Below are 103,285 nucleotides of genomic sequence, written 5' to 3' on the forward strand. Positions count from 1 at the left end.
GCCTGAGACCCTCCTGAGACAAGACCGTCCTACCAAAGGATGACGCCCCTTGACCCTTGGGGTGATGCCGTTGTCCCATGGCTCCACAACAATGGAGCCATAACAGAGCTCCCTGACCCCTAGGAGATCATCGTGACCCGTCGTCGCACCCTGGCAGGCGCCCTCCTCGCCGCCTCCCTCCTCACCGCTGTCGCCCCGGCCGCCTCGGCCGCTGAGGCGAGCCCCCAGGCTCCCCAGGCCGCCTCCCAGTTCGATCAGTCCGGCAACGCGGTCGCCCCGAACTACTGGTACATCCGCTGTGCCTACTTCTGGGGCTTCCTCTGTTGAGGTAGCACCCCATATTCGTTCACCTTCCTGTGCGGAGCGTGGGCCCGTCTCTTTCGAGACGGGCCCACGCTGTTTCTCGGGGCTCCTCACCTACCAGCGCCCCTCACCCGCCGCCGGGCGGCAGGACCCCACACCCCTCAAGGCAACCTGAAGGGGCCACACGGCCCCGCACCCCCGCCCTTAGAGCTCGACGAGGACTGCCACCGTGCGCCCAGGAACGCGCAGCTCACCCGTGGCCGGATCGAACACGGTCCCCTTGACGACGTCGTCCGCGCCCTGGGCCTGGATGGGGCCAAGATGGAATCGGCGCCCCGTCATCGCCTCTGGGCGCACCACCGCCTCGCCAGCTCTCGCGTTGATGACCACGGCGAGGCCGTCGAGGGTCGGGTCGAGATCACCGGGCCCAGCGCCGTCGTCGATCACCATGACGATGACACCCGGATCACCGGTGAAGGGGAAGGAGACCCGCTCCCGGATGAGCTCGGCGCTGCCCAGGGCGAGCAGCGGGGTGGAGCGCCGCAGCCGCAGGAAGTCGAGGCATTGGGCCCGGGTCGCCGCGATGCGCTCGGCGGTGGGCCGCAGCTCGGGGCGGGTGAGCAGCCCGGCCTGTATGAGCCAGCGATCGAAGTTGCGCTCGGCCGGGGGAAGGCCGTGACCCCAGCCGTTGTCCGCGCAGGACCAGTCGAGGGCGTTGAAGTGGTCACCGGAGTTGTAGGAATCGCGGTCGAGGGACTTCGAGCGCAGCATCTCCGCACCAGCGCCCCAGAACGACGGCGACTGCCCGAGCGCCACCACGCCCAGGCACAGCGCCGCCATGCGGGCCCGGGCCTCCATCGGCTCGTCCGGGCGCAGCTTGTAGGCGAGGATGTCGAAGAGGGTCTCGTCGTCATGGGCATCCACATAGTTGATGGACTCCGCCGGCGCCGAGCCGAAGGCAGCGGGGTCCGTGCCGTAACGCAGCTCGTCGCCCCGCACCCAGCGGCCGCAGCCGGAGTGCAGCACGACGTCGCGCAGGTTGCCCGCAAGGGCGATGCGGATGAGGTCGCCGCGCCAGATGAGATCCGCTTCCCGGCCATGCGTGGGACGGGCGTCGAAGGGCGAGGGCGGTTGCGCCAGGCCGGTCGCCAGCCCCTGGCTCTCCCTCGGGTCGGCGTCCACGACGCTTCCGCCGCGCAGCGCGTCGCGCAGGCGGTCGTTGAAGCAGCCGATGCCGCTCCCGGCCAGTTGGCCCTGGGTGGCCTGGACGAAGAGGCGGTTGTCCTCCACCTCGCCGAAGTTCCAGCCCTCCCCGTAGAGGAAGGGCTCGTGGCCGATCGCCTCGGCCGCCTCCGCGCGCAGGGCGTCGCGCACGGCGCGCATGGTGGCCGCGGAATGGTGGCCCATGAGGTCGAATCGGAAGCCGTCGGCCCGGTAGTCGCGCGCCCAGCGCACGCACATGTCGATCATGAGGCGCTCGGCCATGGCCCGCTCGGTGGCGATGTTGTTCGCGCAGGTGGAGGCCTCGATGGCACCCGTGGAGTCGAGGCGGTGGTAGTAGCAGGGGACGATGCGGTCGAGCACGGAGCGCGGGTCCTGCCCGCTGGCCGCGGTGTGGTTGTAGACCTGATCGAGCACCACCTGAAGGCCCATGGCGTGCAGGGCGCCGATCATCTCGCGCATCTCGATGATCCGGGCACCGCCGTCCTGATGTCCGTCACGCGCGTAGGAGCCCTCGGGGACGCCCCAGTGGAAGGGGCCGTAGCCCCAGTTGTAGGCGTCGTCGTCGGCGACGGCGGCGATCGCGGCCTGGGGACGGCGCGAGGCCGGGTGGGCGTCGGCGGGAATGTCGGGGATGGCCTGAGCGGATCGGTCCTCGGGGATGGAGGCGATGTCGAAGGTCGGCAGGAGGTGGAGGGTGTCGATGCCGGCATCGGCGAGTTCGCGCAGGCTACGGGTCCCGGCAGTGTCCGCGCCGAAGGCCGCGTAGGTGCCGCGCAGCTCGGGCGGGCAGGTGGGGTCGGCGGCGGAGAAGTCGCGCACGTGGAGCTCGTAGATGGCGCGGGCGGCGTCGCCCCCGAGCTCGCTGCCCGCGGCGGGGGCGGCTTGGCCAGCCCATGTGGAGGGGGCGAGGGCGGGGTCGGTGAGGTCCACGGCGACGCTGCGCCGCGAGTCCATCGTCAGGGCAGTGGAGTAGGGGTCGGTGACGAGGTTGGTCTCGATGCGCCCGGTCTCGGGGACATAGACCCGCACCTCCCACAGGTACTGGTCCCCCGTGCTGATGCGGGGGCTCGCGGGCACCTCCCAGCGGCCGTCCGCGCGGCGCTGGGCGGGGGTGCGCAGGGGCTCGCCGTCGACGAGGGGGACGGAGCCGGTGCGGTCTCCCGTGGACCAGCTCAGGAGCGCGACCTCGACGGCGGTGGGGGCCCAGAGGGCGAAGGCCGGCCCGTCGTCGTGAGCACCGGTGCCGCCCCACGTGGGGCCGAGCGGCGCCGAGCCATCGCGGCTGGCGGCGCCGCCGTAGAGGAGGTCGAGGAGCGGCCAGATCTGGACGCCGGTGCAGGCGGTGATCCAGTGCCCGACGGCGTCGGTATCAACGGTGCGCTGGACGATCGTGAGCTGGCCGGTGAGGGCGGCCGCGACGGAGTCGTCGGGCAGGCGGCGCCCGGCGATGGGGTCCCGCGTGCTCAGCGCCAGGTAGCCGGCGAGCGGCGGGTGCGTGCTGAGCGCCTCGGGCAGGACGTCGTCGAGGATGCCCGCGACGATGAGGGGGACGACGAGGGCGCCGTCGCCGAGGCTGAGCAGGCCCTCCGCGACCGCGGTACCGCCGCGCGGGCTGACGATGAGGTCGAAGGAGACTGGCGGGCGGGCGGTCGAGCCGAGGTCGGAGGGGAGCACGCCAGCGGGCAGGAGGCTCGCGGGCCAGGCGAGCGTGGTGGCGTCGAGCCAATAGGCGCGGGACTCGCGCGCCCCGGGGACCTCGTGCTTGACCGGTGCCTCATGGTGGGCACTGGGCGCGGTGCGCCGACGCCCCCTCGCGTCCTTCATGGGCTCACCCTCCCATGCCCAGCCCCCGCGATCCACCCCCTTCGCCGAGACCGGGCGAACAGCACGGCGAGATTCCGATCTGTGGAAAACCGCCCGGTTTCGCGGTGCTGTTCGCCCGGTCTCGGCGATCAAGGGGTGGGGGTTAGGGGGTCAGGCGGCCGGTGGCGGGGTCGAGGTAGTACCAGGAGGCTCCCTCCTTGAGCCATCCGGTGCGCATCGCCCCCGTGCGGCCGTCCAGGTAGTACCAGGCTCCGTTGATCCACTGCCAGCCGGCGGCCATGGCCCCGTCGGGGGCCAGGTAGTACCAGTGGCCGCCGGTGGCGATCCACCCGGTGATCATGTGGCCCCAGGCGGGCTCGAGGAAGTACCAGTGCCCGCCCACGGCGGTCCAGCCGGTGGCCATGGCGCCGTCGGGGCGCAGGTAGTACCACAGGGTCCCCACCCTCACCCATCCGGTGGCCATGGCCCCGGTGGCCGGGTCGAGGTAGTACCAGGACCCGGCGTCCTTGAGCCAGCCGGTGACCGCCTGGCCCGTGGCCGGGTCGACATACGTCCAGGCGCTGCCGGTCCACACCCACCCCGACGCCGACGGATCAGGCGCCGGGCTTGGGCTGGGAGCGGGTGTCGGGTCGGGGCTCGGCGCGGGGCTCGGATCCGGCGTCGGGCTCGGCTGCGGCGTCGCCCCCTGCTTCTCGGTGAGCACCGCGACGGTGCGCGCGGGCACGGTCACCGTGCCGGTGGCGGCGTCGAAGGTGGTGCCCTTGACGACCTCGTCAGTGCCAGCGGCCTGCACGTCCGACAGCGCGAAGCCCCGCCCGGCCAGCCCCGGGACCACCTGGGTGATCGGCTCATCCGAGGCGTTGAAGACGGTGAGGACGCCCGCGAGCGCGGGGTCGGAGTCGACGCCGCCCGCAGAGCCGTCCGCGGGGTCGTTCACGAGCATGGTGATGACACCGGGGGCCTGCTCGGGCCCGGAGCCGGGGAAGCTCAGCTTGGCCTTGATGAGCCCGGCGTCGCCGAGGCTGAACAGGGGCGTGGAGGAGCGCAGTCGCAGCAGGTCCATGGACTGGGCCTGCGCGGCGGAGATATCCGCGGCCGACGGCTTGAGGGTGGGGTCCTGGAGCAGCGGCGTCATGATCGGCCACTTCTCACCGTTCTTGGACTTCACCGGCAGTCCCTTGCCGAAGCCGTTGTCCTGTCCGGACCAGTCGATGGCGTTGAAGTGGTCACCGGAGTTGTAGGAGTCGCGGTCGAGGGACTTCGAGCGCAGGCCATCGGTTCCGGCCGCCCAGAACGACGGCGACTGCCCGAGCGCGACGGTGGCCAGGCTGACAGTGTTCATGCGGACGCGGTCTGCCATGGGGAGGTCGGTTCGGAGCTTGAAGACGCCGAGGTCGTAGAGGGTCTCATTGTCGTGGGCGTCGACGTAGTTGACCGATTCCTCGGGTGAGGAGGCGTATCCGGCCTTGGCCCCGTTGTAGTCGAGCTCGGCGCCGGTGCGCACGGTCCCGTCGGAGGCAGTGAAGGAGTAGTCGGAGAGGTTGCCGGCCAGGCCGATGCGCACGAGGTCGGTGCGGTGGGCGAGGTCGGCCTTCTGATCGGCCTCAGGGCGCGGGTCGAGCCCGTTGGGGTCGGTGACGGCGCCGGTCCCGAATCCCTGGTAGGTGCGGTGGTCGTCGTCGAAGGGGCCACCGCCGTGGACGGCGTCGCGCAGGCGGTCGTTGAAGGTGCCGATGCCGGTGCCGCCGAGCTGACCCTGGGTGGCCTGCTGGAACAGGGCGTTGTTGGCGACCTCGCCGAAGTTCCAGCCCTCGCCGTAGAGGTAGATGGCCGAGCCGTCGACGCCGTCCTTGTCCGGGGTGAGGGCGCGCAGCGCGTCGCGCAGGCGCACCATCGTGTCCTTGGAGTGGTGACCCATGAGGTCGAAGCGGAAGCCGTCGACGTGGTAGTCACGGGCCCAGGTGACCACGGAGTCGATCATGAGGCGCTCCATCATGGCGTTCTCACTGGCCGTGTTGGAGCAGCAGGTGGAGTTCTCCACCACGCCGTCGGCCTTGAGCCGCTGGTAGTAGCCGGGCACGACGCGGTCGAGGACGGAGGTCGCGTCCTGCCCCGAGGCGGGGGTGTGGTTGAAGACCTGGTCGAGGACCACCTGGTAGCCGGCGCCGTGGAGCGCGCCGACCATCTCGCGGTACTCCATGATGCGCGCCCCGCCGTTCTGGTTCTCAGCGGTGGCGTAGGAGCCCTCGGGGGCGGTGTAGTGGTAGGGGTCGTAGCCCCAGTTGAAGCCGTCGGTGTCCGCGGTGGAGGCGACGGCGGCCTGTTGCTCCTCGCTGGCGGGACCGGCGTCGGGAACGGGGGCGGTCACCTGCTTGGCGCGGTCCTCGGGGATGGTGGCGATGTCGAAGGTCGGCAGGAGGTGGATGGTGTTCATGCCGGCATCGGCGAGGGAGCGCAGGTGCTTCATGCCGTCGGAGTCGGACTGCGTGAAGGCGCGGTAGGTGCCGCGGTAGGACTCCGGCACGGTGGCGTCGTGAATGGAAAAGTCGCGAACGTGCAGCTCGTAGATGGTGTGGGCGGCGTCGTTGGCGAGGGTCGGGGCGGTGGCGCTGGACCACTGCTGGGGGGCGAGCGAGGGCGCGGAGGCATCCACGGCGACGGACCGAGTGGAGTCGGTGGTCAGGGCCGTGGAGTAGGGGTCGGTGACGAGGTTGGTCTCGACCTTGCCTGTGGCGGGCACGTAGACCCGCACCTCCCACAGGTACTGGGAGCCCGCGGCGATGGCGCCGTCGGCGTTGTCCACGCTCCAGCGGCCGTCGGGCCCACGGGTGGCGGCGGTGCGCACGGCCTCGCCTCCCGCCTCAGGGGCGCTGCCGGTCTCCGACGCCGTGCCCCAGGTGAGCAGGGTGGCGCTCTTGGCGGTGGGGGCCCACAGGTGGAAGGAGGGGCGCGCCCCGTCCCAGACGACGCCGAGCGGGGCGGAGCCGTCGCGGGCGCTGGCGGGGAAGAGGGCGTCGAGGGCGGGGGCGAGCTGGATGCCGGTGAAGGCGGTGGCGCCGGTTCCGTCCGCCCCCTGCTGGACGACGCCGACCTGCCCGGTCAGGGCCTCCTCCACCTGCGCTCGGGTGAGGGCGGGGGCGCCGTCGGCGCCGGTGAGGCTGGCGGCGATGTAGCCCCGGAGGTTCGGGTGGGCCATGAGGACGGAGGCGGGCAGGTCCCCGGTGATGCGCAGCGGTGTGAGGGTGCCGCCGGTGACGACTCCGTCGGTGACGGCGGCCCCGCCGTCGGGGGCGGTGACGAGGCTGAGCGAGATGGGAGCCCCGGGAACGGGCGAGCCCTGGGCATCGACGACGGCGTCACGGCTCACCCCGGCGGGCAGGAGGCTGACGGGCCAGGCCAGGGTGGTCTCGTCGATCCAGTAGGCGCGGGATTCGCCGACGCCGGCGACGCCGGGGCTCGCGGTGGTGATGCCCAGGCGGTGGTCGGCGAGGGTGTAGGTGAAGTGGACCTGCTCGCCGGCCTTGGTGGTGAAGCTGTAGTTCTCCCCACCGGCGGCGCCGTCGACGCCGTAGTTCTCATCCCAGGCCAGGCCGTGGGCGACCTTCACCTGGTGCGTTCCAGGCGGCAGCGAGGAGGTGGAGTAGGACCAGGTTCCGTCGCCGTTGGGGTGCATGAGAGTGGCGAGGCAGGCGGGGGCCCAGTTGCCGCCCTGGTCGCCCTGGGTGCAGCCGAGCGCGGACTGGAAGTCGCCCGGCAGGGTGATGGTGGGGCCGTCGGCGGTGCTCCAGGCGCGGTGGGTGGCGGGGTCGTAGTAGAAGGTGATGGGCCCGCCAGCGGTGGTGTACTCGATGTCGCCGCCGCCGGGGGCGCCGTCCTTGCCGTAGTTGGTGTCCCAGGTGCCGCCGACGGCGACCTTGTACTGGTAGGTCCCGGCCGGCAGGGTGAAGGTACCCGTGTGGATGCCGGACTCGGGGTCCTTGGTGAGGGTGGCGGCAGCGCAGTCGGGGCTCCAGTCGGCGGCGCAGCCCATGGCCGTGTTGTGGGTGCCGGGCAGGGAGATGGCCTCGGCGTCGGGGGCCGCGGAGGCGGGCGGGGGCACGGTGAGCCCGGTGACCCCGAGGAGCGCGAGCGCCAGGCTGAGGGTGGCGAGCAGGCCTGTCAGGAGCGCCCGGGAGGTGGGCCGCGATTGTGGAGTGGAGGGATGGGGCATGGTCGTCTCCAAGGAACGTCGTTGTTCTTACCGGTCAGGGCGCCAGGGACAAGGTAAGTGTGCGCCCGCCTGCAAGATACTGCAAGCCGTTTCATGGAGGTGGTCCCGCGCGCCTCGCCCGCCGAGACCGGTCGACATCAGGATCGAGACCGGTCCGGCCTCAGAGGAGTCCGAGGCTGTGCATGAGGTGCGGCATCGTCGTCGACGGGCAGGGGCCCTGGGTGTCGATCGGCGGCTCGGGGACGCCCGCGAGGCGGCAGCGCCAGGCGGCGTCCGCGACGGCATCCCACGGGAAGTCCTCGGGGAGGTGCTTCTCCTTATCCTGGGGCACATGCGCAATCTGCGCGTAATGACGCTGGGCGTCACGTTGGTCCTGGTAGTTGCGCACCTGCTCGTAATGGGCAGTGAGCCACACCTCGAAGCAGGGGACGGAGACGACGCCGTGGACTGGGTGTTTCTTCCTGCTCAGTCTTTCGCAGGCCCGCAAGAAGTCGGATCGATCCGTGCCGTCGTGGTCGACGATGATCCAGATCTCGTCGAAGTCAGTGAGGTTCGAGCGATCCCCCGAGAGTTCCTTGATAAGGGTGCGAGGATCTCCGTTGATGAAGCGGACGGTGAGGGCGATTGACCGCCCAACCTCCCGTTTGAGGCGCTCCACGTACGCCTTCTCGGTCCGCCAACCGTTCGTGACCACGAGGATCGCCCGGCGCTGCTCGCGGGGCATTCGCCTCTGGGGACGCCGTCGGCCCATCTCAGGCCTCCGTTGCCGCGAGGACGCGGCGCAAGCCGGAAGAGTCGACCCTGGGCACTCCACCGAGAGCACCGACGAGGTAGCGCTTCTCCTTGTTGCTGCCCCGGCGCAGATCGGTGAAATCAGCCAACGAGTAGATGATTGAGGAACCGTCGTCATCCTTCTCGCAGAACCATGCCTCCGCCGCCTCAAGCCTGGGAGTCGGCGCATTGCCCAGCAGCGAGGCGTCATGGGTGGTGGCGATGAGCTGGGCGCCGGTCGTGTTGAGATCCGGGTCTTGGAACATCTCGATCAGCGCGGCGGTGAGGTGGGGATGAAGGCTCGCGTCAAGCTCGTCAACGACGAGCACTCCCCCGCGCCGCAAGGTATCGACGGCAGGGCCAGCGGTCGCGAGCCAGGTGAGGGTGCCCTCGCTCTGAGCGCCAAGACCTAGACGGCACTCCGCACCGTCAGGACCACGATGGATAAAGGCGAGAGAATGGCGGAGCCGGCGAAGCAGCTCGTCGGGGATCTCAGCATCCTCGCCCTGAGGGCGGCCGATCAGCGAGCGGATCTCCTCCAGCACCTTCGGGTGGACCTCCTGCTCCTCGAGCTCGACGCGAAGGACCCCCAGGTCCGCCATCTGGGCGAGCACAGCGGTTGCGTTGGTCCACATCTCGGGGGCTTTGGCGAGCCGGGTTGTCAGCCAGCGGATCCGCGCGAGCCTCTCTTCGTCTGTGTGATGGATGAACGAAGTGGCGCGCAGCGCCTGAACAAGAGGGAAGAGGGTCTCGTGGTGGTAGCGGAAGGCCACAGCGAGGAAGAGGTCATCCACACCCGTGAGCTTCTTGACCTCACGATTGGGGCCGCGAAGAGAGGAAGCCGTTGAGACCTCCAAGGGGGCGTCCGCGTTCGCCTGGCCCCGCGTGAAGACCTTCTTCCATCGCGCGCCGACCTCCCAGAGTTCCTCACTCGAGATACCCCAGGCCTCAGCCTTGAGCGTGTAGGAGAAGCGCCGCTCATCGGCGGTGAACTCGAGTCGGTAGGTGGTGGGCTCCGCGGCATCCGGCCTGAACCTGTCTGGCTGGTGGAGGATGCCGCGCCGACCGTCGATCGCGCGGCGCAGCACCTCAAGGGCATCAAGCAGGGTCGACTTGCCGGACGCGTTGGCGCCGTAGATCGCGGCCACGCGCTGGGTCTCCTGGATCCAGGAGGAGCCAGGCTTGGGGGTGAGGGTCTTCAGGGACGGGCGGACGAGATCGAGGACGGCCTCGTCCGTGAAGCATCGGAAGTTGGTGACAGAGAATGCCAGCAGCATGCTCACACCCTATCTTAAGTGACGCTATTGCGGAAAATTTTTCCTCATCTAGTGCGATATTGGCGTCGCGCTCCGCCCGCTCAGTGCCGGCTCAGCGCCGACTCCGAGCAGGCCTCAGTGCGAGCTCACTGCGAGTTCAGCGCGTCGTCACTCGTCGGCGCTGCCATGGGCTGCCGCGCTCCGGCGACGGCGCCACACGAGAGCCGCGCCGGCGAGCGCCGCAGCGGCGGCCAGGCCGAGCATCCCCGGCACATCGGCACCGGTGCTGGCGACCTTCCCCGCGTTCATCGGGGGCCGCCCCGTGGCGGGAAGACCAGCGTCCTCCGAGACACCGGGCCCCGGCAGCGGGACGGGCATCTGGCCCGGCTGGCTCGGGCGCACGCCCGGACCCGAGCCACCGCCAGTGCCACCGCCGGAACCACCAGAGCCGTCGCCCGACGGCGGCTGCTCCTGGTAGGCGATCGTGATCGTCACCTGGCGGGTGACAACCCGCCCGGCGGCATCCGTGGCCACCAGCGTGACCGCGTTCGCCCCCTCAGTGAGGACCGTGTTCGGCGCCAGCGACAGCGTCGTGTCGCCCGCGGCGGTGGCGGAGCCGTCGTCGGTCACGGAGTAGTTCTCCAGGACCTTCGCCGCCACGGCGGCCTGATCGGCCAGCGCCCCGCGGTCGACGGTCACCGTGGCCAAGTCCGGCCCGTTGATGACCGCGTCGGCGTCCACGACGACGGGGATGGTCGCCGTCGTCGTGTTGCCCGCGAGGTCCGTGGCCGTCACGACGACGACGTGCGCCCCGGCGGTCATATCCGCCGTCGGCACGGGGATGCTGAGCGAGCCCGCGTCCGCCGAGTCAGTCGCCTCGGCGAAGGGAGTCCCGGGAGCGGCCTCCCCGGCGCCAGCGGCGGCAGCATCGCCCGCAGCGTTCCCAGCGCCAGCATCTCCGGCAGCGGCAGCGGCGCCTCCGCCGGCCCCTCCCGCAGCGGCGCCCTCGGCGGCCTCGGCGGCCTCAGTTCCACCGGCGCCGGCGGCGGCCTCGGCGCGCCCGTGCGCGTGGCCGTGGCCGTCGTCGCCACCGTGGCCGTGCCCGTCGCCGTCCGCCTGAGGGCGGCCCACGGGGGCCAGCACGGCCTCGACGTCGGTGCGCTGCTTGGCGCGCGCCGTCGCCGCCGAGCCCAGCGCCTTGCCGTCCACGCTCACCTCCAGGGAGGCCAGGTGGGAGTCGGTGGCGGTGGCGCTCAGCTCACGGCGGTCGCGGATGACCTCGCCGTCCTTGACCCCGGACAGGGTGGCGCCGGGCGCCTCCTTGTCCACGTGGACGGGGATGGTGGCGCGCACGGCGTTGTAGACCTCATCGGTGGCGTCGACGAGGATCGTGTCCCCGTCCTTGACCGCGAGGCTCTCCGCGAAGTCGCGCTTGTTCACCTTCGCGCCGGGGTTGTTGTAGCGGTGGAAGTCCGCCGCCATCTCATTGTTGAGGCGCAGCTTGTAGCCCCACCCGTCGTCGGAGATCGTTCCCTTGAAGTCCACGGAGTCGGCACTCGTGTACAGCTCGCCGCCGTAGAGGACCGGCTCGGTGAAGTCGATCGAGGGCGGCTTGATGTCGACGTAGAGGTTGATGAGGGACTCCACGACAACCTTCCCGGCGGCGTCGCGCGCGACCATGCGGAAGGTGCTCATGCCCATGGGCGCGGGCAGGGGCACGGTGAAGGTGTCATCGTCGGCCATGGTGGCGCTGATGGGCGTGCCCTCGGTGAGCTTGCCGTCCTCGGTGGCGCGCGAGGCGGGGATGAAGTCGATGCTCGCCACTCCCCCGCTCGTCGTTCCGCGCGCGTTGAAGACGCCGTCGGCGGTGCGATCGGTATTGGCGGAGGTGAGGTAGCAGTTCCCGGCGGGGCTGCACTCGCCGTTGCTGATGGCGACGGTGGCCTCGGAGCGGGTCTCCCCCCGGCCCTTGATGGGGACGACCTTGTAGCCGGTGTTGGCGCCGTCGCTGGCGACGAAGCCGAGGTAGTTGGTCTCCCCGTCCACCGAGGCAGCCAGGGTGAAGGTGCCGTCGTCGTTGATGGCGACGGACTGGCCGTTCATGTTGAGCGTCATGCCCGAGGGCTTGGCCCGGTCGTCGGTCACCCGGCCGGTGACGTTGACGGTGCCGTCCGCTCCGAGGATGGCCTTGCCCTCCTCGTCGACGCCGCCGATGTAGCGGCTGATGTTCTCGTCATCGCCGAGGTCGATGACCTGGTTCCCAGCCGAGTCCAGCACCGAGTATCGGATGGTGCGGGCGTTGCGCATGAGGAGCAGGCTGGGAATGGCGGAGTCGAGGTGACCGTCGCCGTTGGGGGACATGGCCCGGACGGTTCCCTTGCCGTCGTCGAAGGGCAGGACGGAGGAGGGCATGGGGCCCACCAGCGCGGTGGTGTCCTCGACGGCGCCGGGCCCCCAGGTCTGGCCGGCGGGCTGGATGATGCTCTCGGCGTTCCAGTCGCCCACGAATCCCAGGTAGGGCACGACGAGATCGGGCGCCCCGGTGCTGGAGGCGAGCTTCGCCCAGCCCTCGATGAAGTGGGTGGAGGCCGTGTCCGGGGACAGGGTGAAGTCCACGGTGGCGGTACCGCCCGCGGGGACGGTCAGCGCCTCGGCCGAGGCGCTGAGGGTCTCCGAGGACACGAGCGTGGAGGTGGCCTCGCCAGCGGCGTTGGTCTCCGTGATGACCTGCTGGGCGGGCACCGTGTAGGTGGCGTCCGCGTCACCGCGGTTGGTGAGGGTGACGGTGAAGGTCCTGGGGGCGCTCACCTCGCGCAGCGCCACCGAGGGCGAGCCGTCGACGGTCGCGGTCACAGGGGTGTCCAGGGCCTTGTCGATCTGCGCGAGCCCGGCGCCGACCTGCTGGGCCGGCTTGGCGGCCAGGGCGTCGCGCAGGGCCAGGCCCTCGCTGCGGCGCAGGGAGCCGGAGAAGAGCGTCACGTCCTCCAAGCCGCCCATCCCCGGGAAGAGCTCGCCGCCCTCCTCGGAGTTGTAGACGAGGACGCCGACGGCGCCGCGGGCCTGAGCCTGGGCGATCTTGTCCGCGTAGGCGTTCTCGCCGCGCTCGGCCAGCGCGACGGCCCCTGTGAGGTCGGCGCCGGCGGCGTAGTCCTCGGCGCGGCCCAGGCCCACGTGGATCAGGGGGTGGGAGCCCGTCAGGGTGGTGCCGGAGCCGAGCTGGTAGGCGAAGCGCAGGGCGCCATCCCCCCCGCCGAGGGTCCCGTGCGGGGCGGTGACGCGGGTGTTGTCCAGCGAGGCGACGGTCAGCGCCGATCCGTGGACGGCGGGGTCGCCCACCGTCCCGTCGTCGAAGCGGCCGACGAGGTCCTGGGTCTCCTGGTTCGGGGAGAAGTTGAGTCCCTCGTTGCCCGCGGCGACGACGGTGAGCAACCGGCCTCACGCGCTCGCTCGATGGCGGTCCAGGCGCCGTTGGAGGAGTCGCGCACCCCGTTGGGGCCGCCCAGGGACATGTTGATGACGTCTGCGCCCATCTTCACCGAGTCCTCGATGGCGGCGATGATGTCCGAGTCACGGGCGTCGTGCTCGTGCGCGTCATTGGAGAAGACCTTCATGGCCAGCAGCTGGGCGTTGGGGGCGACGCCGTCGATGCGCCGCGACGTCTCGAAGTCGGGCTCGGCGCCCTGCGATCCGTTGGCGGCGGCGATGCCGGCGACGTGCTGGCCGTGCTGCGACTCCGTCAGGTCGCGGATCTCGAAGGACTCATCGGCGTAGTTGTAGCCGTTGGGGACCTTGCAGGTGAACAAGCCGCCAGAGGGGTTGACCTCCTTGATGTTGGCCGCGCCGCAGTCGTCCAGGCGCAGGTCCGGGTGGGAGGGGTCGATACCGGAGTCGAGGACGGCGATGAGCGAGCCCGTGCCATCCGCCTTGTGGCTCTTGAGCGCCGCGGGCACGCCCTCGAGGTCTCGGGCGACGTGCTCGGTGGGGTGGTAGAGGCGCTCGCGGCGCACGGAGGCGACGGCGGGATCGGCGGCAGCGGCGCCAAGGCACGTGAGCGGGGAGAAGCGCACAGATTGCTCCTGGATAACGGGGATAGGGGTGTCGCGGGCATCCGGCGCGGGCTCGTTGGGGACGAGGCGGACCCGCTTTTGCGATACCCATACTCATTATCTCGAAGGAGTCACAGCCGGGCTCGCGCGAGGCGTTGGGGCCGCCGCCTCTCCAGGAAGGCGGCGGCGCCAACGGCCTGCCCCGCTCGCTCAGTGCGAGGTCAGTGCGAGCTCAGGGCGTCACTCGACGGCGCCACAGGAGCGCTCCACCGACGAGGATCGCCACGGCGGCCATGCCCAGGGCGCCCGCGGTGTCGGCGCCGGTGCTGGCCACGGCCCCCGCGTTCATCGGCGGCCGGCCGGAGGGCTGCCCCCCGGCGTCGACCACCTGGCCCGGCCGGGGCGGCGCAGCGGGCAGCTCACCGGGCTGGCTCGGCCGAGTCGCCGGCGCGCCGTCGGCCGCCGTGCCGCCGTTCCCGGAGCCATCCGCTGCGCTGGCCCCACCGCCCGGGCTGCCCGGGCCTCCCGGACTGCTCGTGGCGCCCGGCCCGGGAGTGGCGCCATTCCCGCCCCCTCCGGGCGAGGTCTGATCCGCCACGGAGATCGTGATGGTGACCTGGCGGGTCACGATCCGGCCGGCGGCGTCGGTGGCCACAATCGTCACGGTGTTCTCCCCCGGCGCGAGCACGGTGCCCGGCGCCAGCGACAGCGCGGTGTCGCCGGTGGCGGTGGCCGAGCCGTCGTCGGTCACGGAGTAGAGCGCGAGAACCTTCGCGCCCACGGCCGCCTGATCAGCCAGCGCCCCGGGCTCGACGGTCACCGTGGCCGAGTCCGGCCCGTTGATGACGGCGTCGGCGTCCACGACGACGGCCCTCGACAGGGTGGTCGTGTTGCCGGCGAGGTCGGTGGCGGCCATGGTGATGACGTGGGTTCCCACGGCCATATCGGCCGTGGGCACGCCGATATTGAGGGCGCCGGCGTCCGCCGAGCCGGTCTGCTCGGCGAAGAGCGCGCCCGGGCCAGCGGCACCGCCACCGGAACCGCCACCGGCATTGCTGTCGGCCGCGCCGTTCGCCCCGGCCGCGCCACCCTCGCCAGCGGCTGCCGGTCCCGCGCCGTCAGCGCCGGCTCCGGCCGCTGCCGCGGCATCCCCGCCGCCCGCCGCCTGGCCCGCCGGCGCGAGGACGTCCTCGACGTCGGTGCGCTGCCTGGCCCGGGAGGTGGACAGCGAGTCCAGCGCCTTGCCGTCCACACTCACGGACAGGCTGGCCATATGGGGGTCGGTGGCGGTGGCGGTCAGCTCGCGCTTGTCGCGGATGACCTCGCCGTCCTTGGCATCGAGGGCGGCCGCGGGGGCCTCCTTGTCCACGTGCACGGGGACGCCGGCCTGAAGCGAGTTGCCCAGTGCGTCCACTGCCCCGATGTACAGCGTGTCGCCGTCAGCAACAGCGAGGGACTCGGAGAAGTCGCGCTGGTTGACCTGCGCCCCGGGGTGGAACAGGCGGGTGAAGTTCGCCGCGACCTCGTTGTTGAGGCGCAGGGTGTAGCCCCACTGGTCGTCGGAGACGGTGCCGGCGAAGGCCACGGTGTCCTGGTTCGTGTAGAGCTCGCCGCCGTAGAGCGCGGGCTCCGTGAAGTCCACCGACGGTGGCGTCACGTCCACGTACAGGCTCGCGACCCCCTCCATCAGGGTCTTCCCGGCGGCGTCACGGGCAACGACCCGGTACTGGGTGACACCCGACGGCGCGGGCACGGCCGCCGTGAAGGTGCCATCCGCGGCGACGGTCGCCGTGATCGGCGTGTTCTCGCCGATGGCGCCGTTCTCGGCGGCGCGCGACCCGGGGGTGAGCTCGACACTCGCCACGCCGCCGCTGGTGGCGCCGCGCAGGGTGAGGACGCCGTCGGCGCTGCGATCGGGGGAGCTGGAGGAGATCTCGCAGATCATGTTCCGGGAGCACCCGCTGTTCGTCAGGCTGATGGACGGGGCCTCGGGCGCCTGCGCCCGGCCGGCGACAGGGACAGTGATCGCGGAGGTGTTGGCGCCGTCGTCCAGGGCGATGCCGAGAGACGTCGTGGAGGCGTCGATGGTCGTGGCGAGGCTGAAGGTGCCGTCGTCCTTGATGGTCACGCCCTGCCCGTTGATGGTGAGGATCATCTGCTCGGGCGTGGCGCGGTCGTCGGAGACGGTGCCGGTGAGGCTGATCGCGCCGTCGGCGCTGGCGATCACCTGCCCGGCCGCGTCAACGCCGCCGGTGAGGGTGACGGTCGGCGGGGTCGTGTCGCGGACGACGGTGACGGCGAACTCGTCGATGAGGGCGCCGTCGGCGCCGTAGCCGCGCACCATGACCGTGCCGGCCGGGTGGCTGCCGGCCAGGGTGGTGGCGAACTCGCCTCCCGCGAGGGGGGCGTCGGCGCCGTCGACCGTCACCCGCGTGATGTCCGGGGTGACGAAGCCGGTGATGGGGATGTCCCGGGTCTCGTCGGCGCCGAGGATGACGCTGGCGGAGCCGAGGTGGCCGTCGACGGCGACGAACATCCCGGAGGAGGCGTAGATCGCGTGCTTCTCGGTGACGTTGTAGCCGGCGTCGATCGCGCTGATCGTCGCGTACGGCGTGGAGCCGGCGAGGGTGGCCGTCCAGGAGCCGTCCGGCTGCTTGGCGACGGGCGCGGTCGTGCCGTCGGCGAGGATCACCATGGGGTCGCCCATGAGCCCGGAGCCGGAGTCCGCCACGCTGAAGCGCACGGAGGTCTCGCTCTTGCCCAGGATCGTGACGGTGGGCGCGGTGGTGTCGATCGCCAGGGGGAGGTCGACGGTCTGCCAGTCGTAGTCCTCGCTCAGGCGCGCGGAGACCCGGTAGGTGTACTGGCCGTCGGGCAGGGGCTGGACGGCTCCCGCCTGGGCGTTCCAGGCGGTGCCGTCGAAGGGCGCTCCCCCGTGCCCGAGCAGACCGCTATTGGCGGGGTTGGCGAAGCTCTGGCCCGTGTAGCGCTGGACGTTCTGCTCATCGCCCAGGTCGACGACCCGGTTGCCCGCCGCGTCGAGGACCTCGTAGTGGATGTCCCGAGCGTTGCGCATCATGACGAGCGAGGGCAGGGCGGCGTCCATCTTGCCGTCGCCGTTGGGCGACACGGCGCGGCGCTGGCCACCCGCGGCGGCGACGGGCACCGTGTAGGCGTCGACCTTGCCGACCAGACCCGTGGTGTCCGTGGCGCCGCCGGCGATGCCCCAGGTCTGGCCCTCGGGCTGGATGATCGACTCGGCGTTCCAGTCGCCCACGAATCCCAGGTAGGGGACGACGAGATCGGGGGACCCCGTGGTCGAGGCGAGGCGGACCCAGCCCTCGATGAAGTGGGTGGAGGCGGTGTCCGGGGCGAGCGTGAGGTCCACGGTGGCGGTGCCGCCCGCGGGGACGGTCACCTCGTTGCTCGACGCCGTCAGAGTCTCCGTGGCCGAGACGGACGTGGTGGTCGGCGCGCCAGCGGTGTTGCTCTCCGTGAGGACCTCCTGGGCGGGCAGCGAATAGGAGGCGTCGGCGCCCGAGTGGTTCGTCAGGGTGACGGTGAAGGTCCTGGGGGCCTTCACCTCGCGCAGCGCCACTGACGGCGAGCCATCGACGGTGGCGCTGACAGGCGAGGCAAGGGCCTTGTCGATCTGCGCCAGCCCGGCGCCCACCTGGCGGGGCGCGGCAGGGCTGCCATCAGCCGCGGTCGGGACGCTGGCGGTGTTCATGAGCAGGGTCTTGGCCAGATCGATCCTCTCGGACCCCTGGACCTGCGGGGAGCGGGTGGCCAGGTCGTGGAGGAGCAGCGCCCCCGTGCCCGAGACGTTCGGCGCGGCCATCGAGGTGCCCTCCATGGTGGCGTAGCCCGCGGAGCCCACCGTGGAGTAGACAGCGCCTCCGATGCCGGCGATCTCGGGCTCGAAGTCGAGGTTCTGGGTGGCGCCCCAGGAGGTGAAGGACGAGGGGGTCACGCCTCCCGGGTAGGGGATCGACCTCGTCGAGCTGTCGAAGCGGATCCGCAGGTCTGGGTTCTCGGCCAGGGCAGCGCGGATCGCCTGGGCCCGGTCGGGCGAGGTGATCGCGGAGAACAGGGGGAAGGCCTCCGCGCCCGCCGGGTTGATGGGCTGGCCCTGGCCCATCTGGGGATTGAACAGGAGCACGCCCGCTGCCCCGTGGGCCTGCGCGTTGGCGAGCTTGTCCGTGAAGGAGTTGTCCCCGTACTCCACCAGGGCGATGGCGCCGGTGAGATCGGCTCCGGCCGCGTAATCCTCTGCGCGCCCCAGCCCCACATCGACGACGCGCGACGGCGAGCCCGGCGCCGCCCCGCCGAGCCGCCCGTAGTCGAAGGAGATGGCGGTCTCGCCCTCGCCGAGGGCGCCGCGGGGCACCGTGACCTGGGCGTTGTTCAGCGAGGCGACGGTGAGCGCCGACCCCTGGACGCCGGGGGTGGCCACGGTTCCGTCGTCGAAGCGGCCCAGCGTGTCATCCGGGCCTTGAGCGGCGGAGAAGTTGAGGCCGTCGTTGCCGGCGGCGGCGACGGTGAGGACGCCCGCCTGACGGGCCTGCTCGATGGCCGCCCTGGCGCCGTCGGAGGAGTCCGGCACGCCATTGGCGCCGCCCAGGGAGAGGTTGATGACGTCGGCGCCCATCTTCACCGAGTCCTCGATGGCGGCGATGAGGTCCCCATCGAGGGCCTTGCCCCCCTTGGAGGGGTCGTTGGAGATGACCTTCATGGCGAGCAGCTGGGCGTTGGGGGCGACGCCGTCGACGCGCCCGGAGGTCTCGAAGTCGGGCTCGCTGCCCTGCGATCCGTTGGCGGCGGCGATGCCGGCGACGTGCTGGCCGTGCTGGGAGCCGGTGAGATCGCGGATCTCGAAGGACTCGTCGGCGTAGTTGTAGCCGTTGGGGACCTTGCAGGTGAACTGGCCGCCGGTGGGGTTGACCTCCTGGATCTTGGCCGCGCCGCAGTCGTCCAGGCGCAGGTCCGGGTGGGAGGGGTCGATACCGGAGTCGACGATGGAGATGACCGTGCCGGTGCCGTCCGCGCCGTAGTTGGCCAGGGCCCCGGGGACGCCCTCCTGGCTCCGGGCGGAGTACTCGCTCGGGTAGTAGACGCGCTCCCTGCGCACCGATGCCACGGCGGGGTCGAGGGCGAGCGCATCGATCTTGTCCGCCGGCATCGTGGCGGTCATGCCGTTGACGAGGTAGCCGAAGCGGTCATCGACCTGCAGGCCATAGGTGCCGCTCCAGGCGGCGATGAGGGCGTCCTGCGCCGCGAGGTTCGCGGACTCCGCCGCCGACGACGGCGAGGTCGGCTGGTCCTTGAGCATGACGACGACCCGGACCTGCTCAGCGGTCCCGGCCTGGGCCTGGCCCGCGGCCTCGTCGACGGCCCGCTGGAGGATGGGCGGCGCGGCGGGCGTGGCGGCGGCCTGGCCCAGGAGCGCCTGGGGAAGAGCGAGCAGCAGTGAGAGCGCGGCGGCCCCCATGGCGGTGCGCAGACGCGAGGACGGCGAGAATCGCACAGGCTTCTCCTTCGGGGAGAGTGGGGATTCGGCTATGGGTGGGAGATGGGGAACCGGCCCGAGGCGCGCCTGAGCGCCGCTGACCAGGGCGAGAGTACCGCGCTGTGTGAACGTTGTGTGACGGAATGGGGCGGATCGCTCGACATCGTCACTGACCAGATGCTGACCGGATGCCGGGCGGCGCTTGACCGACCGGCCGGTGGCGGCACTACCGTCCCTCCCATGACGACCTCGATGACCATGCCCCGCGCCCAGCGACTGCGCGCCGACGGCATGGGTCGAATGCGGATGCGCTGACAGCGCCAGCCGTCGCTGTCCCCCATCACGGTCAGAGTCCGAGGCCGCTGCCGCTCGCGGCGCTCGTCGACTCCGCTCCCGCTCGGAGGCGGGACGCGTTCATCACTGCCCACCCGGCCCCTCCCCCCGCACCTGCGCGCCCTTCCGAGGATCACCATGACCAGTTCGCCGAGCACCGTCCCCGCCAGTACCCCCGACGCCCCTCGCTCCTCCGCCCGCACCTCCCCGGTTCACCGCCACCCCACCTGGGACGCCGGCACCTCCTGCTCCCGCGGGACCGGGCCCTCCTTGCGGATCGCTACACTGCTCGCGCAGGCCGGCACCCGCACCGACCCGTCCACCGGCGCGATCACGACGCCGATCCACCTGTCCACGGCCTTCGGGCACCCCAGCCTGGGCGAGTCCACCGGCTACGACTACACGCGCACGGCCTCCCCCACCCGCGACGTCGTCCAGGACGCCCTGGCCAGGCTCGACGGCGGTGCGGCCGGCTTCGCCCTGTCCTCGGGGATGGCGGCGATCGAGCTGGCGATCCGCGCGCTGGCGCCCGCGGGATCGAGGATCGTCGCCCTGGAGGACCTCTACGGCGGCACCTACCGGCTCCTGGAGGTGCTCGCCTCCGAGGGCGCGTACGAGGTCGACTTCGTCCTGGGCGACGAGGGGCTGCGCGAGGCGCTGGGGCCGGAGCGGCCCGCCTCCCTCGTCCTCGTGGAGTCGCCGACCAACCCGATGATGGCCCTCATCGACATCGCGGCCGCCGCCCGGCTCGCCCACAGCGCGGGGGCGCTGCTCGCCGTCGACAACACCTTCCTCACCCCCTACCTGTGCCGCCCCCTGGAACTGGGCGCCGACGCCGTCCTGTACTCGGCGACGAAGTACCTGAGCGGGCACAACGACGTCATGGCCGGGGCGATCGTCGTCTCCGATGAGGAGGCGGGTGACCGTGTCCAGTACCGCCTCAACACCACCGGCGCGACCCTGTCCCCCTTCGACTGCTTCCTCCTGCTGCGGGGCCTGAAGACCCTGGGGGTGCGCATGGACCGGCACGAGGCGAACGCGCGCGCCGTCGCCGCCGCGCTGGAGGAGAGCCCCCTGGTGGAGCGGGTGCTCTACCCCGGGCGCAGCGGGATGGTCTCCTTCGAGGTGACCGAGGGCGTGGATATCGGGACGTTCCTCGGGGCGCTGACGGTGTTCACCTTCGCCGAGTCGCTGGGCGGGGTGGAGTCCCTCGTGACGAACCCGAGCGCGCAGACCCATGCCGACGTGCCGCCGGAGCGGCGGGCCGCCTATGGGCTCTCCGACCGCCTGCTGCGCCTGAGCGTGGGCATCGAGGACGCCGAGGACCTGGTGGCCGACCTCACCCAGGCCCTCGAGGCCGGGGCGGCGGCCTGAGCCCTCGCTACGGCGCCTCGCGCCGGCCTGCGCGCGCGGCGAAGGAGTCGATCGCCGCGAGGACCTCGTCGCTGCGCCACAGAGTGCCCAGCCGGTACTCCTTGGTGGCGATGAGGATCCCCGCATCGGTGAGCGCCGCGAGCGCTGGGTAGACGTTCTGCGGCGCCGATCCCAGGAAATCGGCGGCCATGGCCGCGTCGATCACGGGGCGCCTGGCCGCGAGGTCCAGCAGGCGCCATGCCCCCGAGGTGCGGCGCGCGGTCAAGCGCTCGTCCCATCCCTCGCGGATGCCGTCGATGTCCTCGACGAGCTGGCGGGTGTTGACAACGGCCCGGAGCGCCGCCCGGGACAGCGCCTGGACGATCTCCTCAGGCCGTCCCTCGCGGTAGGCCATCAGGGCCCTGTGGTAGCCGCCGACCTCCGCCAGGAGTCCTGCGGACACTGGCACTGCGACATTGCGGGTAACGCCTCGGGCGCGCAGCATCGCCTGCACGAGCGCGCGCCCCGTTCGGCCATTCCCGTCGGTGAAGGGATGAATGGTCTCGAACTGGGCGTGCGTCAGTGCGACGTGCGCCAGAGGAGGGAGATCCGTTCGCGCCATGAACGCCACCAGGTCCTCCATGAGTCCCGGGACGTGGCGGTGGTGGGGGGCGACGTACTCGGCGCCCCGGGGGCTGTCAGACCGGGTCCCGATCCACACAGCTTCATCGCGCCACCGGCCTGTGGGATGAACAGCCTGCCCCTCCATGAGGGTGGCGTGCATGCGGAGGATCGCATCGACGGTCAGCTCATTGGCGAGATCGAGTGCCGCCGTCATCATGCGGGTGTTGGCGACGATCTCCTTGGCGTTGCCCCCGGTCCGGGCGCCCAGCTCGGCCCCGAGGACTGCCCGCGCGCTGGCCGTGAGGTTCTCGATCTGGGACGAGGACGCGGCCTCCGAGCGCAGGAGGATAGGAGAGAAGGAGGCGAGGCGCTCGCCCAGGGCGCTGTCGAGGCGGGTCAGCTCCCGAGCGGCCTCGTCGGCCTCCTGGCTGGTGTCGGGATCCAGCATCGGTGAGCAGGTGGCGATCTCGGGAACCACTGCTCCCTCGTATGTCACCGGTCCACGGGTGCGGGACGACGGCGCGCCCCACTGGGGCGCGATCGCCTTCCATTCCAGCGTCTCGCGCCCCACCTGGGGCCACGTGCTCGTCTTGTCCATACTCATACAGGCTACCCCACCCCAGTATGAGTAACTGAGTTACTCAGAATATGGCGGCTTGACCTGCATATTCACCAGGAGACGGGGACGGGTGCGCCCTCGCGGTAGCCGGAGGCGGACTGCAGGCCGACGATCGCCCGCTCGCGGAACTCGGGGATGGAGTCGGCGCCGGCGTAGGTGAAGGAGGAGCGCACGCCGGAGATGATCTGGTCGATGAGGTCCTCGACGCCGGGGCGGGCCGGGTCGATGTACATGCGCCCGCCGCTGATGCCCTCCTCGAAAAGAGCCTTGCGGGCGCGGTCGAAGGCGTTCTCCCCCTCGGTGCGCCCGAGGACCGCGCGCATGGAGGCCATGCCGAAGGACTCCTTGTAGGCGCGCCCGTCGGCATCGATCTGGGCGTCCCCCGGGGACTCGTGGGTGCCGGCGAACCAGGAGCCGATCATGACGTTCGAGGCCCCGGCAGCGAGCGCGAGGGCGACGTCGCGGGGGTGACGCACGCCGCCGTCGGCCCACACGGAGGCGCCGAGCTCGTGGGCGGCGCTGGCGCACTCCAGAACGGCGGAGAACTGGGGGCGGCCCACACCGGTCTGCATGCGGGTGGTGCACATGGCGCCCGGGCCGACCCCGACCTTGATGATGGAGGCGCCGGCGGCGGCGAGGTCGCGCACGCCGGCCGCGGACACGACGTTCCCGGCGGCGATCGGCAGGCCCTCGGGCAGGGCGGCGCGCACGGCGGCGACGGCGTCGAGCATCCGGTCCTGGTGCCCGTGGGCGGTGTCGACGACGATGACGTCCACCCCGGCCTCGACGAGCTCGGTGGCCCGCCCGGCGGGGTCGCCGTTCATGCCGATGGCGGCGCCGATGCGCAGGCGGCCAGCGGCGTCGACGGCGGGGCGGTAGATGGTGGAGCGCACGGCCCCGGCGCGGGTGAGGACGCCGACGAGCCGGCCCTCGGCGTCGACGACGGGCGCCATGCGGCGGCGGGCGGCCTTGAGGCGGTCGAAGGCCTCGCGGGCGTCGATGCCCTCGGGCAGGGTGACGAGCTCGGTGGACATGACGGCGCGCACCTGGGTGAAGCGGTCGACGTCGGAGGCGTCGGAGAGGTCGACGATGCCCACGGGGCGATCGGTCTCCGGGTCGACGACGACGGCGGCGCCGTGCGAGCGCTTGGGGATGAGGCCCATGGCGTAGCCGCAGGTGTGGTGCGGTTTGACGGTGACGGGGGTGTCGTAGACGAGGTGGGAGGCCTTGACCTGGGAGACCGTGTCCATGACGACGTCGACGGGGATGTCCTGCGGGATGATCGTCAGCCCTCCGCGCCGGGCCACCGTCTCGGCCATGCGCTTGCCGGCCACGGCCGTCATATTGGCGACGACGAGCGGGATGGTCGTGCCGGTGCCGTCGTCGGTGGCCAGGTCGACGCCCATGCGCGAGCCGACGGAGGAGCGCGAGGGGACCATGAAGACGTCGTCGTAGGTCAGGTCGAAGGACGGGGTCAGCCCGTTGAGGAACTTCACCCCCGGAGCCTAGCCGAGTCGCGCGCGGCTGTGATCGTCGTCGCGGCAGGGACGGCCGTCATCCTGCGGTGAATCGGCGCCACATTCGTCCAGGAGCGCCAAACGTCGAGTTGGGAGCCCTTTACCCTCATACTTAAGGAGGATGCACAAAGTATGCGCCGGGATTGAGGCTGCGCCTATGGAATCCCCTGTCCGCGCACGTCACCGCATACTCCTCGCGACTCTCTCAGCGGCTTCCCTGTCCCTGGGGCTGGCCGCCTGCTTCCCCGGCAACCCGGGCGCGGCTGGCCCGGCAGCGCCAGCCGTTTCCTCGAGCGCCACGGCCTCGAGCGCTACGGCGCCGGGCAGCACGACGAGCGCCTCCCCCGCCGCGCCCAGCAGCGCCGTCGCGACGGCGGACCCCGCGACGAGCGCGCCCGCCAGCGCCGCGGTCACCCCTGCGACAAGCCTCCCGGCCAGCGCAGCAGCCAGCGCGACCGCCTCCGCGTCTGCTTCCGCCGAGCCGACCGCCTCCGCGGCGCCGTCGGCCACCGGCTCCCCCAGCGCATCGCCGTCGACCACCGCGAGCGCCACGCCCAGCGCCTCCCCCGCGGCACCGGACCTGAGCACGTTCCTGTCCCAGTCGGCGACCTGGGAGGACTGCGGCCTGGGCGATGCCAGCAAGTGCGCGACCATCACCGTCCCACTGGACTACTCGCAGCCCGGGGGCAAGACGATCACGCTCGCGCTGCGCAAGATGATCGCCGCTGATGGCAAGGGGGAGAAGGGCAGCCTCGTCGTCAACCCCGGCGGCCCGGGCGCCTCCGGACTCGACTACGTCCCGATCATCTCCGACTCCCTGTCACCGCTGGTCCGCAACGCCTACGACATCGTCGGCTTCGACCCGCGCGGCGTCGGGAAGTCCACGCCGTTGACCTGCTGGACCGCGGCCGACCTCGCCGCCGCCTCCAAACAGGCCGCCGAGCGGCAGGAGGCCGTCCCTGAGAACAAGGAGGCGGCCGTCCCGGACGAGGCCGCCCAGGAGGGCTCGGCCGCTGGCGGGGGCGACGCCCCGGACCTCGACGCGGCCGCCGGCGGCGCGGACGCGACCTCCACGGACCCGACGACGGCAGCCGAGGCCCAGGCCCAGGGCGCGAAGCTGGCCGACGCCTGCGCCCAGAACTCCCAGGTCCCCGAGCTCCTCGACCACATGGACTCGGCGACGGTCATCCAGGACATGGACATCATCCGCGCCGCCCTCGGTGACGAGAAGCTGAACTTCCTGGGCACCTCCTACGGCACCTACCTCGGCGCCACCTACATCCAGTCCTTCCCGGACCGCGCGGGCACGATGATCCTCGACTCCGCCCTCGACCCCTCGCTCACCCGCGCCCAGGTCCACTCCGAGGACATGGCCTCCGGGGAGAAGCGGGCACTGGAGTACATCACCGCCTGCCAGGCGGCCTCCGGCTGCCCCCTGACCGGCACCCCGGAGGAGGGCCGGGCGCAGCTGCTCACCTTCATCGAGGGCGCGGACGCCCAGCCCCTCACACTGGACAACACCACGACGACCTTCCGCTCGGCCGACGTCCGGTCGATGATCCTCTTCATCGCCAAGCACTCCGAGACCTACTGGTCCCAGTCGGTCCCCGGCTTGAAGGAGGCGATGAGCTCGCGCAATGCCACGAAGCTCTACAACACCTATCTCACCGCCGTGCAGGCCTCCAGCCGCAAGGGTGTCCAGGCGGGGCCGAGCCTGACGGCGGAGCAGCAGCTCGCCAAGCTGTGGAACACGACGTATGTCTCCTACGCGGTGCACTGCGCCGACTACCCTGACACGGGCGACGCGGCGAGCTGGGACGCCCAGGCGGCCAGCGCCAAGAAGGCGTCACCGCTGGCCTACAGCGGGCGGAAGGCCTACATGGACGCGATCTGCCACGGCTGGGGGCACTCCGCCTCCGCCCCGCAGCACCAGGGCTTCTCCGCGGCGACCACCGGCCCCGTCCTCGTCGTCGGCAACAAGAACGATCCGACGACGCCGTACGCCTGGTCCGAGTCCCTGGCCCGTGAGCTCACCGGCAGCCACCTGGTGAGCGTCGACGAGGCCATCCATGGGGCCCTCGGCAGGAACTCCTGCGCGACGAAGGCGATCAACGGGGCGCTCCTCGATGGCAGCCTGCCAGCCGAGGGGATGACCTGCCCAGCCGATCCCGCGGCGGGATAGTCCTGCTCGGGGCGTCATGCGCACCGCCGTTGGCGCCGCCAGATCGACTGATGCCATCCGCCCCTGGTGGCGCGCACTGCTCGCGCCGCCAGGGGCGGATGGCATCTGGCGCAGGCCGCACCGGCCGTGTGGAGGCGGCTGGTGGACGCGGGCCTCTCGGGCATTGAAAACACCCCGGCTCCGACTGTCGATTCAGCCGATGACGGGGTGTTGGTGCGCCAGAAGGGATTCGAACCCCCAACCTGCTGATCCGTAGTCAGCTGCTCTATCCGTTGAGCTACTGGCGCATGCCGTTTCCGACAGGCAGGACTCTACGCCGAGCCCCTGGGCTCACCAAATCGCCCGGCCGTGAGGCTGGGCACAAGCCCAGGTGGGACTCGCCCTCCCCTGTGGGCAAGGGGCCCTGCGCCACCTCCGGATGGCGGGAGCAACGGGGCCCTCTTGACCATCCGTGCCATCCTAAAGAACTATTGACCTGCGGCAACACGCCGACCTAGATTTCAGACGAATACCTCTCCCGGCTCACTGCGGGCGCGACGAAGCGCGCTGCGGCGCGCCGCGATCATCAGTCTTCAGCCCTCCCACCGGAAAGGACACCCCATGCGCCGCACCCGCCTCATGCCCGTCCTCGTCGCGATGCTCGTCGCCCTCTCGGGCGCCGTCGTCGTCCCGTTCACGAGCCCACCCGCGAGCGCGCAGGAGGCGGCCACCACCCTCGACGTCGCCCTGCTGGGAGACTCCTATTCCTCTGGCAACGGCGCGGGCGACTACTACGGCGACTCCTCGGCCTACCGCAGCCGCAACAGCTGGGCCCATCACTACGTCAACTGGCTCAATGGGCAGGGAGTGCACACCACCCTGACCAACCTCTCCCACAGCGGCGCCACCACGGGGAGCGTCCTAGCCGAGCAGGTGGCGGCCGTGCCCGAGGGCACCGACCTGGTCATGCTGACGATCGGGGGCAACGACGTCGGCTTCGCGGCGATCGTCCAGAAGTGCTTCGCCCTCGGGCTGCGCAGCGCCTCGGAGTGCCAGGAGGTGGTGGACAGCGCGAGCAACGGCATGGCGCAGGTCAAGGAGAGCACTCGGGCCATCCTGTCCGCGCTCGACGCCAAGCTGGCCGACGGCGCGCAGGTGATCCTCGTCGGCTACCCCTACCTGGCCACGGACGCCTCCTACACGCTGCGCAACTGGGGCAAGAGCTACGACGCCGGCAGTGGGGTTCGCGGCCTGACGGACCAGGCCACGGCCATGCAGTCGTCGCTCGTCCAGGAGTGGAACGCCGCTGCCCCGGGGCTGCAGGCGACCTTCGTCGATGGCACCGCCACCGCCTTCAGCGGGCACGAGCCCGACCCCTCGGTGTGGGCCCGCAATGACTACCGCTGGATCAACGAGTTCTTCGAGACAGAGGGGCGGCGGGCCGGCGACGGCACAACGACATCGACCTGGAGCCTCGACCCAGCGGTCTTCTACCACCCCAACATGATCGGCCACGAGCAGATCGGCGATCTCATCGCGAAGCAGGTGGGCATCCCCTCGGCAGCCAAGCCCGCGGGCGCCCGCAGGGCTCCCATCGCGCCAGCGCTGGCGGCCGCCGACGCCACACCCGAGACGCCCTTCGCCTGGATCCAGGGCCCCTATGTGGCCAGAGCGGGTGAGAAGCTGACGATCGACGCCTCCGCCTCCTATGCGACCGCTGGCCAGATCACCTCCTACGAGTGGGATTTCGACGGCGATGGCGTCTATGACGAGACCACGTCTACGCCGACGGTCGACCATGTTTTCGCCTCCGAGGCGGAGGGCTCCCTGGCGCTGCGGGTCACGCAGTCCAATGGCGGTAGCGCCGTGGCCACAACCGATCTCCTCGTCTCCGACGACGGCGACTCCACGCCCGCCGCGACGGACAACTGCCCCACCGTCGGCAATTGGGGGCAGACGGACTACGACGGCGACGGCCTGGGCGACGAGTGCGACCCTGCCCCGGGCTACCCCACCGCCGATAAGGACGGCGTCACCGTCGAGACCGCCGGGGGCAGCGACGGGAACTGATCTCGCAACGGCGCTACGGCGTGAATGGGAGCGAATGGAGCATTCTCCCATTCACGCCGTGGCGCGCTCAGGGCAGCGCGCCGGCGATGAGCTCGGTGCGCGAGGAGTACCCGAGTCGATGAAGCACATCAGAGACGTACACCCTGGTGGTGTTCTCCGTGATGCTGAGCGACCGCGCGATACGGCGATTCGATTGCCCACCGAGGAGGAGGCCATACACGGATCTTAGGTGTGGAGGAAGGGACGCTGGCTCATCATCGTCATGTGATTGGTGGGCCGATTCTGCGCCAACACTGGTCCGGAAGGCTTGGATGAGGAGGCGCATGGGCCGAGATGACACCACGGGCTCGCCCCGGCATGCTCGCCGCAGTGCGATGGCGATACTCCTGGGATACTCGTCCTTGGTGAGCACTCCTACGACATTCCCGCCCATCGCCGCCCATAGCGCCTCGTCCTCGTTGCCTCGTGTGAGCATCACGACGCTGGTTGTCGGGCATTCCTGGGCGAGGGCACCCACGAGACTACGCCAGGGGCAGGAGTCATTCTCATCAGCGTCGAGCATGATGACATCGGCCTCGACTAGAGCGTCGTGCGCGTCTTCTCTGCTCGACGCGTCGAGGACGTCCTGCGCCCGCACGGTCGATGCCGCCACTCCCATCGCCTCATCCGCGCGGAGCATTCTCAGAAGACGAGAATGATCCGCTGGATTGGCAGTCACGATCAGCGCGCGAATAGGATCGAGTTGCGGCCGCGGCATAAGGCCCTCCTCTCACAGGTGACCCATGCACCGTACATGACAGACACGCCGGGCGAAAGGCGCATACCGAGCGTTCCCCAGACCAGAGCCAGCAATACGAGTCTGAATCGCCTGGAATTGGCGCCATTCCTTCAGTGCGCGTCCGGCAGGTCGATGGGGGTGAAGATCCCGTTCTTGACCCCGGTTCGGAACAGGTCCTGCTCCGAGATCTGGGGCGGCCGACGGCGACGTTGGAGTTCTTCGTGCGTGAGCCGCCTGTCCCACGGTCGTGCGAGGAGGATCCAGGGCAGGTAGGTGAGCGCAACGAGGAGGGCGAGCACGGCGGGTCCCATGCTGCCGGGATGAACGACCATGCCCGCCGCGAGGCCCGCGATGGGCGGGCATAGCAGCGTGAGCGCCGTGGCGGCGCGGCCCTTGTAGGTGTTCGTGCGGCGGATTCGCATGAAGATGCGCATACCGGCCACGTCAAGGGTCTCGCGCGCCGCCACGGCGATCAGCGAAAGGCCGAGCACGGAGGTCACACCCATCCCGAGGTCGGCGCACCAATCGGCGACACCCGTGAGAAGGCTGAGGAGGAGCCAGACGGGAAGCGCCACGAGGGCGCGCCCGGCGATGACGTCGCGCAGCGGGATGGCTGGCGACCATTGCCGAGGCTCGTCAGTGGTCGCCTCGCTCACGCGTCTCCTCCTCCAACTCATCCTCGTCAGGTGGTAGAGGAGGGAGGTTGATCCGCCCGTCCCTGATCTCCTCGGCGAAGACCTCCCGGGTCATCACCCGAACAGCGCGGGATCGCCGTTTCATCTCCGCGTAGTTCAGGGTGGTGTCCCAGGGCTTCTCGAGTCGGAGCGTCAGGAGCGCGTAGGAGACCCACACGGTCGCCGTGAGGAGCCAGAAGTGCTCCGGCATGACGACGAGCGATGCGACGGCCCCGGCGATGATCGGCCATATGAAGGAGCAGATCGCCGCAGGGCCTCCTTTGAAGTCCTGAGAGCGCCGGATCCGCATGATGACGCGCATGCATGTGGCGTCCAGTGCCTCGCGAATGATGGCAGCGGTCAATGCGAAAGCGAAGGCCGAGTCGCTCGTCATGCCCAGATCAGCAATCTTGGAAACGATCGCGACGATCGCCCACAGCACGAGGCCCTCTAGCACTGCCAGGAACGCCCTGCCCGAGATGACCGCGGACAGCGGTATCTCGGGCCTCCACCGCGCACCGGAACTAGTCACCCCAGATTCAGCAGTCTCATCTTTCACATTCCGCACCCCCAGACCATCCGATAACGCTTCATCCGAAGCAGGCATTAATCACGCTGTCGAGCCCAAGGATACCAGCGAGAATAGTTGCGGCCTCCTCGCCAACCTCAGCTTGCGCCGCACCGATTTGGATAGCGTACAAAATGCCTTCCACCCCACCATAGAGGGCGCGGGCCTTGCGGATCCAGCTAATAACCTTGGCCACGGGAATACCATACTCGAGGATGACTCCAGCGACCGACATCACACAATTGAAGCCGAAGCCGTACTGGATGGCGCCATCCTTCTGGATGTTCTGGCCCCTATCAACCACCTTGAGCCCGTCCAACTCCTTGTGGAGCCTTGTCGAGTAGTCGGTGGTGGTTCCCGGATCGGCGTTCTTCAGGTCCTCAGGCAGGGCCTCGAGGGACTTGACGATGTTGTCGAACTGGGTATCGGGGTCGGCCGGCGCCGTGTTGACGGGCGGCGCCGCGTTCTCGGTCTTGGCGAAGGCGCTCGGGGCGATCACGGCAGCGGTGCCCGCTGATGCCACGATCAGGGCCGTCTTCAGAGCGCTCCTGCGATCCATCGTCTGCATTGTTCACTCCTATCCATGGAGCGCCAGTACTTCTTTGTTCCTGGTTTGTTCCTGGCGGTCGCCATCCAGGCTATGCAGCCCCGGCGATCCCCAACAGTTGATCTTCGTCAGTATCAAAGCAGGTCAGGCGCAGTTCAAGGAACGATCGGGGCCCGTGGACCCGGGCTCTCACCCGGGCCCACGGGCCCTTCGTTCGCGAGGCCGCTCAACTCCCCCGGTTCCCATGACAAGGGAGGAGCTGGCCTCCTTCGCCGGAGCGCCTGGAGCAGGCTCCCTAAGACCTGCACCAGTCTCGGCCCGGATCGATCAACGGGTTCCCCAACCCTCCCGATCCGTTCCGCCCGGCGGTGATGACTATGTAACCCTGTGGACCTGGGAGCACACCCCTGACTTCACTGTGAAGCGCCTGGGAAATCCTGCGGGGCGGGCGCTGGGGCAGGGAGCGGCAGGCGCTGGCCTCGCCGTCGTGCTCGTTGCCCTGCCCGCTCGTCCGCCCCTCGCAACCCACCCCGAGCACGACAAAGCCCCGGGAGGGTGATCCCGGGGCTGCCTGGCGGAGACGGGGGGATTCGAACCCCCGAGGGGCTTCCACCCCAACCTCCTTAGCAGGGAGGCGCACTAGGCCACTATGCGACGTCTCCAGACGCGAAGCGCGCTGCGAGACTACCCCAGGGCACCCCGGCCCCGCAAAGCGGGGCGCGAGGCCTGAGCAGCCGCAGCCGCCGCGGAGGAAGAGGGATTCGAACCCCCGGTGCGCGAGGCGCACAGCGGTTTTCAAGACCGCCACATTCGGCCGCTCTGTCATTCCTCCATGGCCCGACGTCGCCACCGGGCAGACCCGACCCTACCGCATCAGCCCCGGCCGAAGAGCCCCCGCCTGCGAGCCCCCTTCCCGTTCTCCTGGACTGGCGCGGCCGAGGAGGGGTGGTCGAGGCGGCCCTCGGCGATGGCCTGGGCCATCGAGGGCCCCACCGGCAGGCGGGACATGAGCGTGGCCTGGAGGGCGTGGTAGATGTCCGGATGGCCGTTCCAGGTCCGCGTGGACGGGGCGTTGGAGGCGTCGAGCTCGTGCCACCACACGCCGGGCGAGGCGATGAGGAACTCCTCCGCGTAGTCCAGCCAGGAGCGGTAGCAGTGCTCGTAGAGCTCCACCTCGATCTCGCGGCGGCCGTCGTCGAGCAGGGCCTGGCGGATCGCGGCGGCCGCGGAGATGCCCTCGCACACCACCCAGTGCATGCGCTCGTGGACGATGGGCTTGCCGTCGAAGCCCGTGGTGTAGACGAAGCCGGGCCCGCCGTCGACCCTCCAGGCATCCGTGCGGGCGCGGTCGAAGAGCAACTCAGCCGCGTCGAGCATCCAGTCGGGCACGAGCAGGCCCCGTCCCACGAGCGCGGCGCGCGCCTGGACGGTCAGGCGCGACCATTCCAGGCCGTGCCCGGGTGTGACGCCGTAGGGGCGGAACGGGTGGGCGGGGGCGTCCTCGTTGTAGTCCAGGCGCGGGTGCCAGCCGGTGTCGTAGTGCTCCGGGAGGCGCCAGTCGTGGTCGCGCGCGTGGACGTTGACGGCGAAGTCGATGATCTGGATGGCGCGCTCCAGCCAGACGGCGTCCCCGGTGACGTCGGCTGTGGCCAGGAAGGCCTCGACGGTGTGCATGGCGGCGTTGAGGCCCCGGTAGTCCTCCGGGTCGCTCCAGTCGGCGGCGTAGGACTCGATCGGCATGCCGTAGGACTCGTCCCACCAGTGCATCTCGACGACGCGGCAGGCCTCGGCGAGCAGCTCCTGGGCGCCGGGCCGGTTGGCGGCCGTCGCGGCGGCGGCGGCGAGCATGACGAAGGCGTGCTGGTAGCACTCCTTGCGCGCCGCCTCCTTGGTGGGGACGCCGTGGCCCTCGGCGTCCAGCTCGTGACCGACGGCGGAGTGCCAGCCCCCGTGCTCATGATCGCGCAGCACATGGGTCAGGGCCCGCACGCCGTGATCCGCGTAGCGGCGGCAGCCGGGGATCCCCAGGAGCGTGCCCAGGGAGAAGGCGAAGGTCATGCGGCCAGTGATCCACAGCTCGACGGGATGGGAGGTGTCGACGACGCCGTCGGGCCCGATCCATCCGAAGCCGGCGGGAACCCGCGCCGCCCGCCCGTAGCGCAGGAGCGCGTGCGTCTCCTCGGCGAGCCAGCGGTTGTGCTCCGGCGCGCCGAACCATCCCAGTCCCATGAGTCCTCCTCGACCCAGTGCCAATGGGGGCTCGCGGACGCGGAGGAGCGCCATCGCCGCCCATGTCTGATGCAGCGCAGGCTACCAGTGAGCGGGGTCACCCGCTGGACTCAGCTGGTGGGCCAGGCCTTCTCCGCCTGGGCGAGCGCGGCCTTGGAGTCCAGGGTGCCGGCGGCCCACGAGGCCAGGGCCGCCCACAGCGCGTGCGTGCCGACCTCGGGGGGCATCTTGTCGGAGGCGTCCATGCGGATGAGGGTCTGGCGCGACTGGAGCATCTCGGTGGCCCGCTTCCCCACGGGCGAGCCGATGGAGGAGGCGTCCACCCGTTGGTTGGCGGTGGCCACCCCGCCGAGCGCGGCCCTCGCCTGCGCCCATTCGGCGCTCGTCATGTACTCGGCCAGTGCCTTCGCGCCGGGGCTGTCGGAGAAGGAGACGAGGTAGTCGCCGCCGACGAGGACGGGGGTGTCGTCATCCGAGGCGGCCGGCACGAGGAAGGCGTCGAAGTCGGCGCCGCCGTCGGGAAGCACGGTCTCGAAGGAGCTCGAGGCATGGACCATGTAGCAGCGGCCCTCTGCCAGGGCGGTGGCGGCGGCCTCCATGGTCATCGAGGAGGCGCCCGCCCGGCCCCCGAGCGCATGGCCGTCGGCGAGCACGAGGGAGGCCACCGAGTCCAGGCCGCGCACGGCGGTAGGGTCGTTGAGCGGGACCTTGTGCGACGCCCAGGCGTCGTAGGCGCCCGGGCCCTGGGTGGCCAGGATCGCGTCCTCCAGCCAGTCGGTGACCGTCCACCCGCTCGTGGGGCCGTCGGCCACCGGCAGGCACCAGGGGACCGGGTGCTCGGCGCTGGCGCCGGGGCTCGCGCTCGGGGAGGCCTGCGCGGTGGCCTGGGACGCGGCGGCGCTCGCGCTCGCCGTCGGGCTGGCCGTGGCCCCCGCCCCCGCGGCGCTGGCAGAGGCCATCGTCTTCGTGAGGGACTCCAGCTCGGCCCAGGTGGTGGGCACCTTGTACCCCGCCTTGGAGAAGGCCGACGGCAAGTACCAGATGAAGGATTTCACGGCGGCCATGAGGGGCGCGGCGTAGAGCGTGCCGCTGTAGGTCCCTGCCTCGCCCCAGGCGCGCTCCCAGCCGAGTTCCACATTCGCCCCGACCTGGTTGGACAGGGCCACCAGCTGGCCATCGGACACGAGCTCGGAGACGATCCCGGCCTGGGGAATGATCGCCAGGTCCCCGTGGCGCCCGGCGCGCAGGTCCTCCTCGAGCGTGTCGGAGCCGGTGTGGACGACGCTGATGCCGGTGCAGGTCGTGAAGGCCTCCAGGGACGCCTCCAGGCGCTGGCCCTCGACGCCGGTCAGCGGCGAGGTGAGCGTGAGCGAGGTACCGCGCAGGGCCGGGTCCACGTCGCAGCCAGGGGTGCCGCTGGCCTGCGCCGAGCCGCCTCCCTTGGGCGCGCAGCCAGCCAGGCCGATACCGGCCAGGGCGAGCGCCGTCGCCGCCCCCAGGGCCCGGCGCGAGGGGCGGGGAGGGATCGGGCCGCCGCTGCCGGCAGCGGCCGCGGCAGCGCCGGGAGCGCCCCCCGCGGTTGCGGCGCTCCGGGCGCCCTGGGCGGGGTAGGGACGGCGGATGATGGGGCTCATCAGGGCTCTTCTCTCTCAGCGGCCCGCGGGGATCGAGTGGTCAGGAGGTCGACGAGGGCGTCGAGGACAGCGGCGCATCCATCGTGCCAGACGGATTCGGTGATGATGTCGGCGGCCGCCTTGACGGATTCGGGGGCGGAGCCCATGGCGACGCCCAGGCCGGCCCAGCGGAGCATCTCGATGTCATTGGTGCCGTCCCCCACGGCCACCACCTGGGAGGCGTCGGTGCCGAGGCGCTCGGCCAGGCCCGCGAGCGCCGTCGCCTTCGAGACGCCCTCGGGGGCGACGTCGAGCCAGGAGGTCCAGCCGATCGAGTACTCCTCGACGGTCGAGGAGCCCGTGGTGCGCACGAGATCGCTGAACTCCTCCAGGCTCATCGCCGGGGCGCGCAGCACCACGCGGTTGACGGGCCGCGAGACGATCTCCTCGTGGCTGACGACACGCTGGTCCTCGATGAGCTCGCCTTCGGGGAAGAGGCGGGTGACGAGGAAGCCCTCATCGGGGACCTCGACGGCGAAGATCCCCTCCGGGATGGCCTCGCGCAGCGTGGCGATGACGTGGGTGGGGTCGAAGGTCACCGAGTCGACGACCTCGTGGCCGCGCTCCAGGGCGGGGTCCAGGCGCAGGGTGAGGGCGCCGTTGGCGCAGACCATCCAGCCGTGGCGGACCCCGATGTGGTGGGCCACCGGCAGGGAGGCGAACACGCTGCGCCCCGTGGAGACGACGATCTGGGCGCCGGCCGCGTCCAAGCGGGACAGGGCGGCGTGGACGCGGTCGGAGACGCGCCCGTCGCGGTCGAGGATGGTGCCGTCGACGTCGAGGGCGACGATGAGGCCGGGCCCGAGCGAGGGGCGGAACGCTGCCGGGCCCGCCGAACCCGCAGGACCAGTCGGGCCTGCTGGCTCCGCGGCGTCGAGCATCGGGGCGATGGCCTCGGCTCGGTTGGCGACGAGCAGGGCGTAGGCGTCGTCGTCCAGGGGGCGGGCCCCGGCGGGCCCCGGGTAGTGGGTGGCTCCCCCGAGGCTGAGGGCCGGGGCGGAGTCGGGGTCGAGGTCAGTCAGCGGCGCGCCCGAGGGGCGCACGTCATCGGCGGCCCCCCACTGCTCGCCCGGGCCGGGCGCCTCTGCCTCCCCCGCCTCGGGGCGGCGCGACCGGTCCAGGCTCATCGCTCGACGGGCTCGATGACCTCGAGGCCGCCCATGTAGGGGCGCAGGCCCTCGGGGACGACGACGGCGCCGTCGGCGCGCTGCTGGTTCTCCAGGATCGCCACCATCCAGCGGGTGGTGGCCAGCGTGCCGTTGAGCGTCGCCACCGGCGCGGTGCCCCCCTCGCGGCGCTCGCGGATGCCCAGGCGGCGGGCCTGGAAAGTGGTGCAGTTGGAGGTGGAGGTGACTTCCATCCAGCGCTCCTGGGTGGGCAGCCAGGCCTCGCAGTCGAACTTGCGGGCGGCCGAGGTGCCCAGGTCCCCGGCGGCGGTGTCGATGACCCGGTAGGGCAGGCCGACCAGCGCCAGCATCTCCTCCTCCATGGCGAGGAGGCGGGCGTGCTCGGCCTCGGCGTCCTCGGGGCGGCAGTAGGAGAACATCTCCGCTTTGTTGAACTGGTGGACGCGGATGATCCCGCGGGTGTCCTTGCCGGCGGCGCCGGCCTCGCGGCGGTAGCAGGTGGACCAGCCGAGGTAGCGCTTGGGGCCGGCGGCGAGGTCGAGGATCTCGTCGGTGTGGTAGCCGGCCAGGGCCACCTCGGAGGTGCCGGTGAGGTAGAGGTCGTCAGCCGGGAGGTAGTAGATCTCGTCGCTGTGGGCGCCGAGGAACCCGGTGCCGCCCATGACGGCGGGGGACACGAGGGTCGGCGTCGTCATGGGGGTGAAGCCGTGACGGGTGGCCAGGTCCAGGGCGGCGGTCATGAGCGCGAGCTCCAGGCGCATGCCGGCGCCCTTGAGGTAGTAGAAGCGGGCGCCGGAGACCTTCGCGCCGCGGCGCGTGTCGATGATGTCCAGGCCCTCGCCCAGGGCCAGGTGGTCGGCGGGGGTGAGGCCCTCGGCGCCGAAGTCGCGCGGCTCGCCGCCCTCATGGCGCAGGACGACGTAGTCCTCCTCGCCCCCGGTGGGGGCGCCGGCGATGAGGTTGGGGAACTGGCGGGCGAGATCGTCGAGCTCGGTGGCGGCGTCGTTCGCGGCGGCCTCGGCGGCCTTGACGCGCTCGGCGAGCTCCTTGGCGCTGGCCAGGGCGGCGTCGCGCTCGGCGCCCGGGGAGGCCTTGCCGATCGACTTGGACACGCTCTTCTGCTCGGCCCGCAGGGCCTCGAAGGCGCCCAGGAGGGAGCGGCGGGACTCGTCGGCGGCGATGATGCGGTCGACGAGGTCGACGTCGCCGCCGCGGGCGCGCTGGCTGGCGCGGTACGGCTCGGGGTTCTCACGGAGCTCGCGCAGATCGATCATGGGGCCGAGTGTAGCCAGCGGCCGGGCCGGGGCGCGCCGTCGATCCCGCGCGCGGCGGGGGGTGCCGGCAGCGGTTCCCGTCACCCGCTGAATGTCCGCTGAATGAGCGGACACTCCGAGTCTCCTTAAAATACTTCTGCATTCATTGGATAAGCGCCTATAGTGAGATCAATAGCGGCTCCACCTGCGAGCTCACCCGTCCGACGCGGCTTCCCTGGGCCGCCCAACCCCCTCGCGCGGCCCGTCCCTGCACGGACAAGCGTGTCCCGGATCCCTCCACACTCCCACCCCCGATACATGCCCCATCCTCACCCCAGGAATCGCTATGCCCTCCTCCTCGCTGCCGTCCTTCTCGCAGCTGCGCGCCTTCGTCGCGCTGTGCGACCACCAGCACTTCGGTGAGGCCGCTGCCACCCTCGGCGTCTCCCAGCCCAGCCTCTCCCAGGCCATCACCGCCCTGGAGAAGCGGGTGGGCGGGGAGCTCGTCGAGCGCACCACGCGGCGCGTGCTCGTCACGCCCCTCGGTGAGACCCTGCTGTCCTACGCCCGCGAGGCGGTCCTCGCGGCGGAGGCCTTCTCCGACGCCGTCACGAACCAGGGCGCCGCTCTCACGGGAGCGCTGAGGCTCGGGGTCATCCCGACCCTCGCCCCCTATATCGCCCCGGTCCTGCTCGACGGACTGCGCGAGAACCACCCCCAGCTCCAGCCCGAACTCCGCGAGATGGTCACCGGGGACATCCTCGACATGCTGGGCCAGGGGCGCCTCGACGCCGCCATCCTCGCCGTCGACTCCAGGCTCCCCCGCATCACCGCGGCGCCGATGTTCGATGAGCCGCTCGTCATCCTCACCCCCGCCGGCCACCCCTGGGCGGGCCGCGAGGACGTCTCCCCCGACGAGCTCGACGACGAGAACCTCCTGCTCCTCGACGAGGGCAACTGCCTGCGCGACCAGACCCTCGCCCTGTGCCAGCGCTACGGCAACCGGCCGCCGGTGGCCGTGGCCACCACGCTGTCCACGGTCATGCGGATGGTGGCGCACGGGGTGGGCGTCACCGTCATCCCCGAGGGCGCGCTGGGCATGCTCGGCAGCGCGGACACCCACGGCGTGGCCCGCTTCGCCGACCCGGCGCCGGTGCGCCATATCGCCCTGGTCCACCGCGCCTCCTCCTCGCGCACCGAGGACTTCGCCCAGCTCGCCGAGATCGGCACGGCGCTCATCCGCGACACCGGGCTGCCCATCCGCGAGTTCACCTCGCCCACCGCCTGAGCCCTCGCCGCCATATGGGCGCCCTGGCCTGCGTCGTCGTCAACCCCTCCAAGCGGGGGGCGACGCCGCGCCTGCGCGCCGCCCTCGCCGCCGAGCTGCGCGCCGCGGGGTGGGAGCGCGTCGACTGGGCGGCCACCACCCGCCAGCAGCACGGGGCGCTCCAAGCCACGAGGGCGGTGGAGGCCGGCGCCGGGCTCGTCGTCGCCGCTGGCGGGGACGGGACCGTGCGGGCCGTGGCCGACGGCGTGGCCCGGGCCCGCGGCGCTGGCGGCACCGCTGAGCTCGGCATCGTCCCGCTCGGCACGGCGAACCTCGCGGCCCGGGGGCTGGGACTCCCGCTGCGCCGATGGCCGGCGCTGCGCCTGGCGGCGGGCACAGCGGGGCACCGGGCCGCCCCGATCGACCTGCTGGAGGTGAGCACGGACGCGCTGGAGGCCGCCGGATCACCCTCGGAGCCCTGCCTCGTGGTGGCCGGGATCGGATTCGACGCCCGGCTCGTGGCCGCCACCCGCGCCGGCCTCAAGCGCCATGCGGGCTGGGGCGCCTACGCGATCGCGGCCGCCCGGACCCTGGGAGCGCCGCGCCTGCCGATGGCCATCGGCCTCGACGGCGGGGCGAGCGAGGAGGTGACCGCCCGCTGCCTGCTCATCGCCAACTCGGGCCGACTGCCCGCCGGGATCCGCCTCCTGCCGGCCGCCCGCATGGACGACGGCGCGCTCGACGTCGCCGCCATCGATGTCAGGCACGGCCTGGCGGGTTGGGCCTCACTCGCCCGCCAGGTGCTGCCGCCCTCGCCGGCCCGCTACTCGGCGCCCGGGCGGGGGCTGGCGGATGCGCGCCTGAGCCGCGGGCGCGAGGCGGTGGTGAGCCTGGACGAACCCGCCCCGCTGGAGATCGACGGCGAGATCCTCGCCCCCGCCAGGCGGGTGCGCGTGCGCGTGGAGCCCGGCGCCGTCATCGTCCGTGTGCCGCGGAAGGGATGAGCCAGGGGTGACCCAGGGGTGACTCAGAGCGTTCGGCCGGCGAGGACGTCGGCCACCCAGGCGCGCGCCACCGTGAAGTCCTTGTCGCTCGTGCCCGCGCTGACCACCACGGGGCGGCCGTCGAGCCGGGGGTAGGAGCCGAGGAAGCGGACCATGGGGCAGGTGCGGTGCAGTCCGATGAAGGCCGCCTGGACGCGCTCCTCACGGATGTGCCCCTCGACGTCGATGCTGAAGCGGTAGCGGCCCAGGGAATCGCCCACGGGACGGGACTCGATGCGCGAGAGGTTGACGCCGCGGGCGCTGAACTGCTCGAGCATGTCGAGCAGGGCGCCGGCGCGGTCGTGCGGGAGCTGGACCATGAGGGTCGTCTTGTCCGCGCCGGTGGGCTCAGCGACCCGCCCCGGCCGGGAGATGACGACGAAGCGGGTGACGGCGTCGGGATTGTCCGCCACGCCGCCGGCGATGACGGTCAGGCCGTACTGCTGGGCGGCCAGCGGGTTGCACAGGACCGCCTGGAAGCCGGTCTCGCCGCCCTCGGCGAGCGCCTTGGCGGGGGCGGAGGTGGAGGTGCCCGCCACGTAGACGGCGTCGGGGAGGTTGGCGTGGGCCCAGCCGCGGCACTGCGCCCAGGCATGGGGGTGGGTGGAGATGGCCCGGACGTCCTCCAGGCGGGCGCCGGCGCGCCCGGCGAGCACGAAGGTGATGGGGATGGCCACCTCGGCGGTGATGACCAGAGGGGAGGAGGCGATGAGGTTGTCGATGGTGGCGTTGACGCCGCCCTCCACGGAGTTCTCGATGGGGACGACGGCGGAGGCGGCCTCGCGCTCGCGCACCCGGTCCAGGGCGGTGGGCACGTCGGGGCAGGGCTCGACGTCGATGCCCGCGGGCGCGACGGCGCGCAGGGCCATCTCGCTGAAGGTGCCGGCGGGACCGAGGAAGGACCAGACAGGAGCGCTCATGGCCCCGAGGGTATCCGCGCCCGCCGCGGCGCGTCGCCCCCGTCCACAAGGCCCGCCGCGGCGCCCCGTCGCCGCCCGGGGGAAGGGGCGGGGCGCGCCTCCGCCCCCAGAATGCGGACCCGGCGCACGTCAGGGACGGAGCCGTGGGAGGATGAGACCTGCCTCACCCTCGATCCCGAAGGCGCATCATGAGTGACGAATCCACGGTTCCAGACGATCAGCCCGCCTCCGGCGGCAGCTCCGGTGACAGCGCTGAAGAGGCGCGGACCCAGGACTCCGCGGCCGTGCCTCAGCCCGCCGCGGAGGAGCAGCCGCTGCAGGAGCAGGCGGCGCCGGATCTGGGCGCGCAGGGCGCGGTCCAGCAGGGCGCGGGCGAGCAGAATCCGCCCCAGCCCTACCCGGCCCCGCCCCCTCCCGGCTACCCCGGCGCCGTCTACGCGCCCCAGCAGTTCCCGGCCCAGGGGCTTCCCACCCAGCCCGCCGTTCAGGGGCCGCCGAGCGTCGTGTCCCAGGCGCTGTCACCGCTGGGCCGCGCGCCCGCGCAGATCTCCTTCCTGCTGACCCTCGCGGCGGTGCTCGGCACGGCGCTCGTCTCCGCGATCCTCATCCTCGTGGCCATCACGGCCGCAGTCGACAACGCGCCGTCGGGCATCTCCCTGCTCCTGGTCGCCATGGGCTACAGCCTGGGCGGCCACCTGACGGGAGGGATCGACGGGGGCTCCGATGGATCGCTCTCCGTCGGCGCGTCCATGCTCCCCCTCGGCACGCTGGGCGCGATGGCGACGATCGTCTACCTCCTCGCTCGCCGCCGCGCGCCGCGCGACGAGTCTTGGGCGCCCGTCGGCGCGGTCGCCCTGCGCGCGGCCCTGGAGGCCCTCGTGGTGGCCATTGTCGGCTGCCTCCTCACCGGCATCGTCTCCCTGTCCGGCGAGGGAATCAGTCGCAACCTCAAGAACGGCAGCATTCACGCCTCGCCGGTGTGGATCTTCCTCATCGTCTGGCTCATCGTCTTCGGCGCGCTGACGGCCGCCCGCGCGGGCAGCGCCCTGCTGGCCCGGGCCCCCGGCGCCGTCCAGCAGGTGATCCGGGAGGTGGGGGCGCTCGCCTGGGCGGTCGGCGTCGTCCTCGGGCCGATCGTCGTCGTGGGGTTCATTGTGCGCACCGTCCTGAACGATGCCGCCCCCGCGATCCTTGCGCTCCCCGTCTATCTCGGCAATCTGCTCGTCTACGCGCTCAGCCTGGGCACGCTCGGGGCCGCCTCGACGTCCGCGAGCAGCCGCAGCAGCAACGACCTCCTCGACGGCTTCCCCTTCATCACCGGGTCGAAGACGGGCATGGTCTGGGATCTGCTGGGCGGGTGGTCAGCCCTGCTGCTCCTGGCGGTCCTGCTGCTCCTGGCGGTGGCAGCGGCGCGTATCGGCGCGCGCCGCCAGCGCCTGGCCGCCCCCTCCTTCGAGCGCGTCTGGCAGCTGCCGGTCGTCGGCCTCGTCCTCGCCGTCGTGACGCTCCACCTGCTTGTGCCCCTGAGGTTCCATGCAAGCCTGTCAGTCAGCCGCGCGGGCTCCAGCAGCGAGGGCGCCTCCCTCGGCCCGTCCTGGTGGTCGTCCCTCACGCTCGTGCTCATCCTGCTGGTGATCTCCGTGCTCGCCGAGTACGTCCCGGGCCTGCTCTACTCCAATGCGGGCTCGCTGCTGCGGCGCGTCGGCGGGGGCGCCGCCGTCGACCGCTGGGTCGCGGGCCTGCCCACCACCGGGGCGTTCCAGGCGGCGCCCGGCCAGTTCGCGGAGGTGCCCGGCCAGTTCGCGGCCGCGCCCGCGGTCTCGGCCGATGCGTCGGCCGATGCTGCCGCCGCATCCACTCCCCCGCCGCCTGGGATGTCCACGGTCACTCCCGGCACGGGGACGTTCCCGCTGGGCGCGCCCAGCACCGCGGCCTACCCGCTCGGCGCCGGCGGCACGGGATCGTTCCCCGCGGGCGCGACTGCCGCCCCGGGCGGTGCAGTACCCGGCGCGGCGCCCGCTTTGGCGGCCCCGGCTCCCATGAGCCCCCAGGCGCGCCGTCGTTTCAAGCTCGTGACGGGCGCCGTCGTCGCCTGCCTCGCGCTCCTCATGGGGGTCTTCGTCGCCGTCGAGCTGCTCAACAACCAGCGCACACCGGAGAAGGCAGTCGAGAAGTACCTCGATCTCGTGGCCGAGGGGAAGGCCTCCGAGGCGACGGCCATGGTGGACCCGGGGGTGTCGAACGATCAGCGCGCCCTCCTGACCGACTCGGCCATGTCAGCGGCGACGTCGCGGATCACGGTGGTCGACGTCGAGGAGAAGGACAAGAGCGGCGACGAGAGGCAGGTCAAGGCCACGCTGTCCCTTGACGGCGAGCAGTTCACCGAGACCTTCCTCGTGTCCGCCGAGGACAAGTCCTTCGGCCTGCTCAACAACTGGAAGGTCGAGACCTCGCTTGCCATGCCCGTCCAGTTGTCCTCCGAGTCCCTGGGCGCCCTCAGCGTGGGCGGCACGGAGGTCACCCTGGAGAACCCGAGCAAGGGCTCGAAGGCGATGGCGTCCTCGGACAGCACCGGCGGTACTGCCACCCAGTACATGTACCCCGGCATCTACCCCATCGCCACCGCATCGGCGAACTCCACCTACGTCACCACCGACAAGTCCTCAGCCACGATCTCACCCAAGGACGGCGGCGCCTCGGGTGCCATGATCTCCGTGGAGGGCGAGGCGACCGAGGACCTCAAGCAGTTCGTCCTGACCAAGGTCAACGAGAAGGCAACGAGCTGTGTGACACCGCCGACCAATACCGACAGTTTCTGCCCCTACGAGCTGCAGGCCACGGACCTGGCGTCGCTCTCGGTGACGACTCCGGCGAGCACGGTGACGATGGACGACGCCTCGACGTTCAAGAGCGGGACGATCGTCTTCAGCTACCGGAAGGACCCCTCGACATGGGACAAGAACCCGAAGGACCAGACGGTCAAGTACACCTTCTCCGGGAAGGTCGAGCTGCCGGCCAGTGGTGATCCGGACGTGTCCGTCACCCTGGCGGTCCACGCCTACGACTTCTGACCCCTCCCCCTCGCCGAGACCGGGCGAACAGCACCGCGAAACCGGGCGGATATCCACAGTCTCATCGAAGGACGCGCGTCGTCCGTCGAGCCTGTGGACAGTGAACCGGTCTCGCCGTGCTGATCGCCCGGTTTCGATCATGAGTTCTACCGGTCTCGCGTGGGAGGACCGTAGGCTTCTCGGGTGAGCAGCCGACGTCGGAACCCTCAGCAGCGCTTCGCGCGCGCGGTCGTCTACGGCATCATTCTGCTCACCGTCCTCGGGATGATCCTCACGATGGTCGGCATGGCGTCCTCGGCGTTCGCCCAGCCGACGGCGCCCCAGCCCCAGGAGACCGCCGAGCCCACGCCTGTCGTCGTGCTGGGCACCCGCGACCTCACCTGGGGAGACCTGCGCGAGATCGCGGGCTCCTCCTCCCCCGCCGCAGGCGACGCCCGCGCCCTCCTCGACGCCGCGAGCAGTGGCGAGCCCGTCAACGTCGTCGTGCGCTCGGCTAACCCGGCCACCTGCCCGGCCGACGGATGGCTGACCCTCGGCGCCGGCTCCCGCGCCCGCGCCCTGCCCCCCACCGCCTCCTCCGCGCCGGGCTCCCCCCCCTGCTTGGAGACTCCCGACGCCGCATCCGCCCTGGCCGCCACCCGCGACTCCGGCTACGAGGCCCACCCGGGCTCGCTCGCGACGGCGCTGGCCGAGGCAGGAGCGCCAGTGGCGGCCGTCGGGGAACCCGCTGCTCTCGCGCTGGCCACGGAGGACGCGGCCAGCATGAGGGGCGCAGAGGGCGGGGGGAGCCCGGCCAGCGGGAGCCTCCAGGAGATCCTGACCTCCGGCCCGAGCGGCCTGGCCCTCGTCGACACGGCCACGGGCGCCACCACCGCCGAGCAGCGGGTGACCGCTCTGGCCCGCGCCCGCGAGGCGGTCCTCGCCACGGCGCCGCGGGCGAGGATCATCATCGTCTCCGTGGCCGACGCCGAGAGTCCCGGCCCGCAGATCGGCATCCTTCCCGCGGGCACCACCTCCCCACGCGGCGAGGACGACGGGCTGCTCGTCGGCGCCTCCACCCACCAGGCGGGACTCATCCAACTGACCGACCTCGCCCCCACGATCCTCGCCGCGCTCACCGGGAGCCCGCGGGGGGCCAGCGGCACCGCGCGGATGACGGGCAGCGCGCTCGCCCTCCCCGTCTCCCTTCCCCCGGCCGCGGACGCGGACGCCGCCGATAGGGCCACCACCGGCACCGGGACTGGCGCTATCGACAGGCTCGCCGACGACGCGCTGCGCGCCCGCGCCTCCCATATGGCCACGATCCCAAGCGCGCTGCTCATCATCATCGCCTCTGGCGTCCTCGCGCTCACGGCCGCCCTGGCCCTGCGGCGCCCGCGCCCACCGCGCACGATGGCGTCCCTGAGGGCGGCCGGGCTGACGACGTCGTGCCTGCCCCTCGCCGCGCTCCTGTCCGGTGCCCTCCCCTGGTGGCGCGCCGGCGCGGGAGAGCCCTCGTGGGCCACCGTCGCTGCCGCGCTCGCCACGATGCTGCTCATCGGCGCCGTGCTCGCCGGGGTCATCGCCCTCGCCGCCCGGGCCGCCCACCACCCCGTGGCGCTGGTCGCCGGGGCGACGGCGCTGGCCTGGCTGCTCGACGCCGCGCTCGGGGCGCCGCTGGCCTTCAACGGGGCCCTCGGCATGGATGCCGTGGTCGCGGGCCGCTTCTACGGCATGTCCAACACGGGCTTCGCGATCGCCGCCGCCGCGCTCATCGTCGTGATCGCCGCGCTCCGCCCCCTCGCCCCCCATGGCCGCGCTTGGACGGTCGGCCTCGTGGCGCTCGTGGGCGGGGGCGCGCTCGTGCTCGACGGCGCGCCCTGGCTCGGCGCGGATCTGGGGGGCGCCCTCACGCTCGCGCCCGTGCTCGTGGTCCTCGCGGTGGCGCTGGCGGCCCCACGGCTGGGACGGCGGGGCTGGCTGCGCGCCGGCCTGGGAGCGGGCGCGGGAATGCTGGTGGTCGGGGCGATCCTGGCGGCCCTCGACCTCACGCGCCCGGCTGATCGGCGCACCCACCTGGGGCGCTTCGCCGCGGGCCTCACCGACGGCTCGGCCTGGAGCACGCTGGGGCGCAAGGCTGGGGCCCTCATCGCCCCCTTCGTCAGCAGCGGGCTCGCCCTGGCGGCGCTGGCGGCGGGGCTGATCGCCATCGCCAGCGCGGCCTGGTGGGGGGCTCGGGAGCGCCGGGCGTGGCGCGAGGGCCGCTCCGCCTACCAGTGGCTGGTCGCGGCGGCTCCCACGCCCCTGTGGATCAGGCCCGCGCTAGTGGGACTGGGGGCGCTCGTCGTCGTCGAGACCCTGCTCAACGACTCAGGGCTCTCCATGGCGGTCATCTCAGCCGCCGCTGCCGCGCCCCTCATCCTGCGGGCGCGGGCGAGCGGGCGCTCAGAGACAGGCACGAAGAAAGCGCCCGACCTGCCGGTCTGATCCGCCGCGCGCAGGAGGCACGCACGGCGGCGGATCAGGCGGTCCGCTCCTGGGGAGCGGGGCTCGCCTCGTCGGCCACCTGGCCGTCCGCGTCCTGCTCTTGGCCACCGGCATCCGCGGGGGCTCCGTCGGCGGCTGGCATGACGGCCCGGTACGCCCTGAAGGGCGCCTGCTCGCGGATCGCGTCATCGTCGCGCAGATGGGCGGGGACGCGCTGGCCGCGGAGCTTGCGCCGGGCGATCGCCTGCATGACGGCGCGGTACTGGGCGGCGCGGTGCAGCCTGCCAGCCATGTCGTTGCCGGAGGCGCGGTGCTGGATATCGCAGGGGACCTCGATAACGGTCAGGCCCGCGACAAGCACGTCGATGGTCATGCCGACCTCCACGCCCCAGCCCTCGGCGAAGGGCTGGGCGGCGTCGTAGGCCTCCCGCGTGAGGCAGCGCTGGCCGGACAGCGGGGCGACCGGCGCCCAGCCGGTGGTGGCGGCGATGGCCCGGCGAGCGGCGCGCACGACGCGGCCCCTGCCACCGGCACCGGCCTGCTTGGGCAGGACGGCGATGGACATGTCGGCCGCGCCGTCGATCACCGGTGGGACGAGGTCGGCGCAGGCGGCGGCGGAGTCGCCAAGATCGCCGTCGATGAAGAGCAGGAGGCGGGAGGGGCCGTCCTCGTAGTCGCGCATGGCGACGACGCCCGCCCCGGTCTCCATGGCGGAGGCCTTGCCCCGGCTCACCGAGTGGCGGACGGTGACGGCTCCGGCGCAGCGCGCCGCGCTCTGGGTGGCGTCAGTGGATCCATCGTCAACGACGACGACGAGGTCGACTCGCGGGATGGCACGGCAGGCGCGGACCGTCGCCGCGATGCGGTCGGCCTCGTCCTTGGCGGGGATGACCACGGCGATGCGCTGATCGGGTCGCGGGTCGGAGGACGGGCTCACGGGGCAAGAGTAGCCATGATCCGGGGTCGCGTGTGGGAGGGCCCGTCTTCCCGAGCCATCTCAACCCGCGGGCGGGCGGCGCCCCAGTTGCTGAAAGCTTGCGGAATCGACGCGTTTGCCCTGGTGGCTTTCGCGACCGGTGGAAACCGTCGCCGGAGCGTGGAAGCCTGGGATCTGGGACCCGTCAATGGCGACGGGCTCCCATCCGACCCCTTCCCCGGGCGGCCCCTGTCCGCCTCGCCCGGCCCGACTGGCTCAACGAGCACAACGCATGCCTGGCCACGAAGGCCGCAGGACCTCAGCTCGCCCTAGGGGCAAGGGAGACGCACGGCGGGGCACCGAGCATTGTTGATGCTCGGTGCCCCGCCGCTCATGCGTGCACTATCAGGCGCGGGCTCAAGCGGCGGAGCGCCTACCCGCCATGAACCACCAGGCCGCGCCCCCAACACCGACCAGGGCGGCCGGCGTGAGGATCCAGGGGAGCATCTCCATGCCGTCGCTGCCCTTCTCGCTCGGCGCCGCCGCCTGGGTGGCGGGGGCCGCCTGCTGGGAGCTGGAGTCGGACGACGGCGCGCCGCTGGGGTTGGTGGTCGACGTCGAGCGCGGGGTCCGGGTCGGGCTCGGACCGGTGCTGCCCTGCGGAACGGGGTTCGGGGCCGCGCTCGATGCGAGAGGGCTGGGCGTGCTGCCCGCGGAGGGGTTGGTGGCGTCGCGCTGCAGGCCCTGGCCCGCCGGGGCGTTGGCCGAGCCGTCACGCCCGGCAGGGACCGGGTTGGGCGAGGCCGGGGCGACGACGCTGCCGGGGTTCGTGGTTCCGGACAGGGCGGGGTTGCCCTGGGCGGCGGCGCCGGAGTCGGCCGGGGCCTGGGGAGCGGGAGCCTGAGGCGCAGCTGGGGCGGCGGGAGCCGGGGGCTCGGCCGGTGCCGCGGGGGCAGCGATCTCGGGAGCGGCCGGTGCCTCCGGGGCGGGCACGGGAGCCTCGGGAGCAGGCGCCGGGGAAGGAGCCTCGGGAGCAGGCGCCGGGGCAGGAGCCTCGGGCGCGACGCCACCGCCACCGTTACCGCCGCCAGGGTTCCCCGGCCGGGGAGCGGGGTTCTGAGGCCCACCAGGCTGGGGCGCCGGGCCCGGGTTGGGCTGGTCGGGGCCCGGAGCGGGCTTGTCAGGCTCGGGGTCCGGCTGGGGCTGGGGGTCGGGCGTGCCCGGATCCTCGGGCGCCTCTGGGGCTGGCTTCTTGCTGGTCGCCGTGAGCGTGTGGCGAGTGCCATCGGGGCTGACATAGGTCACGGAGGCCTCGCCCGCGAAGTCGGGGCCAGGGGTGAAGACGGGCTTCCCGCTCTTCTCGTCAAAGGTCCACGTGCCGACGCCCTTATCGGGCTGGGACTCGAAGCTGCCGCCCGTCGGGACGTCGAACTCCGCCCGGCCATCGACGATCTCCCGGGTGTCGGAGTTCGGGTCGGCCTTGGGGACCTCGGGCTCCTCGGGAGCGTCGCCGCCCTGGCCGCCGCCGTTGCCCGGGTCCGCGGGAAGGCCCGGCTTGAGATCGCCACCGCCCTGGCCGCCGCCGTTGCCCGGGTCCGCGGGAAGGCCCGGCTTGAGATCGCCACCGCCCTGGCCGCCGCCGTTGCCCGGGTCCGCGGGAAAGTCCGGCCTGAGGTCACCAGCAGGCTGGGCGGCGCCGTTCTGGGCGGCGGGTTCGGCGGGCGCGCCAACGGCAGGGTCAGGCTGCTCATCGGCGGTGGCCGAGGGGCTGATGACCGCGATGGAGGCGGCAATGGCAAGAGCAAGGGCGCCGTTCCCGGCGACGGGATGCTTCACAGGATCTCCCAGGGGGTGGAGTGTCACGGGCTGATAACGAGGCTAGCAGGATCAGCGCATATTGCGGTAGCGCGGATCAGTGCGCGAGGGCGTACACCTTCCATGTCTCGGCGTCGGTGTCGACGACGAACGAGTAGTCCCCGGCGCCTCCCCACGGGATCGCCGGCGAGGCCGCGTCGATCGCCTGGGTCGTCGTCGGATCAGACATCTGGGCGTAGAGCCACTGCTCGGATTCGCTCTGGCCGTAGTAGTAGACGCCGTCGCAGGTCGCCGGGGCGAGGGCCGCCTGTGTGATGGCGGGCTGGTCGCCGGTGGTCATGACGACCTGTCCCACCGCGTAGGCCCCCCGCTCCGGGAAAGCGACGACGCTCGCGGGCAGGGCGGCGAGGTCGAGCCCGGGCATCGAGGCGAGGCTGGAGCCGTCGTCGACGCTGAACAGGCCCAGGGTGCCGCCGGTCGTGTCGTTCCAGCCCACCGCGACGAGCGAGGCCGTCACCGTGCAGATATAGGCCGGGGCGGCGCCCGCCCCGCCGTCGCCGACGAGCGTCCCCTCTCCCAGAGCGCCCGAGCGGGCGATCCGCGAGTAGTGCGCGTTGCCGTCCACGACGAGGACGTGGCTGTCCGTCGCGGCGGTGGCGGTGTGCCTGCTGGGCACGGTCACCGTGTAGACGCCCTGGCTGTCGACGCCGGCGGCCGAGGAGTTCGGAAGGGTGAAGAGCGGGCTGCCCCCCACCCAGCTCACCGTGGCGCCCTGCGGCGGGGTGATGCTCGTCGGCTCGCCGAGGGTGCTGCCGGTCAGCGGGTACCACGACATCGCGGTCGGGGTGACCGCCCAGATGGCCGCGGTCCCTCCCATGGCGCCCAGCACGAGCGCCTGGGCATCCGCCGGGGCGCTCTGGCTGCTCGCCCGCGCGCCAGTGGTGTCGAGGACGTCGATCGTCGATCCCGGCGTGAGGATGGCGACGCCGTCGGGCAGCGCAAGGGGGCTCGTCTGTGGCTTGATCTCTGCCTCCCAGACCGCCTGGCTGCTGAGCGGCGAGGGCGCGGAGTGCGAGGGAAGGGCGATCGTCCCGGTCGGTCGCTGCGTGCCCGACTCGGCGCTGGCCGAGGAGGTCGACGGCCCCATCATCGTCTTGGCGAGGACGGCGACGGCGCCCGCCGTGCCGACGACCCCGACGGTCAGGAGGACGGCGCGGCGGGAGACCCGGTGACCGCCGGCACTTCCCGACGCCCCGCTGGCGGCGCTGTCATCCCCGCTCGATGGCACATCCCTGGAGGTGTAGCGGTACGACGGCGTGGGCTGTCCCATACCATCCATCGGCTGGTTCCAGTCCTGCGACGCGGCGGGGGCGGACGTGGGCGCGAAGGGCTCCGCCTCGGGAGCGGCCTGCTGGGGCTGCGCGGGCGACTCGGCGGCGGGCTCGGGGAACCAGCGCTGAGGGGCGGAGATCGGCCGCGTGTCCGGGACGGATGGGGCCGGCATCGGGTCGTCAGGGGGAGCCGGGGAGCTCGCCGCCGCGAGCGCCTCGGGCTCCGGCCCTGCCGGCTCGGGGGTGAGGCCGATCGGCTCGGGCTCCGCCTGCTGGACGGTGGGCTCCACGGGAGCGGGCGCCGCCGGCGAGGGGACCGCTGGCGCGGACCACGACGTCGGCGCGGCGGGCGATGCCGCTGGGACCGCTGGCGATGCGGGGAAGGCCGGGGGGACCGCTGGTGATGGGGGGAGGGCCGGGGGGACCGCTGGTGATGGGGAGAAGGCCGGGGGGACCGCTGGAGGCTGGGCCGCTGTCGGCTGGGGCGCCGAGGGCTGGGCGGACGGCACGACCCCGGAGGAGCCGTAGGCGGACGGCACTGACGGTGCCGAGGGCGCCGTCGGGTAGGCGCGGGTGTCCGGGACCTGAGGAGGCTGCGGGGACTGCGAGGCTGGTGGGGCCTGCTGCTCCGGGGGGAGCCAGTAGACCGGCTCGGGCTGCGCAGGCGCGGCAGGGTCGACGGGCCCCGCGGGCCCCGCGGGCCCCATGGGCTCGGCGTAGCCCTGATAGCCGGGGGCGTAGCCCTGGTAACCAGTGCCGGACTGGTAGCCGCCGCCGGTCTGACCGCCCGCGTGGCCCGGCCCGGATGCGGCGCCGGGGGCACCCGAGTAAGGACCAGCGCTGGTGAGGTCGCCGGGGACCGGGAGCGTTCGCGCCGACTGCGCGGCTGCGGCGTCGGCGGAGGCGGAGCGCCACTCGGCACCGGACGGGGCGCTGGGGGACGGAGTGGGATCGGTCGCGCCAGGAGCGGCGGCGTCACCGGAAGCCGGCGCGGCGGACGGCACAGCGGACGGCCCCATGGCGCTGGGGATCGACGGCGGCCCACTGACGGCGAGGGCCTCGTCGGGGTGGATGTCCACCGCGGCCGGGGCTCCCGCGCTGGTCCACGTCCTGTGGGCGTCCGCACCGAGCGCCTCCCACTGGTCGTCGGAGGCGAAGGCCATCGCATCGAGGGCGTCGATGGGGCTGAAGTTGGTGTCGTTGGGGCCGCGCAGGATCGCCCCGGTGATGTCGCCCTTGAGGACGTACCAGCGGGAGTCCTGGCCGACCCGCACATGCATGGGGGCGAGAACCTCATCGCCGTACTGGGTGCCCACCAGCCACACGGCCGCGCTGATGCAGGTGACCGCGGGGGCCTGCCCGTCGACCGGCGTCACTTCCTGGCCGTTGATGGTGATGACTCCGGCGGAGTCGACCTCAGCCTGGATGACCGGGTGGGTGAAGGCCATGCCCAGGAGGTCGGGGGTCATCTTCTGCATGGCGGTGTCCTTCTTCGGGGATGCGTCGGGGAGGAGACAGGGGCGGCGCCCAGGGAGGCGGCGAGTCGTCTCCAAGAGAGACGGCGACGGCAGGGGACGCCACTGTCCTCGATCCTCGAACGAGGCAGCACCACCTGCGAGGCGGCGCTGAAGATAACGGTACCATCACGATGTTTCGCCCGATATGTGCTGGATTTCGCATCCCAGGCGCCCTCGCGGCGCCGTCGGGGACTCCGCCTCAGGCGGCGCCCGCCCGAAAAGCAGGGACTACTAGAAGAGACCGCCGCTCATGACGTGCTCCCACTCCGCGGCCCGATCCGCGCGGCGCCCGGCGCCGATGAGGATCTGCTGGGCGGCGGGCACGTCCTCCACGATCATCGCCGCCATCGCCTGGGCGGTGCCGGAGCGGCGGCCCCAGCTCTTGCGGGCGGCGTCGAGCGCCATGCCCGCATCCCCCCACTCCCCCAGGCCCGAGCGCAGGGCGGTGACGAGCGTGTACACCGCGGCGCGGCGCCGCCACCCCTCCCCACTCGGGGCGGGGTGCTGGGCGCGCAGGCGGACGACGAGCTCGTCGTCGGTCTCGAGGTGGACGAGCCAGCCGGAGTGGAGGAGGAGGTCGCCGGCGCCGTCGAGGCCGGCTTTCCACGCGCGGCGGGCGGCGACGGCGGGGGCCGGGGTGTCCGTGAAAGTCGGGACGGTGGCCGCCCACTCCCCCAGCCACACGGCGTCGACGATGGCGGCCAGGTCCGCGCCGTCCAGCGCGGCGTGATCGACGAGCTCGGCGGCCTGGTCGCACTGCTCCTGCGCCGAGCGGGCCCGCTCCTCGTCGAGCTCGTCGGCGACGAGCCGGGCGACGGCGGGCGACATCGGCTGCGGAGTGAAGGAGGAGAAGGAGGGGTCAGTGGTCACGGGGTCGCTCCTTCAGGGCCGAGGCGCTCAGGGCGGCCAGGCGCCGCCGGCACCAGCGTAGAGGAGGGGCCCGATGGGGCGCGGGGGCGGTCCCGAACCGGTCTCGATCCTGTTTTCGACCGGTCTCGGCGGGAGGGGGCAACAGGAGGGGTGGCCGCCGTCGAGAGACCGGAGAACCTCCGACGGCGGCCACCGCGAGCTCCGCACCACTGGAGCCGACCTGTTAATGATAACGGTTCTCGGCTAGGATGTCACGCGTCACATCCGATCCCCTGCGAGGAGTCCTCATGACCAACCCCGACCAGCTCGCCCGCATCCACTCCGCCCCCGGCTTCATCGCCGCCCTCGACCAGTCCGGCGGCTCCACACCCAAGGCCCTTGCCGCCTACGGCGTCGGCGCCGACCGCTACAGCAACGACGCCGAGATGTTCGACCTCGTCCACGCCATGCGGACCCGCGTCATCACATCCCCCTCCTTCACCTCCGAGAGGATCATCGGCGCGATCCTCTTCGAGCGCACGATGGACGGCGCCATCGAGGGCCGCCCCACCGCCGAGTACCTGTGGGACGTCAAGGGCATCGTCCCCTTCCTCAAGATCGACAAGGGCCTGGCCGAGCGCGCCGACGACGCCCAGGTCATGAAGCCCATGCCCGAGCTCGACTCGCTGCTGGACCGCGCCGTCGCCGCCGGCATCTTCGGCACCAAGGAGCGCTCCGTCATCCACGGCGCCAACCCCGCCGGAGTCAAGGCGGTGGTCGACCAGCAGTTCGAGGTGGCGAGGAAGGTCCTGGCCAAGGGCCTCGTGCCGATCATCGAGCCCGAGGTCTCCATCTCCGCCCCGGACAAGGCCGAGGCCGAGGCGCTGCTGCGCGACGCCCTGGTCGCGGGCCTGGACGCCCTGCCCGAGGACGCCGTCGTCATGCTCAAGCTGACGATCCCCTCCGAGGACGGCTTCTACAGCCCGCTCATGGAGCACCCCCGGGTGGCGCGCGTCGTGGCGCTGTCCGGCGGCTACCCGCGCGAGGAGGCCAACGAGCGCCTGTCGCGCAACCCCGGCCTCATCGCCTCCTTCTCCCGCGCGCTGCTGGAGGGGCTGAGCGACGGGCAGTCCCAGGAGGAGTTCGACGCGACCCTCGCCGCCACGATCGACGGCGTCTACCGCGCCTCCATCGCCTGAGCGGAGCGGCTGGCGCGGGCAGGCGCGGGCAGGCACGGGTGAGCGCCCGAACCGCCTGCCGCGCCGCGCGCTGATGGCTGCGTTCTCCCCGACGGGTGCCGTTCACACCGATGGCTGCCGCCAGCACCTTCGGGTGCGGGGAGACCGCACCCGAAGGTGCTGGCGGCACCCGTCAGTGCCAGAGGCACCCGCGAGTGCGGGCGGCGCCCCTCGGCGAAGGCGGCACAATGGCCCTATGCCCAGCGCCTGGACCCTCGCGCTCCTGGCCGCCCTGTGCCTCATCCTCGCGGCGGCCTGCGGCATCGCGGCCCGACTGCGCCACCTCCTGCGCCTATCCCGCCTCGACAACGCGCGCCTGCGCGCCACCGCCCAGGACCGGGCCACCCCTCGCGATGTCCTGGCGCACGAGATCCGCACGCCGCTCGCCCTCATCGGCGCCTCGGCCGAGCTCCTCGCCGAGGAGACCCCCGGGGAGCTCAACGAGGTGCAGCGACGATTCGTCCACACGATCCAGGACAACGCCCGCCAGGCCCAGCAGATGGCCGAGGACTTCCTCACCGAGGCCCGCCTCGGCCACGAGCTGTTCGCCCTGCGCCTGGCGGACGTGGAGCTGCGCGACCTCGTGCGCGAGCTCATCCAGGAGATGCGCCGCACGGCGAGCAACCCAATCCGCCTGGAGGAGCGCGGCCGCCCGATCCGCGCGCACGCCGACCACCGCCTCCTGCGCCAGGCCATCGCCAACACAGTCACCAACGCCCTGCGCCACTCCCCCGAGGACAGCGCCGTGACGGTGCGCGTGAGCGCTGAGACCGAGGACGCGCTCATCACCGTCATGGACGACGGGCCGGGCATGACCCCGGACGAGCGCAGCCACGCCTTCGAGCCCTACGCCACGACCAACCCGCTCGCGGCGCCCGCCAGCCGAGGAGCGGGCCTGGGGATGCTCGTCACGCAGCGCATCATGGAGGCGCATGAGGGCAGCGTGCTCATCGATACGATCATGGCCAGGGGCACCACCGTCTACCTCTCCCTCCCCCTGCGCCACGACGCCCTGCCCAAGGAGGGCCAGTCAGCATGACCGCAGTCCCAGCCCCGTCGTCACTCACCGCGCTCGTCGTCGACGACGAGCCGCAGATGGTCTACATCATCACCTTCGCCCTCGAGACCCAGGGCTTCACCTGCGTGACCGCCTCCAGCGCCGAGGAGGCCTGGGCGATCCTGTCCGATCAGGCGATCGACCTCGTCATCCTCGACGTCATGCTCCCAGGTGCCAGCGGCGTCGAGCTGTGCCGCCGCATCCGGGCCTCCGGGATCGGAGCGCCCATCATCCTGCTCACCGCCCTGGGCGACGAGCCCGACCGGATCGCCGGGCTCGAGGCCGGGGCCGACGACTACGTGGCGAAGCCCTTCTCCCCCCGTGAGCTCGCCCTGCGGGCCCGTGCGGTCACCCGGCGCGCCGGGGCAGGGCCGGAGGCGATCGAGAACGGGCCCCTGCGAGTCTCCACGCTCACCGGCCGGGTGTCCTGGGGCGGGCGCTCGATCCCCCTGCCGGATACCGAGGCCAGGCTGCTCGCGGCCCTCGCCCGCCGTCATGACACGGTCATCACCTGGCAGGACCTCCTCGGTGAGGTCTGGGGCGCGAGCGACGACGCCGGAGGCAAGGAGATGGTGCGCACCACCGTCTACCGCCTGCGCCGCCACCTCCAGGCCCGGGGCATCAGCCCGGATATCGTCGTCTCCGCGCGCGGCCGCGGCTACCTCATGCCCCGGCTCGACGGCGCGTGAGCCGTGACAGCTGTATGACAGTGCTGTCACTATCCGTGATCGTCGAAGCATGGAACGTGACGGCGCTCACGGCCCATGATGAATGTGATCGGCGCAATGAGGCGCCGCTGAGAACTGAAAGGCAATCCCATGCTCTCCCTCCGCCGTCGCGCGACCGCCGCTGTCCTCCTCACCGCCAGCCTCAGCCTCGCCGGATGCGCGGGCACCACCGATTCCTCCTCCGGCGGCGATGGCGATGGCCCCATCACCATCGCCTGCGGCGCCATGGAGGACCTCTGCCAGGCCTGGACCAACGCCTTCACCGCCGACACCGGTATCCAGGCCACCTACGTGCGCCTCTCCTCCGGTGAGACCGTCGCCCGCCTGGCCTCGGCCAAGGACAGCCCCGAGTTCGACGTCTGGCACGGCGGGCCCGTCGACGGCTATGGGGAGGCCGTCAACCAGGGGCTCATCGAGGCCTACAAGTCCCCCGAGGCGGAGAAGATCCCCGCCCAGTACAAGGACGCCGACGGCAACTGGACCGGCGTGTACATCGGCGCGCTCGGCTTCTGCTCCAACAAGACCCAGCTCGACAAGCTCGGCGTCGAGGTCCCCGACTCCTGGGACGACCTCCTCGACCCCGCCCTCAAGGGCCAGGTCTCCACGGCCCACCCCTCGACCTCCGGCACCGCCTTCACCACCCTGTGGACCCAGGTCACCCGCCTGGGAGGTGAGGACGCCGGCCTGGAGTACATGAAGAAGATGCACAACAACGTGCTCCAGTACTCCAAGTCCGGCACCGCCCCCGGTCAGATCGCGGGGCGCGGCGAGGTCGCCGTCGGCCTGGTCTTCTCCCACGACTGCGTGAAGTACCAGGAGGAGGGCATGACCGACCTCCAGGTCTCCTTCCCGAAGGAGGGCACGGGATACGAGGTCGGCGGCGTCGCCCTCGTGGCCAACTCGAAGCACAAGACCTCCGCGCAGAAGTACATCGACTGGGCCATCTCCGCCAAGGCGCAGAACGTCGGCCAGACCGTGGGCTCCTACCAGGCGCTGACCAACCCCGAGGCCACCCCGAGCGACAAGAGCGTGGATCTGTCCACCCTCACCCTCGTCGACTACGACTTCACAGCGGCCGCCAAGGCGAAGTCGGAACTCACCGCCCGCTTCGACGAGGAGATCGCCGCCGCCCCCAAGGAGTGACGGCGCGGTCGGCGTCTGAGTTAAGGACATCACTATGACTGCCATCCCCCTCACCACCCCCGGGGACGCTGCCCCCGCCACCCCAGCCGGCCCGGCCTCTCGCAGCCAGGCGCCGGCGGGGCGGCGGGCCCGCACCCGCGTCAAGCAGGACCCGGTGACGATCGCGATCCTCGTCGTCGTCCTGGCCGCCCTCATCGCCCTGGTCCTCCTGCCGCTGGCCCGCGTGCTCGGCGAGGCCGTGTCCGGCAAGGGCATGGCCGTGCTGCGCAACATCATCAGTTCGTCGGCCAACCGCAAGACCGTGCTCAACACGCTCGTCCTGGGCGTCGTCGTGGGCGCCGTCGGGACCCTCGTCGGCTTTCTGCTGGCCTATGCGCAGGTGCGCCTGCGCTTCCGCGGCAAGCGGCTCTTCCACCTCATCTGCCTGCTCCCCGTGGTCTCCCCGCCCTTCGCGGTGGCGACGGCGGCCATCACCCTGTTCGGTCGCAACGGCATCATCTCCACCCAGATGCTCGGCCAGCACTGGAACATCTACGGGCTCAACGGATTGACCCTCGTGCTCGTGCTGTCCTTCTTCCCGGTGGCGTACATGAACCTGGTGGGGATGCTCCGCAGCCTCGACCCGGCCATGGAGGAGGCGGCCGCCTCGCTGGGCGCCTCGCGCTGGACGGTCTTCCGAACAGTCACCCTGCCGATGCTCGTGCCGGGCCTGGGCGCCTCCTTCCTCCTGTTGTTCACCGAGGCGATCGCGGACCTGGCCAACCCCCTGGTCATCGGCGGAGACTTCACGGTGCTTGCCTCGCGGGCGTACATCGCCATCACCGGCGAGTACAACACGGCCGCCGGCGCCGCCTACTCCCTCGCGCTGCTCGTGCCCTCGCTGCTCGTCTTCCTCATCCAGCGGTACTGGTCCGGGCGCTCCTCCACGGTCACGGTGACCGGCAAGCCGGCCGGCTCCTTCAAGCTCCTGGGCGGACCGGCCCGCATCCCGCTGCTGGCAGTGAGCGGGGCGATCCTCACTCTCGTGCTGGCCATCTACGCCGCAGTCGTCGTCGGCGGCTTCGTGGAGATCCTGGGGGTCAACAACGCCTTCACCACGCGGCACTTCGACTACGTGCTCTCGGGAATCGGCAATGACGCCATCGTCGACACCACGATCCTGGCGCTCCTGGCCACCCCGGTGGCGGGCCTGCTGGGAATGCTGGTGGCCTGGCTCGTCGTCGTGCGCATGAGGCGCGGCGCGGGAATCGTCGACTTCCTCGGGATGCTGGGGCTCGCCGTGCCGGGCACAGTCATCGGCATCGGCTACCTCGTCACCTTCAACAAGCCGGTGGCGATGTTCGGCTCCAACATCATCCCGCCACTGGCCGGCGGCGGGGCCGTCATGGGCGGCGCCCTGGCGATCGTCATGGTGTACACGGCGCGCTCCATGCCCGCGGGCCAGCGCTCCGGCATCGCCTCCCTGCACCAGATCGACAAGGCGATCGACGAGGCCTCGACGTCGCTGGGCGCCTCGGGCGCGCAGACCTTCCGGCGCGTCACCCTGCCGCTCATCCGGCCGGCGTTCCTCACCGGCCTCGTCTACGCCTTCGCGCGCTCGATGACGACGCTCTCCCCGATCATCTTCATCACGACGCCGCACACGAAGATCATGACCTCCCAGATCCTCGCCGAGGTCGACGCCGGGCGCTTCGGCAACGCCTTCGCCTTCTGCACGATCCTCATCGTCATCGTCATGACCGTCATCGGCGGCCTCAACCTCCTCATGCGGGGCCGCGCCGGCCACGCCCGCAGCGAGGCCGGCTAGCGCCAGCCACCGGCGCCGTCGGCGCTGGCGTCCCACCGCCGCGCCGCCGGACCAGCGCCGGCACGCCAACCGGCACCCGCATCCCCTACGAGCACACTGAGCCAAGGAGGCTCCCCATGTCCACACCCACCACGCCCGGGCCCGACGGCGGACCCGCCACCACCGGCCGCCTCGAGCTGCGCGACGTCGTCAAGGTCTTCTCCAATCGGGGCAAGGATGTCTACGCCGTCCACGGCGTCAGCCTCGACATCGCCCCCGGCGAGTTCGTCACCCTGCTGGGCCCCTCGGGCTGCGGCAAGACGACGACGCTGCGCATGATCGCCGGATTCGAGGACACCACCTCCGGCCAGGTGGTCCTCGACGGCCAGAACATGGTGTCACTGCCGCCCAACAAGCGGCCCATGTCCATGGTCTTCCAGTCCTACGCCCTGTTCCCGCACCTGAGCGTGCGCGAGAACATCGCCTACGGGCTCAAGCTGCGTCACACCAAGCCCGAGGAGATCCGCGAGCAGGTGGAGATCGCGCTGACCTCGATGAACCTCAACTCCCTGGCGGATCGCGCGCCGAACGAGCTCTCCGGCGGGCAGCAGCAGCGCGTGGCCCTGGCCCGCGCCATGGTCATGCGCCCCAAAGTGCTGCTCTTCGACGAGCCCCTGTCCAACCTCGACGCCAAGCTGCGGGTGCGGATGCGCCTGGAGATCCGCCGCCTCCAGCAGCGCATGGGCATCACCTCGATCTACGTCACGCACGACCAGGCCGAGGCCATGACGATGTCGGACCGGATCGTCGTCATGAACGCCGGGACGATCGAGCAGGTGGCCACGCCGGAGAAGATCTACCGGCGGCCGGCGAGCGTGTTCGTCGCCGACTTCATCGGCCGGGCGAACTTCCTGGCGGCCACCGCGCGGGACGTCGGCGGCGGGCGCTGCTCGGCGCGGGTGCTCGGCGCGGATCTCCAGGCGGCCTGCCACGAGGGCGTCTCCGCGGGCAGCGGCGTCACAGTGATCGTGCGGCCCGAGTCGGTGCGGCTGAGCCCGGGCACGGGTGAGGGCGCGGGCGGCAGCGAGCTCGTCGGCGCGCACGGCCGGGTGCTGTCCTCGGTGTTCTACGGCGATCACGTCGAGTACGAGGTGGAGACGGAGGCCGGCACGATCCTGTGCGTGGAGTCCGATCCCGAGCCCTCCTCCGTCCACGCCGAGGGCGACGACGTCATGGTCGCCGTCGAGGCCTCCCGCGCCTGGGTCCTCCCCGAGGAGCGCGAAGCCGACGGCGAGTAGGCGGAGCCGCAGGTGCGCTTTCCACCGACAGGTGCCGCCAGCACCGAGAGGCGCGTTCTCACCGCACTTCTCGGTGCTGCGCGCACCCGTCGGTGGAGGATGCACCCGTCAGCGGCTCAGAGGTTGACCTGGCGGGAGATGATGCCGGCCTTGGCGCGGCGGGCGTCGGCGTCCAGGGGGGCATCGTCCGCGAGCGCGGCGTCGAGGCGCTTGGCCATCGCCTGCATGGGCTTGGTGAGGTCGGCCGCGGTCATGCCGGGGAGGAGCTCCCACACGGGGATCGCCAGGCCGCAGGCGCGGAAGGCGCCGATGAAGCGCACGCCCTCGGCGAGGTCGGACTCGCGCGCGGCGTGGACGCGGGCGAAGGCGTTGAAGAAGTCGTCCTCGTCCTCCCCGCGCACCCAGCGCACGAACTCCTTGCCGTTCATGGCGCACCAGTAGGCGTGCTCCACCCCGGGCACGGGCTCAGTGGGGGCGATGTCCCCCTTGGCCTCCTCGATGACGCGCATCGTGTCCGGGTCCTCGCGCTGCTCGGCGGTGAGCCAGAAGCCGAAGGACTCGTGGACGGTGAACTCGGAGTCGAAGGAGGGGTCGAGCATGTCCTGCAGGCGCGGGCCGGGCTCGGGCAGGGCGTTCGCGGTCAGCCCCGTTCCGGGCTCCAGGCCGAGGGTGGTCTGGAGGGCGGCGGCGACGTCGCGGGAGGCGTCCCCGGAGTGCAGGGAGGTCTGCATCGCGATGAGGACCTCCCCGTCGGCGCGCTTGAGGCCCTGGGCGAGCTCGGGCAGGAGGCTCGCGAAGGTGATCTCGGTGCCGCCGTGCTCCTCGGTGAGGCGGGCGGTGAGGGTGGCGGCCGGGATGAGCTGCATCATCGCGACAAGCTCCTCCTCGTCCGCCAGGTCCTCGAAGGGGCGGGCGACGAAGGGGACCTGCTGCTTCTTGGGGGCCTTGGCGGCGTCGGACTGACGGCGCTGGCGCTTCTTCTTCGACATGCGCGCAAGACTACCGGGCAGCGGCGTGATCGCACCGCAGGCCCCAGCGGCTAGGACTTCTTCTTCCCCTTCTTCTCCGAGTCCCGTGAGCCGTCGTAGGCCTCGAGGATCCGCTCGATCGGGCTGGAGTACTGCGACGCCGTCGCCAGGCCGCTCCAGCGCACGCGCGCGGCCTGGATGCCCGGGGAGAAAACGTTGAGGCGGATGGTGGCGGCGGGGTTGTAGGACCCCGCCGACGGCGCACCTGCCCGCCCGCCACCGGCCCCGCCGTCGGCCCCCTCGTCCTCCCACGTGCCGGAGTACTCGAAGCGGTCATCGTCGTCGGGCAGCTTCCAGGTGCTGATGTACTTCCGGTAGTACTCGAGCCCCTCCTTCTTGCCACCCGAGCCCTCGGCGGCGAGCGCGCCGCGGGCAAGGGCGTCGGCGCGGCCGCGGATCTCGGCCGCCATCGCGTCGAGCTCGTCGAGGGCGGCGCCGGGGGCCAGGGAGCCGGAAGCGAGCCGAGCGCGCAGGGCGGTCAGCCGAGCGCCGCAGACGCGGGCCCAGCCGAGCTCGGAGTCGATGGTGGCGGCGCTGACGGCGTCGCCCGCCTCCTCGCTAAGCGCGCGGAAGGTGCCCAGGTCCTCGCGCAGGGGCCCGCACTCGTTCTCCCAGGCCTCCTCCCAGCCCGGGGCGAGGGTGGGGAGGGTGGCGGCGTTGTGGACGGCGTCGTTGATGGCGCTCAGGCCGGAGACGTCGTCGCCCAGCTTCGTAGTGGCCTCCCTCATGGCGGGGTCGTACCAGTCGATCCAGCGCATCCGGCCCATGCCCGCCACGAGCTTGCCGATGTGGCGCTGGCGCCCTTCCAACCAGTTCAGGCGATTGAGGACCTGGGCGCCGTGGGCGTCATCGGCGGGGATGCGGGCGGCGTCGGCCCGCGCGGTCCCGGCGGTGGCCTCGGCTCGCGCGTAGAACTCCTGGGCCTGGCGGAGCCGCTTGCGTCCCTGCCTCAGCGGGGAGATGAACTGGTCCTCCACGATGAGGGCGCCGCAGCCGAGCAGCACGACGACGATGATCCAGGCGTCCACGTCGAGATCCAGCATGAGCGCGCCGACGATGGGGATGATGAAGAACATCGCCGTGATGACGCCCATGGGGACGAGGGCGCGGATGGCGCGGCGCGCGGAGGGCTGCGGGAATGTGGTTGGGGAACTCACGGCCGCAGGTTACCCGCCCCGGGATCGCGCCGTTTCAGGGGCGGACGGCGATGGCCTCGATCTCCACGCCGGCGCCCAGGGGCAGGGCGGCGACGCCGAAGGCGGCCCGGGCGGGCAGGACCTCGCCCGTGAAGTAGCGGGCGTAGACCTCGTTGACGGCGGCGAAGTCGGCGATGTCGGCGAGCAGGACGGTGGTCTTGACGACGTGCTCGTAGCCCAGGCCCGCCTCGGCGAGGATCGCGCCCACGTTCTTCAGGGACTGCTCGGCCTGGGCGGCGATTCCGCCGTCGACGAGCGCGCCGGTGGCGGGGTCGAGCGGCACCTGGCCGGAGACGAAGACGAGGGAGCCGGGGGCGTCGGCGGCGCTCACGCCCTGGGAGTAGGGGCCGACGGCGGCCGGGGCCTGGGTGGTGGCGATACGGGTGGGCATGGGCAGTCCTTCCGGGGACGGGGCTCGCGGGCCTCCAGTAACGTGGCGGCTACCACTGTAGAGCGCCCGGGCGGGCCGCCGGATGCTGGCGTCCGCGGGCCGAGCGGCGGCGGAGGCGGGCACTCAGCGCGCACCAGCGGCGGAGAGATGAGGATGATGATGGAGCACGAGCCCAGCGCGCCTGGGGGGTGGATGGGCCGCGCCCGATCCGGGCTGGCCAGCGCCGCGGGCGCGACCGCCCACGCGGCCGCGGGCGCCGCCGGTGCCGCTGCGGGCGCCGTCGGATCAGGGGCGGTCAGCGCCGCGGGCGCCGCCTACACGCGGGCCCGCAAAGCCGTGCCCGGGACCCTCGCGCTCACCGAGCCGCTGCGCGGCACGCCCCTTGAGCGGCGCCTGGCCACGGCCCTTCACACCACGGCGCACGCGCGTGGCCCGGGCTCACAAGCCATGAGCGCCAATCCCTTGCGCCGGGGTTTCCGCGTCGGGGCGAGACTCCACCGGCGCGTGCGCCGCGAGGGCTACCGGCCGTCGTCGGCGGGGCTGGACGTCGAGGAGCTCGTCCGCGTCCACGGCGCCCTCCTGCCCAAGATCGCCGACGGGACCCTCCGGCCGCCGTCGTCCTCCCGCCCCGATAAGACGGTCGCCACGGCCATGGGCTCCGCCGTCGGCGAGCTCCACCAGATCGACGTCGACGCTGAGGACGCGGCACTCGGCGCCCTGGGGTGGACGCGCCTGTGCGTGGATACCGATGAGGTCCGGGCGCGGCGGGTGCTGTCCGTGGTGCACGCCTACCACCTGGACATCCTCGTCAGCCTTGTGGGCGCTGGCCCGGAGGAGTACGCGGCCGACATGCGCCTTCTCCTGCCCCATGGCCTGCCCCCACAGGTCCAGGCGGCGCTGGGCGAGGCGTCCTGGCCGGTGATCCGGCTGCACCTGCTGGGCGCGGGGCGCGTCGCCGTCGACGATGGCAGCGGATTGCTCGTGCGGACCTTCCCGGACTGCCCCCACAAGTGGACCGGCTCCCTGCTGGTGGAGAACGGCCGGGTGACGCGCGCCGAGCTCGAGATCCGGCGCCGCCCCAACGTGGCCGCCAACGCGCTCAACGTCGTCAGCGACTTCATTGAGGGCTGATCCTGTCCCAGGTGGGCGACCGCCCGTCCCGCTACCCGCGCTGATTCCGTCCACCCGGTGGACATGCTCGGCATAGCCAGTGGCCTGTGACACACTGCCCTTATGCACCCACGCGCAGGAACAGTTGCCCAGCCCGAGGACCTCATCAACGTTGATGAGGTCACGTCCGCCTACTACGACCTCGTCCCCGACCCCGCCAACCCCGCCCAGAAGGTCGTCTTCGGCACCTCCGGGCACCGCGGCTCCTCTCTCGACACCGCCTTCAACGAGGCCCACATCGTCGCCACCACCGCGGCGATCGTCGAGTACCGCCGCTCCCAGGGAACCGACGGCGTCCTCTACATCGGCCGCGACACGCACGCCCTGTCCGAGCCCGCCTGGCGCACCGCCATCGAGGTGCTCGCCGGGGCCGGCGTCACCACCGCCATCGACGCACGCGGCTCCTACACGCCCACCCCCGCCGTCTCGCACTCCATCCTCCTGGCCAACGGCGCCGGCACCGAGGCCGGCCCGCGCACCACCGGCCCGGGCCTGGCCGACGGCATCGTCGTCACGCCCTCCCACAACCCCCCGCGCGACGGCGGCTTCAAGTACAACCCCCCGCACGGCGGCCCCGCCGACTCCGACGCCACGAGCTGGATCGCGGCCCGCGCCAACGAGCTGCTCGCCTCCGGCTGGCGCGACGTGCCGCGCGTGCCGATCTCCGAGGCCCTCGAGGGGCCGCACGTCGTCAGGCACGACTACCTCGAGACCTACGTCTCCGACCTCGAGAGCGTCATCGACATGGAGGCCATCCGCGCCGCCGGCGTGCGCATCGGCGCCGACCCGCTGGGCGGGGCCTCCGTGGACTACTGGGGCGCCATCGGCGAGCGCTACGGCCTCGAGCTCACCGTCGTCAACCCCGCAGTCGACCCCGCCTGGTCGTTCATGACGCTGGACTGGGACGGCAAGATCCGCATGGACTGCTCCTCCCCCAACGCCATGGCCTCCCTGCGCCAGGCCATGACCCCCGACGCCGAGGGGAACACCCCCTACGACGTCGCCACCGGGAACGACGCCGACTCCGACCGCCACGGCATCGTCACCCCCGACGGGCTCATGAACCCCAACCACTACCTCGCCGTCGCCATCGAGTACCTCTTCACCCACCGCCCCGGCTGGAACCCGGAGGCGAAGGTCGGCAAGACCCTCGTCTCCTCCTCCCTCATCGATCGGGTCGTGGCCGCGATGGGCCGCGAGCTCATCGAGGTGCCCGTCGGCTTCAAGCACTTCGTGCCCGGCCTGCTCGACGGCTCGGTGGGCTTCGGCGGCGAGGAGAGCGCCGGCGCCTCCTTCCTGCGCAAGGACGGCACCGTGTGGTCCACGGACAAGGACGGCATCATCCTGGCCCTCCTGGCCAGCGAGATCATCGCCGTCACCGGGAAGTCGCCCTCCCAGCTCCACGATGAGCAGGTCGAGCGCTTCGGCGCCTCCGCCTACGCGCGCATCGACGCCGCCGCCACCAAGGAGGAGAAGGCCAAGCTCGCGGCCCTCGCCCCCGAGGATGTCACGGCCACCGAGCTCGCCGGCGAGCCCATCACCGCGCGCCTCGTCAAGGCGCCCGGCAATGGCCAGCCCATCGGCGGCATCAAGGTGACCACCGAGAACGCCTGGTTCGCGGCCCGCCCGTCGGGCACGGAGGACGTCTACAAGATCTACGCCGAGTCCTTCAAGGGCGAGGAGCACCTGGCCCTCGTCCAGGAGGAGGCCAAGAAGGTCGTCGCCGCCGCCCTCGGGAGCTGACGGACTCTTCTTTCAGGGGGTGGTGCCGGTCCGCGGGGCTGGCACCACCCCCGTTCGTTGCCCGCTCGCGCTTCTTCACGCCGTCGGGCCCGGGAACTGACAACCCTGCCGCGCTGGTGGGCGGCTCCCTTAGGCTGGCCGGCATGACTCAGACCCGTCCCTCCTCGCCGCCGACGCGGACTCCCAGCCGCCCAGGCCGGAAGCCCCGTCCCACGCAGGAGCAGATCCGCAGGCAGCCGGGCCGCCGCGCCTGGGTGCCGAACCAGCACGGGGCCTGGGCGATGCTCATCGTCCCGCCGATGGTCGGCTGCGTGGTGGGCGGCTGGAGCTGGCTCAACCTCCTTCTCCTGCCCGCCTGGTTGAACGGCTACCTCACCTACTGGGCGTGGTCGCAGTGGCTGCGCACGCGCTCGGCCCGCAAGCGCGCGCTCCTCATCCCGCCGATGCTCGTCTACACAGGGCTCACCGCGGGGCTCGGGCTGCTGACTATCGTCCTGGCCCCCTACCTGCTGCAGTGGGCCGTCCCCATGGCGCCGCTGCTGGGGATCGCCGCCCACGAGGTGTGGCGCGGCAGGGAGCGCTCGCTCGCCTCGGGGCTGTCGACGACGACGGCCGCCTCACTTATGGCCGGCATCACCTACCAGCTGGCCGTCCAGGGGCGGGGCGGCTTCCTCGGCACGGGCGCGGAGGCGACGGCGCTGGCCGGGTCGAGCCCCAATGGCGAGCTCACCGGCTGGGCGTGGTCCTGGGTGGCCACCGCCCTCATCGCCGCCTACTTCGGGGGCACCGTCCCCTACATCAAGTCGATGATCCGCGAGCGCTTCAACACCCGCTTGCTCGTGGGCTGCACGGCCGCCCATGCCGTCGTCGCCGCGATCGTGCTCTGGGCGGCGGCCGGGGGCTATGTGCCGTGGGCGCACGCGATCCTGTGGGTGGTGCTGGCGATCCGCGCCTGGGTCATGCCGAGGCTCCAGTGGCGCCAGGTGCGCCTCAAGCACCGGCCCCTGCGGCCGGGGACGATGGGGATCGTGGAGATGGTCTTCTGCGTCCTCTTCCTCGTCACCATCGCCTGACCGGGCGCCCCCGGCCCGCAGCCTGGCTAGGCGCGCTTGCCCGGCCAGGAGGCCGCGGCGGCCAGGACGCGGTCGTTCTCCTCGGGCGTGCCGATGGAGACACGCACGCCGTCGCCCGCGAAGGGCCTCACGAGGATCCCGGCATCGGCGAAGTGGGCGGCCAGGGCGGCGGCGTCCTCACCGACGGGGAGCCAGAAGAAGTTGCCCTGGGCGTCGGGCACCGTCCACCCCTGATCGCGCAGGGCGGCGAGGACCCGGTCCCGCTCGGCGGCGACGGCGCGCGCCCGCCGCCCGGTCTCGGCCAGTGCCTCCGGGGAGATGGCGGCACCGGCGGCGGCCTGCGCGGGCAGGCTCACCCCGAAGGGCGTGGCCACGGAGCGGATCGCCGCGGCGAGCGCGGGCTCGGCCACGAGGTAGCCCACCCTCATCCCGGCCAGGGCGTGGGCCTTGGAGAAGGTGCGGGAGACGACGAGGCCGGGGTGGTCGGCGAGAAGATCGAGGGCGTCGCCGACGGCGGAGTCGGTGACGAAGTCGAGGTAGGCCTCGTCGACGAGCACGAGGACGCCGTCGGGGGCGCCATCGACCAGCGCCTCCAGCTCGGAAGCCGTGAGCGCGGTGCCGGTCGGGTTGTTCGGGGTGCAGGCCATGATGACCCGGGTGCGGGGCGTGCAGGCGGCGAGCATGGCGGCAACGTCGTGGCGGCCCTCGGCGGTGACGGGGACGCGCACCGCCTGAGCGCCGGCCACCGCGATGCAGATCGGGTAGGCCTCGAAGGAGCGCCAGGGGATGATGACCTCGTCGCCCGGGTCGCAGACCGTGTCGAGCAGATGCTGGATGAGGGCCACGGAGCCGTTGCCGAGCACGACCTGGGCGGGGTCGATCCCGTGCTCGGCGTGCCTGGCGGCCAGGGCCTCGGCCAGCGACTGGCCGGTCATCTCCGGGTAGCGGTTGACGCCGGCGGCGGCGTCGGTGAGGGCGGCGAGCACGGAGCCCTGGACGGGGTAGGGCAGCTCGTTGGAGGAGAGCTTGGCGATGCCCTCGCCCTGGGGGCGGGCGCCGGGCACGTAGGCCGGCAGGGCGGCGATGTCGCGTCGCAGCGGGACGGCCGGGGTGGCGGGAGCAGGCGCCGCGGCGCCCGTGGACGAAGTGCTCGTGCTGCTCATGCCCGCATCCTCCCACCGATGCGCCGATCAGCGCCCCGCCCGTCTGCGCCTCGGTCCCGCCGCCCCTACGACTCGCGGGTGACGTCGAAGACCACCTCGGTGGTGGTGGCGCCCTCCTCCCCCGCGCCGGTGAGCCCGGAGAGGTCGCGCGAGTAGTCGGCGAAGGCCTGCTCGCCGCTCTCGGCGCCGCGCACGGCGTCGGCGTAGACGGATTCGCTGTGCGTGCTGCCCCCGCGGGTGTCCACGTAGGCGGTGGCGCGGTTGGGGGTGACCGGGTTGCTTGAGGCGTCGAGCCCGGGGACGACGTCGCTCGTGGACTCCAGGTGGAGGGCGCGGGTGCCGTCGGGAAGGGCGGTCCCGGAGGTGGGGCCGCCCGCGGTGAGGACGCTGGTGATCGTGTAGTTCTCCATGACGGCGGGGTCGGAGGCGATGTTGACCGCCGTCATCGCTCCCTGGGAGTGCCCGTAGATCCCGACCTCCTCTCCCGGCTGGATCCCGGACTGCCGCATCGCCGTGAGGACGGCGGAGTCCATGTCGGTCGGGCGCCCGGAGATGGCCTGGAGGTTCGTCTCGAGATCCTGGGGGTTGGAGTCCCCGCTGGTCCACTCCGCGGTGCCCGGGACGATGACCACCCAGCTGCGCGTGCCATCGGCGTGGTCCGTGCGCAGGATCGAGATGGCGCCGGCGCCGTCGGCCTGGGTCTGGCCCTTGACGGTCTGGGCGTGGTCCAGGAGCTCGGAGGCCGTGGAAGGGGGCGAGTCGATCCGGGAGCCCGTGAGGTCCTGGGCGGCGACGTCGGTGCCCAGCCCGAAGGGGTCCTGGGTGCCGGGCGGGACGCGGACCGCCGTGCCCGTGGCGCCCTTCTTGTTGTGCGGCGCGACGAGCAGGCCGGTCGGGGTGCCGTGGCGGGTGGCCCCGGCCTTCTCCGCCTCGATCGCCAGCGCGTAGGCGACGCGCTGCATGGGGGTGAGGGAGGAGGTGGGCACTTTCCGGCTGCCCACCTGCACCTCAGCGGGGAGCTCCGCCGTCGCCTTGGCATCGAGCTGGTCCGCGGAGACGCGGAGGAACTCCTGGATCGTGGCCCCCTCCCGTCCGGTCTCGCCCTTCCTCGCCCAGGCGCCGAGGCAGGCGAGCAGGATGAGGCTGTTCACGGCCCACTCGGAGGTGACATCGTTCTTGACCAGGAGCTGGAGGTTCTCCAGGATCACCTGCGCCTCATCGGGCATGAGGCCGTGGGTGGTGAGGATGTCGACCAGGGCGGCGGTGGGCAGCCAGAGGCCAGCGGTCGCCAGGAGCACGCCGCCCAGGGCCGCGCCGGCGGCGGCCGCCTCCGGGGACACGCTGAAGCTGCGGGCGCCGACGTCGGCATCCGTGTGCACCGTCGCGCCGTTCTCGGCGTCGGTGTACATGAGCGAGCAGGCGGATACGTCCGCCGCCAGAGACGTGAGCACGCTCGAGGCCGCGCTGAGCGAACCGGTGCCCGTCAGGAGGGCGTCGCAGGCCGAGATGAGGGTGCTGCGCTGGCGCTCGAAGGCGGCCACAGGGAGTTCGATGAGGCCCGCGACGAATGATGCGTCGGGGTCGGGAAGGAGCGAGTCGCCGGTCTGGGCCCCGGTGACGGGGTTGTAGCTGGGGTCCTCGGCGATGATGTCCGCCGGGACGGGCGCGTTCTCGGCGTCGGTCTTGGCGTTGCGCACATGCGTCGCCGCGGTGTCGAGCTGGCTGGCGGCGGTGGTGAGCGAGGCCGCGAGGGCATCCAGGTCCGCTGTGCTGACCGAGATCGATGAGCCACCCGCCACGAGGACGAGCGGGCGGCCCTGGGTCATGCTCCAGGTGTGCCCGGTGGTGACAGGCGGCGGCGTCGGGGAGGGTACGGCCTGTGGCGCCGTACCTGCCGCAGGGTAGGGCCCGGACTGGGGAGCGGGATCGGAGGCCGCCTGGGACGCCGCGCTGTCCACCGGGTAGGGGCCCTGGTCCGCAGGCGGCTGGACGGGGTCAGTGCTCGTGCTGGCGTGGAGGATCATGACGCGCCTCCTCGCATCGCGTCGAAGTCCTTAGCGGCGCTGGCCGCGGTATCGAGGAGCAGGTTGAGGGCCGGGATGAGCAGGACGGCCGAGTCCAGGGCGCTCTGGCACTGGGTGGCGGCCAGCCCCGTCCAGCTGGTGGGAACGGTGGAGGGAACGGAAGCGGCGTCGACTGCGGTATCGGCCGACGCGATGTCGAGCTGTGCCATGACTCGACGGTAGGCCGGGCCGGGGCGCGCTGGGCGGGGCGTCCCCAGAGGAGGTCCCGGGCCATGCACGACGGCGCCTGTGGTTCACGGGGGCCGGAAACATCCGGGACCAGCCGGAGCCGGGTCAGGTCAGACGGCGGCGCTCCGGCGTCGGACCGCGCGCTCGCGGCGCACAGCGAGCATCGCCGCGACATCGGCGACGACGGCCAGCGCGCCCACCCACCACCAGGAAGCGCCCGGCAGCCGCGCCCCCTCACTCACGGAGGCGATGAGACCCGCCGCGATCACGGCCAGCGCGCCCGTCACGGTCAGCGCAGCCGCGGCCGCGCGAGCCCTGGCGGTGAGTCCCGCGCGCAGCCATGCCCCGAGATTGCCGAGGGTGAGGGCGGCGCCCGCGCAGGTCGTGGCGGTGAGGAGGCCGTGGGGGGCTCCGGCGAGGCGCAGTCCGATCCACAGCCCAAGCGAGAGGGCGCTCACGGTGAGGTCGACGAGGAAGACGCGGGTGCCGGTGACCACCCCTGCGGGCAACGAGTGGTCCTGCGGGCGGTCGCGGTCGAGGGCGAGGATGGCCGCCGCGGCGAGGAGGAGCAGGGCCATGGGCCAGGGCGCCACGGGCAGGTCGCGCGCGGCGAGACGACCCGCCCAGGCGCCGGCGCCCGCGGCCAGGAGGGTGCCGGCTCCGATCCAGGGCAGGGCGGTGGTCAGCGGCCCCCGAGCGCGGTCGGCGATGGGCACGAGCTCGGCGATCCAGGCGGGCAGTTCCGGTAAGTCGGCGGGGGCCGCGCCGGAGGACAGGTCAGCGCCGTCGGGCCTCGGCTCCTCCACGCCACCGCCCGTCGGCTTACTCATACCGTCTCCGGGCGGCGCAGGCAGATGAGGGCGTCGGAGCGGCGCCCGGCCTCGCCGTCGGGGCCGGTGGCCTCGCGCCAGCGCTCCTCGGCAGCCTCGATCGTCCAGGAGTCGACGGCGTCGCCGAGGCCCTCGATGAGGTCGTCGGGGGTGTAGGTGTGGGCGTGGTGGCGGTGCCAGGGCGGGTTGACGCAGTGGACGGCGGCGACGAGGCGGCCGCCGGGGGCGACCCGCGCGGCGGCGTCGCGCAGGAGAGTCTCGAGGTTGATGGCGCCGGGCTCGGGGCCGCCGTGAATGTAGAAGGAGGTGACGAGGTCGAAGGGGCCATCCGGGAGCGGGTCTGCGACGACGTCGTGAACGCGGGCGGTGATGCTCTCGGCAACGCCGCGCTGCCGCGCCTCGGCGAGCAGGCGGTCGACGGCGGTGGGGGCGAGGTCGAGGCCGGTGGCCCGCCAGCCGTGCTCGGCGAGCCAGAGGACGTCGGCGCCCTCCCCGCAGCCGATGTCGAGGGCGGTGCCGGCGGGCCAGTCGGCGGCGAGCTCGGGGAGCCAGTCGTTGGCGTGCCCGGACCAGAGCTGGTCGACGCCGGAGTAGCGGGCCTCCCACTCCTCCTGGCGGGTGGGGTTGGTGTCGTGGGCGGCGTGGGGCGAGCCAGTGGCGCGCGAGTCGTCATACGTCATGGCCAGAGCGTAGCGAGACAGGGACCAAAGTCCAGCCGCGCGGTCCGGGGCGTCTCGGGCCGTTTGGCGGCACTTCGGGGCCCTCCAGCTGCCTCGTCCGCGTTTTCACAGGCCCACCACAGCCCACCCCCGGACGGGGGCTGGCAGGATAGGGGCCATGGAACTCGCCATCAGGATCGCTGGGAACGCCGCGGGGCTGTGGCTCGCCTCGCGCCTGCTCCCCGGCTCGCTGTCCCTGCCCGCGAACGCGACGACGCTGCTCGCCGTCGTCAACCTCCTCATCATCGGGGCGGTGCTCGCCGCCGTGAACTCGGTGGTCAAGCCGGTGGCGAAGGTGCTGGCCTTCCCCTTGTACCTCATCACCTTCGGCCTGTTCGCCCTCGTGGTCAACGGCGCGATGCTGCGGCTGACGGGCTGGATCACGGATGAGTTCCTCAGCGGCGCGGCCAGCGACCACCTTGCCGTGGGCCTGACGGTGGACGGCTGGTCCGGGGCGATCCCGGCCGCCCTTATCACCTCGATCGTCTCGGCGCTCGTCGTCGCCGCCCTCGACCGCGAGCGCGACTGACGCCGCGGCTAGACGATCTGGCTGACCACCAAGAGCACAAGCCCGACGGCGTCGACCCCGAGCCTCTGCGGCTCACGGCCTTGGAGCAGGTTCACCGGATGCTGTGCATCCACCTGGGGACCCCGCCCGAGGAGTTCGTGTGGCAGTACCGCGATAAGAACAAGGAATTTCACCGGATCGGGACGCTCACGCCGCGACAGTTCGCACAGCGCTACGTCACCGGGGTGGAGGAGTTCGTGGTCCTGGCCCACGACCCGCGCCCGGAGATCACGGTCAACACGCGCTACGGCATGGGCCGCAGCGACGTCATGGTGGGCGAACCGGTCCAGGATCACGTCACCGCCGAGCTCGAGGTGCTCAAGGCCGCCGCGATCGCCGCGATCCAGGACGGCGAGCCGGTGTGGTTCGCCTGCGACGTCGCCAAGCAGCGGGACAAGAAGGCCGGGATCTGGGACGCCGCCCTGCACGACTACGAGGGCCTGTACGGGGTGGACCTGTCGATGACGAAGGCCGAGCGGCTGGTGGCGCGCGAGTCGGCGCTCACGCACGCCATGTGCCTGACCGGCGTCGACCTGGTCGACGGCGCCCCGCGGCGCTGGCGGGTGGAGAACTCCTGGGGCGACAAGTTCGGGGACAAGGGCTTCCACACGATGAGCGACTCCTGGTTCGACGAGTACGTCTTCGAGGTCGTCGTGCGCGCGAGCCGCCTGCCCGAGAAGGTCCGCGCCGCCCTGGAGACCGAGCCCGTCGTGCTGCCCAGCTGGGACCCGATGGCCTGAGACGGCGGGGCGAGGGCTCACGGGCGCTCGATGGACTCTTCGCCCTCGTCGAGGGCCCGGACGATGAGCCGCACGGCCTCCTCGGGTGGGACGTGCTCCCAGATCCGCAGCACCGTCCACCCCTCCGCCTCGGCCATCGCGGTGGTCTCGCGATCGCGTTCGATGTTCTTCGCGAGCTTCGGTCTCCAGTAGTCGGCGTGCGAGACCGGCAGCGTGGCATGCTCGGGACACCCGTGCCAGAAGCAGCCGTCGATGAAGACGGCGAGGCGCTGGCGGGTGAAGACGATATCCGCACGCCGACGCTTGTTGCTCCACGGCGCCATATCAACGCGGTAGCGCAGCCCTTGGGCATGCAGCAGGCGGCGAACCGCCAGTTCGGGCCCGGTGTCGCGGCGCGTGTTGGATCGCATGGATCTCGCCACTGCCGGAGATGAGGCCCATGACGCATCATCCGTCCCGTCGCGCGCCGGCCCTTGCCCCTCGGAGCCCGAGTCCCCCTGCGGCTCCGCTTCAGTCGGACTCGACGACGGGGTCATCGCTGCGGTCCCTGCGTCTGACACTGAAGGCGATTCTGCCCCTGGGGGCGGCCCGATACGGCAGTGCCAGGGAGAAGACCGTGGCGGTGTCCTCAGGCGAGAGCTCATCCGGCATGCGGCTCGGAGTTCTCTCCGCCCCGCCTCGCGGGTCGGCGGCGAAGGTGAGGAGCATAGCGCCTCTGGTGCTCGTGTGATACGCCGGGGCCGCGCCGCCACGCGGAGGCTCGTCACCCTGGGGGTCGGGCAGTCCGGCGATGGTCTCGATGGCATCGCGCTGTCGGAACGAACTGCCGGAGAAGCCCCCGCGGTCGGCGCGGCGGGTACGGCGGAGCATCGGGATGCGGATCCCGTCGGCCGTTTTGTACGAGGTGCTTTCGAGCTCGGGAAGGAGGACGGCCCAGTCCTTGAGCTTCCCCTCGTGCATGGCCCGGCGGATCATCTCCAGCGTCGGAGTGAAGTCGTAGTTCTCCATCCACTCGAAGCCCTCAAGCACCGACAGCATCTCCTCGGCGGAGATGAGTGCAACCCGTCCCGTGAATGTGCGAGTCGCAGATCCCTTGGGGTCTCTGTACTCGAAGTCCTCCGGGTCGCCGAACCGTCCCTGCTCGAGCCAGGGCCGTACGAGCGCGAAGTGCCGCTCATTCGTACTGCCGTCCCCGCGGTCCGGTTGACGGGGAAAGTCCTGGAGTTTTCCACCGATTCCACTGAAATCGAGCTTCGCGTTGTACATCTTGTTCCGGCCGGTGGGAAGCAGCCACGGCAGCTGTTGGAACACCAGTGGCGGGACGTCGATCGGGCGGATGGCGGGCCGGCCGTCCTCGTCGATCCTGGCGAAGGTCGCCAGCTGGTCGCGGAACTGCTCCTCGTCCCGCATGGTGGCGCCGAAGGCCTCGTAGAGGTCGTAGTCGACCCCTCGTGGTCCTTTGACCCGTCGCCCCATGTAGAGCCGGACCAGATCCGAGTACCCGGGTCTGTAACCGAACCAGCGGCCCATCTGCATGAGCGTGTCCGCCTGGGAGGTCCGCCGCTTGAAGTAACTGACGGTCAGTCCCTCCAGGGTGAATCCTCGGCTGAGCTTGGTGCCGCCGATGAGAACCCGCCAGACCCGCTCCCGTTGGAAGTCGACCTGGTTGTACTGCTGATCCTTGTCGCCGTTGACGATGACCACGGGATCGGACCCACCGGTCATGACGAGATCGAGCACCTCACCGATGAAGGGCTCCACCTCATCGAAGGAGGCCGCCATCGGCAGTCCCTCCTCCCACTGTCTGGCGGCCGACACCGCGGCGAAGTCCTCATCGAACAGACCGCGCAGCCGGGCCAGGGACGTCGGGGAGCCGTATCCGGCGCGCCGCCACAGCCGTCTGATCCGGTCCCCCAGCGTCGCGTGCTCCGCCTGCTTGACGGACTCGTGCACCAGCATGGTGTGGTGGCGGAAGGCTCCCGCGAGGTCGGGCTTGACACTGGCCCGCCACAGCTTGATGGCTCCGCTGAGCACGAAGGCGTCGAGTGCTGTGCCGAGCTCCTCATCGACGAGGTCCGGTTCTGTGGCGTTGTCGCCCCTGAGATCTCGGACGAAGGCGCGCTCATTCGAGATCGCCGGATCCTCCTTCTCCTCGGGTGTCAACTGTTCGAAGTCGTGGTAGGCGCGTCCGCCCCGGTACTCCTTCGGGGCGCTCAGGCTGACGATGAAGTCGCGCGGGAACACGTCCTCGGCGTCGTCCGGAGAGATGAACACGTTGGCGAAGGGCGTGGCGGTGTAGCCGACGTACTGCGCCCGTCTCAGTCGACGCATGAGATCGGCGATAAGCTTGTTGATCGCCGTCCGTTCGTTCTGCCCGGCGCGCTTCGGGTTGACCGTGTTGACGGAGGCCTGATCCGCCTCGTCGTCGATGATCAGCGTTGGGATCTCGGCCGTGCGCGCCTTGATCCGGCGAAGGTCCTTCACGAGTTTGCTCAGGACGGTCCTGTTCTTCTTCACGACGGCGATGCGGACGTCGGTCCGGTGGATGTTGTCCGGATGCCACATGGGCCGGGAGGGGTCGTTGAGCTCGTGCCCCGCTCGCGGGTCGAGCGCGTCGAGCCCGGCCCTGAGCATCTTGTAATCGTCCTTGGCGCCCGTCAGACGGCGTATGGACGGAACTCCGGCGTTGGTGAACCCGGCCCCGTAGGAGACGAACTTCCCGGCGCGCCAGTCCGCGTCGTCCGTACTGACATAGTCGACCTCGGCCAGGAGGTCCTCATCCCTCTCATCGACTCCACCGAGGATGTTCTCCCTGCCGATGAGCTCCATGTCGAGTCGGCGCTGCGTCTGGGAGCGAAGGATCTCGACCGTCCCGGTGAGGACGATGATGAGGCGGTAGCCAGCGTCGATGGCCTTGGCGATGACGCCGGTGAAGTTGGCGGTCTTGCCGCTCTGCACGTGTCCGACGACCAGTCCCTTCGACTGGTACGGGTCACGGCCCGACGGGTCGGCGAGCCGGCTGACGATGTCGGTCGTGGCGGCGTCGATCTCCGCCACGGACTCCGGCGGGAGTCTGCTCTCCAGCAGTGACCGGTAGCCGTCCCAGTAGAAGTGGTGCGCTCGGCGGCGCTCTTCGTCGTACCAGGGCGTCCAGTCCGGCGCGGCGATGACGGTGGTCCTGTCGGTGAAGACGGGGAAGGCCTCGTCGATGCGGCGGGCGGCGACGCCGGAGAGCCCGAGCAACCGCAGGATGAGTGCCCGGCGTTCGGGCGTGTGCGCGGCAGTCTCGACGCACCAGGCGCCGTCCTTCTGCGCGTCCCATTGGCCGAGGCGGATGTGGAATCGCCGCCTGCCGGGCGCATTGCGGTCCGCCCCCAGGATGAGGTCGGGGATCTCGTCGCGGGCGATGGTCGCACCGGACGGCGCGAGGAAGACCGATACCACCGGGTGCAGGTCCATCGGGTCGCTCATCCCCGTCATGGCCTGCTCCAGCGCCTTGTCGTACTGATCGATGCTCATGGCTCCGGCGTCTCCTGAACGCGTGCGGTGAACTCCCGAGGCGGCTGCGTCTCAGGAGCGAGGTCGGTGATGTCGATGCGGTAGTCGATGCCGGTCATCATCTCGGGGTGGGCGAGGATTCGGGCGAGGCCCGCCGGCGTGAGGGCGGGGAAGACGTCGTCGACGATGTAGAACCGGGGTTCGCTGCGAAGCAGGAGTCGTGTCGTGTAGAGCCGTTCCGCATCCGTGCCGGCCATGCCCAGTGCGGCCAGCTTCTCATCGAAGTCGGTGCGATGGCGACGCAAGCGGCTGCGCAGACGCGCGATCATGGCGGGCAGGGTGAGGGCGCCCTCGGCTGCACCGGCCAGCGTGACCTGCACGGACATCAGTCGCAGGGTTCTGCCGGACGTGGGGGTGAGCTGGCCGAGACCGTGGATGATGTGCGTGCGGCGTTCGCCTCGGGTCGTCTTGACCTCGACGTCGTAGTCCGCGAGGACGAAGTCGTGCTCCTCCCCGTGGGGCCCCAGCCACGCGGCCAGGGCCCGCGTCGCGCCCAGGCCGTCGATGAGACGGTCCAATGCGACCAGTTCCCCGAACAGCCCGGTCTCCTGCTCCTCGCTCAAGCGCGGCACGCGTGACAGCAGTCCCCGGTAGGCGTCCAGTGCGGAGTGCAGCGCGCGCTCCATGTCGTCGCCCCGTTGCAGTTGGTCGACGATGGACTGCAAAAGGGAGTAGGCCTCGTACTCGATGTCTCGGGCGTCGATGGTGACGCGGAACCAGACGGTCTCGTCACCGGGCTCCTCGAACAGGTCGGTGCGGATGATCCGGTAGGCCGAGACGTCGATGTCGGCTCCCGTGGCGGGCGTGCGCAGTGTCAGCTCGCCGCGTGGCGGGTCGATGCCGAGGACGCACACCGGCGCGGTCGAGAGCCGCTGCTCGGAGGGGATCCCCGCATCGATGTAGGCGGCCAGCGTCTCGGGGCTCAGAGCGCTGGCGTCCTCAACACGCCCGTCCATGGTCTACTCCTCCTCCGTGCGACGCCGGAGCTCGTCCGACAGCGCCGCATCGATGATCCTCTCGAAGGCCTCGATCTCCCTCTTCTCCCGCGCACCGAGGAAGGAGCCCTCGAAGAAGCGCGAGTAGATCAGGTACACGAGGGTCTTGAGCAGCGGTGCGTCCTGCGGATCGGTGCTCGCCGAGAACAACCGCCGGTGGCGCTCGTTGAGCTTGAGGACTCGCTGCTCGATATCGACGTCGATGAGTCTGCCCTCCGGCATCCGGCTCCAACGGATCCTGATGGGATCGGCGCCGGCGAACTCCACGGAGTCGCCGATGACGTCGTAGACCTCCCGGCTGAGACCTCCCACGGGCTCGACCAGCTCCACCGGTCGCCTCTGCCGCCTGCGACCCGCCATGGCCGCATCCTGGGCGGCGTCGAGCAGGTCGTTGAAGGTACCGATCTCCTCGCCCACGGCGCCGTGAATCGCCCGGCGCATCTCCGGTTCGAGGACGACGCCGCTCTTCTCCGGGTTGATGCGCACCACGTCGAGCAGGGAGTCGTCCACGTCGATCGCGATGCGCAGGTTCTCGTAGTCCCTTCCGCCCTCGGTGACGTAGCTCCAGCCGCCGAGTTGCAGGAGGCGGTCCCTGCGGTAGATGTACAGGCCCTGCCCGCCCTTCGCCGATGACAACCGCTGCGACGCCAGGACTCCGGGGGCGGTGAGGGCGGTGCCGGACAGGATGGTGGCGGTCATGTTGAAGGACGTCCGACCGACCTCGCTCACGAGCAGGTGCGAGCGGGTGGCGGCGGCCTGCCGGGCCAGCGGGTCGAGCGCCCGTACCCTGCGCGCGGAGCCGGCCCGTTCCGACTCGACGTCGTACTCGTCGATGGAGATCTCGACCCCGCCGCGCTCGATGATCCGCTGGAACACGAGTCCGAGGTAGTCCCGGACGTACTCGACGAGCCCGCTGAGCCAGGAGCGCCGCTCCTCCCGGTCAGGGCTCGTCAGCGCGTTGTGGAATCCGAGCCAGTGGACGACCGTCCCACTCACGTGCGGGCCGGCGCCGGTGCGTGCGAGTGGGCCGTCGAGGACCCGTCCGACCTGCGCGGCGTCGAGCGTCTGCACACGGGTCGGCTCGTCCCTGGTGATCCGGCGTCCGACGGGAAGGCCGCCGATCGCACGGGTGTAGACGTCGAGGGTGTCGGCCTGGCTGAGGGAGGCGGCCTTCAGTCCGAGCCCGTAGTGGCCCAGGTCCGTCTCGCCGTAGTCACGACGGCGGGAGAGGGCCATGGCTGCGTCAATGCCGGCCTCGTCCATGCCGTGGCCGTCGTCGATGACGAGCATGCCGGTGACGTAGTCGTCATCGGTGAGGATGCGGATGCGTACCTGTGAGGCGCCTGCGTCGATGGAGTTGTCGACGAGGTCGGCGAGCGCCGTGGGGAGCTCGTGATGGGCTCCCAGGGCGTCCGCGATGGACGGGTCGGGCGGAACGGTCCGGGAGGAGACCGCGGTGATGTCCTCCATGGTCACCCCTCGGTGAATCGGCCCGGCTTGAGACCGAGTGTGCGGGCGTTCTCCGCGACCGTGCGCACGGTGTCGGCATCGAATCCGTTGTAACGGGTCGCGTCGATGGAGACCTCGATGTTGAGGCTGTCCGCGCCGCCGGCTTTCAGGTGGGCGATGACCTCATCGGCCAGCAGCGCGAGCTGGGCGGCGATGTCCTTCCCGGGGTCCAGCTCGGCCACTCCCTCGAATCTCGAGTTGGCGACGGGCTGCGGCTCGGGTGCCGGAGGGACGGCGCGCCCGTCGCGGGTGGAGTCGGATCGGGTCGCGGTGGCGTCGGGTGCGGCGCCCGTGTCATCGGCAGGTCCGGGCTCGCGCGACTCCGCAGACGCGGCAGTCCTCCGCTCCTCCTCCTCACGGCGGCGCTGCGCACGGGCGAGCGCGGGGGAGACGAGGAGGGTCGTGTCGGTGATCCTCGGCGCCTCGTCCTCCAGCGGGAGGCGCAGGTCGCGGAAGTCGCCCCGCTCGGTGTCGTAGTCGGCGGCGAGGGCGAAGCCGACGCTCTCCCAGCCGATGTCATCCATGACGGAGGCGACGGCCTTCTCCAGCACCCTCCGGTCCCGGAGGCGCGGCATGTAGGGGTAACGGGTGAAGTAGGACCACAGCTCGCCGACGGTGATCCTGCCCCCGTTCCATCGGGCACGAAGGTTCATGCCCCCGAGCTCAAGGGCCACGGCCGTCGGGGTGATGTCGGTCAGGACGATGTCCTGCTTGCCGAGCCTGAGGCCGGCGCGCACGGCGATCCGCTGCTCGTCCCCCTCGATCTTGACCGGCTCGATCTTGAAGGGGCGGCCGCCGTTGTCCTGGACGGGGTGGAGCGCCCAGATCCACGCACCCGCCACGGAGCGCTCGGCGACGCTCTGGGTGTCCCGCCTCTTCTGGCGTGCCTGCTCGGCCTGGCTGGCCGTGAGGTCGTGGTCGCGGATCGACTCCTCCTTCGCCATCTCCGACCACGCCATGTGGATGCGCAGCGCCTGCTCGGCCTCGGCCCACCGTCCCTCGTCGGGGGCGACGGTGATGAGGGTGTTGACATGGTTGCGGGGCGCGGAGCCGCGATGGTGCAGGAGCTCCTCGGTGAACTCCCTGCCGGGCCCGGTCACCTGCGAACTCCGCCCGTTCCTGGCGGCGACCGTGCGGTCCGGGCCGAGGATGACCAGTGTCGTCTCCTGCTTGTCGGGGACGTCCCCGGTGGATGCCGGGGCGACGATGACATGGGCGAACTCGCGGGCGCTCGCCGCCATTCCCTTGAGCATGTCGACCGCCTCCCGGGCGACGTCGGCGGTGTCGAGGGAGGCGGCCCGGTCGACGACCATCCGGTTGATCGACGGCTGCCGGTCGTACCAGCTCCGGGTCCCCTGGTTGTAGACGTAGGTGGCTCGGTCGGTGAGCATCTGCAGGGAGGAGCCGAAGTTGCCCAGGGTGTCCCCGGGCATGGCCACGCCGAGGAAGAGGCGCTGACGGTCGATGCCCTTGTGGGCGGTGTCGAGGGTGGCGGCGGAGCCGAGGAACAGGGTGCGGGCGATGCGCCGGGTCAGTGCCCGTCGTCCGAACAGCTCTCGTTCCCGGTCGATGCGCAGGGGTGTGGCGTTCTCGCCGTCGATGTCGGTCTCGATGATGGTGCGCCAGGCGTCGTCGAGGTAGCCGGCGATCTCATCGCGGACGGCGTCGTCGTCGAAGGGGATGGAGCCCGGCATGATGAGGGGGGCGTCGTCGTCGGCCTGGACCAGGGAGTGGACCACGGCGCTCATGAGGCGCAGGACGCCGCGGGTGCGCTGGAACCGTTCCAGGGAGGACCAGTCGCCGTAGAGCCGGTCGAACAGCTCGGGGTGGATGGGGTAGGCCTCGCGCAGCCGCCGCTCGTAGTCCGGCTGGAAGGTCTCGGAGGGCAGCTCGCCGCGCTGCCCCCGGTAGTAGTCGACGAATCGTTTGATGGTGGCGTCGCGCTTGCGGAGGGCCTCGGCGTCGAGGTCGGTGAACAGGCGCCGGCGGACGATCTCGAAGCTCTCCCCGGAGGTGGCGGGGCTCCAGTTGTGGGCCACGCGCCCGACGACGTGCTGGAGCCGCTGGAGGGCCTCGCGGCCGCCGTCGCCTCCGATCTCGAGCTCGGAGGCGCGGGTGACGGTGCCGTCCTGGCGGATGTCGGAGGCGGGGATGGAGACGAGGAGGAGGGCCCCGGGGGTGCCCTGGACGGCGGCGGTGAGCTCCTGGGCGAAGGTGAACTGGGTGTCGAAGCTGCCGCCGGTCAGGCCGTCGCGCCGGTACAGGCCGCGGGCGTAGGCGACCCACTCGTCGATGAGGATGAGGGCGGGGGTGTGGCGGCTGATGAGGGTGCGCAGGGCGGCACCGGGGTTGGTGCCGGTGCGGTCGGCCTGCGCGATGAGCTCGTGGGCCTCGGCGCCGCCGAGCTGCCAGGCGAGCTCGCCCCACAGGGTGTGAACGACCGTTCCGTCCGGTTTGGTGGTGGGCTGCCCGGGGGAGATCTCGTTGCCGACGATGGCGACGCGTCTGACGTCTTCGGGGATCGAAGTGTCGGCGAGCAGCTCCTGGACGTCCTGGGTGAGGTCCTTGAGCGGGGTCGGGCCGGCCAGGTGCCAGGCGGCGAGCATGGAGTGGGTCTTGCCGCCGCCGAAGGTGGTCTGGAGATTGACGACCGCCTGGGCGTTGGGGTCCCCGGACAGCCGCCGGGCGGTCATGGTCAGGAGGGTCTTGAGCCCCTCGGTGAGGTAGGTGCGCTTGAAGAAGCCGGCCGGGTCGCCGTACTCCTCACTGCTCTCCCCGTGGGCGACCTGGTGCAGGTCGGCGGCGTACTCGGCCTGGCCGTAGCTGCCGGAGACGATGTCGGGGTGGGGGCGGACGACGTCCTTCCAGGGTGCGAGGCCGTTCTCCCCGAGGCCGGGCATGGCGACGGCGCTCGCCCGGGTGTCGCGCCTGGTGGCGGCGTCGAAGGTGGAGTGCAGCGCGTCCCGTTTCATGGCGCGGACCTGGTCGGCCTCGGCGGGGGCGTTGATGGCCCGCAGGAGGCGCTCGGCGGTGTCGAGGGCGCGGTAGGTGTCATCCGCACTGAAGGGGCTGCTGTGCGCCCATTTGTTACGGACCTCGCGCAGCTCTCCGGCGAGGTTCTGCTCGCCGCGGGAGAGGATCCCGCTGAAGAGGAATCCGAGGTTCCCGATGCGCTCGGTGATGATGCGCAGCTGGCTCTGGGGGTCGGAGGGTTCGTAGGTCCGGTCGGGTCTGCCGTCCTTCCAGGCGAGGAGGTCGGTCCAGGTGCTGCCGGCGGGCACCTTCGGGGCGACGGCGACGGCGATCCAGGGCTCCAGGGCTCCGGAGAGGATCTCGATGGCCCGCCCGATGCGGTCCCGGTTGGAGGTGGCGGACATGTCAGTGGTTCTCCAGGGTGTCGAGGTCGAGTGCGGTCTGGATGTCCGAGCCGGCGCTCTCCGCGGTCCGGGCCGCGGCGGCGATCTCCGGCCAGGAGCCGCCCAGGGCGTTGAAGAGGAGGCCGGCCTCGGTCCAGCCGTGCTTCTCGGCGAGGGAGTAGAGGCGGTAGGCGAGGGACTGGAGGATGTCGGCGCCCAGGCCGCGTTCGGCGGCGGCGGAGAGGATCCGCCCGGCCTCGTCGATGCCGCGCCGGTCGAGGGCCCGGGCGAGGTGGAGGACCACCTCCCAGTGGGAGATGCGGTCGTCGGCACGGGGGTCGTAGTCGTCGGGGAGGTCGGCGGGGGCGATGAGGCCGACGCGGCCGCCGCCGGAGGTGAGGACGCCGGAGCGCTTGAGGGCGTCGATGGAGGCGTTGCGGGCCGAGGCGAGGGTCTCGGCCTCCCCGTAGGTGCCCTCAGTGAAGCCGTGGGCGTCGAACCAGGTGAGGCACCAGCGGGTATCGGGGTCGAGGTCGCCCTCCTGCTCGCCGAGGACCTCGTCGAGCACGGCGTTGATCTGGGTGAGGGCCTCGGAGACGCTCATGTCGGTGCCGTCGGGGCTGATGACGCGGGAGTATCGGGAGAAGACGCTCATGCCGGGGCCGATGGCCGCCTGGGCGAGGTCGACGGGGGCGATGCCGCCGCTGCGCAGGGTCTCGACGGCCTCGGGGAGGGTGCGGCGCAGCTCGCGCATGAGGCTGCGGCGGTCGGTCATGGGGGCGTCCTCGGGCCGGGGCCGCAGCACGAGGACGATGGAGGAGGCCAGGGCGTTGGTCCCGGAGGCCACCATGCGGTTCCCCAGCTCGGAGCGCATGGGCCAGGTGGCGGTGATGCTCCAGCCGGAGCGGATCATTCCCTCGAGGATCGTGGACCAGCCCGTAGAGGTCCGTCCGTCGACACTGGTTTCCGACTGTTTGAAGGCGTAGTAGACCGTCATCGGGTAGTCCGGGTTCGCGCTCCGGCGGGCGTTGGCGAAGACGGCGCGAAAGCCGTCCTCGAAGAACCTTTTCGCCCCATCCTTTCCCCCGTGCCGGTACTGGTTCGCGACCAGCTCCTCGGCCTTGGGAACGAGCATGGTCGAGAACAGGGAGGGGTGAACATCCTTGAGGGAGCGGCGCAGCCACACGTAGAAGAAGTCAGACAGGTCCGAGTAGCCGATATTGTCATAATAAGGCGGATCAGTGGAAACCATGCAGTGACTCACTTCAACAACATCCGCGCCGAGTTGATCAACCTTCGCACAATATCTCGAAGGCAATTCGAGCAACACTCGAGCAATCCAGTCAACCTGCCCCAAGTAATTGCCAGTCGAACCGGACAATGGATTCGATTCCACGAAATCCCAGGTCATAGGGATGGCTTGACGCGAAAATACATTACGGACACTCTCGCGCCCCGAATGCCACGAACAAATCGAACAGTTATAGTCAGTTAGCCTTGACACTCCGGCGGCAAGATACGTAGCCACTGCGGCCGCATAGGCCACAGCTTCAGCGCCCCCTGAGTCGAGACAATCACCCTCCCCCATTCCGGCGGAAAGAGCATCCAGCAGCACTTGCTTTCGCGCCTCTGCTACCAGATCTGAGAAAGTGGCCAATGCTGTCAACTGCCGCGAGGTGAAGGCATCACTCCAGGTCGGCATGCCATACATCGGAAGCCGATCAACATCATGATTACGTGTCGGCACCTCTTGACTGGGGACATCGGCGGGACGCGAAACACTCAGCGCCACATCAGTATGCGCCTCCGTCGGTTCGAGGTACTCCCTTCGTCGATCACCCTCTGCCGCAATCGCAATGAGTTGCTGTCCGAACCCCCGAGATGCTGCCTGTTGACGAATGTAGGCATTGTCAATCAAGGATCCACAGGCCAAGCACCTTCCCTTTCCTCCTGAGATCGTCCCATCTTCCTGCTTCGTCGGCGCCTGCTTGGGATCGTGGCCGATGGAGTACTCGACGTGGTCACCAACAACCGTCGGGACGATGTAGGCCTCCTTGCCCTTCTTCTTCCCCAGCCACCACGACCGCACGAGCGGCGCCTCAATGCCGCAGGCCGGGTTGGGGCAGGTGACGGTCCGCGCCCAGATCCAGGCGATGACGGTCGCCTCCGATCCGTCGGGCAGCTGGGCCCGAGGGTAGAGGTGGCCGATGCGCCTCCAGGCCTCCTCACGCATCCACTCCCCGTAGCGGCGCACGTCCTCGGCCAGGCCGTGCGCGCCGGGCCAGCTGCGCGTGCCATCGTCGGCGCCGGGGAAGACCGGGGCACGGCCGGCGAAGAGCGGCGGGATCTCGATGAGGGCCTTGTTGATGAGAACGGCCACAGGGTTGAGGTCGGAGGCGTGCGCCTCCAGGCCGAGCCGCTGTGCCTCCAGGGGGATGGAGCCGCCTCCGGCGAAGGGGTCGAGGACCGCGGGAGGCTCCTCCCCCGTCGAGCGGCGGATCTCCTCCCTGACCTCACGCATGAGGTGCTCATCACCGATGTTGTCCCAGTTCACCATGCGGGTGATGAGGGTGAACAGGCGGCGACGCTCCGCCTCCACCGCCCGCTCCGCAGCGGACTCCGGGGCGGCCTCGCCCGCGGCCCGGGCCGCCTCCAGGAAATCCTCGTAGCGCTCGGAGGGGTCGTCGACCAGCTGGGAGAAGAGCACGGCGCGGGCGGTCGCCAAGGGGCGTCTGGCCCACCACAGGTGCAGCGTGGAGGGGTGCCCCTTGCGGATGGACTTCTCCCGAGCGGACTGCTGGTTGATGGCGTCGAGAGGCAGCGCCACCTCAATGAGCTTCCTGGGCACGGGAGTCCTTCCTGTCGACGGAGAACGGGGGAATTCTCCGCGGGTGCGAACGGGAACATCCTACGACCGCCCGCCGACACGAATCACACCCTTGAACCGACGGTGAGCCTCGATTCGGTGTCGTACCGGCCGGCTACCCTGATTCCATGACTGCCCGCCCCATCCGCGTCCTCGACCTCTTCGCCGGGGCGGGAGGTCTCACTGCGGGCTTCCATGCGGCGTCGTCCCGCTTCCGCAGCATCGCCGCCGTCGAGATGGACCCTGAGGCCGCCGCCTCCTACCGGGCGACCTTCCCCAAGACCGATGTCTACGCGGGCGCCATCCAGGACTGGCTCGCCGAGGGGACGATCCCCGCAGGCGTCGACGTCGTCGTCGGAGGCCCGCCGTGCCAGGGGTTCAGCACGCTCGGCAAGCGGGACGCGGAAGACGCCCGCAACCGGCTCTGGGAGCAGTACGCCCAAGTCATTCAGAGGGCCAGACCCAAGTACTTCGTCGTGGAGAACGTGCCCGCCTTCGGGAAGTCGCCCCAGTACCGCGACTTCCTGGCCGCCACCGCGCCCGGGGAGTTCCTCGAGGACTACTCCTTCGACTTCCGCGTCCTCAACGCCGCCGACTACGGCGCCCCGCAGGCGCGCCGGCGCGCCGTCCTCATCGGGCACCGCAACGACATGGCCGCCCCCGGGTTCCCGGAGCCCACGCACTCCCCGGACGGGGGAGGCGACCTGCCCCCGCACCGGACGGTGCGGCAGACGCTTCTGGGCGTGCCCGCGCAGCCCGACATGGACGAGCGCTTCGACCAGCTCCGCACCCGAGTCGGCTCACGGCGGGTGCCCGGCGCCTTCTCCCCCCGGGAGCTGCACGTCTCCCGGGGCTACAGCCCCAAATCACGCGAGCGCTTTGCCGCGATCCCCGAGGGCGGGAATCGGGCGGATCTTCCGGACGACTTGAAGGCGCCCTGCTGGCTCCGGCACACCTCCGGTTCCATGGACGTCATGGGACGCCTGCACTGGGACCGCCCCTCCGTGACGATCCGGACCGAGTTCTTCAAGCCGGAGAAGGGCCGCTACCTCCACCCCGTGGAGAACCGCGCCATCACCCACTACGAGGCGGCGCTCCTGCAGGGATTCCCCGACACGCACCGCTTCATCGGCTCCCGCACCTCCATCGCCCGGCAGATCGGCAACGCCGTCCCCATCCCATTGGGCGCCGCCATCGCACGGCAAGTCCTCGCGCAATTCTGAGGACGATCCCGAGCACCGGCTCCGTCGATACATCTCAGGATTCCCAATACGTTCAACCCGGCCACCCCGCTCACCACCGGATTTCTTTCGGCATTTTCTCCAGCATTCTCAGCAGGAGACCCTAAGCAAGCCTTCAACCATTCCGGTTATGGTTCGCCTGAGCACGAGATCAGACGACCGGGAGGCGGACACGCGCATGGCACGTGGTGGGAGGGGATTCCAAGGCACAGTGCTCAAGGCGCTGCGGGCGCCGGAGCACAAGCTCACGATCACCGCAGTGCGCGAGCTGGCGCCCTACGCCGAGCTGACCGTCCACTGCCCGAGCCTGCTGGGCACCGGCGCCGCCATGCTGCCGCCCACCGCCTGGGTGCGCATGCGGATCCCGCAGGGCGGCCACCAGCACCAGCGCGCCTACACCATCACCCGCATCAACCGCGAGCAGGCCACCGCCATCATCCTGGTCCTGCACCATGAGCCCAGCGGTCCGGCGTCGCTGTGGTCGAAGCGGGTCAGCCCCGGAGCCACCGTGTCCGTCCAGCTCATGGGCGGAACCGGCTACCGCATGCCGTCCCCCGGTGACCGGATGCTCCTGGTGGGCGACCAGGCCTCCGCGCCGGCGCTCGCCGACGCCGTCGCCGCCTCCCCACCGAGCAGCCTGGCCACCGTCGTCATGATGGCGCCCGAGGCCGGCTACCTGCCCCTGGCCGCACGCGACCATCGACTCATCCGGGTGAGTCCCGAGGTCTCCGAGGAGAGGCTGCTGGCCGCCGTCGACCGCACCCTGTGGGCGGACACCGGAGACCTGGCCCTGGACTGGGTCTTCATCGCCTTGGAGAGCAGCGCCACCAAGGCGGTGCGGCGCCACCTGATCGCCTCTGGCCTGAGCCGGCGCAGCATCCAGCACCAGGGCTACTGGACGCGCGACGGCGCCACGGGCGCACCCTCCGAGGCCTGAGGCCGGAGCCCTGCCCCCCAAGGCCCCGGGACCTGAGCCCGGCCGGCGTCGACTCACCCTCACCACCGGCCAGGCTCCGACCAGGACACCGGCTTAGACTGGGAACGTTCGCAACCGCAACCCGTTCGCCGAGGTGCTCGACATGCGACTCATCAAGCCCGCCATTCTTGTCCTTGCCCTGGCCGTCCTGGTCACCTCGATCCGGAGCATGCTGTTCGGGTGGCAGCTCAACAGCCTCACCTCATCGCTGTGCATGCTCCTGCTCGGCCTCATCCTGCTGCAGGCCCAGAACTCGGGTCCGAGCGAGCGCAGCCTGCCGCCGTCGGGCGTCCGACTGCTGGGGGCCGTCGGAGTCATCCTCTCCGGGCTCGTTCTCGCGCGCGGCCTCTACCGGTCCGACGTCGTCGCGCTCCTCATCCTGCCCGCGCTGGGCCTACTGGGCTACGTCCTGGCGCGCAGCCTGAGGGACCGGCGGACCCGTGAGGTCACCGCGCACACGACCTCGGCCCGATAGGGCCTGTCACCTGCTTGCACGGATCCGGTCCAAGATCTCGGGAACACGCCGAGTGATTGCCATCCAGAAAAGACTGTCATCCATCGAGCGATAGCCTGCGTGAGCCGCAATGTTGCGTGTGGTTCGAATGGCCCGGCGTTCGTCCTCGGAGATCGCCGCCAGGTAAGGCATGAACTCAGGTCGCTCCAGCAGAGCGGCAAGTCGGATGATCACCATGCAGGCAACGTCATAGGCTTGAGCTCCGTCGTAAAACTCTTCTCGTCCGTGCGCGATGACGACGTCGATCCGGTCACGAATCAGCGCAAGCTCGGCGTCCAGATTCTCACGATCATGGCGCCTTGCCCCATCCTGCCTGGTACGCGGAGTAAAGCGAGCCCGTTGATGCTCCTCGTTCACAGCGGCACCGCCTCTCGTGCGGCGTCAGTCAGCTGAACAGGTAGGGGGGAGTCGGAAACGACGTCGGTCGGGAACCCAGTGAGTCTCTCAACGTCATCGACGAACAGGGCCAGGTCGAACAGGTCGGTACTGGTCGACGGCGTGACCAGAAGGTCGATGTCAGAGTCGAAGTCATCCTCCCCGCGGACTGACGACCCGAAAACGCGGAGGTTGCTGAGGCCATGAGATTCGGCGCAGGCGAGAATCTTGTCGGCCTGCATGGCAAGCGGGAGTGACGGTCGGTAACCGGCTGCGCGCAGCACCGCCTCGAGCAGCTCGTCGGACACCGCACGCGCCCCGGACTCCACCTGCATCAAGACCGACTCGTTCAAGCCAACACGCTGGGCCAACTGCACCCGTGAGAGCCCTGCATCCAGACGCGCAGCACGAATAAGTGCCGGTGCGTCATCAGTGCGGAAGCGACCCATGAAGTCAGCATATGGCACAACCAGCCGCTCGGGTCCTTCGACGACGTCGGTCGAGGACGTACTTTCGGCGCGAGGACTGCGTTGTCCCCCAGATGGCTGGGGGCGCAGCCGCGTCGTTTGGAGGAGAAGTACGTCCTCGGGGCGAAACGCAGTCCTCGACATGCGCCGTTCGGAATCAGGACCGCCGCACGCATCGGTAGCGGCGGCGCCCCGGCCAGCGCGGGTCCAACGGCGCAGGGTCGATGTCGAAGTCGAGCGCCCGGTAGAAGCCGACGGCATCGTCGTCGGTCTCGGCGACAACCTGCCCCGACACACTGGCAAGGGCATCAACGAGCGCCCGCCCGATTCCGTCGCCACGTAGCCCCGGAGCCACGGCAATGTACTCCAACACGACGCCATCGGGTCGAGACACGTAGGCAGCTACCGACGTGGGCACGCCCCGCGGGCCCGTACCCACGACCTCCATGAGCACTAGCTCCTCAGCAATGATCCTGCGCAGCTCGGCGTCGGGCAGTCCCGCGGCCTCGCGCATAAGAGCCAGCATCTGCTCACTGGCCAGGTCCTGCTCCACCAGAACTCTGACTGCCGCTCCGTGCTGGACCCGGTCCGTCGTCATAACCGCATTATCCACTGACCCGCACAGCACCCAAGGCATCACAGAGGCATCACATTCTCCCTGGTCGGAACTTACTTCACGGGTCCGGGGCCGGCGGGCCGTATAGGCTGGTGGCGACCGGGGAGCGCTCCCCGCCAACGACGACGGACCACTTGTTGAAAATGCCACAAGGATCCGGCAGGATTTTGCCCGGTCATACCATTCCCCACCATGTCCGCCCTAGAAGGTCATCAACCATGCGACTCCTCCCTCCAGTCGTCTTCACGCTTGCCACGACCGTCCTGGCCCTGACGGTCGGCGGCGGCCTGTTCGGCTGGGAAACCTCCCTCCTGACGCCTCTGAGCCTGCTGACGGTCAGTCTCATCTTCCTCCAGGCCCAGCACGTTCAGCGCGCCGAGCCGTCCCAGCGCATCCCGGGCCCCTCGGTCCTCGCACTGGCCGTCATCGGCCTGGGGCTGGCGACCGCGCTGCTCGGCCACGGCCTCTACAGCCATGAGCCCGCCGCCGCCATCAACCTGCCGTCGGCCGGCATCCTGCTGTACGTCATCGTGACCGCCTACCGCCGACGCCGCCCCGAGGCCCAGCCCGCCCTCATCTCGACCCAGGAGGCCCCACTCGCAGAGATCGGCGCCAACCTGCCACAATGAGTGGCATGGTCGATCTCTCCACCGTCTCCCCCGCCATCGCCCTGGGCCCCCTGGACGGCCGCTACCGCGCCGTCGCCGCCCCGCTGGTCAACCACCTCTCCGAGGCCGCGCTCAACCGGGCCCGCCTGCAGGTCGAGGTCGAGTGGCTCATCCACCTCACCGACGGCGGCGTCCTGCCCGGCGCCCCCCGCCTGAGCGAGACGGAGAAGAACTACCTGCGCGGCGTCGTCGAGGACTTCGGGGCCGAGGAGATCGCCGAGCTCGGTGCCATCGAGGCCGAGACCCGCCACGACGTCAAGGCCGTGGAGTACCTGCTCAAGCGGCGCCTCGCCGCGGCGGCCGAGGCCCCCGGGGTGGTGGGCGCCGACGGCGGTGCCTCCGTCCTGCCGGGCGTGGGCGAGATCGTCCACATCTTCTGCACCTCCGAGGACATCAACAACCTCGCCTACGCCCTCACCATCCGCTCGGCCATCGCCGAGGTCTGGCTCCCGGCCGCCCGCGGGCTCGTGGCCGACCTGGCCGCGATGGCGCGCGAGCACGCCGACGCCGCGATGCTGGCGCGCACGCACGGCCAGCCCGCCACCCCCACGACGCTCGGCAAGGAGATCGCGGTGCTCGCCCACCGCCTGGGCCGCCAGGTCCGGCGCGTCGAGGCCGCCGAGTACCTCGGCAAGATCAACGGGGCCACCGGCACGTACGGAGCGCACGTCGTCGCCGTGCCGGGGGCGGACTGGGAGGCGGTGGCCCGCGGCTTCGTCGAGGGCCTGGGCCTGACCTGGAACCCGCTGACCACCCAGATCGAGTCCCACGACTGGCAGGCCGAGCTCTACGCCGACGTGGCGCGCTTCGGGCGGATCGCCCACAACCTGGCCACGGACGCCTGGACCTACATCTCGCTGGGCTACTTCCGCCAGCGCCTGAGCGCCCAGGGCTCCACGGGCTCGTCGACGATGCCGCACAAGGTCAACCCCATCCGCTTCGAGAACGCCGAGGCGAACCTCGAGGTCTCGGGGGCGCTGCTCGACACGCTGTCCGCCACGCTCGTCACCTCCCGCCTCCAGCGCGACCTCACCGATTCGACGACGCAGCGCAACATCGGGGTCGCCCTGGGCCACTCCCTGCTCGCCATCGACAACATCCGCCGGGGCCTGGCCGGCCTCGACGTCGACGCGGCGCGCCTGGCCGAGGACCTGGACGCCACATGGGAGGTGCTGGGCGAGCCGGTACAGCAGGCCATGCGGGCGGCGTCGGTGGCCGGGGCCACGGGCATGGCCGACCCCTACGAGCGCCTCAAGGAGCTCACCCGCGGCAAGAAGGTCACGCCGGAGGGCATGCGCGAGTTCATCTCCGGACTCGGCATGCCCGACGACGTCGAGGCGCGCCTCATGGCCCTCACCCCCGGGACGTACACGGGCCTGGCCGCCTCCCTCGTCGCTCACCTCGGCGACGAGCCCGCCTGAGGGCCCCGGGCGCGCCGGCTCATCAACAACCTCATCGACAATCATCTACAATTTTGTCCATGATTGTCGATGACGAGGGGCTGACTGGGGCTCTCACCCGCCTTAAGCGTGATGGAGGGGACTGCCTCGACATCGAGGCCAAGACCTTCAGCTCATACTCGCCCAAGGCGCTCGGGCCGACCCTCAGCGCCTTCGCCAACCTCCCCGGTGGGGGGACGATCCTGCTGGGCGTCAGCGAGAGCCCACTGCGTGTCGTCGGCGTGGACGATCCCGCCGCCATGATGAAGTCTCTCGTGGCACAGGCTCGTCAGGGCTTCTCAACGGCGATCACCGTCAATACCAGGTCGATCCGAGTCGATGGGCACGAGGTTGTCGTCGCCAACGTGTTCGAGGTGCCCACGAACGCCAAGCCCTGCCGCTGGAACGAGACGAAGGCCGCCTACCTGCGCCAGTACGACGGCGATTACCGCCTATCGCCTCAAGAGGAGCAGCAGTTCCTGCTACGCCATACCCGGCCGCGCAATGATTCAGTCGAGGTGGCCGGGACGAGCCAGGCCGACCTCGCCCCCGATCTTGTGCCGCAGTTCCTCAGGGCAGCGCGCTCGGGCTCCACCGCGCTTCGAGGCGAGAGCGACGATGGAATCCTTTCGAGGCTCAACATCCTCACCGAGCACGGCACACTCACACTCGCTGGGCTCTACGCGCTGGGAAGCTACCCTCAGAAGCAGTTCCCAAGCCTGGCGATCACCGCCGCCGTTCTACCCGACGACGGTGATCGGGCCCAGGACCGACTGTCCATCACAGGACCGGTCCCCCAGATGCTTCGTGAGGCGGTTGAATGGGTGGAGCGAGTGACGACTTCGCGCATCGTGTTCTCCGCCGATGGTCATGGGTGGGATGCTCATGAATACCCGATGGTGGCTGTCCGCGAGCTCATCGCGAATGCCCTCATCCACCGGGATCTATCGGAGCCCGCGCTGTTGAAGTCCATCGAGCTTCGCCTTCTGCCCGACCGCCTCGTCATCTCCAGCCCTGGCGGGCTGTGGGGCTTGAGCGTGGATCAGCTGGGTACTCGAGACGGAATATCGGCGGTCAACGAGTATCTGTACACGATCGCGACTTTCACCTCCGACGACGAGGGCCATCGGGTGATCGAGGGACTGGGAACCGGGATTCGGGCGGCGCAGCAGGCAGTGCGCGACGCACATCTCGCGCCCCTGAGATTCCTCGACACGGGAGTCCGATTCACTTCCCTCCTCCCCCGCACCACCCTCACAGATGCCGCGCTCAATCCACAGGCACCTGAGCGAGCCGCAGAACCAGCACCCTCGAGCCCAGTGACCGATGGGATCGGCGACGAGGAAGTACCCGCAGAGGTCGGCGCGCTGACCCACAACGCCTCGGCTGTGTGGCGAGCGCTCGGGGGTGGCGCGGTCACGCGGTCCACCATCGCCGGGGTCACAGGCTTGAACAACCGGCAGGTGTCCTACGCGCTGAGGCTCCTCGTTGAGCATGGATTCGTCGAGATCATCGGCGGTCGAGGAGATACGTTCACGACCTATCGACGTCGCTGAGTAGCCCAGTGTCCGTTCAGGCCCCGGCGAGGAGGTAGCGGGCGGCCAGTCCCGCCACCGCCTCCTCAGCCGGGTTGAGGCCGAGGCGGTTGACGTCGATGTGGAGCAGGTCGATCGCGCGGCGCCACTCGTCCCCCGCGCTCATGCGGCCGACGGCGAGGGCGGCGTCCTCGGCCAGCGCGTCCAGGGAGGCCACCATCTCGGGAGCCAGGGGCCCGCTCGGGCCAGCGGCGGCGAGGACACCGCCGACCATCTCCTCCAGGCCCGCCCCGCCGCGCAACTCGGCGGGCAGGCGGGACCCCCAGGCGCGCAGGTGGGCGGCGAGCAGGCCCGACGCCGTAGTGGCTTCCCCGGCACCCCCTTCCCCCGCCGGGGCTGCCCCGAGCGCGTGCCAGCCCGCAGCACCGGGGCGCGCGATCGCCGTCGCCGCCCGGGCGAGGTAGTGAGCCGCGAGCGCGGCGCGTGCCTCGGACCGGGGCACCTCCCAGACCCGCTGCTCCAGGCACCACCGGCTGGCGGCGTCGAAATGCGCCTCGGCGGCCTCCACGCCGCCAGGCCCCCCGTACTTCGCGTACTCGGGGCCGTAGACCGCGAGGGCCACGCCCGCGCGCCCCGCCTCCGCGCTGGTGAGCGGGTCGGGGACGAGCCGGGGCAGCACGCGCGCCTCCGACTCCCGGCAGGCCCGGTCGAGGGGGGCGAGCCCGGCCGCGAGCTGGTCGAGGACGTCGGGCGCGGCCTTGACGCGCAGCCGCAGGTGGTGGCCGCGCAGGTCGACGAAGCGCAGGAGATGCGCCGAGTCGATCTCCCATCGCTCCCGCGCCGCCCCCAGCCACGCGGCGACGGCGGGCAGGAGGGCGTCGGTGTCATCCCCGCCGGGGCAGTAGAGGCGGGCGTAGAGCCAATCGCGGTCCTCTCTCATCGCGCGCTCCTCTCCCCGGGGGCCAGCGTGCCCGCCGGCCCGCTCCCGGCCCCGCCCTTGGGCCACTGGAAGCCGACCAGGTACTCGAGCGTCGTCGCCTCCCCACCGCCCGTGGCGCCGGCGAGCTCGTCGCGGGCGGGCAGCGCCTCCACGAGGGAGAGGTGCTCGGCGTCAGGGCTGATCCACCCGCGCAGCGCCATGAGGGAGACCGGCGAGCGAAAGTCCACGTAGCGCGGCTTGTGCTCGTCGAAGGTGGCGCCCTGGTTGGGCATGAGCTGGTGGGCGTAGACCTCGGCGGGCAGCCCCCAGGCCTCGCGCAGCCGCGCGATACTCACCAGGGTTGCCGTCATGTCGCGCTCCAGCAGGTCGGTGAGCTCGTGGGCGGGGAAGGTCCAGGACTCGCGCCGCGTGACGAGGCGCCCGTCGACGGCGCGCGGCTCGTGGGTGAGCTCGTCGGCGGGCGGGCCCGCGGTTCCCCGCCGTCGGCTGATCCAGTGATCGGCCATCGGGGGGAGGCGGGACCACGGGTCGGCCAGGAGCGCCAGCCAGGCGAGGTAGCCGCCAAGGCGGTGCTGGGGGGTGAGGCCCAGGTAGGAGATGCCCACCGGCCCGTCGCGATCGGCCAGGAAGAGCGTGGCGGTGGCGGGGTCGTGGACGAGGCGCAGCTCGTCGAGGCCGACGGCGCCCGGCGAGCCGGGGTCGCCCGGCAGGCGCAGCGCGGGGAGCATCCCGCAGGAGACGGCCTGACCGGTGTTGCACTCGGTGGCGGCCTGGATCTCCAGGAGCCGCTCGGTCCCCCAGGCGGCGCGCAGGGCGCGGGCCAGGTGCTCGCGGTAGTCCTCGCCGAGGAGGCGGTGGAAGCGGGCCTGGAGGGCGCCGTTGCCGTTGGTGAAGGCGTTGACGACGGTGAGGCCGCCGCCGCTGCCCCACGCAGTGGGTCCCGTGGCGACTGGCTGGAGGAATGCCCCGAGGTGGCGGGGGGAGGCGGAAGCGCCGCCGGGCAGGCCGGCCCGCTCCGGGCTGGGGCCGCTCGTGAAGTCCTGGGCGGCGGTGGCCAGCATCTCGGCGTCGCCGTCGGGGGCGTGGGCGAGGGTGAGGAGGAAGGCGAGGGGGTCCTCGCAGATCCCGCCGCTGCCGAAGACGGCGACGAAGCGCTCGACGAGAAGCTCGTAGAGGTGGGAGCGCGTCACCCAGGGGTCGGCAAGGTGGGCCAGGCGCGCGCAGTCGGCCCCGAAGGCCTCGTCGCGCGACGGATCGGGCCAGGCGAGCGGGGACTCGCGGTCCTCGTAGAGGAGGCCGCTGGGGCGCTCGCCGAGCTCGCCGTCGTCGAAGACGCGCTGGGCGATGGCGGCGGCCCGGCCCAGGAGCTCGGCGCGCTCAGGGCCCGCGGCCCTCCCGACGGCGTCGCCCAGGCCCGCCAGCCAGGCCAGGTCCTCCCCCCAGGCCTCGCGCTGGGAGGGGGACAGCGCCGCCAGGAGCGCGGGGAAGGGGTTCTCGCCGCGCTGCCAGGGGACGTGGACGCGCACCGCCCCGGAGTCGAGGAGGCGGGTCAGGCGCAGCCCGGCGTCGCGGGCCTCCAGCCGGGCGGCGGCCTCGCGGATGGTCATGGGCGCTGGTGGGGCTGGGCGGGCGGCACCCTCCGTAGGCCCCTCCTCTGCCACCCCGGGCGCTGGGGCGCCGAGGACCGCTGGGACCCAGGTGGCGGGGGCGACCTGCTCGCGGCGGAAGACCATGCCGTTGGCGTAGTCGTACTCGGGCAGGGCGGTCAGGGGGATGGAGGCAGACGCGGTCGCCTCCCCAGCGGCATCACCTCCCCCGGTCCGCCCAGCGCCCGGGCCGATGGGCGCCACGGCCTCGCGCACCGGCAGGGGCTCCAGCTCGATGCCGCTGGCGGGGTCGAGCTCGCGCGCCAGGGCCATGAGGATCCCATGGGCGAGGTGGACGGCGAGCATCCGGTACCCGCGCCCGGTGGGAAGGCCCGGCCCTCCCCCGGCCGCGCTCCCCTGCGCCCTCGGCCCCGCGCCGAGCGAGACGGTCGTCAGCCCGGAGAAGGGGCTGGTCTTGAGGGCCGCGCGCGTGGCGAGGGTGTAGAGGCTGCGGGCCACGCGATCGTCGCCCAGCCGCGCCCCCCGCTGCGCCAGGGTGGACACGAGCCCGGGGGCGGCCACGGCAAGGGACTCCAGGTAGCCCGGCTCGTCCAGGCCCTCGGCGAGCACCGACCTGCTGGCCTCGAGGTCCGCGGCCACGGCCTCCTCGAGCCGGGCATAGGCGCCGTCGCGCTGGGCGAGCATCGCGTCCCACTCATCGACGCCGTCGGCCAGCTCCGGGGGCATCGCGGCGCGCGCCCGGTCGTCCAGGGCGCTCGGCCGGCCCTGGAAGATGCGGCGCTTGGCCGCCAGGACGGCGCGCCTCTCAGGGCGCTCGAGGGCGGGGATGAGCTCGTAGAGCGGGTCGAGCAGAGCCTCGCCCACCGGCTCCAGCGCGGCGCAGCGGCGCAGGTAGTCCTCCAGCGCCGTCGTCAGGGCGGGAGTGGGGCGGGGGATGGCGCGCTCGGGCAGGCCGCCGACGCGCACGAGGGTCGGCAGCAGAAGCACCCGGGGCCGGGGCGTCTGGGCCGCGGCAGGGCCCTGGGCAGCTGGCGCCGCTGGGGAGATCGGGGCAGCGGTCATGCGAGAAGGCCTCTCACCAGGTTGAATAGGAGGACGCTCATCCAGGTCAGGCTCATCACCATGATGGTGATGCCGAGCAGGGAGGACAGCAGGCCGTAGAGGAAGTAGCCCCAGCGGGCGGATCGGCGCATGACCGCCAGGGCCGGGGGCAGCGGGACGCGCCTGAGGGCGCAGCGCAGCACAAGCATCGAGCGGCCGCGAAGGTTGACCGAGCCGGTGAGGGCTTCGATGGCGGCCACGCCGTCGGACTGGGTGAGCGGGTTGGAGTTGGTGAAGAGCATGGTGAGCTGGAAGGCGCACAGGGTGAGCGCGACCTGCCGGGCCTGGCCCGCGCTCGATGCCGCGACGGCCGCCTCGATGCCGCACACGACGCCGTCGGAGCACATGCCCGCGATGGCGAGCATGGCCAGCCCCAGGCGGGAGCGCACCCGGTAGGAGTCGGTGCGGTCGACGTAGGCGATGGGCATCACCCAGAACATGAGCGCGACGCCGAGGCCCCGCACGGGCGGCCCGAGCCAGCCGGCGACGATCGCGTGCCAGGACTCGTGCCCGACGATGCTCACGAGCTGGATGGCGACGGCGATGATGAACACGGAGATGGGCGGGCGCGCGCCGCCGGCGAGGTTCAGCAGCGCGAGGGCGCCCGCGGCGTAGCCGGCGGCGGCGGCCAGGATGAAGACGACGGCGAGGCTGCGGGCGGGCAGGTGGCGCAGGAGGCGGACGATGGGGGCGACCACCCGGTGGTAGCCCCGGCAGAGCATGAAGCGGGGCAGGAGCCAGCCACCGCTCCAGCGCGATGGGTGGACCTTGACGTGCCGGCCCTGGTGGAGGGGGGCGATGTGGCGGCCGTGGACGAACCGGGGGCGGCGCTCGGGATGGGGGCGTGGGGCGACGAGGGGGGCGCCGGGGGCAGCGGAGGCCACACTGACCAGCTGCTTGCCCCGCAGGGACTCGACGAGGCCGTTGATGCGCTGGGCGCCGGCGTCGTCGATCTTCTGGGGGAGCTGCTCGATGATGGTGGGCAGGCTCCTGCGCCCGTCGAACTGGCCGACGATGAAGGCAGCGGCGGCGCCGAGCCGGTGGTACTTGCCCGAGTCGGAGTCGAAGAGCATGGGCTGGTTGTCCATGCCGACGATCAGGGACACGCCCTGGCGCAGCCGGGGGATGTCGGTAGTGGCCGTCATCGTGGGCTCCTGCCTCCCTCAGGTGGTCGCGACGGGTGCGTGGGATCGGGGAGCGGTGGCGGCCGGAGGACGAAAACCCTCCGACCGCCACCGCGCGCGTCCTCAGCAGGACGTGGTCGAGGCACAGGCGGCGCAGGCCTCCGTCGAGGCGCTGGCGGCGCAGCCCGAGGTCGAGGCACAGGCGGCGCAGGCCGGGCACGAGGCGCTGGCGCTGGAGAAGGCGCAACCCAGGGCGTTGCCCTCGGGGAGCTCCTCAACGCCGAAGTCACTGTCGGCGAGCGTGAGGTCGATCGTGGTCATATGCTGTTCACCTCCTTCACATGAACTGGCTGGTGTAGGAGCAGGCCCGCGAGGGCCTGATGAGGGGGCTGGTCTGGCAGGACCGGCCCCCTCGCCCCGTCATGGGGCGCTTGGGGCGCGGCGCACGGGGCGCCGCGGTCTCTATCCGGGCGGCGAGGCCACCGTGACGGCGAACATCTGGTGGCGGCTCACGCCGTCGGAGTCGAGCAGGTGGCGCACCGCGGAGGTCGAGAAGCCGGCGAAGACGGTCCCGGCCAGTCCGCGGGCGATGGAGCGCAGGTGCAGGGAGTAGATGAGGGCGGCGGCGCGCCCCATGACGAAGCGGTAGCCGTGGGCCCCTCCCCAGGAGTCGGCCTCGTCGAGGCTGGCGGCCGCGGAGATGATGGCGCCCGCGCGGGCGAACTCCTTCTGCACGGCCATGCCCTCGACCTCCTCCGGGCTGGGCAGGGGGCGCAGGCGCTCGACGGCGTGCGGGGCGCCGTCGTCGCCTCCCGCCTGGGCGCTGATCCGGTAGATCCCGGGCTCGGCGCCGCTGGGGCGCAGGAGGAGGACGAAGATCTCCAGGGACCCGACGGCGGCCTCCTCCCCCCAGGTGGCCACGTCCTCATCGAGGGCGGCGGCGATATCGGCGAAGAGGGCGGCCGCCTCGATGGGCTCGGCGCCGTAGTCGGTGGTCGACGAGCGCCGCTCAAGGCTCGTGCGCAGGTCGCGCGAGTAGGGGCCGGCCTGCTCGATGGGGGCGCTGGCGAGCGCGGCCAGGGGGCGGCGCGGGCGGCGCTCGGCGAGCCCGTCGCTCGTCGGCGGCGTGGCGGGGTCGGGAAAACCGGCCACGATCTCGCGCAGGGTCTCGACGTCAGAGCGCATCGCTTCCTCCTGTCCTCGCTGCTCCCTCAGTCCCCCGGGCTCCCCCGGCCCCGTCGGGGAGCTCGACGACGGCGCACACCGGCTCTCGGGCGGGATCGGTGCCGATGAGCGCGGCGATCCCCTTCTCGTCCCAGCGGGAGCGCGCGCGGATCGGCAGCCCGAGGGCGCGGGCCACGAGGCGGATGACCTCGAAGGCGCAGCCGCAGTCCTGGACGGCCAGGCGCAGCGCGAAGGAGTAGTACTTCTGGGAGACCTTGTCGATATTGCCGGTCAGGACGACGCGGGTCGCGCTGCCGGCGGGCGCGGGCGGGCCGACGAGCGCGAGCTCGTGGTCCCTCTCGACGTACACGTAAGTGCCGGGGGCGAGGGCGGCAGAAGGCTGCTCGGGCACGAGCACGTAGGCGGTGACGGAGCCGATGTTGCCACCGGCGGCGGTCCAGCGGCGCAGTTTGGCGCCAAGATCAGTGCTGGCAGTGCCGTCAGAACCGCCCTCGGCGTTCGCGCCACGGCTGAGGGGCTCGCGCACCCCGGCCGCCAGGGCGAGGATCGTGGCGAGCTCAGTGGTGCTCACGCCGTCGGCGCGCGGTCCCTCCTCGCCCGCCCCAGAGGGCCAGGGGCGCTGGAGGAGGGCGAGGTCGGCGGCGGGCAGGGGCGCGCGCGGGCAGACGGGCCAATCGCGGAAGGCGTGCTGGAGGCGCAGGTTGGAGGGCTTGTAGTGCTGCTGGTGCCCCTTGGAGTCCACGAAGGCGGCGGGCGGGATGGCCACCGACTGCTCGTAGCGAGCGCCGACGGGCACCAACGGCGCCACCGGGGCGGCGTCCTCCCCCACCTGACTCTCCGGGCCTCCCCCGCTCACCGAGCACACCGGGCAGCCGGGCCGGCTGACGACGGGGATGTGGGTGCTGGCCAGGGTCACGAGGTCGGTGCGCCGCGAGTCGCCGGGCAGGTGGGTGACGGTGGCGCGCGCGATGACCGCGGCGATGCTCCTGGCCGCCAGGCCCATGGCGAGGTCCACCCGGGCCGGCCCCGGCGCCGGCCCGATCGGCGCCTCACCTGAGGTGGCGCAGTCCAGGCATGGGGAGAAGGCGGGGTCGATGTAGGGGCCCATGGTCACGGCATCGCGCTCGGCGCGCACGCGCAGCAGGGGCGTGCCGGTCTCCCAGCACTGCTCGGCGGCCCGCGCCACCGCCTCGCGCGCGCCATCGGTCTCAACGGCGACGACGAGCGTGTCCCCCGCCTGCGGGCCCTCGCCGGCCTGGGCGCGGAGGGTGGGGGCCAGCGCGCCGGCCAGGGCGCCGGCGAAGGCGGGGGCACCGCTGGCCCCGCCCGCCCCGACGATCCTCACGCGGGCGGCGGCCAGCCGCCGGGCGGCGTCCTGCCAGGAGTCATTGACACCGGTGGAGTCCCCGAGGCGGGACAGGAGGCAGATGAGCGCGGGGGCCGGCCAGGCGCCGTCGCCGGCCTGCGGCCCGGCCGTCGCGAGAGGCGCGAGCGCCCCCAGAGGCTCGGTGTCGCCCTCCTCGATGACCCCGCCGGTCCACAGCAGGGAGGCGGCGGCGAAGGCGGCCTCGGAGCCGATGCCGGTCGTCTCGCCGATCTCGTCGAGGGTGTGGGCGCCGTCGCAGGCCTCGATGTAGGCGCCCAGGTGCTCGCGGGCGAAGGCGCCGCCGAGGACCTGGCTCTTGCGGGCGCCATCGATGACCCAGGCCTCCTCGTCCCAGCGCAGGCGCAGGCCGCGCCGCAGGACGGGCTTGCGGGGGATCCGGAACTGGAGGTCGCGCTGGGCGGCCGCACCGACCTCGGAGGCGCGCATCGCGCTGCTGCTCGCCGCCATTCAGATCACCGTCCTGGAGGGGTTGGAGACAGTGGCGCGCAAGCGCGCCGGGAGGAGGACGGCGAGCTCGGACAGACCGTCGCGCGCGCCGTCGTAGCGCCCCGAGCAGGTGGGGCAGCGGTCGACGGCCGTGACCCGGGCACTGGAGGTGAGCCCGGTGACGAGCTCGACGGTCCACACGCGCCCGCCCGCCTCCTCGTGTGCCGCGCCGCCCTCGTCGAGCAGGCCGAGGGCCATCGAGATGAGGCCCACGCCGATGACCACGTGGTGCTCCGCGTAGCCCTGCTCCAGGGGCGCCAGCCCCTCGGGCAGGGGCCGGTAGCCGTGCTGGCGGCGCCGGCGGGTCGAGCAGCCGTTGCAGGGGGTGGCGCCGGGGATGACGAGCGGGCCGCAGCGCAGCTGGGTGGGGCTGAGCTCCAGGCCGATCGAGGGGATGCCCCGGGTGAAGGACTCGGCATCGAGGGCGGCGCGCAGGTCGTCGCGGTCGGCGTCGCAGATGAGGGCGAGGCGGTCGGCGTAGGGCAGCGAAGCGCCGAAGACCTCGTCGCGCACATCGAGGAGCGCGTCCTCCGGGCCCGCGAGGCGGTGGGCGACGGCGTGGCCGTAGTCGCCCTGGGCGAGGTAGGCCGTGGTCGGTGAGCTCATCGGGCGCCTCCTTCCGTGGCGTCGTGACTGGGGCCCTCAGGCGAAGGGCTGTTGGACGGGGTTGATGCCGGACTCGTCGTGGGCCGTCAGACCCATCGCCAGGGGGGCCTCGTAGAGGCGCGGGGTGGCGAGGTAGCGGGCGTAGTGGCTGAAGGACAGGGGCATGGCCTCGGGGATGAGCGCCTTGATGACGCGCATGCCGACCTGCCGGGCCTCGTCGGTGGTGAGGTCGACGACGATCGCCTCGGCCCCGGCCCGCTCCAGGCTGGCGACCACCTGCTCCAAGTCGTCAGGGCCGTGCCGTAGGGCGCCGATCCCGTCCAGCGCGTGGATGGGCCGCGGACCCGATAAGAGGAAGTCGAAGATGTGGCGCATGGAGGGGTCGGCGTCGGCCAATGCGCCTCCGACGACGGTGAGGTCGGCGCCCTTGACCTCCTCGAAGCGGGGGCTGCGCGCGTGGGAGCGCAGGGCGATGCGCAGGGAGGCGAGCTCGCGGTAGATCTTGGCCAGGGCGCGCTGGGGGTCGAGATCGCAGGTGGCGGCCACGACCTGCGCGAGCTCGGCGTCGGCCTCGGATGTCTGGACGGCGTAGAGGGTGGGCACGCCGTAGTCGGTGGTGGCGTCGAAGAGGCGCACCTCCAGTCCCGTGGAGGTGCCCATGCGGTGGTACTCGGCGGTGGTCTCGTCCAGCGCGCCCGGGTCGACGGCGACCTCGGGCAGCCGCAGCCGCTGGAGCCAGGTCAGGGCGATGGAGTCGCGCTCGATGACCTCCAGCAGGCCGCCGAGCACGGCGGCTCGCAGGTCGGAGTGGGCGGCGGTGCCGGTGGACACGGGGTTGGTGAAGCGCTCGGCGGGGGTCCTGATGGGGAAGTTGAGGTAGACGAGGAGGGCGGGGACGTAGACCTCGCGACCCCGGGTGAGGGACCAGCCGCGCACCCAGCGCAGGGGCAGGCGGCGGTCGGAGGGAATGAGGCCGCAGCGCGGGTCGGCGAGCTCGGCCTCGGAGCAGGCGGGCCAGCGCTCGGGGCCGATCGCGGCGTCCCCGAGGCCCGCGGCGGTGTCCCAGATGAGCTCGGAGTCGGTCCACGCGCAGCTCGAGTAGCGCTCGAGGGATTCGACGAGGGCGATATGGCGGGCGAGCTCGGGGTCGATGGCGCCGCCCGCGCCGTCGATGTTGCCCGACTCGGCCCGGTGGTTCCAGGTGCGCTGGGAGGCCAGGGACTGGGAGAGGTCGCCGAGGAGGCCGGTCCAGATCGAGTAGGCGGGCTCGCCGGGGGCCAGGGGCAGCTCCGCGGCGCGCGAGATGAGCCCATAGGGCGACTCCAGGGCCGCGGCGCGCGCCAATGAGGGCGCGACGGCCTCGCGCAGGGCGGAGCGGTACACGGAATCCTCCTCGGACACCTGTCAGGGACTCTTCACAATCCACGGCCACCCATTCAGGACTGGTTATGCCTGAATGTCGGGTCGCGGTGTCAGGAACAGCGCCTCCATCAGGGCTCGGCGACGCTGAACCAGGCCAGAGTCTGCCCGAGGCCGTGAGAGATCAGCCTCAGCCCTTCGTCTAGAGCGTCATCGCCCTCGAGTGGAGCGCGCTCATCCATTCGTCGCCGCGGGGTTCCGCCACGATCACCACGGATCATCGCGCGGGCGTAGGAGAACACGACACACACATATCCTCATTTGCGCAGTTCAAGCGGCTTATCTGGACTTTATGGGATATTCTCTGGCCATCCCTGATCCTGCTACCCCTGACCCGATGGAGAAGACTTATGCCCTCCAGGAGCCCCTCCGCCCAGAATCTGTCTGATCTGATCTCCGTCGTGCTTGTCGACGACGACGCCATGGCGCTGGCGCATCTTCAGTCCTACTTCTCTGATTCCACCGAGTTCGAGATCCGGCTCTCCACGGGCTCCGTCCATGAGGCGCTGCAATTCCTCCAGGCGCACCAGGTCGATGTCATCATCAGTGAAATCCATATTCACTCCGAGGAGATGGACGGCGTTGATATGACGCAGGAGGTCCTGCGAACCTGCCCGCAGACCCGGGTCATTCTGCTGACATCCCTCGACACCGACTCCGACCTCATGCGCGGCCTGGCCGCCGGCGCGAGCGGGTTCCTGCTCAAAAGCGCGCCACCCCAGGAGATCCTGGCCGCCGTGCGGGCCGTCCACTCCGGCGCCAAGGTCGTGGCGCCGGTGCCCACGGCCCGGCTCATCGACCACGCGCTGGCCTCCGTCCGCCAGGCCGATGGGAGCATCGAGCTGTCCGAAAGGGAGGCGGACGTCCTGCACCTGTTGTGCGAGGGCGCCTCCAATCGCGCTATCGCCGAGCGGCTGTCGATCGCCGAGGCGACGGTCAAGTCGCATATCTCGGTCCTCTTCACGAAGACCGGCACGAGCTCGCGCCTGGAGATGGTGGTGTGGGCGTTCCACCACGGCTACGCCTCGCAGGAGGCGCCCGCCGCGGGCTGACCGGCCCGGCGGTAGCGGTGCCGACGGCGCCATTCCTCCCGCGCGCCGCTGCCCTCTCACATGCTCCGGGCGCTGCAGCGCCCGGACGTTGTCAGCGCAGGACGCTGAAGATCAGGAAGATGAGCATGATGATGAAGCCGATGACGCTCGTCCCACTGCTCTGCGCCTTCTTGCCGCCGGGAGCCGGCCTGCCCGCGACCCGGGCCGGGCGGGGCTGAGGGCGGGCGCCGGGCACCACGCCCGGCGTGGCAGCGCCCCTGGGCATCGGGCGCATGG

At 71.6% G+C, this 103,285-nt stretch carries 74 protein-coding genes and 3 tRNA genes; 26 read left to right on the forward strand and 51 right to left on the reverse strand.

Annotation, left to right across the window (positions count from 1 at the left end):
- Nucleotides 1-132: 132 nt before the first annotated feature.
- Nucleotides 133-327: a hypothetical protein gene (locus A1QA_RS0104550; protein ID WP_017177742.1), complete on the forward strand. Its 195-nt coding sequence runs from the start codon at nucleotides 133-135 to the stop codon at nucleotides 325-327.
- Nucleotides 328-507: 180 nt separating this feature from the next.
- Here A1QA_RS0104550 and pulA (A1QA_RS0104555) read toward each other — a convergent pair whose 3' ends face one another.
- The 7 genes from pulA (A1QA_RS0104555) to A1QA_RS13475 form a co-directional block, all read right to left on the reverse strand.
- Nucleotides 508-3,351 (reverse strand): pullulanase-type alpha-1,6-glucosidase, encoded by a 2,844-nt coding sequence (gene pulA / locus A1QA_RS0104555; RefSeq protein ID WP_017177743.1) that lies wholly within the window; start codon nucleotides 3,349-3,351, stop codon nucleotides 508-510.
- 142 nt (nucleotides 3,352-3,493) lie between these two features.
- On the reverse strand, nucleotides 3,494-7,561 hold the full coding sequence (gene pulA / locus A1QA_RS0104560) for a pullulanase-type alpha-1,6-glucosidase (RefSeq protein ID WP_017177744.1): 4,068 nt from the start codon (nucleotides 7,559-7,561) through the stop codon (nucleotides 3,494-3,496).
- A 160-nt stretch (nucleotides 7,562-7,721) separates the two neighbouring features.
- A complete protein-coding gene (locus A1QA_RS0104565) occupies nucleotides 7,722-8,219 on the reverse strand; it encodes an RloB family protein (RefSeq protein WP_425265724.1) in 498 nt (165 codons plus the stop codon).
- Between the two features lie 94 nt (nucleotides 8,220-8,313).
- A complete protein-coding gene (locus A1QA_RS0104570; RefSeq protein WP_017177746.1) occupies nucleotides 8,314-9,609 on the reverse strand; it encodes an AAA family ATPase in 1,296 nt (431 codons plus the stop codon).
- Nucleotides 9,610-9,756: 147 nt separating this feature from the next.
- Nucleotides 9,757-12,924, reverse strand: a complete 3,168-nt coding sequence (locus tag A1QA_RS0104575) for an Fn3-like domain-containing protein (protein WP_341858221.1) — start codon at nucleotides 12,922-12,924, stop codon at nucleotides 9,757-9,759.
- Nucleotides 12,891-13,655 (reverse strand): S8 family serine peptidase, encoded by a 765-nt coding sequence (locus A1QA_RS16455; RefSeq protein WP_017177748.1) that lies wholly within the window; start codon nucleotides 13,653-13,655, stop codon nucleotides 12,891-12,893. Before A1QA_RS16455 ends, A1QA_RS0104575 begins: the two co-directional genes overlap by 34 nt.
- 211 nt (nucleotides 13,656-13,866) lie before the next feature.
- Nucleotides 13,867-19,161, reverse strand: a complete 5,295-nt coding sequence (locus tag A1QA_RS13475; RefSeq protein WP_017177749.1) for a S8 family serine peptidase — start codon at nucleotides 19,159-19,161, stop codon at nucleotides 13,867-13,869.
- Between the two features lie 453 nt (nucleotides 19,162-19,614).
- Between A1QA_RS13475 and A1QA_RS0104595 the strand changes: the two genes are divergently transcribed.
- The gene (locus tag A1QA_RS0104595; RefSeq protein WP_017177751.1) at nucleotides 19,615-20,850 is read left to right on the forward strand and encodes a PLP-dependent transferase; all 1,236 of its coding nucleotides are present in this window, start codon (nucleotides 19,615-19,617) and stop codon (nucleotides 20,848-20,850) included.
- A gap of 7 nt (nucleotides 20,851-20,857) precedes the next feature.
- Here A1QA_RS0104595 and A1QA_RS0104600 read toward each other — a convergent pair whose 3' ends face one another.
- Entirely contained in the window at nucleotides 20,858-22,051 is a 1,194-nt protein-coding gene (locus A1QA_RS0104600) for a Fic family protein (protein WP_017177752.1), read from the reverse strand.
- A 71-nt stretch (nucleotides 22,052-22,122) separates the two neighbouring features.
- A complete protein-coding gene (locus tag A1QA_RS0104605; RefSeq protein WP_017177753.1) occupies nucleotides 22,123-23,568 on the reverse strand; it encodes a GuaB1 family IMP dehydrogenase-related protein in 1,446 nt (481 codons plus the stop codon).
- 178 nt (nucleotides 23,569-23,746) lie between these two features.
- On the opposite strand from A1QA_RS0104605, the gene A1QA_RS0104615 reads away from it, so the two are divergent.
- Complete coding sequence (locus A1QA_RS0104615; protein ID WP_154652231.1) at nucleotides 23,747-25,771, forward strand: alpha/beta hydrolase; 2,025 nt, start codon at nucleotides 23,747-23,749, stop codon at nucleotides 25,769-25,771.
- Nucleotides 25,772-25,982: 211 nt separating this feature from the next.
- Here A1QA_RS0104615 and A1QA_RS0104620 read toward each other — a convergent pair.
- Nucleotides 25,983-26,058, reverse strand: a tRNA-Arg gene (locus A1QA_RS0104620).
- Between the two features lie 313 nt (nucleotides 26,059-26,371).
- Here A1QA_RS0104620 and A1QA_RS13480 point away from each other — a divergent pair.
- Nucleotides 26,372-27,820, forward strand: a complete 1,449-nt coding sequence (locus A1QA_RS13480) for a GDSL-type esterase/lipase family protein (protein WP_017177756.1) — start codon at nucleotides 26,372-26,374, stop codon at nucleotides 27,818-27,820.
- Nucleotides 27,821-27,887: 67 nt separating this feature from the next.
- On the opposite strand, the gene A1QA_RS0104630 is transcribed toward A1QA_RS13480, so the two are convergent.
- The 10 genes from A1QA_RS0104630 to serS all read right to left on the reverse strand — a co-directional run bounded on the left by A1QA_RS0104630 (nucleotide 27,888) and on the right by serS (nucleotide 36,690).
- Nucleotides 27,888-28,577: a LuxR C-terminal-related transcriptional regulator gene (locus tag A1QA_RS0104630; protein ID WP_026048689.1), complete on the reverse strand. Its 690-nt coding sequence runs from the start codon at nucleotides 28,575-28,577 to the stop codon at nucleotides 27,888-27,890.
- Between the two features lie 131 nt (nucleotides 28,578-28,708).
- Nucleotides 28,709-29,254, reverse strand: a complete 546-nt coding sequence (locus A1QA_RS14915; RefSeq protein ID WP_017177758.1) for a hypothetical protein — start codon at nucleotides 29,252-29,254, stop codon at nucleotides 28,709-28,711.
- The gene (locus tag A1QA_RS0104640) at nucleotides 29,235-29,831 is read right to left on the reverse strand and encodes a hypothetical protein (protein WP_154652232.1); all 597 of its coding nucleotides are present in this window, start codon (nucleotides 29,829-29,831) and stop codon (nucleotides 29,235-29,237) included. The genes A1QA_RS14915 and A1QA_RS0104640 overlap by 20 nt, the downstream gene beginning before the upstream one ends.
- 31 nt (nucleotides 29,832-29,862) lie before the next feature.
- Nucleotides 29,863-30,408 carry a hypothetical protein gene (locus A1QA_RS0104645; RefSeq protein WP_017177760.1) on the reverse strand — a complete coding sequence of 182 codons (546 nt, stop codon included), beginning with the start codon at nucleotides 30,406-30,408 and terminating at the stop codon, nucleotides 29,863-29,865.
- Between the two features lie 551 nt (nucleotides 30,409-30,959).
- Nucleotides 30,960-31,049, reverse strand: a tRNA-Ser gene (locus A1QA_RS0104650).
- Nucleotides 31,050-31,133: 84 nt separating this feature from the next.
- A tRNA-Ser gene (locus tag A1QA_RS0104655) sits at nucleotides 31,134-31,219 on the reverse strand.
- A 41-nt stretch (nucleotides 31,220-31,260) separates the two neighbouring features.
- Nucleotides 31,261-32,616, reverse strand: coding sequence for an AGE family epimerase/isomerase (locus A1QA_RS0104660; RefSeq protein WP_017177761.1), 1,356 nt, complete (start codon nucleotides 32,614-32,616; stop codon nucleotides 31,261-31,263).
- Between the two features lie 110 nt (nucleotides 32,617-32,726).
- The gene (locus A1QA_RS0104665; RefSeq protein WP_017177762.1) at nucleotides 32,727-34,250 is read right to left on the reverse strand and encodes an ABC transporter substrate-binding protein; all 1,524 of its coding nucleotides are present in this window, start codon (nucleotides 34,248-34,250) and stop codon (nucleotides 32,727-32,729) included.
- Nucleotides 34,250-35,416: an HAD family hydrolase gene (locus tag A1QA_RS13490; RefSeq protein ID WP_017177763.1), complete on the reverse strand. Its 1,167-nt coding sequence runs from the start codon at nucleotides 35,414-35,416 to the stop codon at nucleotides 34,250-34,252. Before A1QA_RS13490 ends, A1QA_RS0104665 begins: the two co-directional genes overlap by 1 nt.
- Nucleotides 35,413-36,690, reverse strand: a complete 1,278-nt coding sequence (gene serS, locus A1QA_RS0104675) for a serine--tRNA ligase (protein WP_017177764.1) — start codon at nucleotides 36,688-36,690, stop codon at nucleotides 35,413-35,415. Before serS ends, A1QA_RS13490 begins: the two co-directional genes overlap by 4 nt.
- Nucleotides 36,691-37,015: 325 nt before the next feature.
- On the opposite strand from serS, the gene A1QA_RS0104680 reads away from it, so the two are divergent.
- Complete coding sequence (locus A1QA_RS0104680; protein ID WP_017177765.1) at nucleotides 37,016-37,957, forward strand: hydrogen peroxide-inducible genes activator; 942 nt, start codon at nucleotides 37,016-37,018, stop codon at nucleotides 37,955-37,957.
- Between the two features lie 14 nt (nucleotides 37,958-37,971).
- Nucleotides 37,972-38,940 carry a diacylglycerol/lipid kinase family protein gene (locus tag A1QA_RS0104685; RefSeq protein ID WP_017177766.1) on the forward strand — a complete coding sequence of 323 codons (969 nt, stop codon included), beginning with the start codon at nucleotides 37,972-37,974 and terminating at the stop codon, nucleotides 38,938-38,940.
- Nucleotides 38,941-38,963: 23 nt separating this feature from the next.
- Here A1QA_RS0104685 and pheA read toward each other — a convergent pair whose 3' ends face one another.
- Nucleotides 38,964-39,899 carry a prephenate dehydratase gene (gene pheA, locus A1QA_RS0104690; RefSeq protein WP_017177767.1) on the reverse strand — a complete coding sequence of 312 codons (936 nt, stop codon included), beginning with the start codon at nucleotides 39,897-39,899 and terminating at the stop codon, nucleotides 38,964-38,966.
- A gap of 188 nt (nucleotides 39,900-40,087) precedes the next feature.
- Between pheA and A1QA_RS13495 the strand changes: the two genes are divergently transcribed.
- Together A1QA_RS13495 and A1QA_RS13500 are read left to right on the forward strand one after the other, a co-directional pair.
- Nucleotides 40,088-42,970 carry a hypothetical protein gene (locus A1QA_RS13495; RefSeq protein WP_017177768.1) on the forward strand — a complete coding sequence of 961 codons (2,883 nt, stop codon included), beginning with the start codon at nucleotides 40,088-40,090 and terminating at the stop codon, nucleotides 42,968-42,970.
- A 183-nt stretch (nucleotides 42,971-43,153) separates the two neighbouring features.
- The gene (locus A1QA_RS13500) at nucleotides 43,154-45,436 is read left to right on the forward strand and encodes a hypothetical protein (RefSeq protein WP_017177769.1); all 2,283 of its coding nucleotides are present in this window, start codon (nucleotides 43,154-43,156) and stop codon (nucleotides 45,434-45,436) included.
- 34 nt (nucleotides 45,437-45,470) lie between these two features.
- Here A1QA_RS13500 and A1QA_RS13505 read toward each other — a convergent pair whose 3' ends face one another.
- The 4 genes from A1QA_RS13505 to A1QA_RS0104720 all read right to left on the reverse strand — a co-directional run bounded on the left by A1QA_RS13505 (nucleotide 45,471) and on the right by A1QA_RS0104720 (nucleotide 51,885).
- Nucleotides 45,471-46,373, reverse strand: a complete 903-nt coding sequence (locus A1QA_RS13505) for a glycosyltransferase (RefSeq protein WP_017177770.1) — start codon at nucleotides 46,371-46,373, stop codon at nucleotides 45,471-45,473.
- Between the two features lie 396 nt (nucleotides 46,374-46,769).
- Nucleotides 46,770-48,188: a hypothetical protein gene (locus tag A1QA_RS16680; RefSeq protein WP_026048692.1), complete on the reverse strand. Its 1,419-nt coding sequence runs from the start codon at nucleotides 48,186-48,188 to the stop codon at nucleotides 46,770-46,772.
- Between the two features lie 76 nt (nucleotides 48,189-48,264).
- Complete coding sequence (locus tag A1QA_RS0104715) at nucleotides 48,265-50,976, reverse strand: hypothetical protein (RefSeq protein ID WP_026048693.1); 2,712 nt, start codon at nucleotides 50,974-50,976, stop codon at nucleotides 48,265-48,267.
- Nucleotides 50,977-51,246: 270 nt separating this feature from the next.
- The gene (locus A1QA_RS0104720; RefSeq protein ID WP_017177771.1) at nucleotides 51,247-51,885 is read right to left on the reverse strand and encodes a hypothetical protein; all 639 of its coding nucleotides are present in this window, start codon (nucleotides 51,883-51,885) and stop codon (nucleotides 51,247-51,249) included.
- A gap of 287 nt (nucleotides 51,886-52,172) precedes the next feature.
- Between A1QA_RS0104720 and A1QA_RS0104730 the strand changes: the two genes are divergently transcribed.
- From A1QA_RS0104730 to A1QA_RS0104755, 6 genes are all read left to right on the forward strand, one after another.
- Nucleotides 52,173-53,063 carry a fructose bisphosphate aldolase gene (locus A1QA_RS0104730; protein ID WP_017177773.1) on the forward strand — a complete coding sequence of 297 codons (891 nt, stop codon included), beginning with the start codon at nucleotides 52,173-52,175 and terminating at the stop codon, nucleotides 53,061-53,063.
- Nucleotides 53,064-53,298: 235 nt separating this feature from the next.
- On the forward strand, nucleotides 53,299-54,141 hold the full coding sequence (locus A1QA_RS0104735; RefSeq protein ID WP_017177774.1) for a sensor histidine kinase: 843 nt from the start codon (nucleotides 53,299-53,301) through the stop codon (nucleotides 54,139-54,141).
- Nucleotides 54,138-54,848, forward strand: a complete 711-nt coding sequence (locus A1QA_RS0104740; protein WP_017177775.1) for a response regulator transcription factor — start codon at nucleotides 54,138-54,140, stop codon at nucleotides 54,846-54,848. Before A1QA_RS0104735 ends, A1QA_RS0104740 begins: the two co-directional genes overlap by 4 nt.
- Before the next feature lie 129 nt (nucleotides 54,849-54,977).
- A complete protein-coding gene (locus A1QA_RS0104745) occupies nucleotides 54,978-56,030 on the forward strand; it encodes an ABC transporter substrate-binding protein (RefSeq protein ID WP_017177776.1) in 1,053 nt (350 codons plus the stop codon).
- A gap of 34 nt (nucleotides 56,031-56,064) precedes the next feature.
- Nucleotides 56,065-57,837: an ABC transporter permease gene (locus A1QA_RS0104750; RefSeq protein WP_017177777.1), complete on the forward strand. Its 1,773-nt coding sequence runs from the start codon at nucleotides 56,065-56,067 to the stop codon at nucleotides 57,835-57,837.
- Nucleotides 57,838-57,953: 116 nt separating this feature from the next.
- The gene (locus A1QA_RS0104755) at nucleotides 57,954-59,114 is read left to right on the forward strand and encodes an ABC transporter ATP-binding protein (RefSeq protein ID WP_017177778.1); all 1,161 of its coding nucleotides are present in this window, start codon (nucleotides 57,954-57,956) and stop codon (nucleotides 59,112-59,114) included.
- A 116-nt stretch (nucleotides 59,115-59,230) separates the two neighbouring features.
- Here the strand turns inward: A1QA_RS0104755 and A1QA_RS0104760 are convergent, their stop codons facing one another.
- The 3 genes from A1QA_RS0104760 to A1QA_RS0104770 are packed head-to-tail and all read right to left on the reverse strand — an operon-like array spanning nucleotide 59,231 to nucleotide 61,729.
- The gene (locus A1QA_RS0104760; protein ID WP_017177779.1) at nucleotides 59,231-60,103 is read right to left on the reverse strand and encodes a DUF5926 family protein; all 873 of its coding nucleotides are present in this window, start codon (nucleotides 60,101-60,103) and stop codon (nucleotides 59,231-59,233) included.
- Between the two features lie 50 nt (nucleotides 60,104-60,153).
- Complete coding sequence (locus A1QA_RS0104765) at nucleotides 60,154-61,299, reverse strand: DUF5129 domain-containing protein (protein WP_017177780.1); 1,146 nt, start codon at nucleotides 61,297-61,299, stop codon at nucleotides 60,154-60,156.
- Between the two features lie 34 nt (nucleotides 61,300-61,333).
- Nucleotides 61,334-61,729: a RidA family protein gene (locus tag A1QA_RS0104770; RefSeq protein WP_017177781.1), complete on the reverse strand. Its 396-nt coding sequence runs from the start codon at nucleotides 61,727-61,729 to the stop codon at nucleotides 61,334-61,336.
- A 159-nt stretch (nucleotides 61,730-61,888) separates the two neighbouring features.
- On the opposite strand from A1QA_RS0104770, the gene A1QA_RS14925 reads away from it, so the two are divergent.
- The 3 genes from A1QA_RS14925 (at nucleotide 61,889) to A1QA_RS0104785 (ending at nucleotide 65,715) form a co-directional block, all read left to right on the forward strand.
- Nucleotides 61,889-62,860 (forward strand): hypothetical protein, encoded by a 972-nt coding sequence (locus A1QA_RS14925; RefSeq protein ID WP_017177782.1) that lies wholly within the window; start codon nucleotides 61,889-61,891, stop codon nucleotides 62,858-62,860.
- Nucleotides 62,861-62,962: 102 nt separating this feature from the next.
- Entirely contained in the window at nucleotides 62,963-64,642 is a 1,680-nt protein-coding gene (pgm, locus tag A1QA_RS0104780; protein WP_017177783.1) for a phosphoglucomutase (alpha-D-glucose-1,6-bisphosphate-dependent), read from the forward strand.
- A 143-nt stretch (nucleotides 64,643-64,785) separates the two neighbouring features.
- Nucleotides 64,786-65,715: a YwiC-like family protein gene (locus tag A1QA_RS0104785; protein WP_082181122.1), complete on the forward strand. Its 930-nt coding sequence runs from the start codon at nucleotides 64,786-64,788 to the stop codon at nucleotides 65,713-65,715.
- 26 nt (nucleotides 65,716-65,741) lie between these two features.
- Here the strand turns inward: A1QA_RS0104785 and hisC are convergent, their stop codons facing one another.
- The 5 genes from hisC to A1QA_RS0104810 all read right to left on the reverse strand — a co-directional run bounded on the left by hisC (nucleotide 65,742) and on the right by A1QA_RS0104810 (nucleotide 70,640).
- Complete coding sequence (hisC, locus tag A1QA_RS0104790) at nucleotides 65,742-66,878, reverse strand: histidinol-phosphate transaminase (protein WP_017177785.1); 1,137 nt, start codon at nucleotides 66,876-66,878, stop codon at nucleotides 65,742-65,744.
- A 65-nt stretch (nucleotides 66,879-66,943) separates the two neighbouring features.
- Nucleotides 66,944-68,902, reverse strand: a complete 1,959-nt coding sequence (locus A1QA_RS13520; protein WP_017177786.1) for a hypothetical protein — start codon at nucleotides 68,900-68,902, stop codon at nucleotides 66,944-66,946.
- Nucleotides 68,899-69,111: a hypothetical protein gene (locus A1QA_RS0104800; protein ID WP_017177787.1), complete on the reverse strand. Its 213-nt coding sequence runs from the start codon at nucleotides 69,109-69,111 to the stop codon at nucleotides 68,899-68,901. Before A1QA_RS0104800 ends, A1QA_RS13520 begins: the two co-directional genes overlap by 4 nt.
- Nucleotides 69,112-69,240: 129 nt before the next feature.
- Entirely contained in the window at nucleotides 69,241-69,960 is a 720-nt protein-coding gene (locus A1QA_RS0104805; protein ID WP_154652233.1) for a hypothetical protein, read from the reverse strand.
- Nucleotides 69,957-70,640: a class I SAM-dependent methyltransferase gene (locus tag A1QA_RS0104810; protein WP_017177789.1), complete on the reverse strand. Its 684-nt coding sequence runs from the start codon at nucleotides 70,638-70,640 to the stop codon at nucleotides 69,957-69,959. Before A1QA_RS0104810 ends, A1QA_RS0104805 begins: the two co-directional genes overlap by 4 nt.
- A gap of 157 nt (nucleotides 70,641-70,797) precedes the next feature.
- On the opposite strand from A1QA_RS0104810, the gene A1QA_RS0104815 reads away from it, so the two are divergent.
- Together A1QA_RS0104815 and A1QA_RS13525 are read left to right on the forward strand one after the other, a co-directional pair.
- Nucleotides 70,798-71,208 carry a phage holin family protein gene (locus A1QA_RS0104815; RefSeq protein ID WP_017177790.1) on the forward strand — a complete coding sequence of 137 codons (411 nt, stop codon included), beginning with the start codon at nucleotides 70,798-70,800 and terminating at the stop codon, nucleotides 71,206-71,208.
- Nucleotides 71,209-71,288: 80 nt separating this feature from the next.
- Nucleotides 71,289-71,987 (forward strand): C1 family peptidase, encoded by a 699-nt coding sequence (locus A1QA_RS13525; protein WP_279625141.1) that lies wholly within the window; start codon nucleotides 71,289-71,291, stop codon nucleotides 71,985-71,987.
- Between the two features lie 17 nt (nucleotides 71,988-72,004).
- Here A1QA_RS13525 and A1QA_RS0104830 read toward each other — a convergent pair whose 3' ends face one another.
- The 6 genes from A1QA_RS0104830 to A1QA_RS15295 form a co-directional block, all read right to left on the reverse strand.
- Nucleotides 72,005-72,397 carry a very short patch repair endonuclease gene (locus A1QA_RS0104830; RefSeq protein WP_043508281.1) on the reverse strand — a complete coding sequence of 131 codons (393 nt, stop codon included), beginning with the start codon at nucleotides 72,395-72,397 and terminating at the stop codon, nucleotides 72,005-72,007.
- A gap of 100 nt (nucleotides 72,398-72,497) precedes the next feature.
- Nucleotides 72,498-75,506 carry a Z1 domain-containing protein gene (locus A1QA_RS0104835; RefSeq protein ID WP_017177793.1) on the reverse strand — a complete coding sequence of 1,003 codons (3,009 nt, stop codon included), beginning with the start codon at nucleotides 75,504-75,506 and terminating at the stop codon, nucleotides 72,498-72,500.
- Nucleotides 75,503-76,501, reverse strand: a complete 999-nt coding sequence (locus tag A1QA_RS0104840) for a PD-(D/E)XK motif protein (protein WP_017177794.1) — start codon at nucleotides 76,499-76,501, stop codon at nucleotides 75,503-75,505. Before A1QA_RS0104840 ends, A1QA_RS0104835 begins: the two co-directional genes overlap by 4 nt.
- Nucleotides 76,502-76,504: 3 nt before the next feature.
- Nucleotides 76,505-78,010, reverse strand: coding sequence for an ATP-binding protein (locus tag A1QA_RS0104845; RefSeq protein WP_017177795.1), 1,506 nt, complete (start codon nucleotides 78,008-78,010; stop codon nucleotides 76,505-76,507).
- Nucleotides 78,011-78,012: 2 nt separating this feature from the next.
- Nucleotides 78,013-81,426 (reverse strand): DUF499 domain-containing protein, encoded by a 3,414-nt coding sequence (locus A1QA_RS0104850; protein WP_017177796.1) that lies wholly within the window; start codon nucleotides 81,424-81,426, stop codon nucleotides 78,013-78,015.
- A 1-nt stretch (nucleotide 81,427) separates the two neighbouring features.
- Nucleotides 81,428-84,253, reverse strand: a complete 2,826-nt coding sequence (locus A1QA_RS15295; RefSeq protein ID WP_026048696.1) for a DUF1156 domain-containing protein — start codon at nucleotides 84,251-84,253, stop codon at nucleotides 81,428-81,430.
- A 146-nt stretch (nucleotides 84,254-84,399) separates the two neighbouring features.
- On the opposite strand from A1QA_RS15295, the gene A1QA_RS0104860 reads away from it, so the two are divergent.
- The 3 genes from A1QA_RS0104860 to A1QA_RS0104870 all read left to right on the forward strand — a co-directional run bounded on the left by A1QA_RS0104860 (nucleotide 84,400) and on the right by A1QA_RS0104870 (nucleotide 86,963).
- Entirely contained in the window at nucleotides 84,400-85,494 is a 1,095-nt protein-coding gene (locus A1QA_RS0104860; protein WP_017177799.1) for a DNA cytosine methyltransferase, read from the forward strand.
- Between the two features lie 196 nt (nucleotides 85,495-85,690).
- On the forward strand, nucleotides 85,691-86,449 hold the full coding sequence (locus tag A1QA_RS0104865; RefSeq protein ID WP_026048697.1) for a siderophore-interacting protein: 759 nt from the start codon (nucleotides 85,691-85,693) through the stop codon (nucleotides 86,447-86,449).
- Nucleotides 86,450-86,591: 142 nt separating this feature from the next.
- Nucleotides 86,592-86,963, forward strand: a complete 372-nt coding sequence (locus A1QA_RS0104870) for a hypothetical protein (RefSeq protein WP_026048698.1) — start codon at nucleotides 86,592-86,594, stop codon at nucleotides 86,961-86,963.
- 6 nt (nucleotides 86,964-86,969) lie between these two features.
- On the opposite strand, the gene A1QA_RS13535 is transcribed toward A1QA_RS0104870, so the two are convergent.
- The 3 genes from A1QA_RS13535 to A1QA_RS0104885 form a co-directional block, all read right to left on the reverse strand.
- The gene (locus tag A1QA_RS13535) at nucleotides 86,970-87,359 is read right to left on the reverse strand and encodes a ribonuclease HepT family protein (RefSeq protein WP_026048699.1); all 390 of its coding nucleotides are present in this window, start codon (nucleotides 87,357-87,359) and stop codon (nucleotides 86,970-86,972) included.
- Complete coding sequence (locus tag A1QA_RS0104880; RefSeq protein ID WP_026048700.1) at nucleotides 87,356-87,826, reverse strand: XRE family transcriptional regulator; 471 nt, start codon at nucleotides 87,824-87,826, stop codon at nucleotides 87,356-87,358. Before A1QA_RS0104880 ends, A1QA_RS13535 begins: the two co-directional genes overlap by 4 nt.
- Before the next feature lie 175 nt (nucleotides 87,827-88,001).
- The gene (locus A1QA_RS0104885; RefSeq protein ID WP_017177804.1) at nucleotides 88,002-88,442 is read right to left on the reverse strand and encodes a GNAT family N-acetyltransferase; all 441 of its coding nucleotides are present in this window, start codon (nucleotides 88,440-88,442) and stop codon (nucleotides 88,002-88,004) included.
- Nucleotides 88,443-88,678: 236 nt separating this feature from the next.
- Between A1QA_RS0104885 and A1QA_RS0104890 the strand changes: the two genes are divergently transcribed.
- The 3 genes from A1QA_RS0104890 to A1QA_RS0104900 are packed head-to-tail and all read left to right on the forward strand — an operon-like array spanning nucleotide 88,679 to nucleotide 92,123.
- Nucleotides 88,679-89,089, forward strand: a complete 411-nt coding sequence (locus A1QA_RS0104890) for a hypothetical protein (RefSeq protein ID WP_017177805.1) — start codon at nucleotides 88,679-88,681, stop codon at nucleotides 89,087-89,089.
- Nucleotides 89,090-89,094: 5 nt separating this feature from the next.
- The gene (gene purB, locus A1QA_RS0104895) at nucleotides 89,095-90,549 is read left to right on the forward strand and encodes an adenylosuccinate lyase (protein WP_017177806.1); all 1,455 of its coding nucleotides are present in this window, start codon (nucleotides 89,095-89,097) and stop codon (nucleotides 90,547-90,549) included.
- Between the two features lie 59 nt (nucleotides 90,550-90,608).
- The gene (locus tag A1QA_RS0104900) at nucleotides 90,609-92,123 is read left to right on the forward strand and encodes an RNA-binding domain-containing protein (RefSeq protein WP_017177807.1); all 1,515 of its coding nucleotides are present in this window, start codon (nucleotides 90,609-90,611) and stop codon (nucleotides 92,121-92,123) included.
- A gap of 16 nt (nucleotides 92,124-92,139) precedes the next feature.
- Here the strand turns inward: A1QA_RS0104900 and A1QA_RS0104905 are convergent, their stop codons facing one another.
- The 8 genes from A1QA_RS0104905 to A1QA_RS0104940 all read right to left on the reverse strand — a co-directional run bounded on the left by A1QA_RS0104905 (nucleotide 92,140) and on the right by A1QA_RS0104940 (nucleotide 101,921).
- Nucleotides 92,140-93,042, reverse strand: a complete 903-nt coding sequence (locus A1QA_RS0104905; RefSeq protein ID WP_017177808.1) for a thiopeptide-type bacteriocin biosynthesis protein — start codon at nucleotides 93,040-93,042, stop codon at nucleotides 92,140-92,142.
- Nucleotides 93,039-95,711 carry a lantibiotic dehydratase gene (locus tag A1QA_RS0104910; RefSeq protein ID WP_244266061.1) on the reverse strand — a complete coding sequence of 891 codons (2,673 nt, stop codon included), beginning with the start codon at nucleotides 95,709-95,711 and terminating at the stop codon, nucleotides 93,039-93,041. The genes A1QA_RS0104905 and A1QA_RS0104910 overlap by 4 nt, the downstream gene beginning before the upstream one ends.
- Nucleotides 95,708-96,895 carry a PqqD family protein gene (locus A1QA_RS0104915; protein ID WP_017177810.1) on the reverse strand — a complete coding sequence of 396 codons (1,188 nt, stop codon included), beginning with the start codon at nucleotides 96,893-96,895 and terminating at the stop codon, nucleotides 95,708-95,710. Before A1QA_RS0104915 ends, A1QA_RS0104910 begins: the two co-directional genes overlap by 4 nt.
- Before the next feature lie 102 nt (nucleotides 96,896-96,997).
- The gene (locus tag A1QA_RS0104920) at nucleotides 96,998-97,195 is read right to left on the reverse strand and encodes a thiocillin family RiPP (RefSeq protein ID WP_017177811.1); all 198 of its coding nucleotides are present in this window, start codon (nucleotides 97,193-97,195) and stop codon (nucleotides 96,998-97,000) included.
- 141 nt (nucleotides 97,196-97,336) lie between these two features.
- The gene (locus A1QA_RS0104925; protein ID WP_017177812.1) at nucleotides 97,337-98,059 is read right to left on the reverse strand and encodes a nitroreductase family protein; all 723 of its coding nucleotides are present in this window, start codon (nucleotides 98,057-98,059) and stop codon (nucleotides 97,337-97,339) included.
- Complete coding sequence (locus A1QA_RS0104930; RefSeq protein ID WP_017177813.1) at nucleotides 98,049-99,893, reverse strand: hypothetical protein; 1,845 nt, start codon at nucleotides 99,891-99,893, stop codon at nucleotides 98,049-98,051. Before A1QA_RS0104930 ends, A1QA_RS0104925 begins: the two co-directional genes overlap by 11 nt.
- Nucleotides 99,894-100,538, reverse strand: a complete 645-nt coding sequence (locus A1QA_RS0104935; RefSeq protein ID WP_017177814.1) for a TOMM precursor leader peptide-binding protein — start codon at nucleotides 100,536-100,538, stop codon at nucleotides 99,894-99,896. It lies immediately after the preceding gene.
- 36 nt (nucleotides 100,539-100,574) lie between these two features.
- Nucleotides 100,575-101,921 carry a YcaO-like family protein gene (locus A1QA_RS0104940; protein WP_017177815.1) on the reverse strand — a complete coding sequence of 449 codons (1,347 nt, stop codon included), beginning with the start codon at nucleotides 101,919-101,921 and terminating at the stop codon, nucleotides 100,575-100,577.
- A 386-nt stretch (nucleotides 101,922-102,307) separates the two neighbouring features.
- Here A1QA_RS0104940 and A1QA_RS0104950 point away from each other — a divergent pair, with 386 nt between their 5' ends.
- Entirely contained in the window at nucleotides 102,308-103,009 is a 702-nt protein-coding gene (locus tag A1QA_RS0104950; protein WP_017177817.1) for a response regulator transcription factor, read from the forward strand.
- 91 nt (nucleotides 103,010-103,100) lie between these two features.
- On the opposite strand, the gene A1QA_RS0104955 is transcribed toward A1QA_RS0104950, so the two are convergent.
- On the reverse strand, nucleotides 103,101-103,285 hold a 185-nt coding region (locus A1QA_RS0104955; protein ID WP_017177818.1), incomplete at its 5' end, for a hypothetical protein.

It is taken from the genome of Actinomyces timonensis DSM 23838, assembly GCF_000295095.1.
GTDB lineage: Bacteria > Actinomycetota > Actinomycetes > Actinomycetales > Actinomycetaceae > Actinomyces > Actinomyces timonensis.

What these genes read in the sequence shown, in the direction of transcription:
- pulA (WP_017177743.1), bottom strand. Translation starts at nt 3,351, where the DNA reads ATGAAGGACGCGAGGGGGCGTCGGCGCACCGCGCCCAGTGCCCACCAT.
- pulA (WP_017177744.1), bottom strand. Translation starts at nt 7,561, where the DNA reads ATGCCCCATCCCTCCACTCCACAATCGCGGCCCACCTCCCGGGCGCTC.
- A1QA_RS0104570 (WP_017177746.1), bottom strand. Translation starts at nt 9,609, where the DNA reads ATGCTGCTGGCATTCTCTGTCACCAACTTCCGATGCTTCACGGACGAG.
- A1QA_RS0104595 (WP_017177751.1), top strand. Translation starts at nt 19,615, where the DNA reads ATGACCAGTTCGCCGAGCACCGTCCCCGCCAGTACCCCCGACGCCCCT.
- A1QA_RS0104600 (WP_017177752.1), bottom strand. Translation starts at nt 22,051, where the DNA reads ATGGACAAGACGAGCACGTGGCCCCAGGTGGGGCGCGAGACGCTGGAA.
- A1QA_RS0104615 (WP_154652231.1), top strand. Translation starts at nt 23,747, where the DNA reads ATGGAATCCCCTGTCCGCGCACGTCACCGCATACTCCTCGCGACTCTC.
- A1QA_RS13480 (WP_017177756.1), top strand. Translation starts at nt 26,372, where the DNA reads ATGCGCCGCACCCGCCTCATGCCCGTCCTCGTCGCGATGCTCGTCGCC.
- A1QA_RS0104630 (WP_026048689.1), bottom strand. Translation starts at nt 28,577, where the DNA reads ATGCCGCGGCCGCAACTCGATCCTATTCGCGCGCTGATCGTGACTGCC.
- A1QA_RS0104645 (WP_017177760.1), bottom strand. Translation starts at nt 30,408, where the DNA reads ATGCAGACGATGGATCGCAGGAGCGCTCTGAAGACGGCCCTGATCGTG.
- A1QA_RS0104660 (WP_017177761.1), bottom strand. Translation starts at nt 32,616, where the DNA reads ATGGGACTGGGATGGTTCGGCGCGCCGGAGCACAACCGCTGGCTCGCC.
- A1QA_RS0104665 (WP_017177762.1), bottom strand. Translation starts at nt 34,250, where the DNA reads ATGAGCCCCATCATCCGCCGTCCCTACCCCGCCCAGGGCGCCCGGAGC.
- A1QA_RS13490 (WP_017177763.1), bottom strand. Translation starts at nt 35,416, where the DNA reads ATGAGCCTGGACCGGTCGCGCCGCCCCGAGGCGGGGGAGGCAGAGGCG.
- serS (WP_017177764.1), bottom strand. Translation starts at nt 36,690, where the DNA reads ATGATCGATCTGCGCGAGCTCCGTGAGAACCCCGAGCCGTACCGCGCC.
- A1QA_RS0104680 (WP_017177765.1), top strand. Translation starts at nt 37,016, where the DNA reads ATGCCCTCCTCCTCGCTGCCGTCCTTCTCGCAGCTGCGCGCCTTCGTC.
- A1QA_RS0104685 (WP_017177766.1), top strand. Translation starts at nt 37,972, where the DNA reads ATGGGCGCCCTGGCCTGCGTCGTCGTCAACCCCTCCAAGCGGGGGGCG.
- pheA (WP_017177767.1), bottom strand. Translation starts at nt 39,899, where the DNA reads ATGAGCGCTCCTGTCTGGTCCTTCCTCGGTCCCGCCGGCACCTTCAGC.
- A1QA_RS13495 (WP_017177768.1), top strand. Translation starts at nt 40,088, where the DNA reads ATGAGTGACGAATCCACGGTTCCAGACGATCAGCCCGCCTCCGGCGGC.
- A1QA_RS0104715 (WP_026048693.1), bottom strand. Translation starts at nt 50,976, where the DNA reads ATGCAGAAGATGACCCCCGACCTCCTGGGCATGGCCTTCACCCACCCG.
- A1QA_RS0104730 (WP_017177773.1), top strand. Translation starts at nt 52,173, where the DNA reads ATGACCAACCCCGACCAGCTCGCCCGCATCCACTCCGCCCCCGGCTTC.
- A1QA_RS0104735 (WP_017177774.1), top strand. Translation starts at nt 53,299, where the DNA reads ATGCCCAGCGCCTGGACCCTCGCGCTCCTGGCCGCCCTGTGCCTCATC.
- A1QA_RS0104740 (WP_017177775.1), top strand. Translation starts at nt 54,138, where the DNA reads ATGACCGCAGTCCCAGCCCCGTCGTCACTCACCGCGCTCGTCGTCGAC.
- A1QA_RS0104745 (WP_017177776.1), top strand. Translation starts at nt 54,978, where the DNA reads ATGCTCTCCCTCCGCCGTCGCGCGACCGCCGCTGTCCTCCTCACCGCC.
- A1QA_RS0104750 (WP_017177777.1), top strand. Translation starts at nt 56,065, where the DNA reads ATGACTGCCATCCCCCTCACCACCCCCGGGGACGCTGCCCCCGCCACC.
- A1QA_RS0104755 (WP_017177778.1), top strand. Translation starts at nt 57,954, where the DNA reads ATGTCCACACCCACCACGCCCGGGCCCGACGGCGGACCCGCCACCACC.
- A1QA_RS0104760 (WP_017177779.1), bottom strand. Translation starts at nt 60,103, where the DNA reads ATGTCGAAGAAGAAGCGCCAGCGCCGTCAGTCCGACGCCGCCAAGGCC.
- A1QA_RS0104770 (WP_017177781.1), bottom strand. Translation starts at nt 61,729, where the DNA reads ATGCCCACCCGTATCGCCACCACCCAGGCCCCGGCCGCCGTCGGCCCC.
- A1QA_RS14925 (WP_017177782.1), top strand. Translation starts at nt 61,889, where the DNA reads ATGGAGCACGAGCCCAGCGCGCCTGGGGGGTGGATGGGCCGCGCCCGA.
- pgm (WP_017177783.1), top strand. Translation starts at nt 62,963, where the DNA reads ATGCACCCACGCGCAGGAACAGTTGCCCAGCCCGAGGACCTCATCAAC.
- A1QA_RS0104785 (WP_082181122.1), top strand. Translation starts at nt 64,786, where the DNA reads ATGACTCAGACCCGTCCCTCCTCGCCGCCGACGCGGACTCCCAGCCGC.
- hisC (WP_017177785.1), bottom strand. Translation starts at nt 66,878, where the DNA reads ATGAGCAGCACGAGCACTTCGTCCACGGGCGCCGCGGCGCCTGCTCCC.
- A1QA_RS13520 (WP_017177786.1), bottom strand. Translation starts at nt 68,902, where the DNA reads ATGATCCTCCACGCCAGCACGAGCACTGACCCCGTCCAGCCGCCTGCG.
- A1QA_RS0104800 (WP_017177787.1), bottom strand. Translation starts at nt 69,111, where the DNA reads ATGGCACAGCTCGACATCGCGTCGGCCGATACCGCAGTCGACGCCGCT.
- A1QA_RS0104805 (WP_154652233.1), bottom strand. Translation starts at nt 69,960, where the DNA reads ATGAGTAAGCCGACGGGCGGTGGCGTGGAGGAGCCGAGGCCCGACGGC.
- A1QA_RS0104810 (WP_017177789.1), bottom strand. Translation starts at nt 70,640, where the DNA reads ATGACGTATGACGACTCGCGCGCCACTGGCTCGCCCCACGCCGCCCAC.
- A1QA_RS0104815 (WP_017177790.1), top strand. Translation starts at nt 70,798, where the DNA reads ATGGAACTCGCCATCAGGATCGCTGGGAACGCCGCGGGGCTGTGGCTC.
- A1QA_RS0104830 (WP_043508281.1), bottom strand. Translation starts at nt 72,397, where the DNA reads ATGCGATCCAACACGCGCCGCGACACCGGGCCCGAACTGGCGGTTCGC.
- A1QA_RS0104835 (WP_017177793.1), bottom strand. Translation starts at nt 75,506, where the DNA reads ATGAGCATCGATCAGTACGACAAGGCGCTGGAGCAGGCCATGACGGGG.
- A1QA_RS0104840 (WP_017177794.1), bottom strand. Translation starts at nt 76,501, where the DNA reads ATGGACGGGCGTGTTGAGGACGCCAGCGCTCTGAGCCCCGAGACGCTG.
- A1QA_RS0104845 (WP_017177795.1), bottom strand. Translation starts at nt 78,010, where the DNA reads ATGGAGGACATCACCGCGGTCTCCTCCCGGACCGTTCCGCCCGACCCG.
- A1QA_RS0104850 (WP_017177796.1), bottom strand. Translation starts at nt 81,426, where the DNA reads ATGTCCGCCACCTCCAACCGGGACCGCATCGGGCGGGCCATCGAGATC.
- A1QA_RS0104860 (WP_017177799.1), top strand. Translation starts at nt 84,400, where the DNA reads ATGACTGCCCGCCCCATCCGCGTCCTCGACCTCTTCGCCGGGGCGGGA.
- A1QA_RS0104865 (WP_026048697.1), top strand. Translation starts at nt 85,691, where the DNA reads ATGGCACGTGGTGGGAGGGGATTCCAAGGCACAGTGCTCAAGGCGCTG.
- A1QA_RS0104870 (WP_026048698.1), top strand. Translation starts at nt 86,592, where the DNA reads ATGCGACTCATCAAGCCCGCCATTCTTGTCCTTGCCCTGGCCGTCCTG.
- A1QA_RS0104880 (WP_026048700.1), bottom strand. Translation starts at nt 87,826, where the DNA reads ATGGGTCGCTTCCGCACTGATGACGCACCGGCACTTATTCGTGCTGCG.
- A1QA_RS0104885 (WP_017177804.1), bottom strand. Translation starts at nt 88,442, where the DNA reads ATGACGACGGACCGGGTCCAGCACGGAGCGGCAGTCAGAGTTCTGGTG.
- A1QA_RS0104890 (WP_017177805.1), top strand. Translation starts at nt 88,679, where the DNA reads ATGCGACTCCTCCCTCCAGTCGTCTTCACGCTTGCCACGACCGTCCTG.
- purB (WP_017177806.1), top strand. Translation starts at nt 89,095, where the DNA reads ATGGTCGATCTCTCCACCGTCTCCCCCGCCATCGCCCTGGGCCCCCTG.
- A1QA_RS0104900 (WP_017177807.1), top strand. Translation starts at nt 90,609, where the DNA reads ATGATTGTCGATGACGAGGGGCTGACTGGGGCTCTCACCCGCCTTAAG.
- A1QA_RS0104905 (WP_017177808.1), bottom strand. Translation starts at nt 93,042, where the DNA reads ATGAGAGAGGACCGCGATTGGCTCTACGCCCGCCTCTACTGCCCCGGC.
- A1QA_RS0104910 (WP_244266061.1), bottom strand. Translation starts at nt 95,711, where the DNA reads ATGACCGCTGCCCCGATCTCCCCAGCGGCGCCAGCTGCCCAGGGCCCT.
- A1QA_RS0104915 (WP_017177810.1), bottom strand. Translation starts at nt 96,895, where the DNA reads ATGACGGCCACTACCGACATCCCCCGGCTGCGCCAGGGCGTGTCCCTG.
- A1QA_RS0104920 (WP_017177811.1), bottom strand. Translation starts at nt 97,195, where the DNA reads ATGACCACGATCGACCTCACGCTCGCCGACAGTGACTTCGGCGTTGAG.
- A1QA_RS0104925 (WP_017177812.1), bottom strand. Translation starts at nt 98,059, where the DNA reads ATGCGCTCTGACGTCGAGACCCTGCGCGAGATCGTGGCCGGTTTTCCC.
- A1QA_RS0104930 (WP_017177813.1), bottom strand. Translation starts at nt 99,893, where the DNA reads ATGGCGGCGAGCAGCAGCGCGATGCGCGCCTCCGAGGTCGGTGCGGCC.
- A1QA_RS0104935 (WP_017177814.1), bottom strand. Translation starts at nt 100,538, where the DNA reads ATGAGCTCACCGACCACGGCCTACCTCGCCCAGGGCGACTACGGCCAC.
- A1QA_RS0104950 (WP_017177817.1), top strand. Translation starts at nt 102,308, where the DNA reads ATGCCCTCCAGGAGCCCCTCCGCCCAGAATCTGTCTGATCTGATCTCC.